Source organism: Roseovarius sp. MMSF_3298, assembly GCF_030733705.1.
GTDB lineage: Bacteria > Pseudomonadota > Alphaproteobacteria > Rhodobacterales > Rhodobacteraceae > Roseovarius > Roseovarius confluentis.
Genome location: NZ_JASHIN010000001.1, coordinates 1 through 113,198, shown reverse-complemented (window position 1 = coordinate 113,198; position 113,198 = coordinate 1). Strand labels below are relative to the sequence as shown.

The following is a 113,198-nucleotide window of genomic DNA, read 5'->3' as shown; positions in this document are numbered from 1 at the left end:
TCGCAATCTTTCGCGGCGTCCATCGCTTCGGTGAAGGTATCCCACCGGCCGTAGCTGCGCGCGATCAGGTTGCTGGCCTGCTCGCCCACGTGACGGATGCCAAGCGCGAACAGGACCCGGCCAAAGGGGATTGCCCGCGTGTCCTCGATGGCCTGAAACAGGTTCTCGGCGCTTTTCTCGCCCCAACCCTCGCGGTTCTTCAGCTGCTTCACGCCGCTGCCGTAGCGGTCCTTCAACGTGAAGATATCGGCAGGCTCCCTGATCCAGCCGTCGCGATAGAACTGCTCGACCTGTTTCGCGCCCAGACCTTCGATGTCAAAGGCCGCCCGCGAGACGAAATGCTTCAATTTCTCGACGGCCTGCGCCGGGCAGATCAGCCCGCCGGTGCAGCGGCGGACGGCGTCGCCCTCTTCGCGGATCGCCTCGGAGCCGCATTCAGGGCACTCGGTCGGAAACACGTAAGGTTCCGCGCCTTCAGGCCGCTTCGACAGGTCCACATCGGCCACTTTCGGGATCACGTCCCCGGCACGGTAGACCTGTACCCAGTCACCGATCCGGATGTCCTTGCCGCCGCGGATCTCCTGCCCCTTGCTGTCGCGCCCGGCGATGTAATCCTCGTTGTGCAGGGTTGCATTGCTGACCACCACGCCGCCCACGGTCACGGGGGTCAGCCGGGCCACGGGGGACAGCGCACCGGTGCGGCCCACCTGGATCTCGATGTTTTCCAAAGTGGTCCAGGCCAGCTCGGCGGGAAATTTATGCGCCGTGGCCCAGCGTGGCGTCGTGCTGCGAAAGCCCAGTCGGCGCTGCAGGTCGAGGTCGTTGACCTTGTAGACCACGCCGTCAATGTCATAGCCCAAGCTGGCGCGCTGTTGCTCGATCTGGTCGTAATGCGCCTGCATCTCTGCCGGGCCGTCGCACAGCGCGGTCAGCGGGTTGGTCGAAAACCCCAACTCGGCCAGCCGGTCTATCGCGGCCATTTGCGTGCCTGCCAGCGCTTCGCTGACCTCGCCCCAGGCATAGGCAAAGAAACGCAACGGGCGGGACTTGGTGATGCTGCTGTCGAGTTGGCGCAGCGATCCCGCCGCGGCGTTGCGCGGGTTGGCGAAGGTCTTGGTCCCCGCCTCGGACTGCCGCGTGTTCAGCGCCTCGAAATCGGCGTGGCTCATATAGACCTCGCCGCGCACCTCCAGCACGTCGGGCGCGTCTTTCAGCGTCACCGGAATATCGTCAATGGTGCGGGCATTGGCGGTGACGTTCTCGCCCACCGCACCGTCGCCGCGCGTGGCGGCCTGGACCAGTTTGCCCCCCTCGTAGCGCAGGCTCAGGCTCAGCCCATCGATCTTGGGTTCGGCGGTGTACTTGAGCGGTGCATCGGCAGCGAGGCCGAGATAGCGGCGGATGCGGTCGTCGAATTCCACGACCTCGGCGTCGTCAAAGACGTTTGACAGGCTGAGCATCCGCACCGCATGCGTGACCTTGGAAAAGCCGTCGGCCGGGGCCGCCCCGACCTGGTCGCTGGGGCTGTCGTCACGTTTCAGGCCGGGGAATCGCGCCTCGATGGCGGCGTTGCGGGCCTTGAGCGCGTCGTATTCCGCGTCGCTGATCTGCGGCGCGTCGTCCCGATGATAGGCATCATTGGCCTTCGCCAGCACGTCGGCCAGGCGGGCCAGCTCTTCGCGGGCCTGCGTTTCGGTCAGGGAGTCTACGGGTGTTTCGGCGGTCATGCCCTGTTCTCTGTCTTGCTGCCGGTCGGCTTCTTTCCCGAAGTGTTAATGCCTTTCTTGCCAAAGCTGAATTGCAGATTTTCATTCAAGGCCCCGACCGCGCCCGTCAGAAGCGGAAAACGCATCTTGCCGCGCGTACCCGACAGGCCCGTCCTGATGGTCTGCCGGTCGCCACACGCGAAACCGGGCCCGGCATGTATGCCGGACCCGGTCAGCTGGAGGGCCGTGTCGTAACTGCATTCCGCGTCAGGCCGGACACAGTATCGCCACCGCGTAAGGGCGCGATCCTGCAGGATCGGGATTGCCTGACAGGTCTGCCGCCTCGGGCCTCAGGCGCCCACGGCGAGCCGTGGTCCGTCACCTTTTCCCTCTGTCGGCTCCGGGTCGCGCAGGACATAGCCGCGGCCCCAGACCGTTTCGATATAATTGTCGCCGCCCGTCGCCTCGGCCAGCTTCTTGCGCAGCTTGCAGATGAAAACGTCGATGATCTTGAGTTCCGGCTCATCCATGCCGCCGTAAAGATGGTTCAGGAACATCTCTTTCGTCAGGGTCGTGCCCTTGCGCAGGCTGAGAAGTTCCAGCATCTGGTATTCCTTGCCCGTCAGGTGCACCGTCTTGCCGGCCACATCGACCGTCTTGGCGTCGAGGTTCACGTTGACCTTGCCGGTGCGGATCATCGACTGCGAATGTCCCTTGGAGCGGCGTATGATCGCATGGATCCGCGCCACCAGTTCCTCGCGGTGGAAAGGTTTGGTCAGGTAGTCGTCGGCGCCGAATCCGAAGCCCTTGATCTTGTTCTCGGTATCGTCCGCGCCGGACAGGATAAGGATCGGCGTTTCGATCCGTGCAAGCCTGAGTTGCCGCAGCACCTCGTGTCCGTTCATGTCGGGCAGGCCCAGATCGAGCAGGATCAGATCGTAATCGTAAAGCTTGGCAAGATCGATCCCCTCCTCGCCGAGGTCCGTGGTGTACACGTTCAGGTTGGCATGGGTCAGCATCAATTCGATGCTCTTCGAAGTATTGGGGTCATCTTCGATCAAAAGAACGCGCATTCGTTAATCTCCGCTTATATCCTTGTCCGTCCTGATATTCCGGGAAATTGGTTAACCGGTGGTTACTCTAGAAGAACAATTAGCGCGCACTACTTTAGGTTGTCGACTCATTTTGCGACAGTGACCTTCAATCCGTGTTCCCCGTGCCGGGAAACGGCGTCCAGCCACTCGTTGAATTCCTCGGGGCTGATCTGGTACATGTCCTGCGCCTCGGCCTGTGTGATCAGGCTGTGGGCCACGGCCCTGACAACCTGAAGTTTACGCGACGCCACCCATCGCTGCGTGTCCGGTGGCGGAAGGTCCGCGCGCGTCATGACCGTGCCATCGGGCAGCGTCACGGCGCGGGGGCCTTCGACTTTCTTGAGATACATCCTGGTTCACCCCTTACGACATCACCGGGCCAACATTCCGGAATTGTCCTTAACGCCGGGTGAAACGGCGCGGGCCGAATGCATCGGATTTTTCTAAAAGCGCGTCCTGCAAGGGCCCTCAGAGCGCGGGCGGGTTGACACTTGCGTCGCGACAGGCCACACCGCGCCCTCTTCACACGCGCCAGATCGCCCCTATATTCGGCGAAACCGGAGCCCTGCCATGCCGCTCGATCCTGAACTGAACTCGCTTGGATTTCCCAAGGCCCCCGCCGACACGCGGGTCGTCGTTGCCATGTCCGGCGGCGTCGACAGTTCCGTCGTGGCGGCGCAGCTGGCCGAGGAAGGCTATGACGTGGTGGGTGTGACTCTGCAGCTTTACGACCATGGCGCGGCACTGGCCAAGAAGGGCGCCTGCTGTGCCGGGGTCGACATCCACGATGCCCGCCGCGTGTCCGAGGAAATGGGCTTCCCTCATTACGTGCTGGATTACGAGAACATCTTCAAGGACGCGGTGATCGACGAGTTCGCCGACAGCTATCTTGCGGGTGCGACGCCCGTGCCCTGCATCCGCTGCAACGAGCGGGTGAAGTTCAAGGACCTGCTGGAGACGGCGAAGGATCTCGATGCCGATTGCATGGCGACGGGGCATTATATCCAGCGCAAGCTGGGCGACCGTGGGCCGGAGCTGCATTGCGCGGCGGACGCCAATCGCGATCAGAGCTATTTCCTGTTCTCGACCACGCCGGAACAGTTGGACTTCCTGCGCTTTCCGCTGGGGCACCTGCCGTCCAAGGACGCGACACGGCAACTGGCGGCGCGCTATGGACTGCCCGTGGCGGACAAGCCCGACAGCCAGGACATCTGCTTCGTGCCAAACGGCAACTATGCGTCGGTGATCGAAAAGCTGCGTCCGGGTGCCGCCGAGCCGGGCGAGATCGTCCATGCCGACGGCCGCGTGCTGGGGCGGCATGACGGCGTGATCCACTACACGATCGGCCAGCGCCGGGGCCTTGGCATCGGCGGCCTGGAAGAGCCGCTTTACGTGGTGAAACTCGACGTCGATACGCAGCGCGTGATCGTCGGACCCAAAGATATGCTGGCGACCCGCACCGTGCCGGTGCGCGAGATCAACTGGCTGGGCGACGAGGATTTCCAGAGCCGTCCCGAGTGGCACGTGTCGGTCAAGGTCCGCTCCACCCGCCCCCCGCGCGAGGCGGTCATCCGCCCCACCGGGCCGGACACGGCGGAGGTCGAGCTGATGGTGGCCGAGGAAGGTGTTTCACCCGGGCAGGCCTGCGTGTTCTACGAAACCGAGGGCAGCCGCATTCTTGGCGGTGGCTGGATCTGGAAAGGCTGACCGCGCGGCTCAGGCCGAGGCGCGTATGGTCGCGAGCGGTTCAGTGTTCCGCGGATCGGTCCGGCTGTTGCGGTGATAGGACGAACAGGGCCAGTCATGCGGATCGCTGACAAACCCGTGGCGCACCGGATCGGTCCAGCAATGGCGTCGGAATGTTTCCATCTCGGCGCGGGTGCGGATCGGCTCGATCTTGTCATGCGGAGACCACAGATGCGCGCCGCCCGCCGCGATCTGGCTGGGGGTCATCGCCCTTTTCGAAACGCACGCCGCGAATCTTGCCTTGATCGTGGAAAGCCGGATGGAGAGATCGCCGTCTCGGAAAGGCAAAGTCAGGACTGCGTGCAAGTGGTCGGGCAGAACGACCCAGGCGTCGACTTCGAATGGCCAAAGGTCGCGGACAATCCGCACCGCGCCCTGCAAGTGCTCGATTTCATCGACCAGTGTCGTGGCATCGGGCTCGATCAGGGTCAGGGTCACGAAACTCGTTTCGCCCCGGCGGCGAAGAGGAAGAAGCTGTACCATGCCCCCGAACCTGCGCGATTCCCGTTAATGGACGATTGACGCGGGTGCGCGATCCGTTAGCCGGGCATCCGGTCCAGCACCGCGCGGGCGGCACGCAGGCCCGGATCCTCGCCGCCACGGCCCAGCCGTTCCATCGTCAGGCGCATCGCGTCGCGCTGCGGGCCCGGATTGTCGAGCATGTCCAGAACGCCGGGTGCGATGAGATCCGCGCGACACCGCTCGCCGTTGAACTCGGGGATGGCGCGGGTTTCCGACACCAGGTTGACCAGCGTGAGCGTGTCGATGATCAGCATCCGGCGGATGATCTCGCGAGTCAGCCACGCCGCGTCATAGGCGATGACCATCGGCGCGTCGGCGGCGGCCAGTTCCAACGACACGGTGCCCGACGCCGCCAGTGCACCTTGAGCACAGCCAAAGGCCGCGGCTTTGCGCCGCTTGTCGGCCAGAACTTGCCCTGTCGGCACGACCACAACCGGGGCGCCGGGCCAGTCGGCCACAAGCTCCGTGACCTGTTCGGTGCGCGCCGCCACGGTCGGGATCACCAGTCGCAACTCGGGTTTCGCCGCGCAAACCTGCCGGATCGCCTCTCCGAAAATCGGGCCGAGACGCGCCACTTCACTGCCGCGCGACCCGGGCAGCACCAGCAGCACCGGCGCGTCGCCCAGGCCGTGATCAGCGCGGAACCCCGCGATTTCCGCTTCGGACGCGGGTTCATCATTTACCACCGGATGCCCGACGAAATCGCAGTCCACGCCCGCGGCCTCCAGGTAGGGCGGCTCGAACGGCAGCAGCGCCAGGACCTGGTCGATGACCTTTGCCATCTTGTCGGCCCGCTTGGGCCGCCACGCCCAGACCGAGGGGGCGACGTAATGCACGGTGCGCAGGTCGCTGCGGTCCTTGATGATCTTCGCCACGCGCAGGCAGAAATCCGGGCTGTCGATGCTGATCACCACGTCGGGCGCATAGTCGATCGCGGCTTGGGCGGTTTCACGGATGCGGCGCTTGAGGTGGAAATACTTGGGCAGGATCTCGACCAGCCCCATGACGCTCAACTCTTCCATGGGAAAGAGCGACGTGAACCCCTCGGCCTGCATCTGGTCGCCGCCCACCCCTGCGAATTCCACGTGCCTCAGCGATTTCAGGCCCGCCATCAGCGCGGCCCCCAGCCGGTCGCCCGATGCCTCGCCGGCGATGACGAAGACCTTCATGCCCCGCCCCGTGGCCGCACCCACAGGAACATGCCTTGCGCGCGCAGCACTTCGGCCACGCCCTCGGGGTCGAGCAGCATCACGCCGCCTGCCTCGATCACGATGCCCGCCAGCCCGGCCTCGGCGGCACGCATCACGGTGCCAAGGCCGATCAGCGGCATGTCCACGCGCAATTCCTGCCCCGGCTTCGGCGCCTTGTAGAGGAGGCCGCCATCGCTGGTGTCCTCCGCCGCGCGCGCCTCGGCCACCGGGCCGCTCAGCCAGTCGGCAACGCTGTCGAGCATGTCGCCCATCATCTCGAACGGATCATGCGAGACGCCGTGGTCCGGGGTTTCGGGACAAAGATCGCTCAGCATGGCATCGGTTCCGCGGGCGTCCTCGCGGGCGATCACCTTGCCACCGCGCACCACCACGGCCTGCCCGGCATCGGCCGCGGCCAATTCGGCCAGCGCCGCCTCTGCCACGGCAATATCTTGCTCCACGCCGTCCGGCAACGTCCCGGTCAAACCCTCGGGCGGCAGCAGCGAGGGGTCGATATCGGCCGCACCGATAACCTCGATGCCGGCCTCTTCGAAAATCTCGGTGAAAATACGCAGCGTGCTGTCATCGCCGGAATTGCTCAGCGCCGCCTGCACCTTGGGCACCAGCGGCATTGTCGCGGCGTCGATCTGAGACGGGTCGATCGGCGGGCGGCGCATGGCCCCGGCCATGCAGATCCGGGTGACGCCAATCTCCTTGGCGGTGGCGATGAAGGTTCCCAGCGTTTCGAGCCGAAAGCCAAGCCGCGGCACCTCGCCTTTCACATCCGAGGGGAACTGCTCGATCTCGCAGACGACCGGCACCTCGCCACGGGCCAGCAGAACCCGCACCAGCTGCGGTGGCAGGCCACCCTGCCCGGCGATCAGCGCCAGCGTCATCGGCGCCTCAACCCGCGCCCGGGGTCAGGAAGGACCGGTCGCTTTCGGCCAGCACGAAATCCACGATCTGGCGAACATATGCGCTCTCGGTTTCCTCGCCCAGTCGGCGGGCGCGGTCCTGGAATGCGCCTTCGCCTTGCGCCAGCATCTGGAACGCGGCGCGCAGCGCGGTGATGTCCTTGCGGGCCACGCCGCGCCGCTTGAGCCCGACGAGGTTCAGACCGTCCAGATGTCCGCGCGGCGCCTGGACCAGGCCGTAGGGAATGACGTCGTTGGTCACCATGGTGACCGCGCCGATGATCGCGCCCTGCCCGATGCGCACCCATTGGTGCACGCCAGAGAGGCCGCCGATGATCACGTCATCCTCGACCACGCAATGCCCAGCAAGGGCGGCGTTGTTGACGATGATCACCCGGTTGCCCACCTGCACGTCATGGGCGACGTGACAGCCGGCCATGAAAAGCCCGTCATCGCCCACGCGGGTGATGCCGCCGCCGCCCTCGGTGCCGGAATTCATCGTGACATGCTCGCGGATGCGGTTGCGCTGCCCGATCACCAGCTTCGTCTTCTCGCCCGCGAATTTCAGGTCCTGCGGGATCTCTCCGATACAGGCGAAGGAAAAGATCACCGTCTCGTCCCCCACCTGCGTGTCGCCGGTGACAACCACGTGGGATTTCAGAACCACGCCATCGCTCAGGCGGACGTCGGGGCCGACATGGCAGAACGGGCCGATCTCGACCCCGGCGCCGATCTGGGCGCCCTCGTCAATGACCGCACTTGGATGAATGCGCGTCTCGGGCATGCGGCTTACTCCTTCGGCATGTCCATCATGGCGGTGAAATCCGCCTCGCAGGCCAGTTCGCCCGCGACCGTCGCCTCGCCGTGGAAACGCCAGACCTTACCGCCCGGCTTGCCGCGCGTGGTGTTCACCTTCAACTCCAGCACGTCTCCGGGGACCACCATGCGGCGGAACTTGCAGGCCTCGATCGCCATGAAATAGACCAGCAGCTCGCGGTCCTCCATTTCCAGCGCGGCGCCCACCATGACGGCGGCGGTCTGGGCCATCGCTTCGACGATCGTGACACCGGGCATGATCGGCTTGGCGGGAAAATGCCCTTGGAAATGCGGCTCGTTCATCGTGACGTTCTTGATGCCGCGGGCGGATTGATAGCCGTCCATGTCCACGACCTTGTCCACCAGCAGGAACGGATAGCGATGCGGGATCAGGCGTTGGATGCGTCCGATATCGGCGCTGTCGAGGGACGTGGTCATGAGGGGTCTCTTCCTTCTGCCTTTGGCCGTGAACAGAACCTGCCCGCGGTGTCCCCGCTTAGCAACTTGGAGTCAGCGGGGCAAGCGCGGCGGCGGTCCGGACGGCTATTCCGCGGGGGCGTTTTCAGGGTCGCTGTCGCGCTCACTGTCTGGGTCGGTGCCGGGCTCAGGTTCCCGGTCGCGAGTGGCATCCGGGGCGTCGGATGCGCCCTCGTCCGTGCCGGCGTCGCCCGCGTCCTGCGCGGCGGGGCCCAGCGTGGCGTCGATGCGCTGGACCGCGGCGCTGGTGATGTCGACCACGTCGGCCTGAAGCAGCACAGTGCGGCGATCCATCACCACCGCGGCCCCGGCCTCGCGCATCAGTTCGACCAGAACCGGCTCGACCCGGCGCATGAAATCAAGGGGCGCGCGTTCGCGGTTGCGCTCGTGCTCGCGCACACGGCGCTGGCTGTCGGCGCGAATCGTCTGGACCCGTTCGTCGAAGGCGTCGGCAAGGTCTCGGAATTCCTCGGGCGAGGAGGTGTCGCGCTGCTCGGTCAGGGCAAGCTCCTCGGCCTCGAGCTCGGCCTCCAGCTTGCGGTTGAGGGCGATCAGGTCTTCGCGCTCTTGCTGAAGCTGGGCGGTGATCGCCTGACCCAGGCGGGTTTCCTCGAACAGGCGTTCGGGGTCCACCACCAGGATATCGCTTTGCACCACGCCGACGCTTTGCGCCGCCGCGGGCACGGGGCCGCCGACGAGCCACCCCGGGGCCGCCAGCAGGGCCACCGACATCAGCAGGGCCCGTAGCGGTGTCATGTCAGAATTCCGTGCGGACCGTGATATCGAACTCGCGCTCGATGTCGCCCGGCTCTTTCTGAAGCGCCTTGGAGAAGTTCAGCCGCAGCGGTCCGAACGGCGATTCCCAGAACAGGGACAGGCCAACCACGTGGCGCGCATTGAACCCGGTGGATTGCGCCGCGCCGATCGTGTCGACATTCCAGATCGCGCCGACATCGTAGAACGCGCCGCCCGACAGGCCGAATTCCTCGGGCGTGCCCAGCGGAAACTCCACGTCGAACTTGGCCACGGCAAAAAGGTTGCCGCCCAGATGTTCGCCATTCTGGATCGGGCCCATGCCGTTGGAATCGAAGCCGCGCATGACCTGACCGGTATAACGGTCGATGGCGCGGGACCGATCACCGCCCATGAAATCCAGCGCACCCGCCTCGAGAGAGGCACGCAGCGTGATCTCTTCGTTAAAGGCAAGTCTTTGCCCGGCCACGCGCATGGAGTACTTCATGAACTCGAGGTCGCCACCAACCCCGTTATATTCTACGCCCGCATCGAGCAGAACGCCGGCATTGGGGTTCAGTCCCGTGCGCCGCGTGTCGAAGACGACGCGCGCGCCGACGCCGCTGGTGAAAAAATCACCTTGCGCGACTTCCGCGGCCAGCGTGGGTGAGACGCCGACATAGTCGTCCATCTCCTGGTAGCCGGCCTTGTAGTAGAGTGTCAGACGGCTGTTCTCGGCAACCGGGAAGGTCAGGCTGGGCTGAAGCACGCCCTGGACTGTGTCATACAGCGCGTTGTTGCCATCGGTTTCCAGCAGCGAGGTCTGGATCGCGAATTCGACGTCCCGGCCCAGGAAGGCCGGTTCAGCGAAGGCAAGGTTGTAGTTGGCAGTGTCGGCCGAGGCCGAGATCTGCGCCGTCACCCGCTGGCCGCGGCCCAGAAAGTTGCGCTCGGAAAAGCCCAGCGTCAGGCCGAAACCGCCGTCCGAACTATAGCTGCCACCGAAGGACAGCGTGCCGGTGGTGGTTTCCTCGACATCCACGTCGACCACGACCTGGCTGGGGTCCGACCCTTCGCGCGCGTTGACTTCCACGTCCTCGAAGTAGCGCAGCGCGCGGATGCGCTCGGCGGCTTCGCGGATCTGGCGGGGGTTGAAGGGGTCGCCCTCGACGGGTGTGAACTGGCGGCGGATCACCCGATCCAGCGTGGTCGTATTGCCCTCGATGTCGATCCGCTCGACGAAGACGCGTGGACCACGCACCAGCATGAACTCGATATCCAGCGTCAGGTCCCGTTCATTGCGGGTGATGACCGGCTCGACCCGCAGGAAATCGACGCCCCGGCGGATCGCCAGCCGTTCCATCCGCGCGATCGAGTTCTCGACCAGCGTCGGCGAATAGACCACGCCCGAGCGGATCCGCAGCACGTTCTGGTAATCGGCGGCATTGGCCTCGGGAATCTCGCTGGTCGTCGTGATCTGCCCAAAGCGGAATTGCTGCCCTTCCTGCACGTTGAAGGTCACGAAATAGCCGTCACGTTCCTGCGCAAGCTCGGCATTGGTGCCGGTGACACGGAAATCGACATAGCCACGGGACAGGTAGAAATCACGCAGCACCTGCTTGTCGAATTCCAGCCGCTCGGCATTGAACGTGTCGCGCGCGACGATGGCGCGCAGGATACCCGCTTGCTTGCTGTCCACGACGCGGCGCAGGCGGCGGTCGGAATAGGCGCGGTTGCCGACAAAGCTGACGCGGTTCACCTCGATCGCACCGCCTTCGAAGATCTCGAAGACAAGGTCGATACGGTTGTCGCTCCGCCGGATGACCTTGGATTGAATGCGGGCCGATACGCGCCCGTTCTCTTCGTAGGCTTCGGTCAGGATCGCGACGTCGCGCTCAACGCGGGTGGGGCTGAAAACCTGGCGCGGTTCGCTTTCGATAAAGCTTTGCAGGTCGGGGTCCTTGATGCGCCGGTTGCCCTCGAAGGCGATGCGGTTGATCGTCGGGTACTCGATAACCCGGATCACCAGCGTGTTGCCCTGCGGAATGACCAGCACGTCCTCGAAAAGACCGCTGGCGCGAATACGCTGCGCGGCATCGTTCAACTGACCGGCGCTGATCGTCTCGCCACGGGCGATGCCCGCCTGGCTGAGTATCGTACCGCCCTCGATCCTCTGGTTGCCCTCGATGGACACGTTGGTGAAGCGATAGCTTTGCGCCTGCGCCTCGGTGGCGACGGACAAGGCGGCGGCCAGCAGGCCGACCGCGAAAAGCAGCGAAAGAAAACGGTGTGTTGAAAAGAGCCCTGAAAAGCGCTTCGTCCCCAACCCGATCGACAGTTTCATAAGCGATCCCAATCAGCCATCCCAGTGGGCAAAAGCACTACCGTCTCCGTTGGGGGTTGTCAAAACGAGTATGGGAGATTTTTAGAGATTGCGTCCTCTTGGCCGCAGGCCGGGCGCCACGCCTCAGAGCGAACCGACGAAGGCGCCAGCCCAAAGGGCGACGGCGATGGTGGCAAGATAGAGAATCCGGTCCCAGTTGAGGTTCACCAACAGGGTCATCCCGCGATATCCGTTCAGAACATGTTGCATTTGATTCCGGGCTTTCGATTCGTATTCGGTCAGACGCTACCCGCAGTTTTCCGATTTCATTATGACGATAGTCGGGCAGGAATTGTGGTAATTCCATGGCGCCGCGCCCTGCCCCGCGAAGCGCCCCCCCAGGGCGGCGTCGCAAAACAATCCGGTCAGGGACAGAAAATGTCGTTGAACAAGGCGAACAGCATCACCCCCAGAACCAACGTCAGGCCCACCGTCATCATGAGCCGCAGCGCCCGGTCGCTCGGCGGGCGTCCCGCCACGGCCTCGTAGGCGTAGAACACCAGGTGCCCCCCATCCAGTACCGGGATGGGAAACAGGTTCAGCAGGCCAACGGCCGTCGACAGGACCGCGATGAACCAGATGAAGCTGTCCACGCCTTGGCTGGCCATGGCGCCCGACACTTCGGCGATGCCGATGGGGCCGGACATGTTGCAGCTGCTGATCGCGCCCGTGATCATGTGATACAGGCCCGAGATCGAGCCCGAGATGACCGCCCAGGTCTGAGCCAAGGCGCCCGACAGGGATTCGCCGAATCCGCGCGGCCCGGTCTGAAGCTCGTAGGGCAAGCCGCCGACGATACCGATCCGCCAGTTGGTCTCGAACCCGCCGTCTTCCTGCGGCTCGTCCACCCGGCGCGGCGTCAGGTCGAAATCCATCACCTCGCCGTCGCGCCACACGTCCAGAGCCAACGTCGCCCCGTCCGAGCCCTCGACCACGTCCTTGAGCTGATCGAAGGCATAGATATTCCCGCCGTCGAGGCCGACGATCACGTCTTCCTGCTTCAGCCCCGACTCGAAGGCCGCCGAGCGCGGCGACAGCTGTGTGACCAACGGCGGCTGCGGGTGCGGGCCCATCGCCTCGACGATCTCGCCATCGCGGCGCACCTCGTAGGTCAGCAAAGGTTCCTGCGGCAGAGCATCGATGAAGGCGCGGAAGGCGTCCTCGTCGGCTTGGTCCATGTTGATCATCGTGGGGATCTCGCGCCCCTCGATCGCCAGCAATTCGTCGCCCTGCTGAAGCGTGACACCATCGAACGGCAGCGGGCGCAAATCCGATATCACGTAAGGTTCGGTCACCTTGCCCTGGCTCATCATGATGGCGCCGAAGACAAGGATCGACAGGATGAAGTTGAAGACCGGCCCCGCCGCCACGGTCAGCGTCCGCGCCCAGAGCGGCGCGCCCAGCATGGTCTTGCGTTTCATCTCGGGCGGCATTTCGGCGACGCTGCCATCACTGGTGCCGCTGGCGGCATTCGCGTCGCCCATGAACTTGACGTAGCCGCCAAAGGGCAGCGCCGCCAGCTGCCAGCGTGTACCGTGCTTGTCCACCCGGCTGAACAGAACCGGGCCGAAACCCAACGAGAAGACATCCGCCTTGATCCCGCACCAGCGCCCGACGATGTAATGGCCGTATTCGTGGATCGCCACGATGACCGACAGGGCGGCGAAAAAGGCCAGAAGCGTCAGCGCAAGGCCGCCGAACTGCGGGAGAAAGTTTATTCCGTCCAAGGTTTTTTATCCGTCCTGCTCTTTCGCCACGCTGTCGACATACATCCTTGCCAGATGGTCCGCGCGCGCTGTTGTATCAAGGGTCATCGGCCTTTGGGCGATCTTGTCATGCTCGGCAAGCCGCGCCAACACCTCTTCGACGATCGTGTTCATCTGCATGAAGCCGATCTTTCCGGCGATGAAGTGATCCAGCGCCCGTTCCTTGGCACCGTTGAAGACCGCCCCCATAAGGCCACGCGCCTCCATCACCTCGCGCGCCAGGCGCAGCGCCGGAAACCGCTCGGTGTCCGGCGTCACGAAACTCAGCCTGCCGGTGGCGGCAAGGTCCAGCGCGGCGACAGGCAGGTCGAGCCGCTGGGGCCAGTTCAGCGCGTAGCCTATGGCGTGGCGCATGTCGTGCGGACCCATATGGGCCATCACCCCTCCGTCCACGTAATGCACCATCGCGTGCACCAGGGATTCGGGATGGATCAGCACCTCGATCTGGTCAGGCCGCACGCCGAAGAACTCGCGCGTTTCGATCATCTCCATCGCCTTGTTGAACATCGACGCGCTATCGATGGTGATCCGCTGGCCCATGTCCCAGTTGGGATGGGTCGCAGCCTCGGCGGGGGTGGCGTGGATCAGCTGCTCCAGCGGCCAGTCGCGAAACGCGCCGCCGCTGGCGGTGATGATGATGCGCTGCACGGCGGCGGCGTCCTCGCCCACCAGCGCCTGGAAAATGCCGGAATGCTCGCTGTCCACGGGCAGGATGCGACCGCCCGCCCGCCGCGCAGTACCCATCAGAAGCTGACCGGCGGCGACCAGCGATTCCTTGTTGGCCAGCGCCAGTGTTGTGCCTTCCTTCAACGCCGCCAGCCCCGGTGCCAGCCCGGCAAAGCCGACGATGGCCGACATCACCCAATCGGCGGGCCGCGCACCTGCTTCCGTCAGCGCGGTCGCGCCTGCGGCGGCCTCGATATCCGTGCCGCGCAACGCGGCGCGCAGATCCTCCAGCAGGCTGTCATGGGCAGTGACGGCAATCTCGGCATCGCAGGCGATGGCGTCCTGGGCCAGCTGCGCGATATTGCGCCCCCCGGTCAGGGCCACGACGCGAAACTGGTCGCGCTTGCCCTGCACCAGGCTCAGCGTGTTCTGCCCGACCGAGCCGGTCGCGCCCAGAATGCTGATCCGCTTCATCCGCCCGCCCCCGGCATCAGGCCCACGGCCCAGAACAGCAGCGCGGCGGCGCTGCCGCCCAGCATGGCGTCGAACCGGTCAAAGACACCGCCATGCCCGGGAATGAGGCTGGAGCTGTCCTTGATCCCCTTGCGGCGCTTCACGGCGCTTTCGGCGATGTCGCCCATCTGCCCGGCAAAGCCCGCCAGCATCGACATCGGGATCAGTTCCAGCCCCATGCCCAGAGGCCGCAGGAAGAACAGCCCCACGATCCCGGCCAGAAGCCAGCCCGCGATGGTCCCCGACCAGGTTTTTTTGGGGCTGAAGCGCGGCCAGAACTTCGGCCCGCCCAGCATCCGCCCGGCAAAGTACCCCGCCACGTCCGATGCGATCACCACGAGGATCAGCCAGAGAATCCAAAGCGTTTCATGCCCTGCCCGCACCCAGAGCAGCGCGAAACAGGCCAGCAGCACCCAGGCGATCACGACAAATGCCAGCGGCCCGTCCTCGGCGGTCTGGCTGGCCGCCACCAGCGCCAGCCCCAGCATCAGCGGCAGCGCGAAGGTTCCGGGCAGGAAATTCAGCGCCAGCATCACCACCCCCGCGGCGATGCCAAGACCCACGGCCTGCCGGGTGGCGAACATGCGTGCGGTTTCCCACACCATGGCGCCGCAGATGGCACAGACCATCACCACGAAAAACAGCCCGCCCTGGTAGACGCCGAACGCCCCCAGCACCAGCATCAGCACGCCCGACAGCGCCCGGCGGCGCAGGTCGGACCACTTCGCGCCGCCTGCGCTCATGCGGTCACGGCCCCGAAACGCCGGTCACGCCCGCCATAGCCGCGCAGCAGTTCGCCGAAGATGTCGGGCGTGAAATCCGGCCAGAGCGTGTCGATGAACTCGTATTCCGCATAGGCCGACTGCCACAGCAGAAAGTTCGAGATCCGCGCCTCGCCCGAGGTGCGGATCACCAGGTCGGGATCCGGCAGCACACAGGTATCGAGATACTTGGGCAGGGTTTCCTCGTTGACGTCCTCGGGGCTCAAGCGCCCTTCGGCCACGTCGCGGGCCAGGCGTTGGGTGGCACGGCTCACCTCGTCGCGCCCGCCATAGTTCAGCGCGATCGTCAGGTTCGTGCCGGTGCAGGCCTGGGTCATCGCCTCGGCATCGTCCATCAGCTGGCGAAGCTTCGCGTCCAGCCGCGGCCGGTCGCCGATGAAGCGCACGCGCACATTCTCGCGCACGAACTCCTGCATTTCCTTCATTATATAGCGGCGAAACAGGCTCATCAGCCCCGCCACCTCGGTCTGCGTGCGTTTCCAGTTCTCGGTCGAAAAGGCGAAGATCGTGACGTACTCCACCCCGAAGTCGGGACAGGCGGTCACGATCTCCTTCACCCGGCGCGCCCCGGCATGGTGCCCGAACAGGCGCGGCCGCCCGCGCTTTTGCGCCCAGCGGCCATTGCCGTCCATGATGATCGCCACATGGCGCGGACCCCGGCCGGCGGATTTCTCCTGCATGTCGCGCGCCTCAGCCATTTTCAGACCTGCATGATTTCGGCCTGCTTGGCCTCCAGCGCCTCGTCCACGGCCTTGATGTGCTGGTTGGTCAACTCCTGGACTTCCTCTTCCCAGAATTTCTGGTCATCCTCGGACATGCCGTCGGCCTTGGCCTTCTTGATCTGGTCCATCCCGTCGCGGCGCACGTTGCGAATGGCCACGCGCGCGTTCTCGGAGTATTGCGCGGCGACCTTGGTAAGCTCCTTGCGGCGCTCCTCGTTCAGTTCGGGGATGGGCAGCATGATGATGGTGCCGTTCATCTGCGGGTTGATGCCCAGCCCGCTTTCGCGGATGGCCTTTTCCACCTTGTTCACAAGGCCCTTGTCCCAGACATTGACCGTCACCATGCGCGGCTCGGGCACATTGACCGTACCCACCTGGTTGATCGGCGTCATCGCGCCATAGGCGTCCACCATCACCGGCTCCAGCATAGAGGCCGAGGCCCGGCCCGTCCTGAGCGAGGCGAATTCCGTGCGCAGGCTGCTCATCGCGCCCTCCATCCGGCGCTCCAGGTCTTTGGTGTCCAGTTCGAAGTCGTCGCTCATCTTAAATCCCTTGGTTCTGCCGAACGATGGTCTCGCCTCTATACCGGCAAGTCGCGTCGATTGTATAGGCCTCAGTCCCGTATGAAAGCCCCAGGTTTCGTGTGGATTTCGCGCAGAATGTCCTAGCCGCCCACCTTGGTATACGTGCCTGTCCCGTCAAGGATCGACCGGAAGCCGCCGGGCTCATCGAGCGAAAAGACGATGATCGGCAGGCTGTTGTCCCGCGCAAGCGCGATGGCGCTGGCGTCCATCACGCCGAGGTGCTTGGCCAGCACCTCGTCATAGCTGACCTCGTCGAACCGCGTGGCGTCGTCGTGTTTCATCGGGTCCTTGTCATAGACCCCGTCCACCTTCGTGCCCTTGAAAATCGCCTCGCAGGCCATCTCGTTGGCGCGCAGCGTGGCCGCGGTGTCGGTCGTGAAATAGGGGTTGCCAGTTCCGGCGGCGAAAATGCAGACCCGCTTTTTCTCAAGGTGGCGCACGGCGCGGCGGCGGATATAGGGCTCGGCCACCTCGTCCATGCGAATGGCCGTGATCACCCGGCAGAAGACGCCCAGCTTTTCCAGCGCGCTCTGCATCGCCAGCGCGTTCATCACCGTGGCGAGCATTCCCATGTAGTCGGCGGTCGTCCGCTCCATCCCCTGTGCGCTGCCTTGCAACCCACGAAAGATGTTGCCGCCGCCGATCACCATGCAGATCTCGACCCCCATGTCGTGGACCGATTTCACCTCGCGTGCGATCCGCTCCACCGTCGGCGGATTCAGCCCATAAGTCGCATCGCCCATCAGCGCCTCGCCGGAGATTTTCAGCAGGACCCGCTTGAACGTGGTCTCGGGGGTGTCGGCGTCTGGCATGGGGCGGCTCCTTTGGCGTGGTCTTGGAACGGTCCCGGCGCGGGTCCTTTCTTGGCGCGCAAAATGGGCGAAAACGCCCCCGGGTTCAATCGCCAAACCGGCCCGCGCCGGACCCGGAGCGCGAATTTCGGCGCAAGACGCTTAAATCTGGCACGGAAACGTCCTAAACCGGGGCCATGACCGCCCTGCCCGACATTCCCCCCGGCATTCCCCCAGATCGGCCCGTGCTCATCGCCGGACCCACCGCGTCGGGCAAGTCCGCCCTGGCGCTGGCGCTGGCGGAACGCGATGGCGGGCGCATCATCAATGCCGACGCGCTGCAGGTCTTCGCCAACTGGCGCATCCTGACCGCCCGGCCCGCGCCGGACGAGGAAGCCCGCGCGCCCCACGCGCTCTACGGTCATGTGCCGGGCGATGCCGCCTATTCCGTGGGCCATTGGCTGCGGGATTTACAACCCTTGCTGAACGATGGCCCCCGCCCGATCATCATCGGCGGCACCGGGCTCTACTTTTCGGCCCTGACCGAAGGGCTGGCCGAGATTCCCGCCACCCCACCCGGGATCCGGGCCGAGGCCGACGCGCTGCTTGCCGCCAAAGGCCTGACAAGCCTGCTGGACGATCTCGATCCCAAGACCCGGGCGCGCATCGACACCGCCAACCCGATGCGCGTGCAACGCGCGTGGGAGGTGCAGCGCGCCACCGGCAAACCGCTGGCCCAGTGGCAGGACGCCACGCCGCCCCCGCTCCTGCCGCCCGACAGCGCCACCTGCCTGCTGATCGACGCACCCAAGGACTGGCTCACCCCGCGAATCGAACACCGCTTCGATCTGATGCTCGAGGCGGGCGCACTGGACGAGGCGCGCGACAACCTCGCCACATGGTCCGCGTTGCATCAATCGTCCAAGGCCATCGGCGCCCCCGAACTCATCGCCCATCTCAACGGTGAGATGGCGCTCGACGCGGCCCGCAAGGCCGCCATCATCGCCACAAGGCAATATGCCAAGCGCCAACGCAGCTGGTTCCGCGCCCGCATGAAAAACTGGCAAACCCTCGCCGCCGCCACGCTCTGACCGGGATTTGACCTTGTCAGCCCTGTACAGAATCGGACATTCCTGACCTCAATTCGATGCAAACCCTGCGCGATCCGTGCAGAATCACGACAATCGAGGCCCCGGACAGTGACATCCCATCCGCAACTCCAGACGCTCGCGCAGTGGATCGGCCCGGGCGCATGGCGCGCCAGCCTGCCGCACAGCGACCCGCATCACGTGTTCCTGTGGATCACCCGCGGACAAGGGCGCTGCCTGATCGGCGGCCGGCGGCGCGGGCTGGCGGTACATACCGCGCTCGTTCTGCCCGCCGGCGCGCTTTTCGCCCTCGATCCCGGCTCGCAAAGCTTCGGTCTCGCCTGCCGCATCCCGCCCCGGACCGGCATCCTCATGCCGGACGAGCCGGTGCTGCTGCGCGTCCGCGACCCGCGGGCGCAGGCCGACCTGACCACCCTGCTGGAAACCATGCAGCGCGAACAGAACGAGGCCCGCGACTTCATGGACGAGGCGATGACCGCCCATGCCCAGCTTCTGACAGTCTGGCTGCGTCGCGCCATGATGGCCAAGTCCGAGGAAATCGCCGACCCGACCGCGGCGGATCGGCTAGTCGAGGCGTATGCCGCGCTGATCGAGCGCGACTACACCACCGGCACCTCGATGCAGGACCTGGCCCGACACCTTGGCGTGACACCCACGCATCTCAGCCGGGTGTGCAAGTCGACGGCGGGCCTGACGGCCTCGGCCATGCTGACGGGCCGCGTCCTGCATGCCGCCCGCGACATGCTGGAAACCACCGACCGCCCCGCCAACCAGGTCGCGGCCGAGCTGGGCTTCAGCAGCGCCGCCTATTTCTCGCGCTTCATCCATCGCCATACAGGCAAGTCGCCCTCGGACCTGCGCCGCGCCGCGCCGCGCAAAGCGGCCTGATATCGCACTGGTCACAGGTATTTCAGCGCCACCCGGTTGATTTCCGCGCGGCCGGGATGGAAACTGAGACCTGACGCCTCATTTCTATTCACAAAGCTTGTTTCAAGGCCCGCGCCCATGTCCTCTCGCTCCGACGTCCCGCCGCATCCCGCCCTGCCCGCTCTGAACCGCGCGTTGAGGCGTGGCACGATGAACCGGCGCGAGTTTCTGACCCGCGCCTGCGGTCTGGGCCTCTCGGCCCCGCTGGCCCTGTCGATGGCCGGCCTGCCGGCCCCGACACGCGCCCAGGACCCGGCCCAAATCGTTCCCGGCGGCACGCTGCGCATCCAGCAGAACGTGAAGGCGCTCCGCGACCCCCGCACCTATGACTGGAGCGAGATGGCCAACCAGACCCGCGGTTTCCTGGAATACCTCGTGGAATACGGCCGCGACGGCACCGTGCGCGGGATGCTTCTGGAAAACTGGGACGTGAATTCCGACGCGACCGAGTATCGCCTGAACGTGCGCGGCGGCGTGACGTGGAACAACGGCGATCCCTTCACCGCCCGCGACGTGGCCCGCAACCTCGAACGCTGGTGCGACGCCTCGGTCAAGGGCAACTCCATGGCCTCAAGGCTCAAGAGCCTCTGCGATCCCGCCTCGGGCCAGATTCGCGAGGATGCGGTGCGCGTCATTGATGACACCGCCCTTGTCCTCACGCTCGCCACCCCGGACATCGCGCTGATGGCCAACCTGTCCGACTATCCGGCGGCGGTGATGCATGCCAGCTACGACGGCGGCGATCCGTTCGAGCATGGCATCGGCACCGGCCCCTTCCGGCCCGTCGAATTGTCCGTCGGCCGGCGCTGCGTTTTGGAGCGCGACACCGATCACGACTGGTGGGGCACCGACGTTCTGGGCGGGCCTTACCTGGACCGTGTGGAATTCATCGATCTCGGCACCAACCCGTCCGACTGGATCGACGCGGTCGAGGCCGACGAGATCGACCTGCTCTACGAATCCGTCGGCGATTTCATCGAGGTGCTGGACGCCAGCGGCTGGACCCGGACCGAGACCGAAAGCACCGCCACCATCGTCATCCGCGGCAATGCCAAGGCAGAGCTCGACGGCGATTACCCCTATGCCGACGCCACCCTGCGCCGGGCGCTGGCGCTGGCCGTGCGCAACGAGACCTGTCTCGAACTGGGCTATTCCGGGTATGGCACGGTCGCGGCCAACGACCATGTCAGCCCGATCCACCCCGCCCATGCCGATCTTGGCCCGGCGCCTTTCGACGCCGCGCAGGCCCGCGCCGACCTCGAGGAAATCGGCATGTTGGGCTTTGAGCACGAGTTGATCACCGTCGACGACGAATGGCAGCGCAACACCGCCGACGCGGTCACGGCTCAGCTGCGCGACGCCGGTCTGACCGTGCGCCGGACGGTCCAGCCCGGCGCCTCCTTCTGGCAGAACTGGCGCGATTATCCGTTCTCTCTCACCCAGTGGAATCACCGCCCCTTGGGCGTACAAGTGCTCGACCTCGCCTACCGCTCGAATGCCGTGTGGAACGAGACCGGCTTTGCCAACGAAGAATTCGACCGCCTCCTGGACCGGGCCTTGTCGATCACCGACACCGACACGCGGCGACAGACGATGGAAAGGCTGCAATCCATCCTGCGCGAGGAAGGCGTGATCATCCAGCCCTACTGGCGCACGCTCTACAACCACCACAACGGACGGGTCGTGGGGGCGGAAAAGCACCCCTCGAACGAGATCCATCTGCACAAGATCGGCTTTACCGGCTGAATGCGGCGCGGACTGACAGCCGTGACATACCGAAAGGCCACAGCATGAAAATCACCCGCCCCGGCACCAATCCATCATCTCCCGGCCCCGCCGGGTATTTCACCGGCACCGTGCGGCTCGACCCGCTTTTCACAGCCGAGGCCCCGGGCCGCGCCGTTGGCCTTCATGTCACCTTCGAGCCGGGCGCGCGCACCGCGTGGCATACCCATCCCGCCGGCCAGACATTGATCGTCACCTTCGGAAAGGGCCGCGTTCGGCGCGAGGGCGGCCCGGTCGAGGAGATCCGGCAAGGCGACGTGGTGTGGTTTCCGGCGGACGAAAAGCACTGGCACGGCGCATCGCCGGACACGGCCATGAGCCATATCGCCATTCAGGAAAGCATCGACGGAAGCGCCGTCCGCTGGATGGAAAAGGTCTCGGACGAAGATTACGACGGCTGAGACGCGCGCCGCGGCCTACTGCCCGTAAATGATCTTCACGTAGTTGCGGGTTTCCTTGTAAGGCGGAATGCCATTGTATTTCTGCACCGCCTTCGGCCCCGCATTGTACGCCGCCAGCGCCAGCCGCCAGGATTTGAAAGTGCGGTACTGTTCCGCCAGGTACCGCGCCCCGCCGTCCAGGTTCTGGCGCGGGTCGTTGGGATCGACCCCCAGATAGTTCGCCGTGCCAGGCATCAGCTGCGCCAGCCCGATCGCGCCCTTGTGCGAAACGGCCCGCGGGTTCCAGCCCGATTCCTGCTGCACCAGTCGCAGGAACAGGTTTTCCGGAATGCCATGCCGCCGCGCCGAATCCTTGGCGACATTCAGGTATTGGCCCTTGTACTTGCCATTGTACCCAAGCGCCGGCGCGGCCTCGTCCCATTTGCTGGGCGTGTGCACCTTCTGAGGCTGCAGTTTTACGGAGGCGTTGTATTGCTGCTTGGCGCGGGTATCGAGCACCCGCGTCTGCGAACTGAAGATCCGTTTCTTGCCCTTGGTCGAGAGAATATCCGCCGTGGCCGCCATCGGCCAGGCCAGTGACACGCAGGTCACCGCGATTGCCAGCTTACGCATACTGAACACCGTCCCCTTACTGTCCCTTGCCGGTCTGGTCCGTGTCCCGCGTCCCCGGGCAATGGCCTGACCGTCTCGTGCCACACTATACCGAACTCAACTCAAATTGCCATAGTTGGAGGCTACATTCAGCCATGCCGCGCCGTGCTGCGAATTTTCCCGGATTTTAGCCTTTTCTTCATCCCCCCGGGGTGATGTAAGGTGAACGTTAACCAAGAGACAGCAGCAGGAGGGCGCCATGGCCGGTTCCGTCAACAAAGTCATTCTCATCGGCAACCTGGGACGCGACCCCGAGGTGCGCACGTTCCAGAACGGCGGCAAGGTGTGCAACCTGCGCATCGCCACCTCCGAGAACTGGAAGGACCGCAACACCGGCGAACGCCGCGAAAAGACCGAGTGGCACTCCGTCGCGATCTTTCAGGAAGGTCTGGTGCGCATTGCCGAGCAATACCTGCGCAAGGGCTCCAAGGTCTATATCGAGGGCCAATTGCAAACCCGCAAATGGCAGGACCAGTCCGGCCAGGACCGCTATTCGACCGAAGTGGTGCTGCAAGGGTTCAACGGCACGCTTACCATGCTTGACGGCCGCGACGGCGGCGGCGGTGGCGGCGGCGGCTATGGCGGCGGCAGCGGCGGTGGCTATGATCAGGACTACGTCGGCGGATCATCAGGCCCGTCCGACCAGGGCCGCTCGCAACCCTCGCCTTCGCGCGATTACGACGACGAGATCCCGTTCTGATCAGGGCCTGATCGGTGCTGTCTTCCCTGTCACCCGAGGGACAGGCTTTGGTCACCGTCGTCACCTGCCTGGCGGTGGCCTATTTCATGCTCTACCCGGCCCTGCGTCCGCGCCACGTGTCGCGCATGGGTCTGTATGATCTTGGCGTCACCGGCGTGATGTTCTTGGTCAACGGTTGGCTCTTCTGGGGCAGCGGAACCCGCTTTTCGCTCTGGTTGTTCGAGACCAACTGGGCGGTCTTCACCATCGTCATCGCGCTGCTGATCGAAACGCCGCTGTCGCTTTGGTACATGCGCCGCAACAACGTGCGCTGGGATTGACGCGCTACCAGATCAAGTCGATCACGCTCAGCACCACGAAGACCGGCACCGACAGGGCCACCGCCACCAGCCACGCGGCATAGAATGTGGGGCGCACGCTGGGCGCGGTGACACCGCGGACGGGTTTCCTTGCCTTCGCCATAGGCGCCATTAACCATGATTTAGGTTATCATCGCCTTAATGGGGCCATGTCCCATGTCTGGAGTCCTTGCGACACCGCCCCCGATCCGCCTGCTCCCTGTGCGCTACACCAGCACCCGCGCTACGGCGCCGCGATGCAAGCCATCGGGGCCGAGGTCGGGTGGTTGGCTCTGAAAGACGGCGCTGACACGCCGGGCACCGCGCAACTGCTGCGCCGCCGCCTTGGCCCCTTGCGCGTGACATGGCTGCCGCGCGGCCCGGTGCTTGCGCCCCGCACCGATCCGGGGAGCGCCCTGATGCCCCTGCCCGGCCCTTCGATCGTTCAGCCGGACACGCCCGCCATGGACTGCCTCTTTCGGTCCAACGGCTACCGCGCCCTGCTCACGCCGGCCAACGTGGCCGAACTGGACCTCACGCCCGGCCCGAAAGCTCTTTTCGCAGGCCTGCACGGCAAATGGCGCAACCGCCTGCGCGCGGCAAAGGCCGGACAACTGCGCACGCATCACCGCCCGTTCGATCCAGACCGCGACGCCGACCTGCTGATCCTCGACCAGCGCCAGCAACGCGCCCGCGGCTACCGCGCCTTGCCTCCGGGCTTCACCTGCGCTTATGCCGGCACCCATCGCCAAGCCACGCGGCTTTTCACCGCCCATGACCGCGCCGGGATGCTGGCCTACCTGCTGTTCCTTCTGCACGGCGCCACCGCCACCTATCACATCGGCTGGGCCGCTCCCGCCGCCCGCCGAACCCACGCCCATACCCTGCTGATGTGGCAGGCCATCACCGACCTGCACCAGCGTGGCATCACCCGGCTCGACCTCGGTACTGTCGATACCGAGGCCGCCCCCGGCCTCGCCCGCTTCAAGCTGGGCACGGGGGCCACCGCCCGCCCCCTCGGCGCGACACTACTGCAGCTTTTGCCGCATCGCGGCGCGGGCATCGCCGCGTAACACCTTTTTCCCTCTGGCAATCGGCGCGCAAAGCCCTTAGGGCCTGCCTCAAATCACCAAGGATACCCCAATGGACCTGCGTAACATCGCCATCATCGCCCACGTCGACCACGGCAAGACCACCCTCGTGGACGAGCTTCTGAAGCAGTCGGGCGCCTTCCGCGAGAACCAGGCCGTGGCCGAACGCGCGATGGACAGCAACGACCTGGAGCGCGAGCGCGGCATCACCATCCTGGCCAAGGCCACCAGCGTGGAGTGGAAGCAGACCCGCATCAACATCGTCGACACTCCCGGCCACGCCGATTTCGGCGGCGAGGTCGAGCGCATCCTCAGCATGGTCGACGGCGTGGTCCTGCTGGTCGACGCCGCCGAAGGCCCGATGCCGCAAACCAAGTTCGTCACGTCCAAGGCGCTTGCCCTTGGCCTGCGCCCCATCGTGGTGCTCAACAAGGTCGACAAGCCCGATGCCGAGCCCGATCGCGCACTGGACGAATGCTTCGACCTCTTCGCGGCGCTGGATGCAGACGAGGATCAACTGGATTTCCCGCACATGTACGCCTCCGGCCGCTCCGGCTGGGCGGATCACGAGCTGGACGGCCCGCGCAAGGACCTGACCGCGCTATTCGACCTGATCGTCAATCACGTGCCGGCGCCCAAGCAGGTCAAGCGCGCCGATGATGATTTCCGCATGCTGGCCGTCACCCTGGGCGCCGATCCCTTCCTGGGCCGCCTGCTGACGGGGCGCGTCGAATCGGGGCGTCTCAAGGTCGGCGCGACCGTTCAGGCGCTCAGCCGCGTGGGCCAGAAGATCGAACAGTTCCGCGTCGCCAAGATCCAGGCCTTCCGCGGCCTGACACTTCAGGACATCGACGAGGCGACGGCGGGCGATATCGTCAGCCTTGCGGGCATGTCCAAGGCCACCGTGGCCGACACGATCTGCGCGCTGGCGGTGGACGAGCCGCTGTCGGCACAACCCATCGATCCGCCCACAATCTCTGTCACCTTCGGCATCAACGACAGCCCGCTGGCGGGCCGCGACGGCAAGAAGGTGCAATCCCGCGTCATCCGCGAACGCCTGATGAAAGAGGCCGAAACCAACGTCGCCATCAAGGTTACCGACACGCCGGGCGGCGAGGCGTTCGACGTCGCGGGCCGGGGCGAATTGCAGATGGGCGTCCTGATCGAGAACATGCGCCGCGAAGGCTTCGAGCTCAGCATTTCCCGCCCCCGCGTCCTGATGCGCGAAGGCGAGAACGGCGAACAGCTGGAACCGATCGAGGAAGTCACCATCGACGTCGACGACGACCATTCCGGTGCCGTGATCGAGAAACTGACCGGCCCCCGCAAGGGCGAGATGACCGAGATGAAACCCGCCGGCGCCGGCAAGACCCGCATCATCGCGCTGGTCCCGTCGCGCGGCCTCATCGGCTATCACGGCGAGTTCCTGACCGACACGCGCGGCACCGGCGTGCTGAACCGCGTCTTCCACGGCTGGGCGCCGCACAAGGGCCCGATCCCGGGCCGTCGCGCCGGTGTACTCATTTCGATGGAATCGGGCGAGGCCGTGGCCTATGCGCTGTGGAATCTCGAAGAGCGCGGCCGCATGTTCATCGGTCCGCAGGAAAAGATCTACCAGGGCATGATCATCGGCGAGCACAGCCGCGAAAACGACCTGGAAGTGAACCCGCTCAAGGGCAAGAAACTGACCAACGTCCGCGCGTCAGGCACCGACGAGGCCGTGCGCCTGACGCCGCATGTCCAGATGTCGCTGGAAGAGGCCATCGCCTATATCGACGACGACGAACTGGTCGAGGTCACGCCCAACGCCCTGCGCCTGCGCAAGCGCCACCTTGACCCGCACGAGCGCAAGCGCGCCGCCAAAACCGCGTAACGTATGGCCGATACCCCTCGCAAACTGACCCGCGCCGACTGGGCCAAGAGCCCCGATGCTTGGGCGGGTCATTTCGAGGGCAAGAGCCTCGGTACGGACGTCACAGTGCTCTTTGTCGAGATCGAGGAAGCCGGCAAAGGCGCCCGCCTGCATACGCACCCGTATGACGAAGTCTTTATCGTCCGCGAAGGCCGCGCCCGCTATACCATCGGCGATCAAAAGATCGAGGCCGAGGCGGGCGATGTCCTTCTGGCCCCGGCAGAGGTGCCGCACAAATTCGTCAATCTCGGCCCCGGGCGGCTGGTGTCGACGGACATTCATCTCAGCCCCGAATGGATCCAGACCGACCTCGAATAGCGCCGCGCGCGCCGCGGCCCGCGGTCCCTGATCTGCATCAAGACCAGTCGGGCCGTTTGTGCTAAGCTCCCTACATGGTACTGTCGAACCCGAGATCCGCCCTGCTATCTGCGCTGATCTTTCTCACCGGCGCACCGGGCAGTCTTGCCGACAGCTTCGACTGCCCCGGCACCCCCGTGACCGTCGAGGCGGAGTCGTCTGAGGACGCGACCCCAATATGCACCGCCATCACCGATGCCCTGCAGACATTGCGCACCTGCAACGTGCCGCTCACCCATGGCGTCACGGTCATCCAGCGCGACGCGCTGCAACCCGGCTGCATGGGCGTTTATCATTGCGGTGAAGAGGAAATCGAGTTGCTGACCCATGCCGCGATGGAAACCGCCCGCGACCCCGACAACAGCCTCGCCTTCGTCGATACGCAGGCGTATTTCAACAGCATTCTGGCTCACGAGCTTGCTCATGCTGCCTTCGACACGGTGCCCTGCCCCTTCGACAGCTGCCTTGCGACCCATGAATACGTGGCGCACGTGATGCAGGTCCGCTCCCTGCCCGCGGCCGATATCGCCCGGTTCGAGGCCGCGATCGACATGGACACGCCGCTGGGCCGCGACACGATCAACCCGTTCATCTACCTCATGGCGCCGGACGCCTTCCTGGGCCGCGCCTGGGCGCATTTTCGACAGCGCCCCGATCCCTGCGGCTATATCGGCGAGATCATGTCAGGCCGGGTCGTGCTGGACCGCGAACGCTTCGAGTGACACCGGCGCCCAAAACGCATGGAACATCGTCCTTGGGCGTCGTGTTTTTCCTCTAAGGATCAACGCGAACCCCGAAAGGAGGCCCGATGCTCCGCCGTTCCCTGACCCTCACCAGTGCCGCCGCGACCGCCGGTCTCGCCCTGACCGCAAGCGCCGACGCCCAAAGCCGTTGCGGCGATGCCTACCGCCTGCAACCCGGTGACACGCTCTACCGTGTCTCGCAAAGCTGCCGTGTGCCGTTGAGCCTGATCATGGATATTAACCCCGGCCTCGATCCGCGCGACCTGCCGGTGGGCGAATCAATCACGCTTGCCGCGTCAGATACGAATACCGGCGGAAGCAACATGCCCGCGCCCGCCCGGGAGACTTACGAGATACGCGAAGGCGACACCGCCTTCTCCATTGCGCAGACTTTGGGTATTTCCGTCGTGGAATTGCTGAACGAGAACCCCGACCTCGACCCGCTGACCATGGCGGTGGGGGACGCGCTCGACCTTCCCGACGCGTCCGAGCCTTCGGCCTCGGTGCGTGTGCAGCCCTTGGCCGGCCCGCCCGGAAGTGATGTCCGCGTGACCGCAAGCAACCTGCGTCCCGCGGATTACGTGACCATCGGCGTCGGTCGCATGGCCTCGGAATGGCGCGCCGTGGACCAGGCCCAGGTCGCCGCGGACGGCGAGGTTTCCGCGTCTGTCGAACTTCCCGACTGGGCCTCGCCCGGCGACAACCTGATCTTCGTCGTGGATACCGACCGCGGCGTGACGCTCAAATCCCGCGCCTTCGACGTGGTGTCTAAAGACACCAGCGACGGCGGTGGCGACCAGGTCTCGCTCGAAGGCCGCGTCCGGCAGGGCGTCGAATGCGCCACGCTGACCACGCCCGACGGCGACGTATGGTCCCTGACCGGCGAAATGGAATTCACCCCCGGTGAATATGCCGAGGTCCGTGGCACCCGCGCCGAGATGTCGTTCTGCCAACAGGGCGTCGGCACCGTCGCGGTCGAAAGCTACGAAGAGGTCCGCGCGCCGGGCATCCTGCCCGATGATACCGCCAATCTGGACGCCGAGGGCGTGCAGGGCCCGTGGGTGCGCATGGCCGGCAATTGCGCCCGGCCCGACTTTGACATCACCGGCCAGCAGGGCCGTCTGACCATCGAAACCAGCCTCGACGGCGCGCCGCGTACCGGGCGCGTAAAGCTCAATGACAACGGGGCGGCGGCGGTGTTCGACCAGCCCTATCGAGCCTTTCCGATGGAAAACCGGGGCGAAGGCAGGTTGGCCATCATCTCGGGCGACCGGGATGTAACCTTGGGCGGAGTCGACATTTCCGGCGACGACGGCGCGGTGTTCCTGCGCTGCGGCGTGTAAGACATCCCTCAGGGTGCGACCGCGATCCGCCCGACAACCTCAAGCCCGGCGCCGGTACGCCTCGCGACGACGATCTCGCCCGAGGTCGTGCCGGTGCCGGTCAGTTCCGACACGTTCACCTGGTGCGTCACCAGGAGCAGCCGCGCCTCGGCGGGCATGTCCGCGATCCGTGTCATCACCTCTGCCGCCTGACCGTCCGGGTCGCCCTGCCCCGCGAAATGCGAGTTGAGCGCGGGGAACTCCTCGGGCGTTCCCATGTCGAGAAGTTCCGCCGTCGCGGTGCAGCGGCACCACTGGCTGGTCCATACGGCATCGAACCGAACGCCGGCGTCACGCATCGCCGCGCCGATCTGCCGGGCCTGCGCCCGGCCCCGGTCGTCCAGGGTGCGCTGCGTGCTGCAATCCTCCAGATCGAAATTTGCCGGATCGCCCACGCCGGGCGCCAGCGCATGGCGCATCAACGCCACCGTCCCCGGCTCTTTCAGCAGGCTCCAGTCCTGCGCCGCCGCGGCTCCGGGCAGGATCAGCATCAGGATCAGGAAAATCAGTCGCATCGGCACCTCCGCTTGGAACGAAGGAAAGCCTAGGTCGGCCCGTCCCGGGGTCCAGCCCGTGCGACGCTATCGCCCACGCCAATCCGTCCCGGTTCCAACACCCGCGCGCACCAGCCGCCATGCCCACGCATGGCGTTGTAGCCGCCAGCGCCAAGAGCGGCCTCCATCCGGGAGCACGGCGCGCAAGGCGCGGTGATCTCGATCAGGGCCTGACCGATCCGAACCGGATGGTTGCGCAGCGCCGTCAGGTTGATGCCACTCACCACGACGTTGCGCCGCAGAACCTCAGGCGTCACCTCCCCGATCCCGGCCAGCACCGCGATCACGGGCAGATGCTCGGCCTGGATCAGCGTCAGCGCCCGCTTGCCTTTGCGCGCATGATCGCCTTCCAGCCCGGCCTCGCCCAGTTCCGCCGCCTCGACCGCAACCAAGTCGGCCAGCCTTTCCGGGCGCAGCCCGATCCACGCCACGCGGCCCGCCCCCGCGTGCCGCGCCATGATCTCGGCCAGTTGGCCCTGCACTATTCCGAGGTTTCCACGATCACCAGATCACGTTCGGACGCGTTCCGCGCATGGTCCAGCGCCTCTTGGTAGGCGTCCGAGCAATAGCACTCCTCCGCCGCCTCCAGCGTCGGGAATTTCGCCACCACGTTGCGCGCCCGGTCATTGCCCTCAAGCTGCACGTACCGCGCGCCACGGGCGATGAAATGCCCGCCATGCGCCTCGATCGCCGGACCGGCCAGCTTGGCATAGCGGCCATAGGCCTCCTCGTCGGTCACGGTCACATGGGCAATCCACAATGCGGGCATGTCTTGTCTCCTCAAACTCCGTCCACGATGACGATGTCGCGCTCGCTCGACGAGGTCGCGATCGGCAGGATGCGCTGATACGCATCCGAATTGTACCAGTCCAGCGCCGCCTGGTGGTCCGGGAACTCGATGATCACATGCCGGTCCGGGCCGATCCCCTCGACCTGCGTCTGCGTGCCGCCCTTCGCCAGGAACCGCCCACCGAATTCCTCGGCCAGCGCCACGGTCTGGCTGGCATAGGCCTTGTAATCCTCGGGATCGGTCACGTTGATCCGCGCAATCAGGTAGGCCGCCATGTCGTTCCCCCTCTCAAGCGGGCGTCAGCCCTGCAACACCTGTTCCGCCGCCGCGATTGCGGCCTCGGCATTGTCGGTGCTCGCCGCGCCACCCTGCGCCATGTCGGGACGGCCCCCGCCGCCCTTGCCGCCCAGCTCCGCCACGGCGGCCCGGACAAGATCGACCGCCGACAGCGTGTCGGTCAAGTCCTTCGTCACGCCTGCGGCCACGGCGGCCTTGCCATCGGCATCGGCGATCAGCAGCACCGCGCCCGATCCGATCCGTGTCTTCATCTCGTCCATCAGCGGCGGCAGGTCGCGCCCCGACACGCCCGACAGCACTTGGGCAAGGAACTTCACACCGTTCACGTCCTTGGCCTCCGGCCCGGCAGCACCACCGCCACCCATTGCCAGTTCCCGTTTCAGCTGTGTCACCTCGTTGGCCAGCGCCTTGCGCTCGTCCATCAACGCACGCACGCGGTCCAGCACGTCGCCCGGCTGCGCCTTCAGTTCCGAGGCCAGCGCCGCCATGCGGTGATCCTGTTCACTCAGGTACTTGAACGCCTCCGGCCCGGTCAGCGCCTCGATCCGGCGCACGCCGGAACTCGACGCCCCCTCACCCACCATCACGAAAAGGCCGATATCGCCGGTCTGGCGCACATGGGTGCCGCCGCACAGCTCGATCGAATAGGTCTGGCCATCCAGCCCCTTGCCCGAGCCATCCTCGGACCCCATCGAGACCACGCGCACCTCGTCGCCGTATTTTTCGCCGAAAAGCGCCTGCGCCCCGATGGCGCGCGCATCGTCCGGCGTCATGATCCGCGTCTCGACCTTGCCGTTCTGGCGGATATAGGCGTTGACCTCTTCCTCCACCTGCTTGATCTCCTCCAGCGTCATGCCCTTGGCATGGCTGAAGTCAAAGCGCAGCCGATCGGGCGCGTTCAGGCTCCCGCGCTGCGCCACGTGATCGCCAAGCGCCTTGCGCAGCGCCTCGTGCAGCAGGTGCGTGGCCGAGTGGTTGGACCGGATCGCCGTGCGGCGCCCATGATCCACCTCAAGCTTCACCGGGTCGCCCACTTCCAGTTTGCCGGAATCAACCGTTAAGTAGTGTGCGGAAAGTCCGCCGGCGCGCTTCTGCACATCGCTTACGTGCCCAGAAAAACGTGCCTCGCCTTCTTCGCGCCCGCCTTCAAGGCTGCGAACGTAACCGTGGTCGGCGACTTGTCCGCCCGCTTCTGCATAGAACGGCGTTTGGTTGAAGACCACCCACGCCGCACCGCCTTCAGTGTGGAGCGACTGAATCTCCTTGCCTTCCGATACGATCGCCTGCACCACGCCCTCGGTGGTCTCCGTGTCATACCCGAGGAAATCCGTGGCGCTGTGCTTTTCCGCCAGGTCAAACCATACGGTGGCGTCCGCCGCCTCGCCGCTGCCCGACCATGCCGCGCGCGCCTTGGCCTTTTGCTCCTCCATCGCGGAATCGAACCCCGCGACGTCGACCTCACGGCCCTTCTCGCGCAACGCGTCCTGCGTCAGGTCCAGCGGGAAACCGTAGGTGTCATAGAGCTTGAACGCCGCCTCGCCCGGCAGCGCCGCGCCGTCTCCCAGCTTGCCCAACTCGTCGTCCAGCAGGCGCAGACCCCGGTCCAGCGTCTGCTTGAACCGCTTTTCCTCCAGTTCCAGCGTTTCCTCGATCAGCGACTGCGCCCGGCCCAGCTCGGGGAAGGCCTGCCCCATCAGCCCCACGAGGTTCGGCACCAGCCGGTACATCACCGGGTCCTGCGCACCCAGCAGGTGCGCATGCCGCATCGCCCGCCGCATGATCCGGCGCAGCACATAGCCGCGCCCTTCGTTCGACGGCATCACCCCGTCGGCAATCAGGAAGGAGGTCGAGCGCAAATGGTCCGCGATCACCCGGTGATGCACGTTGCCCGGCCCGTCCGGCGCACCATCCGTCACATGCGCGCTCGCCTCGATCAGGCTGCGCATCAGGTCGGTGTCGTAATTGTCGTGCTTGCCCTGCAACAGCGCGCCGATCCGTTCCAGCCCCATGCCGGTGTCGATCGACTGCATGTCCAGATCCACCTGGCTGCCATCCTCGAACCGCTCGTTCTGCATGAAAACGAGGTTCCAGATCTCGATGAACCGGTCGCCATCCTCCTCCGGGCTACCCGGAGGGCCACCCCAGATCTCGGGGCCGTGGTCATAGAAGATCTCGGTGCACGGCCCGCAAGGACCCGTCGCGCCCATCGACCAGAAATTGTCATCCGTCGCGATGCGGATGATCCGGTCATCGCTCAGGCCGGCATGTTTCTTCCAGATCTCCGCCGCCTCGTCATCGGTATGATAGACCGTGACCAGGAGCTTGGACTTGTCGATCCCGAAATCCTTGGTCAGCAGGTCCCAGGCATAAGGGATCGCCTCGCGCTTGAAGTAATCGCCGAAACTGAAATTCCCCAGCATCTCGAAAAACGTATGGTGCCGGGCGGTGTAACCGACATTGTCGAGGTCATTGTGCTTGCCCCCCGCCCGCACGCATTTCTGGCTGGTGGTGGCGCGGGAATAATCGCGTTTCTCGACCCCGGTGAAAAGGTTTTTGAACTGCACCATGCCCGAATTGGTGAACATCAATGTCGGGTCGTTGCGCGGCACAAGCGGGCTGCTCGGCACCACCTCGTGGCCGTTGCGTTCAAAGAAACTGAGGAAGGTCGAGCGGATCTCGTTAAGCGTGGGCATAGGCGTCTGGTCCGAAGGCAAAAGTTGCGTCGAACCCGTGTAACGCCAAGCCATTTGACTGTCCACAGAAGCCGGGCGTTTCCATCGGCGCGCATGGGTCCCCGAAAGAGCAAAGGCCACCCCGTCGGATGGCCTTTGCCCGGATATTCTCCGCCACCCGTCGGTGGCGCAGGCCCTTTCCGGAGTGGGCCATCTCCGTTCCGTCAGTCGTCCAGAACGTCCTCGGCGGCCTCGTCGGCACCACCGGGCATGTCGAAGTCCAGACCGTGCGCGCCGCGGATCTTGTCCTCGATCTCGTAGGCGATCTTCTTGTTTTCCTTCAGGAAGTTCTTGGCATTCTCGCGCCCCTGGCCGATCCGCTCGTCGCCATAGCTGAACCAGCTGCCCGATTTCTCGACCACGCCGGCCGCGACACCCAGGTCCAGCAACTCGCCGCGTTTCGAGATACCCTCGCCATACATGATGTCGAACTCGACCTGCTTGAAGGGCGGCGCGACCTTGTTCTTGACCACCTTCACGCGGGTCTGGTTGCCCACCACCTCGTCGCGGTCCTTGATCGAGCCGATCCGGCGAATGTCCAGCCGCACCGAGCTGTAGAACTTGAGCGCGTTGCCGCCCGTCGTCGTCTCGGGGCTACCGAACATGACCCCGATCTTCATGCGAATCTGGTTGATGAAGATCACCGTGCACTTGCTGCGGCTGATCGAGCCCGTCAGCTTGCGCATGGCCTGGCTCATCAGGCGGGCATGGACGCCCACGCTGCTGTCGCCCATGTCGCCTTCCAGCTCCGATTTCGGCGTCAGCGCCGCGACCGAGTCGACCACAACCATGCTCACGGCACCCGAGCGCACCAGCGTGTCCACGATCTCCAGGCTTTGCTCGCCCGTGTCGGGCTGCGAAATCAACAACTCGTCCAGGTCCACGCCCAGTTTCTTGGCATAGACCGGGTCCAGCGCGTGCTCGGCGTCGACAAAGGCGCAAACGCCGCCCTTTTTCTGTTCCTCGGCGACGCAATGCAGCGTCAGCGTGGTCTTGCCCGAGCTTTCCGGCCCGTAGATTTCCACGATCCGGCCCTTGGGCAGGCCGCCGATGCCAAGCGCGATGTCGAGACCCAGCGAGCCGGTCGAGGTCGATTCGATGTCCTGCGCCGGGTTGTCGGCGCCCAGCTTCATGATCGAGCCCTTGCCGAACTGCCGTTCGATCTGCGCCAGCGCGCTGTCCAGCGCCTTCTGGCGGTCTGCGTTTTTCTTGCTGTCCATGTTCAAAAGATCTGCCGTTGCCATACCTGTCATTTCCCTTATTTCACACGCCAGACGGGGCGTCTATCGCTGTCTGGCGGCTGCTTTCGTTCACCCCTTGTTCCGCCCGTTATGAAGACAAAAGGAGAACATTTCAATCGAAATTGTTCCTTTCCGATGTTCGCAGCGATGGGTTAAAGAGGAGTTACCGAATTCAGGCAAACGGGCAAAATCTTCTATGCTGGTGTTTTCAAACGAAAAGCTCGTTTTCCTGTCGGTACCCAAGACCGGCACCACCGCCTACGAGGCCGCCCTTGCGCCCCGGGCCGCCATCGTCGTGCGCCATCCGCCCGAACTGAAACACGCGCCGGTCTTTCGCTACAATCGGTTCTTCCGCCCCGCTATCGAGAAGTTCATGGGCGAGGGATTCGACGTGCTGGCCGTGATGCGTGAGCCGCTCGACTGGCTGGGGTCGTGGTATCGCTACCGTCAGCGGCCGGGACAGGAACAGGCCTGCAATTCGACCCACGGGATCAGCTTCGACACGTTCGTGACCGAGTACATGAAGGGCAAGCGTGCCACTTACGCGCAAGTCGGCTCGCAGACCAAGTTCCTGGAGCCGCAGAAAAACGGCACCGCGGTCACGCATCTTTTTCGCTACGAAGATCAGGACGGGTTGCGACGGTTCCTGTCAGATCGGCTGCAGGTCGAGATCGATACGCAGCGCATGAACAGTTCGCCGACCATGGCATTGACCCTCGATCCGGAAATCGAGCAGCGCTATCGCCGGAAGTTCGCCGTGGAGTACCAGCTTTATGACGGGATCGCGGAGAACGGTGCCTTCGCGCCCCTCGCCAATGGCGTCCTGCCGCCGCATCACTGAGGTCCCGCGCTGAAATGGGGCGCATTTCCTGAGCCGGAATGGCTTTGAGACTGCGCATTTTCGACAACGGACACAGGTGCGTTTCCCGCCCGCCGAAGCCGGGCAGGCGCAGTGTCATCCCTGCGAAAGCTGGTGTTGCACCGTCTCGGTCAGCTCCGTCAGCGAGAACGGCTTGGGCAGGAACGTCGAGTTGGGAATGCGCGACTGTATCTCGCCAAAGGTCTCCTCTGCATAGCCCGACATGAAGACCACCTGCGTCTCAGGGCGCCGTTCCAGCGCCTGCAAGACCCAGGCAGGCCCGTCGATGCCCGGCATCACAACGTCTGAAACGAAGACATCCACCTCCAGCGTGCTGTCTTCCAGCAACTCCAGCGCGGCCTCGGCCGAGTCGGCCTCCAGCACGGTCATGCCGCGCAGTTGCAGGGCGCGGCTGGCAAAGGCCCGGACCGGCGCCTCGTCCTCGACCAAAAGGACGACGCCCTCGGTCTTGGAGGCAAGCCGCGCCGGGGCATGTGGTTCGGTCTCGGCCGTGTCTTCGCGCAGGTGAGCGGGCAGCAGAACCTGGAACGTCGTGCCCTCGCCAGGCTGGCTGTCGGCGAAAATGAAGCCGCCGGTCTGCTTGACGATGCCATAAGCCGTCGACAATCCAAGCCCCGTGCCCTCGCCGGTGCGCTTGGTCGTGAAGAACGGCTCGAACACCTTCTGGATCTTGTCCTGCGAAATACCCGCCCCCTCGTCGGTGACGGTAACCCGCACGTAGCGGCCCGGCGCCACCACCGCCCGGTCGCGGCGCAGGGGCTCGTCGAACGTGACGTTTTCGGTTGCGATGCGGATGTCGCCCCCCTCGGGCATGGCGTCGCGCGCGTTGACCACCAGGTTCATCAGCACCTGTTCCAACTGCCGCTTGTCGGCCCGGATCGACCACAGCGTGGGATCGTGGCTGAGCGACAGCATCACCCGCTCGCCGACCAGGCGGTTCAGCAGGTGCGTCAGGTCCGACAGCATGTCGCGCAGGTCCATCACCTCGGGGCGCAGGGTCTGCTTGCGCGAATAGGCCAGAAGCTGGCTGACCAGCGCCGCCGCGCGATTGGCGTTCTGGTTGATCTGGATAAGATCGCCATAATCCGGATCGCCCTGATCGTGCCGCAACAGCAGCAGATCGCAATGCCCGGCAATGGCCGTCAGCAGGTTGTTGAAGTCATGCGCCACACCACCGGCAAGCTGTCCGATTGCCTGCATTTTCTGGCTTTGCACGAACTGCCCTTCCAGCGTCTTCAGTTTGGTCGCGTCGTTCAGAACGGCGATCAGCACGGTTTCGCCCGCCTCGGACGCGCGGTTCAGCGTGACCTGAACGAATGTCTCACGGTCGTCGCGCCTCACGCGCAGAAACTCCGACTGCACCCCGCCGCGCCCCTTGGCCGCATCCTCCAGCCAGTCCGGGATCGACCGGCCCAGCCCCTCCATCAGCTCCGAGAGCGTCTTGCCGCAGCACCCATCCACGCCCAGCAGGTCGCGCGCAGGCCGGTTCGAGATCTGCACTTCGCCGGTACGCGCGAGTTTCAGCAAAGGCACGGGCAATTCGTCGAAAAACGCCCAGCCATCCGGCTGACGTTCGGTAGGCGCGACACCGGGCAACAGGAAGATCTCGCGCCGGCCTGCCACGCCCTCAAGCTCCACCACGAGGCAGGCGCTCAGGCCGTCGACTGTGGTGATGTCGTTGATCTGTCCCGAGCGCAGGGGCATCTTGGGGAAAATGCGGTCGAGCGAGCGCGCGCGCGCGCCCACCAATTGCCGCGCGGCGGAGTTCATGAACAAGACGGCCCCGCCCCGCCCCACGGTCAGCATCGGCAGCGGAACGGGATCCACCTCGCGCGAGGGGCGGTCAGCGGATTTTTCGATCCGCCAGATATACCGGTCGGCCGCCGCACGGTGTACGCCGATGCGCAGGTGCCCGGCCCGCGTGACCACGTCCTCATGCGCGGATCCGCGCAACTGCGCACGGCTTTCAAGTCGATAGAGAATTGGCCCGGGATTGGCGACCGCGTGTTTCAGCGCCCCGGCCAGCGTCGTCGCCTCGTCGGCGGCAAAGGCGGTCATCGCGGCGCGGTTGGCATAGCGGATGTCACCCTCGCGCCCTGTCAGGATCGCGGGGGTCGCATCCTCGCCCAGGAACTCCTCTGCCGCGTCGACCAGCGCCTTGCGAAACCGCGTCTCCGCCGCGTTCACAATGCCGATCCACAGCGCCGACATCAGCAGAATCGCCGAGGTAAAGACCGCCGCCATCCGCAACGTCGCGTCGGGCACGACCACCGCCACTGCGCCGAACAGGACGGCGGCGATCAGCACCGCCCTGGCGCGCGGCCTGATTCGGGCTGCGGCATCGCGCAACGGCAATACTGTTCCGGTAGTGGATGCCAACCGGCACCTCCCCAATCACAAGCTCCTGCCCGACGTCATAGGCGGCGGGGCTTAAAGTTAGATTAACGCTGAAAGAGAGAACACGTCTAGGTTGCTTCTGCCTGAGCGGTCACAGCTATTCCGGTTTGCGCAACAGCGCCAGAAAGAACCCGTCGCCAATCTCCGAGATGGGCCATCGGCGCGTGTCCTGCCGGGCCCAGTCCGGATGCGCCGTCTCGAACCGTGACACCTGGCGCTCGTTCTCCTCGGTCAGCACCGAACATGTCGTGTAGGCCAGGTATCCGCCGGGACGCACAAGCGCCTGCGCCTGCACGAGAATTTCCCACTGGAGCGCGCCAAGTTGATCCAGGCGTCCGGGCGTCAGCGCCCATTTCGCCTCGGGCGTGCGCCGCCACGTGCCGCTGCCCGAACAGGGCACGTCGCAAAGCACGATATCGAACGGTGCGGCCTGCGCCACGTCCCCCGGTTCAAGCCGCGAAACACGTACCTTTGCCCGGTCGGCCCGTGCGGGAAGGTCGCGCATCCGTTCGGGCGCGGCGTCATGCGCGAACCAGGCGCCCTCGTGCCACCCGGCCAGCGCCAGGACCTTGCCGCCGCCACCGGCGCAATAGTCCAGCACGCGCCCGCCCGCGGGGTCTGGCAAGACCGCCATCGCGGCCTGGCTGCTGGCGTCCTGAAGCTCGACATGACCGTCCCGGAAGGCGGCCGATTGCGCGACGCGCCGCGCGCCCTCGGTCACAAGAAAGGCGCCGCTGACAGTCGAAACGGGACGGGCGACAATTCCATCTTGTTCCAGAACATCAATGACTTCAGCGGCACTTTTCATGCGAGGGTTGTGCCGCAGGCAGACCGGCGCCCGATGGCGCAGCGCCTCCGCGGCGGCGGCGGCGTCCTCCTCCCCCAGGCTGTCCTTGAATCGCGCCCAAAGCCAGTCCGGCAAATCGCGGCTCTCTGCCTCTTCGGGCGTTGCGCCGGCGTCGCGCTCTTGCGCCGTCAAGGTCACGGGCGCGTGGCCCTCCCCGGTAAAGATCGTCTCTGGGTCGGTCTTCTCCGCACGCACATGCCCCAACATCAGGGCGCGGCCATTCTCTCCACCCCCGAGGGCGGCACAGGACCGCTTGCGGCGCAATACCGAGAAGACGTGGTCGCGCACCGCCGCGCGATCCTTCGACCCGGCATAGCGCGCTCCCCGCGCCCAGCGGGTCAGCGCCTGTTCCGCGGCCAGCCCGCCGGCCATGGCGTCGAGCACCTCGATCGCGGCCTGAACGCGCGCTGAAGGGGTCACGAGATTACCTCAGGATCGCCGCACAAGTCCTTGCGATACCGCACTTTACCCAATGCGGTAGTTCGGGCTTTCGCGCGTGATCTGAACGTCGTGCACGTGGCTTTCCTTCAGGCCCGCGCCGGTGATTTTCACGAATTCGCATCCCTTGCGCATCTCGTCCACAGTGGCGCATCCGGTATAGCCCATGGCCGCCCGCAAGCCGCCCACCAGCTGGTGCAGTACGGTCCCGGCGCTGCCCTTGTAAGGCACCTGCCCTTCGACCCCTTCGGGCACCAGCTTGTCGCTGGCGGCATCCTTCTGGAAATACCGGTCGGCCGAGCCCTGCGCCATCGCCGCCAGGCTGCCCATCCCGCGATACGCCTTGAAGCTGCGCCCCTGGTACAGGATCACCTCGCCGGGGCTTTCATCGGTGCCGGCCAGCATGCTGCCCACCATGGCGCAGGACGCGCCGGCCGCGATCGCCTTGGCGAAATCGCCCGAGAACTTGATGCCGCCATCGGCGATGACCGGCGTGTCGCCCGCCGCCGCGGCACAGTCCATCACCGCCGTCAGCTGCGGCATGCCCACACCGGCGACCATCCGCGTGGTGCAGATACTGCCCGGCCCGATGCCGACCTTCACCGCATCCGCGCCCGCGCCGATCAGCGTCCGGGTCGCCTCCGCCGTGGCCACGTTCCCGGCCACGATCTGAACCTCGTTCGACAGTTTTTTGGCCCGCTCCACGGCCTGTGCCACGCCTTCGGAATGGCCATGCGCGGTGTCGATCACGATCATGTCGACGCCCGCATCCACCAGCGCCTCGGACCGCTCGAAGCCCGCGTCGCCCACGGTCGAGGCCGCCGCCACGCGCAGACGTCCCAGCCTGTCCTTGCAGGCCGACGGGTTCAGCACCGCCTGCTCGGTATCGCGCAACGTCAGCAAGCCGGTCAGCTTGCCCTGCCCGTTGGTCACCAGCAGCTTCTCGATCCGCCGCGCCTTCATCAGGCTCTTGGCCTCCTCGCGATCCGCAGGCTCGGTCAGGATCGCCAGGTTGTCGCTGGTCATCATCACGTGAACCGGCGTGTCGTCATCGGTGGCAAAGCGCATGTCGCGGTTGGTCACGATGCCCATCACGTGGCCCTTTTCATCCACCACGGGAAAGCCGGTAAAGTTGTAGCGTTCGATCAGCGCCTTGGCATCGGCCAGCGTCTGGTCGGGCCGCAGGGTCACGGGGTTGTAGACGATCCCGCTCTCGAAGCGTTTCACCCGGCGCACTTCCTTGGCCTGCTGTTCCACCGTCAGGTTGCGATGGATCACGCCCATGCCGCCCGACTGCGCCATGCAGATCGCCATGCGCCCCTCGGTCACCGTGTCCATGGCGGAACTCAGAAGCGGTATGTTGAGGTCGATCGACCGGGTCACGCGTGTGCGCGTGTCCGCCGTGGTGGGCAGAACGCTGGACTTCGCGGGAACCAGCAGAACATCGTCAAAAGTGAGGGCCTCACGAATCTCCATGGCGCATCTCCTTGGGGTGTCTCGTTTGGCGGTTCCCTATTACACGGGTTGGCAGGAATGGAAAGGGGCGAATGGGCCCCTGCGCGCAGATGACATGGCCGCACCGCATGCCGCAGCTTGCCGCGTCGTAGGGTGGGTGAAAACCCACGCACACCCCCTTGCCTTGCGCGCCCGCCGCACGCTAGCGTCCCTGCAACCAGAGGACACGGCCCATGACAACCCACGGATACGAGAGCGGCCGGCTCGACCTGCCTTTCGTCGGCATCGCCACTTTCGGCAAGCGCCCCTATGTGGCCGACTGGAGCCGCATCGACGCCGACGTCGCCATCCTCGGCGCCCCTTTCGACGCCGGCACCCAATGGCGCTCGGGCGCCCGCTTCGGCCCCCGCGGCGTGCGCGAGGCGTCCACGCTCTTCAGCTTCGGCCATGCCGGCGCTTATGATCACGAGGACGACGCCACCTACCTGCCCGGCTCTGTCAGCATCGTCGATATCGGCGACGCCGACATCGTCCACACCGACACGATGACATCCCACGCCAATATCGAGGCTGGCGTCCGCGCCATCCTCGCCGCCGGCGCCCTGCCCGTCACCATCGGCGGCGATCATTCCATCAACATTCCCTGCATCAACGCCTATGACGATCAGGGCGACATCCATGTATTGCAGATCGACGCCCACCTCGATTTCGTCGACGAGCGTCACGGCGTCCGCTTTGGCCACGGCAACCCCATGCGCCGCGCCGCCGAGAAACCTTTCGTCACCGGCCTCACCCAGCTGGGCATCCGCAATGTCAGCTCGACCGCCAAGGAAGGCTATGACGACGCCCGCGCGCGCGGCTCGGATATCCTGTCTGTCCGGCAGGTGCGCAAGCTGGGGCCCGAGGCCACCGCCGCCCGCATCCCCGAAGGTGCGCGGGTCTACATCACCATCGACATCGACGCCTTCTGCCCCTCCATCGCGCCGGGCACGGGCACGCCCAGCCATGGCGGGTTCCTCTATTACGACGTGCTCGAGATCCTGCAACAGGTCGCACAAAGCCACGAGATCGTCGGCATCGACCTGGTCGAGGTCGCCCCGGATTACGACCCCACCGGCTCCACCTCGATCCTCGCCGCGCAGGTGCTTCTGAACCTTCTGGGCTTCGTCTTCCACGCCCGCGGCTGATACTTCATTTTTGGTTCACATTTGGGCCTCTCCCAGAGGTGAGATCAGCGCAGACTTGCGCCGGATTTTCACTTTTAGCTATTTTTACCTTCACAGACGCAGTTTTTTGCGCAACATTTAATCAAAACAAAAAACATAACAGGACGCCGGCCATTTTTCGGTACAGTTTTGGTTCGCCATTGCGCGCCAGCACTACCAGGCCCGGACGGACACGGAAAACCAACAGTGGAGGACACACCCAAAATGGATCTCGCAGCCATTCAGGCCGACCAGGTCACACTCAATTCCCTGGTCCAGAACCTCGTCTATCTTTCCGGCACGGTCGGCGCGATCACCGTCGTCGTCGGCCTTCTGATGATCGACGCCGGCACGACACGGCGCAAAAGCCTGTTCAACTCGACCATCGAAAAGGTCATGGGCTTCTTTCTCGGTTTCACCACCTACTTTGCCATCGGCTTCGGCTTCTGGGCGGCGCAGTATTACATCATGGAAGGCGCCACGATGGGCGACAGCTTGCGCGACTGGTGGCTCTTCGGCGGGATGCTGAACGCCAACGCCTCGACCACCGATCCGGCCACGTTCCCGGGGCTGAACACCTTCCAGATCTTCGTGTTCTTCCTCGCGGTCTTTGCCGGGATCGTGAACATCCTCTTCCACTTCGCCGTGTCCGAACGGATCAAGGCCTCGGCCTATTACGTGCTCTGCGTCGTGGCCGCCGTGGCCTCGTCCATCCTCAGCTTCTACACCTGGGGCTCGGTCGGCCCGCTGACCAATGCAGGCTTCCACGACTTCTTCGGCGTGGGCTTCGTCTATCTCTTCCCCACCGGCATGGCGCTGGCGCTGGTGCCCATGCTGGGCCAGCGCCCCGGCATGTTCAATCCGCACCCCATGGTCTCGGGCTACCACGCGCCCAGCATCGGGCTGGCGGCCGTGGGCCTGCTGACCATCTTCGCGGGCCTGCCCATGGTCATCGTCTCCTGCCTCTTCTTCTTCGACCCCGAGGCGCTGGCGGTCAGCGTCACCATGGCCGACACCAGCGTCGGCCTTGCCGTGAACAACTACGCCATGGCCTGGGCCGGCGGCGCGGTGACAGGCGGCATCATCGCCTATGCCACGCGCAAATACGCCTACCTGCTGCTGGGGCCGCTGGCGGGCTACGTGGCCGGTGCCTGCGGCTTCGACGTCTACCAGCCGGGGCAGATGTTCCTGGTGGCCCTCGGCGCGCCGGTCATCGCCTACATCGTCTATGAATTCACGCTGAAGCGCGAGTTCGACGAGCACAAGCTGCTGCCTCTCTTCCTCGGCGCGGGCAGCTACGGCCTGATCATGGTCGGCATCCTCGAGGCCGGCACCCCGCGCGGCGGCTACTTCGGGTTCGAGGAAGGCGAGTATGCCTTCCAGCATGGCCAGATCGGCCTGACCATGCAGCTCATCGGCATCGTGGTCTGCCTCGGCGCGGGCCTTGTGACCGGCCTCGTGACGGCGCTGATCCTCAAGGTCACGATCGGCCTGCGCAACACCGACGACGAAATGGCCGCCGGTCTCGACGGCCTGCGCTGGGGGCTGGAGCCCGACGTGCCCACGCGCGAGGACACGCCCATCGCCAAGGGCTGACGTCTGGTATCACTCACGGGGTCGCGGCGGCGGGGTCCCTCCCATCGCCGCGATGCGTTTCCGTCTCCCGTCCCGGGACCTCGCAGGGTGGGTGAAAACCCACCTGCGCACCGGTTAACAATCCGTCACAACCGGCCACCGCGTTAAACCGTCAATTCGCGTAAATCCGCACCGTCGCGATACCACCCGGATACCGACGCAATACCGACGTGCCGTTTCGGGCCGAATCGCACTGGTTAACGCGCCCGGATCTGCGCCCTGCGCTTCAACGCCCGCTTAATCTTTCAGCCGGGCAAGCACGTCCTCATAGCCCTCAAGCCCATGCGCTGCACCCATCGTTTCGCGCCACTTCCGGGCGTAAGCCTCGCGCATCGCATCGCTGATCTGCGCGCGGCCCGCCCCGGCCTGCCCGCCGGCCACCTTGCTGGCCTCACCGCCCGGAGGCAAGCCACAGGCCGCGTCGCGCGCCTGCCGCACAAGGTGATCGTCGAACTGCCGTCCATGCGCCTTCATGAAATCCAGCGTCGCCTGTGCCTGCGCGACGGCGCGTGTCCACTCATCGGAAACCTCCATGAAATCCGCGACTTGCGCGACACTCTTCGCCAAGTCCCGCTTCATGTGTTCATACGCTATCAGCAGCACATCATCCCGCCCGCGCACAGCCCACCAGGAGGATGCGTGGCTCCAGTAATCCTCTCGGCCCATCCGATCCAGGTAATACTCCGCGAAATCCTCCAGCGAAATCGCCCCGCGCTCGAACATCCAGCCGTCGAAAAAACGGTAAAGCGACACCATCGCATCCACCGGGTCACGCAGCACCACGATGTACCGCCCGCCTTCGGGAATCACCCCCCATGCTAGGTGGCTCTTGAAGAGCTTCGGACGGTAGGGTTGCGGGTCGTTAACGTTCCGCCCCATATCGTGGGCCAGTTCCAGCCACGGCACGACGTCGGTAATTTCGTCAAACGCCATGTCCCCGCCCGACCGCAGCCCATGCGCGATCTGGCTGACCCATGTGGTGCCGCACTTGCTGTAGGGCGAAATGAAGATGTCGGTGGGATCGGGGCGATAGGCCAGCCCCGTCTCGACGCCATGCTCCGTGGCGAACCGCGCCAGCGCCGCGTTCATCTGCGCCAGGGTCTCAGGACGCTTCATCGCGCGCGCCCTCACCGCCCGGCACCGGGTCATACCCACAGCCGCCCCAGGGGTTGCACCGTGCGATCCGACGCGCGGCCAGCCACCCGCCCTTGAGGCCCCCGTGGGTGCGCAAAGCGTCCAAGGCGTACTGGCTGCATGTCGGCTGATACCGGCAATTGAACCCCACCCAGGGGCTGAAGATCAGCCGGTACGCCTTGACCGGCAGGGCCAGCATGTGGGCCAGCGGGCTCACCTGTGCACCGCGGCCAGCGCCTTGCGCAGATCCTCGCACAGCCCGTGGAAATCGCGCTCCACCGTGCCCCCGGCGCGCCCGATCAGCACATAGTCATGTCCGGGTTTTCCTTGGCTTGTCAAAACCTTGCGGGCCACTTCGCGCAACCGCCGCTTGGCCCGGTTCCGGGTGACGGCATTGCCCACCTTCTTGGAACAGGTGTAGCCCACCCGGATCGCCATGCTGTCATCGCGCCGGTCCCGGGCCTGCAACACAAGGCCGCGCGCCGCCTGCCTGCGGCCCTTTGCGGCAGCCAGGAAATCGGGGCGTTTCTTGAGAACCTCCAGACGAACGGAAACCGCCGGGGGCGTTTTCCCCGTGTCATTCACGAGGGCCTCCGGCGGTGTCATGTCCGTACAGTTCCTGGCTGGCGCTTACGCGCTCAGCGACTTGCGGCCACGCGCACGACGCGCGTTCAGGATCTTGCGGCCGGCCTTGGTGGCCATGCGCGCGCGGAAACCGTGGCGCCGCTTGCGGACCAGGTTCGAAGGTTGATACGTGCGTTTCATCGCTCGGCTCTCCGGTGTTCTTGGCCTCGCTCAGGAATCGCGAAAGCCGGAATTCGTATTGAAGCCCGGTCTATAGGGGCGCCCGAGCCCCAAGTCAAACATCCGATTGGCTTTTGCAACAAAAACCCTGCCCGGACGGTTGGCTTTGTTACAAACCGGGCCCGAACCCGACATAATGGCCCCAAAACCTTCACCCCGCTTCACCCCCGCGTGAAGCGTCTGGTGCGGGGCCTGACGATGGCGCATCTAGGAAGGACACGCAATCACACCGGACCCGGATCGCCACATGGACACTGCCGACGACACCAAGCGCCCCGCCTATATCCGCCACGCGCCCCTCGCCGTGATCCTGATCGCCGCCATCGTGGGATACTTTACGTTGGGCGACTACCTGACCTTCGACACTCTGGCCAACAATCGCGAGGCTTTGCTGGCGTTCCGGGACGAAAACTACATCCTCCTGGCAGGCATCTTCGTGGCAGTCTACGTGGCCATTGTCGCCTTCTCGCTGCCGGGGGCGGCCGTGGCCTCGGTCACCGGTGGCTTTCTATTCGGCCTCTTTCTGGGCACCACGTTCAACGTCACGGCGGCCGTCATCGGGGCCTCGGCCATCTTCCTCGCCGCGCGCTGGGGCCTTGGGCGAACGCTCGCCGCCAAGATGGACGCCTCCGAGGGGACGCTCAAGAAGTTCAAGACCGGCCTGCATGAGCATGAAATCAATGTTCTTTTGCTGATGCGCCTCGTGCCCGTGGTGCCGTTTTTCGTGGCCAACCTGCTGCCCGCACTGGTCGGCGTGCGCTTCTTCAATTTCCTCTGGACCACCGCGATCGGTATCATCCCCGGTGCCATCGTGTTCACCTGGATCGGCGTCGGCCTGGGCGAGGTCTTTGATCGTGGCGAACGCCCGGACCTGTCCCTGCTGTGGGAGCCGCAGGTGATCGGCCCCATCCTCGGGCTTTGCGTGCTGGCCGCGCTACCTATCCTCATCAAGACCGTGCGCGGCAAGAAGGACATCTGAGCCATGGCCGATATCAAGACTGACATCCTCGTCATAGGGGCAGGTTCCGGCGGTCTCTCCGTGGCGTCCGGCGCCGTGCAGATGGGCGCTGACGTGGTCCTTCTCGAAGGGCACGAAATGGGCGGTGACTGCCTCAACTTCGGCTGCGTGCCCTCCAAGGCGCTCATTGCCTCGGCCAAGACCGCCTACGGCCCGGCACACGCCGCCCCTTATGGCGTGGAGAATACCGCACCCATTGTGGACTACGCCGCCGCCAAGGACCACGTGCAGGACGTGATCGCAACCATCGCCCCGCATGACAGCCAGGACCGGTTCGAGGGCCTTGGCGTCAAGGTCATCAGGGAATACGGCCAATTCATCTCGCCCACCGAGGTCAAGGCCGGGGAGACGGTCATCCGCGCCCGCCGCATCGTCATCGCCACCGGTTCCTCGCCTTTCGTGCCGCCTATTCCAGGGCTGGACGGTGTCCCATACGAGACCAACGAGACGCTCTTTGACCTGCGCGAAAAGCCCGAGCACCTGCTGGTCATCGGCGGCGGCCCCATCGGCATGGAAATGGCGCAGGCGCATCTTCGGCTGGGCTGCAAGGTCACGGTGATCGAAGGCGACAAGGTGCTTGGCAAGGACGATCCCGAAGCCGCCGCCGTTGTGTTGGACCACCTGCGCGCGGAGGGACTGGAGATAATCGAGGCCGCCACTGCGGCGCAAGTGCGCGGGACCCAAGGGGCGATCGAGCTCGAAACCAAGGACGGGCAAGTTTTCAAGGGCTCGCATTTGCTGATGGCCGTGGGCCGCAAGCCGAGTATCGACAGCCTGAACCTCGACGCGGCGGGCATCGAGACCACGAAGGCGGGCATCAAGGTCGATGCGAAGCTGAAGACCACCAATTCAAAGGTTTATGCCATCGGCGACGTCGCCGGCGGCCTGCAATTCACCCATGTCGCGGGATATCACGCGGGTATCGTCATCCGCTCTGCCGTGCTGGGCCTGCCTGCCAAGGCAAGTACCGCGCATCTGCCCTGGACCACCTATACCGACCCGGAACTGGCGCAGGTCGGCCTGACCGAGGCGCAGGCGCGCAAGGAACATGGCTCGAAGTTGGAGGTCGTCCGGGCGGAGTATGACGGCAACGACCGGGCCATCGCCACACGTAAAACCACGGGCTTCGTCAAGGTCATGGTCGTGGGCGGCCGCCCCGTCGGCGCGACCATCGTCGGTGCGCAAGCGGGCGAGTTGATCCATACATGGGCTTTGGCCCTCGCCAACAACTTGAAAATGAAGCATATCAGCGCCATGGTTGCGCCTTATCCCACGTTGGGAGAAATCAACAAGCGTGCGGCGGGGGCCTATTTCACGCCGCGACTGTTCGAAAGCGATGGCGTCAAGCGGGTCGTGCGGCTGGTCCAGCGCTGGCTGCCCTAGGAAACAAGACGACGGAACGGGTAGATGGGGTTTCTGAAATCACTCTCGGGACGGTTCCTGATCCTGACCGTCCTCTTCGTGATGCTGGCCGAGGTTCTGATTTTCGTGCCCTCCATCGCCCGCTACCGCGAGGATTTCCTGATGGACCGGCTGGAGCGGGCGCAGATTGCCTCGCTCGCGCTCTTGGCCAACGATGAAATCTCGAACGAGTTGCAGGAAGAGCTGTTGCAGAACGCGGGGGTCTTCAACGTGGTTCTGCGCCGCGACGAGGCGCGCCAGCTGATGCTGTCGGCGCCCATGCCCTCACCCATTGTCGATACGTTCGATCTGCGTGACGCGCCGCCGTTGGAACTGATCGGGGACGCGATGACACGCCTTGTGCGGACCGAGCCCGAGATGATCCGCGTCATCGGCGACCCGTCACAGATGGGCGGACTGCTGATCGAGGTCACGCTGCTGACAGACGACCTGCGCGCCGCGATGGTCGACTACGGCCTGCGTATCCTGCTGCTGTCGGCGATGATCTCGGTTGTGACCGCCGCCCTGCTTTATTTTGCCGTGCGTGGCTTTCTCGTGCGGCCCATTGCCAGCGTGGCGCGCAACATGACCCGCTATGCCGAGGCCCCCGAGGATGCCAACCGCGTGATCACCCCCCGATCCACCACCACCGAGATCCGGCAGGCCGAGGAGGCGTTGCTGTCGTTGCAGACGCAGCTCACCTCGTCCCTGCGGCAGCGCGAGCGGCTGGCCCAGCTGGGCGGCGCGGTGGCCAAGGTCAGCCATGACCTGCGCAATATTCTGACCTCGGCGCAGCTGTTCACCGACCGGATCGAGATGAGCGAGGACCCGGCGGTCAAGCGCATGGCACCCAAGCTGGTCAATTCCATCGCCCGCGCGGTGCACCTGTGCGAATCGACCCTGGCCTATGGCAAGGCCGAGGAGCAACCGCCGACCCTGGGCCGGTTCGCACTGATCGACGTCGTCTCTGACGTGATCGAAAGCGAGCGCCTTGCCGTGGGTGACGCCGATGTCAGCTTTGCCGAAGACGTGCCCACGGGGCTTGTCCTGCGCGCCGATCACGAACAGCTTTACCGCGTGATCGCCAACCTCGTGCGCAATGCCCGTCAGGCCATCGTCAATAGCGGCAAGCCCGGAGAGATCGCTATTTCCGGGCAGGAAACCAGTGAGGCGTGGCTCATTCGTGTCTCCGACACCGGGCCGGGCCTTCCACCCAAGGCGCGCGACCACCTTTTCCAGCCATTTCACGGCGGTGCAACGAAGGGCGGCACCGGCCTTGGCCTCTCGATTGCAGCAGAGCTGATCCGTGGCCATGGCGGCACGCTCGAACTTGAAAGCACGGATGAGACCGGCACGGTGTTCTGCGTCAGCCTGCCCCGTGGCGGGTTGAACGTGGACTGAGGGAAATTCCTCGGAAAATCCCGTACCACCCCCTTGCAATGGCCGGCGCATGGGTCTAGATGCTCGACCTCAACGGACCGATAGCTCAGCTGGATAGAGTACCTGACTACGAATCAGGGGGTCGGGGGTTCGAATCCTCCTCGGTCCGCCACTTCCCCGAATTTCCGGAATTGCAGACACCGCTTGGATGGTGGCCTTTGACACGCGCGGCTCACGTGGCGTTCTTCTCGACAATTGAACCGCGCGGCTTATCGTTGCGATAAACGCAGAACGCGGCGGGAGGCACCATGCAATTGACGATCGACGGTACGGACCACGAGATCGAGGTCGAGGACGCGATGCCCCTTCTGTGGGTGCTGCGCGACGTGCTGGGCAAAACCGGCGTGAAGTACGGCTGCGGGATCGCGCAATGCGGGGCCTGCACGGTGCATATCGATGGCGAGGCGGTCCGATCCTGCCAGGTTGCCGCGGGCGACGTGTGGGGCCCGGTCACCACCATTCACGGGCTGGGCCGCCCCGAGACACGCCATGCCGTGCAGCAGGCGTGGATCGAAACGCAGGTGGCCCAATGCGGTTATTGCCAGTCGGGGCAGATCATGCAGGCTGCGGCGCTGCTCTCGGAAACGCCCGATCCTTCGGACGAGGATATCGACGACGCCATGTCGGGCAACCTGTGCCGCTGCGGAACCTATCCGCGCATCCGTGCGGCCGTAAAGGTCGCGGCCGCCAAGCTGAAGGAGGCGTAAAGTGAGCCGGGTCGGTAAGATCGCGCGCCGAAGTTTCCTGGTAGGTGCCGTCGCCGCGGCGGGCGGCGTTGCCTTTGGGGTCTGGCGTTACAAGACACCATACCGCAATCCGCTGCTGAGCGGGCTGAACGACGGCGAGGCGGCGCTGACCCCTTATGTGCTGATCCGCCCCGATGGCATCACCCTGATCACACCCCGCGCCGACAAGGGCCAGGGCGCCTACCAGGTGCAGGCGATGCTGCTGGCCGAGGAACTGGACGTGACGCTCGACCAGATCGCGGTTGATCCCGGCCCGCCGGACGTCGCCTATTGGAACCGGGCGCTGGCCGACGAGGCCGCGGCCTTCCTCGCTCCCGGTGGTGGCTTTGGGGAGCAGGTCGCGGGCTCGGTCGTGTCTGCGGGGGCGAAGTTCCTGGGCTTGCAGATCACCGGCGGCTCGACCACCACGCCCGACGGGTTCGATAAGCTGCGCGCGGCGGGCGCATCGGCCCGCGAGACACTGAAAGCTGCCGCCGCAGCACAGGCGGGGGTCGCGGCAAGCGAACTGACGACACGGGACGGAGCGGTGATCCTGCCGGACGGCACCACCCTGCCCTACACCGAGCTAGCCGCTGTGGCCGCTGATTTGGATCCGGTGACGAACGTCGCCCTGCGACCCGCTTCGGAATGGCGGCTGATTGGCAAACCAACGCCGCGCCTGGATATGGTCGCAAAGTCCACTGGCACGCAAGACTACGGGATCGACGTGAACCTGCCCGGGATGGTCCACGCGACCGTACTTCTGAACCCCGCGATTGGCGGCGCGCTTGGCAGCTATGACACTGCCGAGACGTTCAAGATTCGCGGCGTGCAATCCGTGGTCGAGATTTCCGGCGGCCTGGGTATCGTAGCCGATAACACCTGGCGCGCGATGGAAGGGGCCAAGGCCATCGTGGCAAGCTGGCCCGACGGGCCATTGCCGCGATCGATGGAGGCGCATTGGCAGGCGCTTTCCGACAGTTTTACCGAAGACACGCAGGACAGCCGCAAGCGCGACGACGGCGACATGGACGCGGCGCTTGGCGCGGGTGATGTCATCGAGGCGGAGTATCGCGCGCCCTACTTGGCCCATGCCCCGCTGGAACCGGTCAACGCCACCGTGCGCGTCGATGATGATGCCATCGAGATCTGGACCGGCACGCAGATCCCGCGCAATGTGCTGACCAATGTGTCGGGCATCACCGGCGTATCGGAGGACGACATCACCCTGCATGTGCAGATGATCGGCGGCAGTTTTGGGCACCGGCTGGAAGACATGGTGGTGCGTCATGCCACCGAGATCGCCATGCAGATGAAAGGCACGCCGGTCAAGCTGACCTATTCCCGCGAAGAGGACATGACCCACGAGTTCCCGCGCCAGATCGCCATGGCGCGGATGCGCGGTGCCGTGCGCGAGGGGCGGGTCGAGGCCTTTGACCTCGGTATCGCAATGCCATCTGTCATAGTCTCGCAAATGGGGCGGCAGGGGCTGAGCGTGCCCGGCCCCGACAGCCAGATCGTGGCCGGCGCTTTCGAGCAGCCTTTTTCCGTGCCGCATCACCGCGTAACAGGTTACCGGGCGCCACCACTGGCGCCAATCTCGTCATGGCGTTCGGTCGGCGCGTCGACGAACGGGTTTTTCTACAATACCGGACTGGACGAGTTGATCCACGCCGCCGGGGTCGACCCGATGGAAGAGCGCCTGCGGCTTTGCGATGACGCGCTGGCCCGGGCCGTGCTGGAGGCCGTGGCCGAGATGAGCGACTGGTCCGGACCGAACCCGGCCGACGGCGTGGGGCGCGGGGTGGCCTTTACCAAGTCCTTTGGCGTGCCCTGCGCCGAGGTCATCGAGGTCGAGACCACCGAGGCCGGACTGAAGCTGACGCGCGCCTGGGTCGCGGCAGAGGTCGGCATGGTGGTCGATCCGCTGAACTTCGAGAACCAGGTGGCGGGCGGTGTCATTTTTGGACTGGGTCATGCGATGAACTGCGAGCTGACTTATGCCGACGGTCGCGCCGAGCAGACCAATTTCGACACGTTCCAGGGGCTGCGCCTTTACCAGGCCCCGGCGATCGAAGTGCGCGGACTTGAGAATGGCGACAAGGTGCTGGGCGTGGGTGAGCCCCCCGTGCCGCCTGCCGCCCCTGCCCTTGCGGCGGCTATTTTCGCGGCCACGGGGACGCGGCTGCGCGAAATGCCGTTCTCGAAATTCGTGGAGTTCGCGTAAGTTAAGGCGCATCCAACGCGGCGCCGCCTTGCCGTTCCCCGCGCGGGGTGGTTGAAGGGGCGCATGGGATCCATCCTGACCACACTTGCGCTGCTCGCCCTGGCTTGCGCCGCGGCCTTCGGCGCGCAAGCGGCCTCCATACCGCTTCCGTTCCTGATCGGGCCTCTGGTCGCGTCCGGTATCGTGGCGACAACCGTATCGGCTCGTTTACCGGATGGATACCATTTCCCCCCCATGCTGCGCCTGGTCTTCATTTCGGTCATCGGCCTGATGATCGGCGCGCAGGTCACGCCCGAACTTTTCGGACAGGCCTCGCGCCTGGCGGTCAGTTTCACGGCCCTGATGCTGTTCGTCGTCGTCGCCCATGGCTACGGCTACACCGTCTTGCGGTTCATAGGTGGGTATGACCGACCGACGGCTTTCTATGGCGCGGCGCCTGGCGGCTTGTTCGAGTCGATTGCACTGGGCGAGGAGGCCGGTGCCGATCCGGCCCGTTTGACACTGCAGCAGTTCCTGCGAATCATCGCGGTGGTCACGCTCTTGCCCATCGGCCTTTCGCTCTGGGTCGGTCATCCGGTCGGCAGTTCCGCAGGCGTCACGCTGGGCCGCGATGAAGTGCCCTGGTCTGCCTTTCCACTGATAGCCTGCGCCGGCGCGGCGGGGATTGGCCTTGGGCATTTGCTGCGCCTGCCGGCCAAACAACTGACCGGGCCTTTGTCCGTGGCCGCGATCCTGTCGCTGACCGGGCTTTACCACGTCGATGTGCCGCAATGGCTGATCAACGCGGCTCAGATCGTCGTCGGCACGGCGCTTGGCATGCGGTTCAGGGGACTGTCCGGCGGGTTGGTACTCCGGGGCGTCTGGCTGACCGTCCTTTGCGTTGGAGGCATGCTGGGACTGGCCATCATCTTTGCGCTGGCGCTGATGCAGGTACTGGAGCAACCTTTCGACGTACTGCTGATCAGCTTCGCGCCCGGCGGTGTGACCGAGATGTCGCTGGTGGCCCTCAGCCTTTCGGCCAACCCGGCCTTCGTGACGCTGCATCACATCTTTCGGATTCTGATCACCGTGGTCGGCCTTGGCCTCAGCTCCAAACTGGTTCGGCGACGGCTTTGACAGGGCACGGCTTCTGGAATACCTGAACACTTGTTCATTTCAAACCGCCGGAGGCTCTATGCAAATCTCAGACACCGCCGCAATCATCACCGGGGGCGCTTCCGGCCTGGGCGAAGCGACGGCACGGCACTTTCGCGCGCATGGGGCCAAAGTCACCCTGCTGGACCGCGATGCCGAGCGCGGCGCCGCCGTGGCCGCCGAGATCGGGGCCGGTTTTGCCGAAACGGACGTTACCGACGAGGACTCGGTCCGCGCTGCCATAGCTGCGGCCAAGGACGCCATGGGCAAGATCACCGCTGCCGTGAATTGCGCAGGCATCGCGACCGGAGAGAAGACGCTGGGGCGCGACGGGCCGCACAGCCTTGACGGGTTTCGCCGTACCATCGACATCAACCTCGTCGGCACGTTCAACGTGGCTCGTCTTGCCGCCGAGGAAATCGCGCAGAATGTCGCCGCGCCCGACGGCACGCGTGGGGTCATCATCAACACGGCGTCCATTGCCGCCTTCGAAGGGCAAAAGGGCCAGACCGCCTACGCCGCCTCCAAGGGCGGTATCGTTGGCCTTTCGGTGCCCATGGCGCGGGACCTGAGCCGCGATGGTATCCGGGTGATGGCCATTGCTCCTGGGATTTTCGCCACGCCCATGTTGAAAGGCTTGCCGCAGGAGGTGCAAGACGGGTTGGCGCAGGACGTGACCTTTCCCAAGCGGCTGGGTGACCCGGACGAGTACGCATCGCTGGCACGGTTCATCGTCGAATGCGATTACCTGAACGGCGAGGTCATCCGTCTTGATGGCGCGTTGCGGATGCAGTGATGAGTCAACCGTCGCTGAGCGCGCCGAACTTGGTTTCCAGGTAGGACATCAGCGGTGTCGCACTAGGCGCGCTGCCGCATGCGAGCGTGATGACGTCCTTGGGTTCATGACGTCCACCGTGGCACTGAACCCGCTCGCGCAGCCAGTCCGTGGCGGCGGAGAGGTCGCCTTTCGCCAGTTGGTCATCCAGTTCGGGCAGATCCTTGCGCAGGGCCTCATGCAGGCAGCCGGCATAGACATTGCCAAGGCTGTAGGTCGGGAAATACCCGAAGAGCCCCACGGACCAGTGCACATCCTGAAGCACGCCGTTCGCGGGGCGGTTGACGTCATACCCGAAATCCGCCCGGAACCGATCGTTCCAGGCCGCTTCGAGATCATTGACCTGAAGATCATTGGCGAACAGCGCCCGCTCCAGATCGAACCGCAGCATGATGTGCAGGTTGTACTGCACCTCGTCGGCCTCGGTACGGATATAGCCCCGGTGTACGCGGTTCACGAGCGCATAGAAGGCGTCTTCGTCCGGCACGCCGAAGTCGCCGAACAGGTCTCGCATCCGGCCATAAAGATAGCCACAGAAGGCGCGGCTGCGGCCAAGCTGGTTCTCGTAGATCCGGCTTTGGCTTTCATGTACGCCCATCGACACCCCTTGCCCAGCCGGGGTCAGAAGGAATTTCGGGTCGATACCCTGTTCATAGCATGCGTGGCCGACCTCGTGGATCGTCGAGTAAAGGCAGTTGAACGGATCATCCTCGGCGGTGCGGGTGGTAATGCGCACGTCTTCGCCGGAGCCGCTGGAAAACGGGTGGACCGCCCGGTCGATGCGACCCCGGGTCAGGTCATAACCGAAGGTTTCTGCCAGTTCCCGGCCAAGCGCCATCTGTGTGTCGGCGTCGAACGTAGCTGAAAGCGCCGTCACCTGGGGTGCGTTCAGGGCGTGTTCGCGCAAGCTTACCAGACCCGGGCGCATCTCGTCGAACATCGCGGCGAATTCGGTCGCTTTGCCGTTCGGCTCGAAATCGTCGACCAGCGCATCGTAGAGGTCGCCCTCGCCCGCCAGCGCCGCGGCCTCTTCCCGCTTGAGCTTGACCACCTCGGCCAGCGTGGGAAGGAAGGCGGCGACATCGTCATCGGCACGCGCGGCGGCCCATATGCCTTGCGACCTGCTTGTCAGCCGGGCCAGCGCGGCGGCCAGATCGGCCGGCACCTTGACCGACCGCTCATAGCTGCGGCGGATCAGGCGCAGTTGCGCAGCGCCGTCCGCGTCGGGCGGGTCGGCCTGCTCCAGCCACTCCCCGATTTGCGGGTTGGTGCGCCTTGCATGCAGCACGCTTTCCATCGCACCGCGTTCCTCGGCCCGCTGCCCGGCCGAGCCGCGGGGCATCACAGTTTCCTGATCCCAGCTCAGCCGCCCGGAGATGCGGGCCAGGGCTTGGGTTTCCCGCTCATAGGCCATGAGCGCGTCGAATGCATTGGGCAGGCTCATCCGCGCACCGACCGCACAATGGGATACTGGCTGAGGAACCGTGCCCTGAGGATCAGGACCCAGAGGATCACCGCCAGCAACTGGTGTGCGATGGCGAGTTGCCAGGGCGCGATATACAGCACTGTCATGATCCCGAGCACGACCTGCAGGCAAAGTGCGAGGAAGGCGAAATTGAACGCGCCGCGGGTCAGAGCATGGGCCGACCGGCGCCCCTTCAGCCAGACGACGATGCCGAAAATCAGCAGAAGATAACCGGTCATGCGGTGGATGAACTGAACCATGCCCGGGTTTTCAAAGAAGTTTCTGGCACCCAGCTCCGGCATCCAGAAATCCACGGGCAGGAACCCTCCAGCCATGAGCGGCCAGTCGGTAAAGGTGCGTCCGGCGTCGATGCCCGCAACAAGCGCGCCGATCAGGATCTGCAGGAAGGCGAAATGCAGCCAGCCAGTGGACAGGCCGAAAAGCTTGCCCTCGCGGCTGCGCCGAGCCTGCATCAGTTCGCGCTCTTCTCGTCCGAGGCACATCACGTACCACGCGATGAAGCCCAATATCACGAAGGCGAGGCCAAGATGCACGGCCAGCCTGTAGCTCGCCACGTCCAGCATCTGCCCGGAAAGGCCAGAACTGACCATCCACCAGCCGATGGCGCCCTGAGCGCCGCCCAATCCTCCCAATAGCAACAAGCGACCTGTCCAGCCTGGGGGGATCTTGCGCAGCAGCAAGAAGCCCAGAAAGCCCAAGACCCAAACAAGGCCGATCACGCGGCCAAGCTGGCGATGGCCCCATTCCCACCAGTAGATCACCTTGAACTCGGCAAGGCTCATGCCCTTGTTCTGCAACTGGTACTCGGGAATTGCGCGGTATTTCTCGAACTCGGATTCCCATGTAGCGGCGTCCATCGGAGGCAGCGCGCCGGTCACCGGCTTCCACTCGGTGATCGACAGGCCGCTGTCGGTCAGGCGCGTGAGGCCGCCCACGGCGATCATCACGACCACCAGCGCGAAAAGAAGCATCAGCCACACCCGAACGGCACCGCGCGCGCCACGGCGGCCTGCGTCGATCATCCCGCCTTGCGGTGTCTGCCGCGGGGTGTCCGCATCTGACACTTCCTGGAAAATGCTGCGTTTTTCGCTCATGTTCCGCCCTCTGACTTTGGCGTGACGTTAATCCGCGTCGCACGGCGCTTCAACCGCGCTCCTTCCAGCGCACCATTTGCCGCAGTACGCCATGCAGTGTCTGCACGTCGGCTCGCGTCAGGGGCATCCGGCTCCACATGTTGCGCAGGTTGATCTTCATGCCGGGGGCCTTGGCCTCCGGAAAGAAAAAACCGGCGTCTTCGAGGCGTTCCTCGTAATGTGCCGACAGCGCCTCGATCTCTTTCTGGTTGGCCCATTCGGTGCCGGCCATATCGACGCGGGCGGCCTCGACCGTCTGCGACGCGCGGCGCCACTCGTAGCCGCACAAGAGCACGCATTGGGCAAGGTTCAGGCTTGGGAATTCAGGGTTCACCGGCACGCTGATGATGGCGTTGGCGCGCGCGACATCCTCGTTCTCCAGCCCGGCCCGTTCCGGCCCGAACAGCACCGAGACACGTTCGCCTCGCGACAGGCGCGTCGCGGCCTCCACCATGGCCTCTTCGGGGCTGAATACGGGCTTAGTCAGGCCGCGCACCCGGGCGGTTGTGGCCATCACGAAACTTTCGCCCTCGACAGCCGCCGGCAGGTCGGGGACAAGGCGCGCGTCGTCCAGCAGCCGACCCGCGCCGCTGGCCATGGCCACCGCCTTGGGATTGGGCCAACCATCACGCGGGGCCACGACGACCATGCGGTCGAGACCGAAGTTCCACATCGCGCGCGCGGCGGCGCCGATATTCTCGCCCATCTGCGGACGTACGAGCACAAAGCGCGGCTGTGTGTTTTCGCTTGGCATCCTGTTCCTCCAACGTGCCCGCCATAATCCAGCCTGGCCGTGCGGGAAAGCGCAAAAGACCGCGTTCGCGTCCCGTAGACGCGTTCGCAAATCCCGGTTATAGGGGCAAAAACAGGACGACAAGACCATGGCAGACCCCGAGCAGCCGCAAATCTATCTGATCACCCCGCCCGAGATTGAGCTGGCGCGTTTCCCCGCCATTCTCGACCGGGTCCTGCGCGACCACGAGATCGCCTGCGTGCGGCTGGCGCTGTCGACCCATGACGAGACCGCATTGTGCCGCGCCGCCGATACGTGCCGCGAGGTTACGCATGGGCAGGACGTGGCCATCGTGATCGACACGCATTTTGTGTTGGCCGAACGGCTGGGGCTGGACGGCGTGCACCTGACGGACGGGTCACGCACCGTGCGCAAGGCGCGCAAGGAACTGGGACCGGATGCCATCGTCGGCGCTTTCTGCGGCACCTCGCGCCATGACGGGATGAGCGCGGGCGAGGCCGGCGCCGATTACGTCAGCTTCGGCCCCGCCGGCGTCTCCGCCCTTGGCGACGGGTCGCAGGCCGAGACGGACCTTTTCGAGTGGTGGTCTCAGGTGATCGAAGTGCCGGTGGTGGCAGAGGGAGCGCTAGAAGCTGCCACGGTATCACAGCTGTCCTCCATGACTGATTTTTTCGGGATCGGCGACGAAATCTGGCGCGAGGACGACCCGAGCGCCGCCTTGGGCGAACTGGTCGCGGCAATGCGCTGAGGCGGGATTGCGCGGCAGTCTCAGCCCGGCAAAGCGACTTCGGGTGGCATCGCGCTACGCACTTTAGCCTCGAGCGTTCGGGCTAACGCCTTACGATCGGTATAGTCGCTGACACTGAGCGGCTCGTGATAGATCACGCGCACGCCACCCTGAGGAAACCGCGACAGAACCTGCAGCATGTGTGGCCCGAGATCCATGTCGCCCCACCAGCCGTAAAAGCGCGGCTCTTCCAGCCCGTCTGGCGCGATGTAGACAACCGTGACCGGCTGAATCAGCATCCCCGCTTCGAGATCCGAAAACGCGGCAAAGAGGCTCGACTTGAACGGCAGCACGCGCATTCCGTCGGTCGACGTGCCCTCGGGGAAGAACAAGAGCTTTCGACCGGCATCAAGCTCGGCTTTCAGCTGGTTGCGTTGTGCGTCGGCCTGCCGGGGATTGCGGCTGATAAATACGGTGCCGACGATCCGCGCAAGAAAACCGATGCCGGGCCAACCGGCCACCTCGGCCTTGGACACGAACGTGATCGCCTGCCCTGCCCCGAGAGCGAAGATATCCAACCACGAAGCGTGATTGGCCACCACGGCGCCATGGCTTTGCATGGGCTGGCCTTCGCGGCGATAGCGCAATCCGATCACGCGCAGTCCGGCCCAGATGGCCCAGCGTTGCAAGCGCGCGGTCAAAGGGCGGCTGCGGTCGAAAAAAAATGGCTCGGCAAGGCGCAGAACCAGCACCGCAAAGACACCCGGCAAGATGATCGCCAAAAGCACCACAAGGCGCAGCGCCAGTATCAGCCAGCCTGTCCCCGTGACACGGACCACGCGCGCGGGACGCTGGGACTCCCAGGTGTTGCTCACAGGCCGGCACCCTTGGAATAGATCGCCTTTTGCCGGGCGTTCAGTTGCGCGGTGTCCATAACGAGGCAGACATCGGTTGTGTTGAATGTGTGGTCGATGAACGCACCGTCACCGACAAAGCCGCCAAGCCGCAGATAGGCCTTGATCAACGCAGGCACCTGCAACATGGCCGCCCGCCGGTCGATCTGATCTTCCAGCACCAGGTTAAGCGGCTGGTAATGGGCGGGCACGGTACGAACCCGCAATGCCTCGGGCGCCAGGTGGCGGTGGTGGAGCAATGAAAGGGGCTGCGCCAGGGCGCTGGTATCGGTGCCATGAAAGCTGGCGACGCCGAACAGGATCTCGATGCCGTGATCGGCGACATAGTGCGCAAGGCCGTTCCACAGGTGGTACATGGCCGCGCCACCGCGATAGCCCTCGGCAAGGCAGGACCGGCCCAGCTCCATGATGCGCCGGCCCGAGGATTTGAGGACCGAAATGTCGTATTCATCTTCGGAGTAGAACTGACCCGCCTCGGCGGCCTGATCGTCGCGCAAGACACGGTAGACGCCGACGATTTCACCGCCGCGGGACTCGTCAGCCAGAAGCAGATGATCAAAATAGGCATCGAACCGGTCACGCTCCAACTTCGCGTCGTGGTCGACGAGCGGGCCGTCGCCGCCCAGTTCCGCGACGAACACGTCGTAGCGGAGGCGTTGCGCCGCGTGCAGGTCTTGCTCGGAGCGGGCGAGTCTTACAGTGAACTGCACGTCGCGCGAATACATCAATGGGTCCGTTCAGATTGGCTGCGCGGGTTTTAATGCCTTTCAGTCCCGCGCTGCAACCACTTGAAGTCCCGCGGCGTATCTTTGCCCGCAGCAAGAAGGAGGCTTGCGAGCGCGCCTTTGCGTGTTAACGTTTTGGCAACGTTGCTTATGGTTCAGTCACCGGCATCAACTCAACGCGGGAGCCGTCTATCACCACTTTACCGACATCCTGAAAATTCACCGTGATCTTTCCACCGATGTTGGACTGGACCTGCCCGGTGCCCCAATCAGGCTGATCGGGGTGGACCACGAGCATGCCGGGCTCGAGAATGCTGTTCATGTCGGACATCGGCGGGCTCCGCGGGAAAGGAAACGATTTGGCAAACGATACCAACGCTATCGCAGCTTTGATAGGCTCTCGTATCTGTCATGACCTGATCAGCCCTATCGGCGCAGTCAGCAACGGGCTCGAATTGCTGGAATTGTCGGACGCCGCCGGTTCGCCCGAACTGTCGCTTGTCGCGGACAGCGTGGCCCATGCCAATGCCCGCATCCGTTTTTTTCGCTTGGCCTTCGGGATGGCCTGCAAGGAACAGGAAACAGGCGCGGAAGAGGTCAACTCGATCCTCAGAGACCTTCATGCAGACGACCGAACCGAGATTGCCCCCTTTCCCTCAGGCCACTACCCGCGGGCCGAGGTGCGCGCGGTGCTGCTGGCGCTGCTCTGCGCCGAACAGGCGGTGCCCTATGGGGGCCGCATTGTCATGACACGATCCGAGGACGGCTGGGTCATCCGGGCCACGGCTGAACGGATGAACGTGGACGCCACCTTGTGGGACATGCTGAACGGCACACAAGGTACGTCGCTTCCGGCGCCGGCGCATGTGCAATTCTTGATCCTGCCCGCTGCGGCATGGGACGCGCGGCTGGATTGTTCAGCGGTCCTGTCGGACGAAGCGGCGGAAGTGCGGCTCAGGCGCGGATAGCGCCGTCGCCGTCCACGAGATACTTGAAACTGGTCAATTGCCGGGCGCCCACGGGGCCGCGGGCGTGCATCTTGCCGGTCGCAATGCCGATTTCCGCGCCCATGCCGAACTCTCCACCATCCGCGAACTGGGTCGAGGCGTTGCGCATCAGGATCGCGCTGTCGAGTTCGGCAAAGAAGCGCTCTGCAGTCGCGTCGTCCTCGGTGATAATGCAGTCCGTGTGCTGCGACCCATATTTCCGAATATGATCAATAGCGTCTGAGACGTCGCCCACCTTTTTCGCGGCCATGACCATCGACAGAAACTCGAACCCCCAGTCGCCATCGCCGGCCGGAACCGTGCCCGGCACCGATTGCAGGGCCGTATCGGCACGGACCTCGACCCCCTTTTCGACCAAGGCCCGTATGACGCCCTGCCCGATCGTATCGACAGCGTCCTCGTGCACCAGCAGACATTCGGCGGCGCCGCAGATCCCGGTGCGGCGGGTCTTGGCATTCATTACGACGCGCAGCGCCTTTTCCGGGTCCGCATGCTTGTCGATGTAGATATGCACGATGCCTTCGAGATGCGCGAAGACAGGCACCCGTGCCTCGCGCTGAACGAGGCCGACAAGCCCCTTGCCGCCGCGCGGTACGATCACGTCGATCGTCCCGGTCATCGTCAGCATAGCCTGCACCGCCGCGCGGTCGCGGGTCGGGACGAGCTGGATCGCGTCCTCCGGCAGACCGGCCTCGGTCAGGCCGGCGCATAGGCAGCGATGGATGGCACCGGAGGAATGAAAGCTTTCCGAGCCGCCGCGCAGGATCACCGCGTTACCGGATTTCAGACAGAGCGCGCCCGCATCCGCCGTGACATTGGGACGGCTCTCATAGATCACCCCGATCACGCCGAGCGGAGTGCGCACGCGCCGGATATGCAGGCCGTTCGGGCGGTCCCATTCGTCGATCACCTCGCCCACCGGATCGTCCTGAGCGGCGACGGCGCGCAGCCCGTCGCAAATGCCACGGATCCGGTCGTCGTCCAGCATCAGGCGATCCATCATAGCATCCGACAGGCCCTTATCGCGACCGAACTCGAGGTCTTTGGCGTTGGCCTCGAGGATGTCGGCGCGGCTGTCCCACACCGCATCCGCCGCGGTCGTCAGCGCACGGGTCTTGGCCTCTGCCGTGGCGGTGGCAAGCACCGCGGCGGCGGTCTTGGCCCGCTGACCTATCTCAGCCATAAGTGCTGGAATATTTTCGAGATCTTTCATCAAGGCACCTGTTCGTTCAGCCGAATCTAGCAGTCGTTCGGTCATATGGCCATATCGTCGCGATGGATCAACGGACCGCGGGCGGGATAGCCCAGCACGTTCTCGATCTGGTCCGAGCGCAGTCGCTTGATGCGTTCGGCGTCCAGTGCGTCGTAGCGCGTCAGCCCCTGACCCAGAATACCGCCCGTCTCGTCGGCGACCTCGACCGCGTCACCGCGTTCGAACCGGCCCGAAACCTGCGCCACGCCGGCGACCAGCAGGCTGGAGCCTGCCCGAAGCGCCTTGACCGCCCCGGCATCGACGACGATCCGGCCCTTGGGCTTCATCGAGGCAATCCATTGCTTGCGTTTCTGCTGCGGGTCGCCCTGGGCGGTGAACCACGTAACGGGGGCGCCATTTTCCAATGCCCTGACCGGGTGCAGCACCGACCCTTCGGTGATCGCCATGTCGCATCCGGCGGCGGTGGCCGTCCGCGCCGCCAGCAGCTTGGTCTTCATGCCGCCTTTCGACAGGCCGGAGCCTGCGGCACCGGCCATGGCCTCGATCTCGGGTGTGATTTCCGAGATAACGTCGAAGCGTTTAGCGGCCGGGTCGGTCTGCGGATTGGCGGAATAAAAGCCGTCCACGTCGCTGAGCAGGATCAGTTGATCGGCCCCGGCGGTCACGGCGATCTGCGCGGCCAGCCGGTCGTTGTCGCCATAGCGGATCTCGTCCGTGGCGACCGTGTCGTTTTCGTTCACTATGGGGATCGCGCCCAGTGACAACAGCTGTTCCATCGTCGCGCGGGAATTGAGGTAGCGGCGGCGATCGGCGCTGTCTTCCAATGTGACCAGCACTTGTGCCGCGATGATATCATGGGCCGCCAGCGCCTCGGTATATGCGGTGGCGAGCTGGATCTGGCCCACGGCGGCAGCGGCTTGCGACTGTTCCAGTGACAAGTCGGCGGAGGGAAGTTTCAGGACACCTCGCCCCAGTGCGATGGAGCCGGAAGACACAAGGATAACGTCCGTGCCCCGCGCCCGCAGGCGGGCCACGTCCTCGGACAGCGCCACCAGCCAGTCACGGCGCAATTGGCCCGTTTTCCGGTCGACCAGAAGGGCCGAGCCAATCTTGATCACGAGACGCTTGGCGTCGGCTACGGCTGCCACGGTGCGTCCTCGTCATCGTCCGGCCGTTGCCGCAGCCGGCCCTCGTCGATATGGGCCCGCAAGGCACGCAGCACCTCGGTGACACCCTCGCGCGACACTCCCGACATCAGCAGGACTGGCGAGCCCGCCACAGCCTCGAGTTCTTCACGCAGGAACGTGCGCTCTTCCTCGTCCAGCGTGTCGATCTTGTTCAGCACCGTCACGCGAGGTTTGTCCGACAGTCCCACGCCGTAGGCTTCCAGTTCTCGGATGATCGTCTGGTAGTCTTCGATCAAGGTTCCGGATGAGCCATCCACGAGGTGCAAAAGCACCGCACACCGCTCGACATGGCCCAGAAACAGGTCTCCGAGGCCCCGCCCCTCGGACGCGCCGTCGATCAGGCCGGGAATGTCGGCCACAACGAACTCGGTGTTGTCAACGCCGACGACGCCGAGGTTGGGATGCAAAGTCGTGAACGGATAGTCGGCGACCTTGGGCCGCGCGTTCGACGTCGCGGCCAGAAAGGTCGACTTGCCCGCGTTGGGCAGCCCGACCAGACCCACATCGGCAATCAGCTTGAGCCGCAGCCAGATCGTACGTTCGACGCCCTCCTGTCCCGGGTTGGACCGACGCGGCGCCTGGTTGGTCGAGGTCTTGAATCGCAAATTGCCCCAGCCGCCGTTACCCCCCTTGGCCAGGCACACGCGCTCGCCCACTTCGGTCAGGTCGGCGATCACCGTCTCCTGGTCCTCGTCCAGGATCTCGGTGCCCACGGGCACGCGCAGCACGATGTCGTCGCCGTCGGCGCCGGTGCGTTGCTTGCCCATGCCGGGCGTGCCGTTGTCGGCGAAGAAATGCTGCTGGTAGCGAAAGTCGATCAGCGTGTTCAGCCCGTCGACCGCCTCGGCCCAGACCGAACCGCCGCCGCCGCCATCCCCGCCGTCGGGGCCGCCGTATTCGATATACTTCTCGCGCCGAAAGCTGATGCATCCGTTGCCGCCGCTGCCCGAGCGGATGTAAACCTTGGCGAGATCCAGAAACTTCATGTCATTGCCTCAGATGGCGTCAGAAACCGTCCGTAGAACCAAATGCGGTCCGGCTCAAGCCCGGGGGCGCCGGAAGGTGCGAATTGGGTGAACCCCGCCACGTGCGCGGCAGGGCCCTTGGCAGGCTTTGCCCTCCTGGAAACCCAGTTTTTCCAGAACCCGGCCCGAAGCGGGGTTGTCAGCAAAGACGCAAGCCTCGAGGCTTTCCCAGCCAAATTTGTCGAATGCGTATGCGACCGCGGCGACTCCGATTTCGGTGGCCAAACCCCGGCCCCAATGGGATTTTCCGAACATATAGCCAATCTTGCCTTCGGGGCTGAGACCGAGATAGCCGACGACCTCGTCGCCTTGGCAGACCACACCTGATGCGGCCTGATCCGACGCGGTGACGACACAGCGCGAGCGCGTGCAGGACAGGTTCGCAGGCCAGGGCCAGGTCTCGGTCTGGCGAACCACGTCGAAACCGCTGACGATCGCGTGAAGCGCCTGTAAATCATTCGGCGTGCCTGCGCGCCAGACAAGGCGTGGCGTGCGAGCAAAGACCGTTTCATCCATTGTCCATCGCCCGGCTGTATGTCCAGGTCGGGACATTTGCCTTCCGCGCGACCGAAAAGCTTTCGGCGTCGCCGAGATAGCGAAAACCGCAGTTCGTCAGCACCCGGGCCGAGGCAGCGTTGTCTTGGAACACGCTCGCAAAGACAGTTTGCGCGTTCCGGGGATTGGCCGACAGGATCGCCTCGACCGCCGCCGAGGCGATGCCGCTGTTCCAATAGGCCGGTGCGACCCAGTACCCGATCTCGGACTGGTCGCGGTCCATCCGCTCCAGGCCGATCAGGCCCATGACCTCGCCACCCCCGATGCGCGTGCCGTCCATGACCCAGACATCCTCGGGGTGGTCGGGATCCATCACGCGGGCGATGAAGGCTTCGGCCGTGCCCGGCGGAAGCGGATGCGGAATGGACGTGGTGAACCGGGCCACGCGCTCGTCGCCGGCATAGAGCGAGATAAGGCCCGCATCGGATTCACGGACGGGCCGCAGGTCGAACCGTTCGGTTTCGAGAAGGGTATCGGTTGCGATGGTTTCAAGCTTCATGTGCTGTCTCCTCCGAAAAGCACGAACAGGACGGATGCGACGGTCAGCGCGGCCAGGGCACGCATGAGGTGCGGCTCGGCCGGGGTTCCCGCCACGGTGCGCGCGATCCGGTCTCCTCCAAGTGTCCAGATCGGGTGCAGTAGCAATTGCAGGCTCAGAAGGCAGATGGATATGGTCAGCGTGGCCTGCAAGGCGGGCGTGCCCGCAGCGACAAAATTGGTGAAGCCGGCGACGATCATTGCCCAGGCCTTGGGGTTGAGCGGATGCACGATCAGCCCTGCCAGAAAGCCGGGCGCGGCGACCTGCGCGTCGGCCGGACCGAGGCGCAGGTGCGCGACCTTCCATGCGAGCCAGCAGATGTACGCCGCCGACACCCACTTCAGAATGTCGAACACGTAAGGCGCGCGGTCGGCCAGCTCCATCAGGCCGAAGCCTACGGGCCAGATCACGAACTGCTTGCCGATGACCACCCCCGCAACAAAGGGCAACGCCGCGCGAAACCCGAACCGCGCGCCCGTCGCCAGAAGCGCCATGTTGGCCGGTCCCGGCGTGCCGACTTGCGACGCGCCAAAGACCAGAAAGGATGTAACGGCTACGCTCATGACGTGCCTCCGAAAAACAGAAAAGGGGACCGGCGATGTGCCGATCCCCCTGAATTTCACACCTTGAAGGTTCGGCTTACTCGGCGGCCTCCGCCACCGGGAGAACCGAAATAAAAGTACGGCCCTTGAGGCCCTTGCGGAAATGCACCGAGCCCTCGACGGTCGCAAAGAGGGTGTGATCCTTGCCCTGCCCCACGCCGTCGCCCGGCCAGAACTTGTTGCCGCGCTGACGCACCAGGATGTTGCCCGGAATCACGGCCTCGCCGCCGTATTTCTTGACGCCCAGACGACGACCGGCCGAGTCGCGACCGTTTCTGGATGAACCGCCTGCTTTCTTGTGTGCCATATCGTCTCTCCTTAGCCTTTGACCAGTTCTTTGGCCTGCGCGACCCAGCCTTCACGCTCGATGCGGCCTTTGAAGGACAGTTTCTCGTCCATCTCGGCGATGTCATCGGCGGTCCATGCCGCGATCTGGGCAAACGTGGTCACGCCTGCCTCTTGCAGTTTCTTTTCGAGCGCCGGGCCCACGCCGGACAGCTCTTTCAGGTCGTCGCCACCTTCGGCCTTCGCGGCTTTCTTGGGAGCAGCCTTCTTTTCCTCGACCTTCTTCTCGGCTTTGGGTTCGGCTTTCTTGGCGACGCTCTTTTCCTCGGCCTCGTTGTTCTTCACGCGCTTGGCCATCTCGGCCTGCTCGGCCTTGTTGTCGGCGTAACGGGTCTTGCCCATGCCGGCGGCCAGTGCGCTTGCGCCTACAGCGGCCTTCACGCCCGATTTGTCGGCGCCCTTCTCAAGGATCTCGGTCACGCGCAGCAGGGTCAGTTGCTGACGGTGGCCACGGGTCCGTTGCGAGCCGTGCTTCCGGCGGCGCTTGACGAAGTTGATGACCTTGTCGCCCTTTATCTGGTCCACGACCTCAGCCTGCACGGCCGCGCCGTCGACAAGCGGAGCACCGATGACCGGCGCGTCGCCACCCAGCATCAGGATCTCGTTGAACTGAACTTTCTCACCAGCGTCTGCAGCAAGCTTTTCCACCCGGAGCATATCGCCCGACTGAACCTTGTACTGCTTGCCACCGGTCTTCAGAACCGCAAACATATCTCTTTCCTTTTTTCATCCGCGTTCTGTGGCCCCGGGATCAACCGGCGTTTGGTGCCTCGAACGGCGCGCCCTTCGGGCGTCAAAAAAACAAATCCCGCACGAGTCGCCCCGCCGGGATGGCCGCTTATCCTAGGGGCGCCCCTCAAAGTCAAGCCTTGCACCCTGCAAAAGCCCGGTTTTTTAGGCCGACCGGCGCAGTTCGGCTCCGGCCGGGTTCGGTCACAGTTCTTGGCTGCGCATGTGCTCGGCGACTGCCTGCCCCAGAAGGTAGGAGATTTCGTCGTACATGCGGTCATAGGCGTTGAAAACCGCGGTATTCAGAATGCGCCCCTCGGGTGTGCGGTATAGTGCGGCGTAAGCTTCGAGTTCCTCCGCCTCCAACGGACGGTAGGCCATCATCAGAAAGGACCCAAGCCAAGCCTCGGACTCCGCGCGGATGTCCGATTCTTGCGCCCAGACATCGGCCAGCATGTCCGATTCCCCAAGATCGATGGCGCCGCCATCGGCCAGGCCACGATAGAACATGAGGTTGGCGTTCATCGCGCCCATGACGTTGTATTCCACAAGGTCGCTGTCGGCGATGATCGTCTCGATTTGCTGGTAAAGCTCTGTTTCGTCACCGCGGGCCACCTCAAAGGCGTCCATCGCCGCAATCTCGGTTTCCTCGTCGAGAAAAGCCTCACGAGCCGAGATTTCGAGCCCAATGATCTCTTCCCCGAGACCACTATCGAAGAATTCGACCAAGGAGCCCAGTTCCTCCCCTTCGAGTGAAGTTTGGAACCCTTGGGTGATCACCGCCTCCATCTTCTCGGCATCATAGATGCGCGATACTGTGCGTTCCCAGTCGTCCTTTGGAATATCGGGCAGCATCTCCGCGCCGATCTCGGCGCCGTAGCGCAGACCTTCCTTGCGCATCACCACTACAGTGTCGTCAATCCGCATCAACTCGATCAAGCGCTGGCGATCGTCGTCCTGCGCGGTGGCGGCATCCGAGGCCAGAAGCACCGCCGAAAGTGCGCCTAGGGTGGCCAGGGTTCTTGCTATATGCATATCAGTTCAAAGCTCCTGCCCGGGGTGCATTTCAGCCATTCGCGAAGCGAGCACCTCAAAGCGATTGGCCATGATCTCGTACTGGACCGCGTTCATCAGTTGATACACAGTCTGCATGTCGGGATGTTCGAGCGCGGCCAGATATTCCTTTAGCTCCCCGTTCGAGAAATCCTGGTAGGTGTATGCGGCATTGGCCAGCGCGCCAGCCTTCATGGTCATCCGCATCTCTTCCTCACCGGCCTTCATGGCCGCGCGCAACGCGTCTTCGTCAACCTCTTGGTTCAGAATGCCGGCATTCGATGCGGCCATCAGAAAGCGAACCTGAATTTCCTGTACAGCGCGAACCGAATTTCCGTCGGAATCCACCGCTTGGTTGAGGTTCTGAAGGGTTTCGATGCGTTCGTCGCCCTGCTCCACACCTTCGGCCACCAGGGCGCGGCCCTGCTGCTGCTTTGCCTCGTCATCCTCGACCATGTGCGAGGCGTTCTCGGCCTCCACCAGACGCTGACCCAGCGGCGAAGCGTAGAATTCCGCGGCGTGGGTCAGATGCTCGTCGCTCAGAGTTTCGGACAAGATGTCGAGCGCCATTGTCTGCATCTTTTCTGTATCGAACACGTCTTTTGAAACGCGCGACCAATCTGAGCCGAAATCGCTGGCCTGCATTCCCAGCATTGCGGGCGCATCCCCGGCGGCAAGCGCGATAGAGTCGAGCGCGACACCAAAGCCGGTCACTTCGAGAAACGCGTCGAGCCGATCGCGATCCGCGGCTCGGGTCTGAAGCGCGGCCATCAGCGCGATTGCGAGGAAAGCTATGAAAACAAGGGGTCGGATTGAGCGCGTCCGGGTCACGATACCTCCTGACGTGGCGTTGTTTACCCCAACGTAGGCAAAATCCGTGGCGAAACAAGGCAAACCCCTTGTCACCCCGTTCAAAGGCGATTAAACGCACCCTCCAGACCCCCGCGGAGAGGTGCCGGAGTGGTCGAACGGGGCGGTCTCGAAAACCGTTGACCCTTCACGGGGTCCCAGGGTTCGAATCCCTGTCTCTCCGCCAGTTTCCCTTTGAAAACCGTATCAAAACGTCGTTCTGCGCATCCGGCCGGTCGCGGTGCTTCTCACCCTGTTTCAGATGTGGCACGGTCCAGTTCCCTGACGCCCGCGGACAGAGTGTCCGTGTCAAAGACATTTGCGGCAGAGACCAGAGCAAGGATTGGGTAAGCAACGGGTTGATCCGGAAATGCGCGCCAGACTCCCAGAACAGCTTGGCGCCGCGAACAATAGCTGTAATTGGGGTTGCCCGGACGGTTGAGCGTTACAGCAGTCCCAGATCCCGGGCCATCATCGCGGCATGGGTCCGGTTACGCGCGCCAAGTTTGCGCGAAAGAGTCTTCACATGCAACTTGACGGTCACTTCCTGAATGTCCAGCTCGCGGGCGATTTCCTTATTTAGCTTGCCTTCCGCGACACAATGCAACACTTCCAGTTCGCGCGGTGTAAGATGCGTGGCGCGGGTTCCTGCCAAGGATTCACTCAGGAAATCCTGCGGAAGGTAGACATCGCCGCCCAGGATCTGCTGAATGGCCGCCACAAACTGCTGCGCAGCAAGTGTCTTGGGCAGAAAGCCTGCCGCGCCCGCCCGCAAAGCCCGCCGCGCGATATCTGGTGGAGCCGTGCCCGACAGGATCGCCACCGGACATCCCGACTCCGCGCGCATTCGGGTCAACCCTGCAAGCGCCTCCATTCCAGGCATGGTGTAGTCCAGCATGATCAGGTTGAACGGACCTTGCTCGGCATTGACCTTCAACGCTTCGTCCAGAGACGCGGCCTGCGCCACCTCAAATGCGGCCTGGCGCTTGATGAAATCCGCGATCGTCTCTCGGACCAGGGTATGGTCGTCGGCCAGCAAAATCCTTTTCATACGCCGCGATAGGTCCGTCGATTGACGTTGCGTTGGCGCCACCGACCCGGACAGGGCTGGGGCACATCTCAAGCTAAGTATAACACCGGATCCGATCGGCACCATCAACTAACATCTGTGGGCACGTCTTGTGCACCAAACCCGATTATGTTTGCGTTCACGCATATTTGAAGACAGGCCGGCCAAGAATACACTGCCCGTTCAAGATGCAACACTTGGCCAAGCTTGCTATTCAGCGCGGTTAATCTAACCTGCACGGACCTGTCTATTGCGGCGCCGTGCCCGCAGCGCGGGATCGTGGAGCGACCGAATGTCCGTATTCAAACAGCTATTGCTGATTTGCCTCCTGGGGGCGATCGGCTACGCCGCCTACTGGGGGTACGCGACCTACCTCGCGCCTCCGGCTGAAGCGGCAGAGGCTCGTGGCTCGGGCCCGGTCACGGTCGAAACGGCGCGGGCCGAAACCGAGCGCATCTATCAGAAGGTTGAGGCGGTCGGCACGACGCGCGCCGCCAACTCGGTTCAGATTGTCCCGGAAGCGGATGGCCGCATCGTGGAGCTGGCGATCACGCCGGGGGGGCGGGTGGAGGAAGGCGCGGTTTTGGTCCGGCTGGACGACGCGATAGAGCGGGCCGATCTTGCCGAAGCCGAGGCACGGCTGATCGAGCGCCGGCAGGTTCTTGAGCGGGTCGAGCAATTGCGCAGCACAAACGCGGTCAGTCAGGCTTCGCAGGAGGAAGCTGTAGCGCGGCTGGCGGAGGCCGAGGCACAGTTGGAACGGGCCCAACAACGGCTGGACCGGCGGACAATAATTGCCCCGTTCGGCGGCGTTCTGGGTCTGGCCGAAGTGGATCGCGGCGCACGTGTGACCAGCGACGACATGATCACGCGCCTCGACGACCTGAGCCAGGTAGAACTTGAATTCTCGCTTCCGGAAACCCTGTTCGCGAAAGTCCAGCGTGGTATGCCGGTTGAAGCGCAAAGCGTGGCCTTCGACGATCGCGTGTTCACGGGTCAGATAGACGCGGTGGACAGCCGGATCGATCCAGTGTCGCGGGCCTTTCGGGCGCGCGCCGTTATACCCAATCCTGATGGTCTTTTGCCTGCGGGCATGTTCATGTCACTGACCCTCACCCTTTCTGAAGCGGACGCGCTGGTGGTGCCGGAAGAAGCCATCATTTTTCAGGCCGCCGATACTTATGTCTTCACGATCAACGAAGGGGTGGCCACGCGCACGCCTGTTCGAACCGGGGCGCGGCAGGACGGCAAGGTGGCCGTACTGGCCGGGCTCGACGAAGGCCAGGAGGTGGCGATACGCGGGCTCGGCCGGCTGCGCGACGGCGCCGTGGTCACAGTCAAATCTACAGAACCAGTATTGGACGGGTCGGAGGGTGACACGTGACGCTGTCGGACATCGCGGTACGCCGGCCGGTGCTGGCGGCGGTGGCCAGCCTACTGATCTTGGTCTTCGGCCTTGCGGCAGTGCAGAACATCCCCGTGCGCGAATTGCCCGATGTCGACAACGCCGTGGTTACGATCACGACTGAGTATCGTGGCGCGGCACCCGAGGTGATCGACACCGATATCACCGAAACGCTGGAAGGCGCGGTTGCCGCAATCACCGGCCTGCGCTCGATTAGTTCGGAATCGCGCCAGGGCCGCAGTCGCATCACTCTGGAATTCGAAACCTCGCGCGATCTGGACAACGCGGCCAACGACGTGCGCAATGCGATCGGACGGGTCACCGGACAACTGCCCGAAGAGGCCGACGAGCCTCGGGTGGTCAAGTCCGACGCCGACGCGGATCCGGTAATGCGGCTGGCCGTGACGTCGGACCGGATGACGACCGCCGAAATCACCGATTACATCGACCGCTTCATAGCCGACCGCATCGCCACGGTTGATGGGGTGGCGGATCTGAACATTTATGGCGAGCGTCCCTTCGCAGTGCGCATCTGGCTTGACCGGCGCTCGCTGGCGGCGCGCAAGCTGACGGTGGCCGATGTCGAAGCCGCTTTGCGACGCAACAACCTGGAGCTGCCGGCTGGCGAGGTCAAATCGCAGGACCGGCAGTTGACCGTCCGGTTGAACTCCCGCCTCAGTAATATCGAGGATTTCCGCGACGTGGTGCTGGATCGCGTGGCGGGCTTTCCCGTGCGCCTGGGCGATGTGGCGCGGGTCGAGCCGGGCGTGGCCGATGACAGCACCATCGTACGCACTGATGGAACTGACGCGGTGGGCATCGCCGTCCTGCGCCAAAGCAAGTCGAACACCCTGGCAATTTCCCAGGCCGTGCGCGCCGAGATAGAGGCGATCACGCCGACCCTGCCCCAGGGCATGACACTGATCGTCGGATCGGATGACGCGCTGTTCGTCGGAGCCTCGATCCGCGAGGTGATTATCGCGCTCAGCATCTCGCTGGCGCTGGTAGTTCTTGTGATTCTCGTATTCCTGCGCAGCCCTCGGGCCACACTGATCCCTTTCGTCGCGATCCCCGTGTCACTGATTGGTTGCTTCATCCTGATTTCGGCCTGGGGGTTCTCGCTTAACACGCTGACGCTACTGGCGCTGCTTCTTGCAATTGGCCTCGTGGTCGACGACGCCATCGTGGTGCTGGAAAACATCCAGCGCCGGATCGAGATGGGGGAAAGTCCGCTTGCCGCCAGCTATCGCGGAGCGCGTCAGGTGACGTTTGCAGTCATCGCCACATCGCTGACATTGATGGCCGTCTTCGTGCCGCTGTCTTTCATGCCCGGACAGGTCGGGCGCCTTTTCGTCGAATTCGGGTGGGTCATGGCGGGGACAGTGGCGATATCGACCTTCGTGGCCCTGACCGCCTGCCCGGCGCTGGCCTCGAAGGTGCTGCGTCAGCGCGACGGGGTGTCCGCAGACGACGCCGAGAGCCTGGGTTGGGCGCAACGCAAGTACGAAGCGCTGCTGAAACGCGCAGTGCAGGCACCACTGGTGGTGCTTGCCGTGGCGCTCACCGTGACCGGGGGTGCTGCGCTGTTCTACGAGGGCCTCCCTCGCGAGTTGGCCCCGCGCGAGGATCGCGGGGTGGGTTTCGTGCCGCTGACCGCGCCCCAAGGCAGCACGGTGGAGCATTCCGATATCGCCGCGCGGCAGGTCGAGGGGATTCTTGAACCGCTGCGCCAGTCCGGCGTGATCGAGACGGTTTTCACCTTTACCGGCTGGGGCAACCGGGCCTGGCGGTCTTTCGTGGTGTTTCGCCTTGCCCCCTGGGATGAACGTGACATGTCCGTTTCAGAGGTGGTCGGACAGATCGCACCCCAAATGGGAGACGTGACAATCGCCCGTGGCTTTCCGGTAACCCCGGCCGGCCTTGGCCTGCGCGGCAACTCCACCCCGGTGCGTGTGGTCGTGGGCGGTCCAGATTTCGAGAGCGTCAAGGAATGGGCCGAACGCCTGCAAGCGGAGGCCGAGACCATTCCGGGGCTGGTCAATCCCGAGATCGACTTCGACCAGAATTTGCCGCAACTCGATGTCACGATCGATCGCGCGCGTGCGGACGACCTCGGCATATCGGTGGAAACGATCGCAGGTACCTTGCAAACGCTACTGGCCTCGCGCGAGGTCACAGGCTTTGTCAGCCGGGGCCGAGAGTACCCGGTGATCCTTCAGGCACAGGATGACGACCGCAATACGCCGTCGGATATCGACAATATCTTCGTGCGGGCGGGCGACGGCGAAACACTCGTGCCGCTTGGGGCCCTGGTCGATCTGCGAGAGAATGCCGCCGCCCCCAGCCTGCGCCGCTTCGACCGCCTCCCGTCCGTTCAGCTTTCCGGAGCTCTGGAGCCCGGCGCACAGCTTGGCACCGTGCTTGACACGATCGAGACCGCCGCGCGGGATATCCTGCCGGTCGAGGCCAAGTTGGGGTACGAAGGTCAGTCACGTACCTTTAAGGACACGTCAGCGGGCGTCGGCTTCGTGCTTGCCCTGTCGCTGCTGATCGTCTTCCTGGTACTTGCCGCCCAGTTCGAAAGCTTTGTGCACCCGGTCACGATCATGCTGACCGTTCCGGCGGGACTGGCCGGGGCGATCTATGCGATGGCGCTTGGGGGACTCACACTCAATGTCTATAGCCAGATCGGGATCATCCTGTTGGTCGGACTGGTCGCCAAGAACGGCATCCTGATCGTGGAGTTCGCCAATCAACTGCGCAGCGACGGCCTTGAAACCCGCGAGGCTGTGATCCGCGCGGCCACACTGCGTCTGCGTCCGATCGTGATGACGGTGATATCGACCATTCTAGGCGCCCTGCCCCTTGTCATGGCCACGGGCGCCGGCGCTGAAAGCCGTCAGGCCATAGGCACCGTGATCGTGGCGGGCTTGTCTCTGTCGGCGGTGCTCATGCTGGTCGTCACGCCTGTCCTTTACGATCTGCTGGCGCGGTTCACACGACCGCAGGGTACGCTGGAGAGACGGCTCGACCGCGAACTTTCCGAAACCCGCGCCGCAATGTAGGCGGGCGTCGCTCACCTTACCCCACCAGCGGGGTTTCCTCGCCCTCCGAGAAAACGGCGATCAGGCATCCCGTCTCGGTATGTGAAACATGGTCGGTTCCCGGTGCCAGCCAGACGACATCGCCTTGCCGATAGACCGTGCCGTCATTGTCGATCAATTCACCCTCGAGCATCACGAATTCCTCGGCCCCGCCATGACGGTGCGGGGTCGACCTTGCCCCCGGCTCCATCCTGTAGATGTAGAAACCCACGTCGCGCGGCATCGCGGTGTTCAGCTTTAGGATCGAGGTTCCCGGCTCCGTGACGGGGTCATAGGGTTCGAAAGCAGTTGCGTCCCGTATATTTGCTACACGCCGGTCAATTGAACGAATTGGTTTCATGCGCTCCCCTCAATGTTGTGTTGAGAGAAACGTATAGGATTGCTGGGCGACCGGCAAAACGCATCCTCAACTGGCCTGTTTCGAGACCCGCGCGGCCAACGTCTTGACCAGTACGTATAGCAGCGGCACGAACAGTGTTGCCACGAAGGTCGAAGCTGCCATGCCACCCAGCACCGCAATACCGATCGCGTTTTGAGCCTGTGCGCCGGGGCCACTGGCGGTCGCAAGGGGCATGACGCCGAGCATGAAGGTCAGGGCGGTCATAAGGATCGGCCTCAGCCGCTGGCGTGCCGCGGTGACGGCGGCCTGCACGATATCGCCCGTCTCGCGCAGCACTTCTTCCGCGAACTCGACAACGAGGATGGCGTTCCGTGATGCCAGACCGATTGTCGTCAGAAGCCCTACGGTGAAGTAGACATCGTTCGATTGCCCGGTCAACCAAGAGGCTGTCAGCGCACCGGTCAGGCTGATCGGTACGGCCAGCATTACCGACAGGGGCACCATCCAGCTTTCGTAAAGCGCAGCCAGGGCAAGAAAGACGATCAATGCGGAAATGGCATAAAGCATCGCCACGTTGCTGCCAGCGGCGCGCTCCTGAAAGCTTATACCGGCCCAGCCGACGCCATATTCCGGTGTCTCAGAGGCTACGACTTCCTCCATCGCCGCCATCGCGTCGCCCGAACTGCCTCCTTGCGAGGGATTGCCGGAGATCGCGATTGCGCCAAGCCCGTCATATCGGGTCAGCACCGGCGCGATCTGCTCCCACCGGCTTTGGATGAAGGCGGAGAAGGGCACCATCTCCTGATCGCTGTTTCGCGCGTACCAGGACGCGACATCCTCGGGCTGCATCCTGTGAGGCGCATCGGCCTGAACGATCACTGGCCGCAGATCGTTGCCCAGAAGAAAGTCATTCACGTCACGTCCGGCGAAGATGATCGACAGCATCGCGTTCACGGAGTCGACCGAGAGGCCGAAGCTCTCGGCCTTGGGCCGGTCGATATCCAGTGACAGCGAGGCTTCGGTGTCGATCCCGTCGGCCCGAACCGCCGTCAGGCGCGGGTCCTGCGCGGCGGCCCCCGTCAGGCGCTGCGCGGCCTCGATCAGTTCATCCGCCCCCTGCCCGCCCTGATCGAGCAGATACATGCTAAATCCGCCCGACGTGCCCAGGCCGGGAATCGCGGGGGGCTGTATGGTGAAGATCTGCGCACTGCGATGACCGAAAAGCGCCTGGTTTGCGCGGGCTGCAACCGCCTCTGCCGAAAGACTTGGATCCTCGCGTAGGTCGAAATCCTTTAGCCGGGCAAACAGCATCGCCTGATGCTGACCGCTGCCGGCAAAGCTGAAACCGCGAACGCCGAAGACCGCCTCGACCGCGTCGGGTTCGTTTTCCAGGAAATGCGTCTCGACCTCGTTCAGCACCGCCTCGGTGACCGGCGCCGTGGTTCCCGCAGGCAGAGAGATAAGACTCAGAACGACGCCCTGGTCCTCGGTCGGAATGAACGAACCTGGCATGCGCTCGTAAACAAGATAGCCACCGTAGCCTATGGCGCCGACGACCAGTAGCATCACAAAGCGCAGAGGCACCAGCCGCTTGACCAAGCCGGTGAACCCTGCGACCAGGCCGGACAGGCCGCTGTTGAACCACCGCGCGGCGAAGAACCGCGCGTCGCCGCGTTTGCGCAAGAGCTGCGCGCACATCGCCGGTGTCAGGCTGAGCGCGATCAGGAGCGACAGGACCATTGCGGTGATTATCGTGATCGAGAATTGCCGATATATCACCCCGACCGAACCCGCGGAAAACGCCATCGGCACGAACACAGCGACAAGTACCACCAGGATCCCGATAAGCGCGCCAGTGATTTGCTTCATGCTGCGCACAGTCGCGGTAACCGGGTCCAGATCCTCTTCCGCAATCAGCCGTTCCACGTTTTCCACCACCACGATGGCGTCGTCCACCAGTAGGCCGATCGCCAGCACCAGCGCAAACATGGTCAAAGTGTTGACGGTGTATCCCAGCACCGACAGCGCCGCGAACGTACCCAGAAGGACGATGGGCACCGTGATGATCGGAATGATCGTCGCACGCCAGGTTTGCAGAAAAATCAGCAGCACGATCAGGACCAGCACCACCGCTTCGACCAGGGTCATGTAAACTTGGTTGATCGACCGCTCCACGAAAGGCGAGGTGTCATAGGGGATCTCGACCGCGACCCCCTCGGGCAGACTGGGCTCGATCGAGCGAAGGAGTTCGCGCACCCCCTCGGCCGTGTCGAGCGCGTTGGCGCCGGTGCGCAGATTGACGCCGAATCCTACCGCGGATTGCCTGTCGAGCCACGCCTCGGTGGCATAGCTTTCGTTGCCGATCTCGATGCGGGCAACATCGCTGAGATAGACCGCGTCCCCGCCCAGCCCGGAGCGAAGCAGGATCCGGCCGAACTCGTCCTCCGTGCGAAGCTGGCTTTGCGCGGTGATCGTCGCTGTGACCTGCTGGCCGTCCGCCAGCGGCAGGTCGCCCAAAGCGCCGACCGCGACGGCAGTGTTCTGCGCCTCGACCGCCGATACAACGTCCGACGCAGTCAGCCGGTAACGCGCGAGCGACAACGGGTCGAGCCAGATGCGCATTGCGTAGCCCGAGCCGAAAAGGTTCACACCACCGACGCCATCCTGTCGCAAAAGCGTGCTTTCGATTTGGCCGGTGAAGATATTGCCAAGGTCGGTCGAGGTTTGCGCCCCGTTTTCGGATACCAAGGCACCTACCAGAAGCAGCGACGAGCTGGACCGGGTTACGTTCACACCCTGGTCCCGCACCGTCTGAGGCAGTTGGGACTCGATCTGGGTGACGCGAACCTGCACATCATTCTGTGCAGTCACGGGTTCGATGGAGCCGTCGAAAACCATAGTGACCGACGAACTGCCAGCGGTAGATGTCGACGTCGTGTAAAGCAAACCGTCCAGGCCGGTCAGTCGGTCCTCGATCACCCGTGTTACCGTGCTTTCAAGCGTGCTTGCGGTACCGCCAGGATAGGTCGCCTCCACGCGCACGGTCGTCGGGGCGATCTCGGGATATTGCGATACCGGCAGACTGATCATGGCGAAGGTGCCCACGATCGACGTGACGATGGCAATTACCCATGCAAAGACGGGGCGGTGGACAAAGAAGGCTCCCACGTTCAGCCCTCTTCTTCAACGACGCGTCCGGCGTCATCCAGTCTGACCTGCTTGGGGGCCACTGGCGCGCCACTGCGCAACCGTGTCAGCCCGTCCACAATCAACTGATCGCCCTCCTGCAGCCCTTCGGCCACGACCCAGGCATTCTCAAAGCTTCCCAGATCGCGAGTTTCGACCAGCACGGCTTTGCCTTCGCGGGCCACGTAGAATGTCAGCAGTCCTTCGGCTGTGCGACGTGCGGCGCGTTGCGGCACAAGAAAGGCCTCGCGCATTCCCAGCGTAACGTCAGCGCGCAGGAACTGTCCCGGAAGGATAACCCGATCAGGGTTGGGAAACTCGACGCGGTAGGCGAGCGTGCCGGTGGTCTCGGACACCCGGGCGCTGTCGGACACCAGGCGCCCAGGCTCCGGGTAGGTCTCGCCTGTCTCAAGCGTCAATGAAAAGCCGATGTCGCCGTTGACGCGCAGCGCGCCGGACCGGATCATCTCTTCGATTCGAAGCACGCGGGCGCTCGATTCAATGAGGTCAACGTAAATCGGGTCCAGTTGCGTGACTGTCGCCAACGCCTCGGCCTGGTTCGCGGTGACCACCGCTCCAATCGAAATCGCGGCCACGCTGGGCTCGCCGGCGAAGGGGCTGCGGATTTCGGTCCGATTGAGCTCAAGTTGAGCGATTTCAAGGTTGGCGCGGGCCTGTTCAAGGTCGGCTTCCGCGGAAAGCACGGCCACTTCCGCATCGTCGACCTGGGTCTGGCTGACCGACCGGCCGCTCAGTGTCTGATAGCGCTCCAGTGTGTTTCTGGCGGTGACCAGCGCCGCCTCCGCCCGCGTAACCGAGGCTTCGGCGGCGCGTTTGTCGGCGGCAAATGTGTCGCTCTCGATCCGGAACATCGGATCACCCGCCGCAACCTCAGTGCCGGGCGTGTAGGTGATCTCGTCGATCACACCAGTCACCTGTGGGCGAATATCGCTTTCGCGGAAAGCCACGGCACGGCCGGGCACGGTCAGCACGAAGGGCACGTCCTGCGCATTGAGGACAATCACGCCGACCGGCTTGGATTGCGACGCCGCCGCTCCGGCATCGTCCGACTGGGCCGCAGCGTCGTGCGACAAAACGGACAGACATGCAATAAGTGCAAGTGCGCGCAGGCCGGACCCGGCAAATGGGAATTTTTCGTTCTTCGGCGCCGGCATCGTCGCACTCTCCCAAAGCTTGGCGGAATCTGAAACAGTCCCGCGTACTATTCTTCCTTAACCGAACTAACGCGCGCGGCAGTCGCTTTCGGCTCGGCTTCGCAATTTGCACAGCTGACTCGCATTCTCCGATCACGCGTTCCAGCACTCCGTCGCGCCGTGCCATGCGACAACATCGGATCCGAGCTTTCGCTGCCGCTGAAACGAACCGCGCCAAGAACAGTGAGCCATGCCCATGTCGAACTTCTTGTTAATCGACGCAATCAGCGAACCTGTCCTTAATGGCAAGGTGCATCGCCGCACATGCAGTGTGCAATTTGCTCTGTACGCTTAATGTCCTGAGAGCTGCCTTTTCTTTCAGCGTTCAGTACTTTGCCCCGCCGGACGCGCACCAAGGCGCGCGTGGAACCTGGCGAGTTCGTTCGGCGCAGGCTCGATGCCACAAAACGTCATGACATAGCCGGGCACCCGCGCCATACGGAGCTCGGGGGGTTCTTGAACCTGCATCGAGATATACCCGATCTGCGTCAGATAGACGGTCCTTGCGCGCACGTCGGCATCACTTCTGTCATACCCGAACCGTTCGAACATGCGCCTGATCGCGTCAAGCCGGATTTTGTCCGATGCATTCACCCTGGTCATCACCTCTGTCGATTGGTGTGCCCAGCCGCGGATCGCAAAATCAAGCTGGGGCTCGAACAAAGCCTCGTCATGAAAGACCGCAATCAGGTTCAGAATGGCCTCGGTGATCGTCTCGGCATAGGCGTCGGAGGCATCGGCGAAGGCTCCTGTATTCTTGGCATCCCATTCTTCCAGCAGCGCGTCCAGAAGTGCGCCGCGATCTTTGAAAAACCAATAAAAACTGGTGCGGGAAATGTTCAGGCGGCTGGCGAGCGGCTGGATCTTGACCGCATCGAGACCTGTTTCCAACAAGGCCTGCTTGGCCGCCGTGAGCCAAAGCTCGCGCGAGCCGCGCCACCCCGACGTCTTTTCAGGTTCATCTACCGAGATGTCATCCATACGCATGTTCATAGATAAAGGGCAAGTTGCCGATCCTCAAATGAAAATATACAACAGTGAACTCGATATTGACACAAATGCACATTTTTTCGAGTGTCCCAGTGTCAGCACAGGAGCCAGCCCGTGACCAGCGACCCCCTACTTCAACCGTTCCAGCTCAAACATTTGACACTGAAAAACCGGCTGATGATCACCAGTCACGAGCCCGCCTACCCAGAGAATGGCCTCCCGACCGATCGCTACCGGGCCTACCACGCCGAACGGGCCCGCGGCGGCGTTGCGCTTACCATGACCGCCGGCTCGGCGGTGGTGTCACGCGACAGTCCGCCAGCCTTCAACAATATCCTCGCCTACCGCGACGAGGTCGTGCCGCACATGAAGGCGCTGACCGACGCGTGTCACGAGCATGGTTGCGCGGTGATGATCCAACTGACCCATCTGGGCTGGCGTACCCGCTGGGACCGCGGTGACTGGTTGCCCAGCCTTGCGCCTGGCCATGCGCGCGAGCCGGCACACCGCGCCTATCCCAAGAAGATGGAGGACTGGGATATCGCGCGCATCATCGAGGATTACGCCGACGCCGCCGAACGGATGCAGGCCGCCGGTCTCGACGGGATCGAGCTCGAGGCCTATGGCCACCTGATGGATGCGTTCTGGTCGCCGAAGCTCAACCAACTTGACGGCCCTTTCGGTGCGAGTGACCACGACAGCCGCTTGCGCTTCACGATGGAGGTGCTGACGGCGATCCGCGCCCGCGTGGGCGAGCGCTTCATCGTGGGCATCCGATATGTCGCGGACGAAGACAAGCCGGGCGGGATCACCCGGGAAGACGGAATCGAGATCACCAGGCGCCTGAAATCCTGCGGGATGGTCGATTTCCTGAATATTATCCGGGGTTACGTGGCAACGGATGCCGCTTTGACGGACGTGATTCCTGTGCAGGGCATGCGATCAAGCCCACATCTGGATTTCGCCGGCGAGATCCGGGCCGAGGCGCAGATTCCCACGTTCCATGCCGCCAAGATCCAGGACGTGGCGACCGCCCGCCATGCCATCGCCTCGGGCAAGTTGGACATGGTCGGCATGACCCGCGCCCATATCGCGGAGCCGCATATCGTGGCCAAGATCATGCGGGGCGAGGAAGATCGCATCCGCCCCTGCGTCGGGGCCAACTACTGTCTGGACCGTATCTACCAAGGGGGTATGGCGCTTTGCCTGCACAATCCGGCCACCGGGCGCGAGACCGAGCAGCCGCACGAGATAGAAAAGGTCGACACCCACCGCCGTGTGGTCATCATCGGCGCCGGGCCTGCAGGGCTGGAGGCCGCCCGGGTTTCGGCGGAACGCGGTCACGAGGTGATCGTATACGAGGCGGCGAACGACCCCGGTGGTCAGGTGCGCCTCACCGCGCAGACGGACCGCCGCAAGGAGATGCTCCAGCTGATACAGTGGCGTTTCGAGGAATGTACGCGCATGGGAGTGGCCTTCCACTTCAACGCCTTCGCCGATGACCGGACCGTTTTGGCAGAAGACCCGGACGTGGTTATCGTCGCCACCGGCGGCCTGCCGCAGGTCGAGGTTCCGGGCGGGGGCGAGGAGCTTGTCGTTTCCAGCTGGGATATCCTCTCGGGAGACACCCAGCCGGGTGCAGATGTGCTTATCTATGACGAGGCCGGTGACTTTGCCGCGCTTCAGGCTGCCGAAAAGATCGCCGCCACCGGCGCAAAGGTCGAGATCATGACCCGCGATCGCAGTTTTGCGCCCGAGGTCATGGGCATGCCCCTGACCCCTGCGATGCGAGAACTGCAAAAGTGCGACGTCAGGTTCACGGTAACCTGGAAGCTGGCCGCGGTCGAGCGCGAAGGCAACGCTCTTCTGGCCACCATCGACAGCGATTACGGCGGCGTGACACGGCATCGACATGTCGATCAGGTGGTCGTGAACCACGGCACCCTGCCGCTCGACGATCTGTATTTTGACCTCCGTCCGGGATCCTCCAACCTGGGAGAGGTCGACTATGATGCGCTGATCGAGGGGCGCACGCAGGAATTGCGGCGCAACGATGGCGGCACTTATCAACTCTATCGGATTGGTGACGCGGTGGCGTCGCGCAACACCCACGCCGCGATTTACGACGCTTTGCGCCTGTGCAAAGCACTCTGACATGCGCTCGTCCCGGACGATCCACTTGGTCTCAGCCGATGCCCGGGGCGAAGTCGGCGATGTCACCGACGGTGACGTTCTGCCCCAGCCCGGCTTTACGCTCTGGCGGCAAAGCCTATAGATCAACCGTGACCGCAGCTTGCGCGACTTCGTTCTGAACGTCCGCGCGGCGGCGTCTTTCGCCAAATGAACCGGCTGGTGCCGCCGAAACACCCCAAGGCCGATGCGCGCTTCATCAAAAGAGAGCCGGCGGACACTGGCGTCGACGTGCAAAGCTATTCCCAGCGAAAAAAGAGCAAACTTTCACAGCTTTGGAAAACTTCGCCAGTTTGGAACAGTCATGAGGTTTAAAGAATAGCGACCCCCGGAATAAGATTTCGCCAAGCTTGCCAGCGGCGCAGCGTTCAGCCCCTCCCGCAGAACCCTCGCAAACAAAGGAAAAGTCCGACCGAACCCGGACCTAGAAAACAATTTCTAAAGGGCAAGTGGCGGAGCGAACGGGACCAAAGTCCAACGTTCTCCTGTTAGGAAACTACTTTGCTTTTTGTTGGCGCAAAGTGTCACTTGCCGTGGCTCTGGGCGATCATCTCGTTAAGATTGAAGCGCAATGACTTGAGCGCAGGCAGGCATGTCACCGAACTTAAAAGGACTCTAAACCTTTACACCTCGAAGTTTGACTAGCTAAGCTCAGAAACTTTCGTTTGGTCGGTGTCCAAGTCCTCCATGTCTTGATAGCGATCGCCAATTCGAGCATGAGGGCGTCCTCCAGTCGCACCGCCGATCGCAATCAAGATTTCATCCGGCCCCGGAGCGTCGGCGACGCAAAACTCAGCAGACAGGAAATGCGATCGAGCCCCGCCCTCCGATATGCTTTTCAGCGGAAACGTCACCAATTGTCCTGGCCCGCCGCGTGTATTGATGAACGGAATGAATTCAGCGCTCTTCACCGCTTCTCGCAAGTAATTGCCGAACCTCAGAGTGTGGATGAAAGCCGAACCATGCTCGATCTCGCCGTTCACGCCGACAATCGCAGCCTTGCCAAAAGCCTCCACCTTCTCGGCGCCGCCCAAAAGTTCCATGAGCTGCGGCACCATCTCCTGCCCGAGGACCGGTGCCATCGCGTGTATTTCCGGCCGGAGATCCTGAACAAAGCCGCGTCCGGCCCAAGGATTCTCAAAAACGGCGGCAACTGCCGCGATACGAAGCGGCCGCTCTGCTGATTTTCCGCCTTCCACCAGGATAGTTTCCATGTGGGAGACGTATTTTCTGACTCTAGGTTGCATTGAGAAGTTCTCCCTTAGGAATGGTCAGGCAGATGGGGTGCCAGAAATTTGTTGAGATGGTTGGCGACGGTTTGGGGGGCTTCTAGCAGGATCGAGTGCTTCAACTTGTCGAGGACAACTAGTTCGGAGCCGCGGATTCGATCATGCATCAGTCGAGCCATCCGGGTGTTCGATCCGATGTCATTCTCTCCGGTCATCACCAGCGTCGGTGTTTTGATCTGGTCCAGTTGATCTCCCAGGTCGCTTTCAGCCAGGACATTGTAAGCGGCCATGTAGCACTCGGGGTCATTCGCCCGAGCTTGTTCTCGGCGTCGCGCGATGATTTCCGGGTTCTTGGCAATGAACTCTTCCGTGAACCAGCGTTCGACTGCGTTGGCGAGGTGGGTCAAGGGGCCTTCGCGCTGCAAAATATCGCGACGCTGAAGAACGCGCTCGCGCTCGTCCGCGCTACGCCCCGCAACTGTCGATAAAAGGCAAAGAGCATTCAGCCGGTCAGGGTGATCCAAGGCGATGCGCTGCGCGATCAGCCCGCCCAATGAAAAGCCGACGATCGCGAAGCGCTCAAGGTCACAGTGATCTGCCAGCGCGATGACGTCAGCGGCCATACCACGGAGCGTATAGGGACCAGTCAATCGTGCGCTCTCCCCGTGACCGCGCAAATCAGGCCGCAGATAGGTTCGTCTCTTATCCAGATGAGGAAAAACTGGATCCCAGGCGGCGCGATTGGACCCCACGCCGTGCACCAGCATAACGGCAGGTCCTTCACCCTTGCGATCGTAGGCAAAAGCGGCTCCTTCAGGCGTGTGATAGATTTCCATGTGACCCTATCCGCCCTGAGCCACCATTGCCGGCTTGCCAGCCGCGTTCCCTGTGTTCTGGAAATACGGGATCACATGTTCGCAGAACAGTTCCAGCGATCGCCGTGCTCTCTTGTGCGGCAGGAAGAAGGACGTGCCCAGGATCACGTGATCGACACCAACCTCCTGATATTTCTTGATCTTGGCGATAATCTCTTCCGGTGTGCCCAAAAGCATATTCTCGGTTAGGGCGTCGGGCTGATATTCACCGCGGTTGGCTACAATGTCGAAATCCACAGCCTCCGGGTATCCATGCCGAACCTCCCCGATGTTCTTGAACAGGTTTTCGAAACTGCGACCGAAATCGATCATCGCGCGGATCGCGTCATCACGTCCGGCGTCATCTTCATATACGCACCCTGTGCGCAGCGTGGCATGTTCGATCGGGCCCTTGCTGTGGCTGGCGGCCTGGACGAACTTGGACTGCAGGTCGCGCACTTCATCGAAGGGCTTGCGCAACGCGGTCGACATGATGTTGCATCCGTTTTGCGCAGCAAATTCGAATGTGTTGGGGTCGCGCGCGGCAACCCACATCGGCGGGCGTTTCTGAATGGGTCGCGGCACACAAGCAGTTTCGGGGAAATTCCAGAGTTCACCGTCATGAGCGTAGTCGCGCTCCCACAGAGCCTGGACAGCAGGAATGATCTCGCGCAGATAGCGGCCGCCTTCCCCTTGTTCCATGCCACCTGCCATTCGGTCGAACTCGTATTGGTAGGCGCCTCGGCCCAAACCCAATTCCAGTCGCCCACCTGTCAGCACATCACAAAGGGCAGCCTCTCCGGCAAGTCTGACCGGGTTCCAATACGGTGCGGCGACGACCGCAGTTCCCAAGCGAATCTTCTTAGTGTGGGCACCCCAGTGCGACAGCAACTGGAACGGGTTGGGAGAAATTGTCAGCTCGATTGTGTGGTGTTCGGCTGTCCAGACGACGTCAAAACCTCCCTCGTCGGCAATCTGCACGAGTTCCAACGCTTCCGATGCGACTTCCTCCATCGGCTTCGAGGCATCCATGCGCCCCAAGTTGATGGCAACTGAGAATTTCATGATATTGCTCCGTTCTTGCTGAATTACTTCTGGACGCGCATGACGAAGCTGTCCTGCGTCTGGCCCGAGTAGTCGATCACCACGGTTTTGATGCGGCTGAATTCTTCGATCGCGGCAAAGCCATTGTGCTTTCCGTATCCGCTTTCCTTGAATCCGCCTGAGGGGGACATCATCGAAGGGCTGCGGTAGGTATTGATCCAGACCATGCCAGCCTCGATCCGCCGCATGAAGCGCATCGCGCGGTTCATGTCGTCGGTCCATATGCCTGCCGCGAGGCCAAAGCGGGTGTCATTGGCCTTGTCAATCATGTCATCTTCGTCGGAAAAGGGCATGACGCCCAAAACCGGCCCGAAAACCTCATCGCGGCCCAGCGTCATTTCGTTTGTGACATCGGCAAAGATCGTGGGTTCGACATACCAGCCGTCACCCATTCCTTCTGGACGGCCACCGCCACTTATCAGCCGCGCGCCTTCCGCCTTGGCCGTTTCCACGAACTGTCCGACTTTCTCGACCTGCGCCCAGAGGGCAAGAGGGCCCAGCTGCGTGGTATCGTCGTCTGGGGAGCCGATCCTGATCGCATTGGCGCGCTCGGACAAACGGTGAAGAACTTCATCATAGATACTTTCGTGCACAAGGCAGCGAGACCCCGCGACGCAAGTTTGCCCTCCCGCCGCAAAAATGCCCGACACCACGCCGTTTACCGCGCGGTCCAGATCGGCATCTTCGCAGACGATGTGGGGCGATTTGCCTCCCAGCTCCAATGCCGTCTGCGTCAGGTTCTCGGCAGCTGATTTCGCGATAATCCGGCCGGTAGCCGGTCCGCCGGTGAAATCGACTTTGTCCACCTCGGGATGACGCACCAAAGTGTCACCAACAGTGCTGCCGTAACCGGTCACCACGTTGAACACGCCTTCGGGAAATCCTGCCTCTTTCACCAGTTCCGCGATTGCCATCACCGCAGCAGAGGCATGTTCCGAAGGCTTCACAACCATCGTGTTTCCCAGCGCCAGACAAGGGGCCATGGCGCGGTTCAACAGCAGAAGGGGCGAATTCCATGGCACGATGGTCGCGATAACGCCGATGGGCTCCCGGATCGTGAAGTTCAACATGTCCGGCTTGTTTACCGGAATCGTGGTGCCCTCCACCTTGTCGGCCATGCCGGCGAAGTATCGTAGCCCCAGAGCCACCGCATTCGCCAGCGCTTGCATCTCGCGAAACAGCTTGCCATTGTCGCGTGTTTCGAGGCGCGCAAGGCGATCCGCGTTCTCGCTGACGAGCTCTGACAACCGGCCCAGAAGCGCCCCGCGTTCCGATTGGGAGATGTCGCGCCAGGACGGTTTCTTTAAAGCAGCGCGTGCAGCCATGACCGCTGCATCCACTTCCTCCGTGGTAGCGTCTGCAATACGGGACCATTCCTTCCCGGTTGCGGGGTCGAAGCTCGCGAATGTTTCACCTTTTGACGTGATGAAGTCATTGTTGACGAATATCGGCAGACAGTTTCCCGCGATCTTATCGGTCGTAAATTGTGTCATGTTCGCTTCTCTTCCAAATTGAATACATCACTCCACGGGGTTGCCTGACCCGCAAATCGCGCGATATGTCCGCTGCGGCGCGGCGCATCGGCATATAGACTGAAGGCACCGTCGCGATTCTCGCTCAGATACCGGCGCACCATCGATCGCATGCCACGAACCGGCATCTCATCAACCGGAAGCTCGTCGAGCGCAAAGATGCGATAGCCGTCTTTCAAGTCCGGCGTCCCGTCTAATGATCCGTGAAAGAACATCCAGGTGCCGTCGCCCTTGGGCTCATCGAAAACCGAATAGAGCACGTTCCAGTTCACATCGACGCCCGCCTCACTCAAACAATTGTCAAGGCTGGTGCGCGCGGCTCTAAAGCCCGGTTGCGGCCGCCCCATGGGAACCGTCCAGGCACCGTTCACCTTTTGCAGCAAAACACCCTCTGAACCGGCCAGAAGTCCGCCCACCTGAACGCCGCCATTTGCAGTTTCCATCAGGGCCTCGACCGGCTTTGGCGCCTCGAGATATTGGCCCTTCAGATAGATTAGTGGGGCCAGATCAGACTGGTCGAAATCCCTCACCCGTCCGATCAGGACGATATGGTCACCCGCGTCCACAAATTGGTGAACCAAGCAGTCGAACCATGCCGCGCTTTTGTCGATGAGAGGCGCACCGTTTTCTCCTGACTTCCACATGACATCAGCGAAGCGATCAGGCTGCCGTGAAGCAAATTTGTTTGACAGGTCGACTTGGCTAGCAGAGAGAATATTCACCGCAAAACTTTTGCAGCGGCGAAAGTGCTCGAGACTTGTCGAGGTCTTCGCGATGCATATCAGTAGGAGCGCAGGCTCGAGCGAGACCGATGTAAAGGAATTGGCGGTGAACCCGAGCGGCTTGCCTTCGGTATCCTGGCAGGTGACGATTGTTACGCCTGTGGCAAAGGCACCAAAGGCGCGCCTGAGTGCGTCACAGTCCTCATTGCTGAGTCTTTGGCTAGCCATTACTACTCACTTCCCTTGGTCAATGATCTTGAACACAGTCTAGGGAAGGTGCCGGCTCTCAATCCTCAATCGAATACGAGGAGCAAACGAAGAATTTTTTCTACGTTCTGTAGGACTTTCTCAGCTTGTATAGGCGCAGGGCCAGTTCGAGTTCAAAGCATTGCCCTGAATCTGAAAGGTCAATGTTGTGCTTTTCGGCTAGGCGCTCCAAGCGATAACGCATGGTCGAGACGTGAATTTTCAGCTCATCGGCAGATTCCTGCAGCCGCCGTCCGCTATTAAGAAAGACATCAAGTGTATTCAGTGCGGTCTGGCCCTTGCTTGACCCATTTTCTGCGATTGGCTCAATTGTCTTTGCAAGAAAATTCTCAGCCGTGGCTTCGCTGAGCGATGTCATCAACGTGTTGAGCGCTCCAATATTCTGGGCCGTTATCCAGCCGCGAGCCTTCATGCGCTCAGCCAAAGTCAGGTTCCGATGGCATACTTCCTGGGCATGAGGTATCTGGATCAGTTCCGGTATAGGGTCGGACAGTGTGATCGCTGCGTCTGGAGGAAGCGCCGGACGAACCTGCGCCATAAACCCGTCACGGAACTTCTTCTCCTCTACATCCGGAAGATCATGCAAAAGAAAATAAATCGCGCCGTCGAATCCACAGGATACGGACTGGCCAAAGGTTTCCTGAACCTTGCGTATGACAAAACTGTAAGCGCCGTCCTCAAGCGGATCACGTCCTGGGCAGCGAATTGCCAATAACCTCATCGTGCCATCGAGACTAAAATCAAGCATTGCCGCTTCTTCCAGAAGTTCCTCCTGATTTGTAAGTTCACCAGAGAAAAGCCGCTTGAGCAGACGTTGCGCTGCATGACCTCGAATTCGAAAAGCGACGTAATTGCGCAACATCATTGTCGACAAAGCAAACTGCCCGGCCTGAACGACAATCTCCTGTTGCGGGGTTAGTTCACCAGAATCAATGAGGAACAAGGCACCGACGCGGCTACCGTCTATGTCCAGCCCGCGCACACGCACATCCCGTGGTGGTCCGTTCCCCAATCGCAAGGGAACAGTTTCGCCGCCATTCGAGGACTCTGCCCGTAGCGTCTGTCGCACGATCTCGCCCAGCAGGTTGCGTTGGTTCATGTCTAGCGGCGGCCAGTCGAGATCTTTATCCATGATGGGGCGACCTGAGGTGAGATCCACAGCGAACCACATTCCTGGAAAAAGGCGTGAAAGAACTCTTACAAAATCTTCGGATTTCTCGAGGTTGAGAGTGCTGGCCAAGGCGTCCGTGAGATTGCCCAGAACTTCGCGCAGTGAATGCGCCTCTGCGGTCTCCTTTTCCAGGGCCTGCATCCTGCGCACGGCAAGATCCGCAAGATCCGCAAGACATTGCAGAAAGCCCATTTCGGTCTGATCGACTTCGACGACCTCATAAGCGTAGACGGAAAAGACGATCGCGCGGCCTTCTGAGTCGGGAAATTTCAATGGAATGAGAACCACTGTGCGATAGCCGCGGTGCCGTGCGTCATCGCGAAAGTTGGGATAACCATCCTGCTCGGACGCATCCGGCATGACCAGGGGTTTGCCCGTTTCCACGATCCTAACCAACGGGCTGCCGCCTGCTTCCCATTCCCGCATTGTCGCGACCGCCTGCGGGCGGAAAGGATCGTATCGCACGATGGGCATCGTCATTTCACGCTTCAGGTCCAGCGCCTGGATTGTGCTGGTTGACCAGTTGGAATGCATGCACACGCCTTCCGTCAGACGTCGAAGCACGTCGTGCAGATCGTGGCTTTCGTGGATTAATCGCGCAATTTCCGAAACCTTGCGAAACTTCTGTGCCCCTGGCGTGGTGTTTTCGCCTGAAGCACTCAAGTGAGGGCTGTCAGGCACGTTGGACTACTCCGGCAGGGCTCGAAAGCTTCTTTTCAATTTCAGCACAACTTACGACGTGGCCGTAATTGCCTGAGAATGCCTCGAGTGTTGCCCGTTGACGTGTCGGATTGTTCGATGCAACGGCATCACCAATCAGTGCGGTGTGATAGCCATAGTGCACTGCATGACGCGCCGTGTCCTCGACACACATCTCGGTAACCGTTCCCGCGAAGAGTAAACCATCGACACCCGCCGCTTCGAGCTGCGTTTGCAAATCCGTTTGAAAAAAAGCGCTGTAATACGGTTTGTCGATCACTATTTCATTATCCAACGGTGCCAGCTCATCGACAATAGCAACTGCTTCGCGGGCCTCTCCGATATCGGTGTAGTATCGCCTGAATTCCGGCCTGCAAGCATTGATGGGTGGTTCAAGCAATCTCAACCATTGCAGGCGATCTTGTAGATGCGCGTAGTTTGGTGACCCAATGTATCGCGTATGCACGACCGGTAAAGGTGCTTTGCGGAAAAGAGTGAGTATGCCTGTCAGTCTCGGCAGAACTTCACGTGCATCCGGCACCTCTAGTGGAGCGCCCTGACGGACAAAATCGTTCTGCATATCGACGATGACGAGCGCGGGTCGTTCAGTTTTTTCAAGCATCGGGCATACCTTGCAAAAGTTTTGGCAGGGTAACACTATCGCTACCCTAGCAAATGCCGCAATTCCACGGAGAATATGACGTCTTTTTCCTATTCCAGATAGGAAGACGGAGCCAATTGCCTGCTGTTCAATCGTGATTCAGTATTCTCGCGACTGGATCGCCCCATCGCATGAGAAAAAGAGGACATATAACCGTGAGCAACCGCATAGAGGTTCGAAACCTTTACAAGATATTCGGGAATGATCCCGCTCAAGCCCTACGCATGCTCGAGGCGGGCAGCAGCAAAGACAAACTTCTGGCCGAAACCGGCAGTGTGTTGGGAGTGGACAATGTGTCCCTGAAAGTTCCTGCCGGCGCGATCTCGGTCATCATGGGCTTGTCCGGCTCAGGAAAGTCGACGCTTGCTCGCTGCGTCAATCGAATCCTTGAACCAACCGCAGGCCAGGTGCTGCTGGATGGTGACGACATCACCCATGTTGGCCTAGACAAACTACGCGAGATCCGACGCCATCGTATGTCGATGGTTTTCCAGAACTTCGGCTTGTTCCCGCGAAAATCAGTGATTGAAAACGTGGCTTTTGGCCTGAAAATGCAAGGTATCGGCCAACGAGAACGCTATGCGAAGGCCGGCGAGGTTCTGGAAACCGTCGGTCTATCGGCTTGGGCGTCCCATCTGCCAGCGGCTCTGAGTGGTGGTATGCGTCAGCGGGTGGGTCTTGCTCGAGCTCTTGCCACCGATGCGGACATACTTATCATGGATGAAGCTTTCAGTGCGCTCGACCCCCTGATCCGGGGCGAGATGCAGGGCGAATTGCTGCGTCTGCAGAATGCACTCCACAAGACGGTGCTCTTCATTACCCACGACTTTCAGGAAGCGCTCAGGCTCGGGACACGTATCGCGATCATGTCGGACGGTGCCCTGATCAGGGAAGGTGCGCCCCAAGAAGTCGTGACCGAACCTGGCCACGACTACGTGGCGGCTTTCACCCGTAACGTGGACCGCAGCCGTCTTTTCGATGCGCTGTCCGTAATGAGTACCGAAAAAAACGAGTTTTTCGAGTTGGATTCCGAGGGGCGTCTGATCGGGTATCGCGATACTGCTACGGGCAAATTGTCCCAGAATTTTACAGCAGTTCGACCGGAAACCAAGCTTATTGCCATAGCTGGCGCTGCTCAAGGCGGTCGGCCAGTAGCCGTGACAGACGAAGAGGGGCGCTATCAAGGTTATGTTCCCACACAGGCTTTGTTGGCGGGAATTTCCGGGCCGAAGGTCCCTGACCAAGAGGACACCGTATATGTTTGAAATGGAAAACTATTACATCCCGCTCGATGACTGGATTCAGACCGGGATCGAATGGCTCGCTTTCAATTTTCGTCCCTTCTTCTTGCTTATCCGCTGGCCGGTGGAGGCGCTTCTGAAAACGATTGAAAGCGGTCTTCTGGCAGTCCCTGCGCTGATTCTCGTAGTGACCTTTGCCTTGCTTGCATTGTGGATCAGTGGCCGCGGCCTTGCACTTTTTACTGCGTTCGCCCTGATCTTCATTAACCTCATAGACCTCTGGGCCGAAGCGATGACCACCCTGTCGCTTATCGCGACGGCCATCGTCGCCTGCGTCCTGATCGGGATCCCGACTGGAATTTTGTGCGCACGAAGTGAATTGGCATGGCGGATCGTGCGGCCGGTTCTGGACATCATGCAGACCACACCGTCTTTCGTTTATCTCATCCCGGTCGTGATGCTCTTTGGCGTGGGAACAGTGCCAGGCGCTGTAGCGGTCATCATCGTCGCAGCGCCGCCCCTGATAAGGTTTACCAACCTAGGCATTCGAATGGTTGACAAGGAGCTCGTTGAGGCTGGCATTGCCTACGGTGCGACAAGCCGACAACTTCTCTGGGAAGTGCAACTGCCCCAAGCTCTGCCCACAATCCTGGGGGGCCTGAACCAGACCGTTCTTATGGCCATGGTAATGGCCGTCATTGTAGCGATGATCGGTGCAGAGGGCCTTGGTCTGGTGGTGCTTCAGGGTCTTGGAAGACTCGATGTGGGTCGCGCAGCGATTGGGGGGATCGGGATCGTCCTTCTCGCCATAATTCTCGATCGTCTGACTCAAGCTCTTGCCCACCGCCAAAAGCCAGATTCACCTAAGCCATCGCAACAGGGTGTCCGCTTCTCGATCAAAAGGGCCTTAGCGGGCAGCAGGAAAGAACATTTGGCAAATTCGGACGAGCCTATTCGGGCCGATCAATGAACAGAATTCTACTGGCCACAATTGCACCTGCAAAGTTGAACCAGAAAAGCGCAGGTGCGCTCAACTCAACCAACAGGAGACTATACATGAATTTCGTGACCAACAGATGTCTTGTCAGCGCAGCTCTGATCGCATTCGCCGGCCCGGTCTTGGCAGAGGAACTGCCGGGAGAGGGCAAGTCTGTGCGCTTTGCACGTAACGATAGCCTTGGCGCCCAATACGTCCAAGACGAAATATTGGTGACCCTGATGAAAGAGCTGGGCTACGAGGTGGATCTTCGCACGATTGGTGTGGCGGCCTTTCTGCAAGCCGCCGCACAGGGCGACATGGACATCACAGGCGACATGAACATGCCTCAGCGCGCCCTTCAGTTCGAGAAAGTCGAAGACGAACTGTCATTACTTGGTGACGGGACCATCGGCGGCGGTGGCGGTATCAATGGCTACGTCATCGATAAGAGGACAGCGGAGGAATATGGGATCACCGAGGTCTCGCAGCTCAAGGACCCAGAGCTTGCGAAGCTGTTCGACTCCGATGGGGACGGCAAAGCCAATCTTGCGAACTGCAACCCAGGCTGGAGCTGTGGGGACGTGGTGGATTATCAGCTCGAGGAATACGGGCTGCTCGATACAGTGGAATCCATTCGGGCAACGTATGAGCCTCTATTGGCAGAGGTCTTCGCCCGCTACCGGCAAGAACAGCCTATCCTGTATTATACTTGGAGCCCCTCCTTCGTGACGGAAGAGCTGAAACCAGGGGAAGACGTGGTCTGGCTGCCCATCCCCTACGGTGCCCTACCGGAAGGCGTTACATCCAGCGGTGGCCATGAAGTTTCCGGCGTGGTGGGTTGCGCCGGGGACCAGGATCCCTGTCGGATGGCCACCGGATCCTGGAACTGGAAGCTTGCCGCCAACAAGGAGTTCCTTGAAGAGAACCCTGCGATCGAAAGCCTGGCCGAGACGGTGCAATGGCCCCTTGCGACCTGGTCAAGCTGGGAGGGGCAAATGATGGAAGATAACTCCGACAAAGCTATCGAGGAAATTGCCCAGAAATGGATCTCCGAAAATCGCGACGTAGTCGATGAATGGCTGGCTCAGGCGAAAACTGCGGCAAAGAGTTAACGAAACATCACGCTCACCTGCGCCGACTTTCTTGGTTCAGGTGAGCGAACTAGTCGCCATTGTTTGGACAGTTTCAGACGTAGTTGGCCCTACTATCTGCTTCCACTTATCGGTTTCGAACTAAGCCACGGCCGTCAGGTGTTCACATAGCTATACTCCGATACAGAGACCGCGGCGTCAGAATGGCGCTTGGGCAGCCGGTGCAATTCATTGAAGTCTGTTGCCTCGTTCATGATCCCAAGCCGCACCTGGATCGGGTCCGGGGTTAGCCGCAGCGCCGGTATCTGGCGCCGGTCCATCGATCGGATTATTCGCTTCGTTGCACGTAGCTCTGCATTCTCCGCATAATTGTCGGATGCGTGCCGCCCGGCGTGTTCGATAAATGTCTCCGCCAATGCACCGCCTTCAACGCTCCTCCGTTCCAGCTTGTCCGATACCGTGGCCCCGGTCAGATTGCCCAACCTGACGCTACGGGCCTTCGCTGCAGCCATCGCTTCCTAGGTGCGCCGTGAGATCGTCTCTCACCCTTGCCGTGCCACGAGAGCCATGATGCCCTTACCGGGGCAAGTCATAGTAATGGAACGGACTTTTCACAAAGGAGCCCGAATGACCGCTGAGCAGGACAAAGCGGGTATTCGCTGCGCGAGCTTGAAACGGCCGCTATCGCTGACAGGATTCCCGTCTAATAGCGGGCAAGGAAATATGGCTCTCCTTCACCCGCCTTCACACACGGTTAAGCCGTAAGAGCATGGTTCCCAAAATAGAGGAACTCGCGATCCATACCGGCGACATCCCCGGCTTCGAGCGACAGGCTCGCGCTATCGAGCATCTTGAAGCTTTGTTGTGCTTTGACCCATTCATCCGCGCTTTGAAGCGTGGTCAGAGTAAAGCTTGTCGTTTCACTCAGGTAATGAGTTGGGATGATAATCTTCGGCTTAAGCTTCTCGACAATGTCGTTGCCTTGCTGGTAATCCAGAATGTGCTGTGACCCATCGACGGGTAGTGTCAGCACATCGACCTGTCCGATCGCATCCCAAAATTCCTGCGGTGGATTGTGCCGATTGTCGCCCCAAATCAGGGTTCGGACGCCGCCTGTTTCAACGAGATACACCACCATATCCATGTGGCTGACATTGTCCGGCGGGCAAGCATTGACGCCGAATTCGCCCAGTGCGTTTGTCCAATTATACCAGCCAGGTGCGCGACAGACATGTTTATCGGCAAACCCAGTGATTTTAACATCAGCAAATTCAAAGTTCCCTACCATGCGGTCCAGCACCATGGTTGAAACCGGGCGGTGAATGGCATCGTGGTCAAAATGGGTGTGTGTAGACAGGCAAATATCCACCGGTATCTCGGGGAACTCGTTTTTGAACCAAAGGCCCCATGCACCCGATGGATCGTCGCGCCAGGGGTCGAACATGAGTGTCGCGCCACCCGGCGATGTGATTTTGATCGCGCAATGGCCGTAGAAATCGACACCCACAGCACCCGAAACGTCTGTTCCGGTGGTTTTTTGCAGCTCAATCACACCGTTATTGTTGCCGGGCTGTGTCCAGTCGGTTGATTGGGCTTGCACCGAAGTACCAGTTAGCAGGCTCGTGGCCCCGCCAACACCCGCAGCTCCCGCGGCCATAAAGAAGGAGCGGCGTGAAATGCCACTGGCCACCTCATCCGCTTCGCCATTGATAACCATCGGTTCTAAATTGAGAGAATCTCTGTCCATGATTAGCATCCCTGTTGTTGTTCAAAGATCTGGATCTTGGTTCCAGATGACAGGATGGTATCAATGAAGGTTTATCAGTGACGTATTAGAATAATGGTAGCATAATATGGGGGCATTCCCCATGTTTTTCCGCTCGTCAAATATTACTCGGAGTGAAAAGACTATCGGTTCAGTGCAGGGAAAGCAGCAAGCTTCGCAGGTTTTTCCCGCTATGTCTGAGACCCAGCTTGGAGCGAATGTTGTTGCGATGAAATTCAACGGTGCTACGCCCGCGCGACAATGTGCGCGCGATTTCCTTTGTGGACTGCCCCCGCATAATCATTTGAGCAACCTCCCGCTCGACCGGTGTCAGTTTTTCCATGATTGTCATCAGCTTGCTGTTTACGCTTGCGGTGATCGAGTTCAGCTGATCTTCGACCGTATCAAGATAGTTGGACCCGATCGGGTCACTTTCCAGCCGGATACGCAGCTTTGACAGGTGCGGCATCACCAGACCCTTGATCTGACGCAGCAACTTTAGGTCATATTCCTCGCGTGCCTTTTCGACGCTTCCCAACAGCACCCGAAGAGCGGTATTTGCTTCTTCCAGATCCGCCGTGCGATCCATGACCCTTAGCTCAAGCTCGTCCAGTGTTGTCTGCAATTCAGCCTCCAGCTCGATCCGCCGGTTCATCTCGGTGAACAGTTCAAGATCGGCCTCGATCACTCTGGCAAATTCCTGCAGCCCTTCCCGAAACAAAATCGCACGTCGGTTGCGCCTTGAGTCCAGCACGCAGATTGTTCCGAATATCTCACCATTCGGCCATTTCAGAGGATAGCCGATATAGAAAGACATACCGTGCTCCATATCGTCATTGTCTGACCATACCGGATCACTGCTCGCGTCTTCGACAAACAACTCGCCATCCTTTTGAAGAACGCCGTGACAGTATAGTTTTTCGTTTAAAGTGAACTGGCAGCCAACCTGATAAGGGTTTTTGTCGCTTTCGCTAGTGACAAAAACCGAATGGTATGGTGCGCTGGTGCGCATCACCAAGCTTGCAGGTACCTCGGCAACCCGCGCAATCAGGTCAACAATACGTTGCCATTTCTCCACGGTCTTTTGAGGAATCTGCGGTTCCAATGACGCCCTTCTTGATCGGTAAACCTGAACTACAGCAACAATAAGGTCGAAACGCATCGGTCGGCAAGCTCGGCTCAAATTGAAGAAGCACAATGCATCTCGACGCCAGGTGAGAAGATTCCGCCTTAGCTTGCCTCAAATAGGTTTAGGTTTGGCCGGCCTTGCGCTGGTGCTCGCGATCTTGCTTAAATTGGAGCAAGCAGGGCTCATTGACTGGTTCGACGAAAATGCTTGGTTTTCAGAAGAACAACTTCCGGCGCGCATTCAAGACGGAAATGCTTGGAACCGAGATGGCTTAAAGGCTTCGAAGACCATCAATGGTAATTTAGCCGGAAAGGTCACACACGTTCGCGATGGAGACACCATCGAAATATCTGGTCGCCCGATCAAATTCTCCGATCTGGATTGCGCGGTTGATACTGAGATATCTCGTTTGGATAGGCGGCATTTCCAAATAGGAGAGAAGGAGCATTATGATTTCAGAGCGGCCGCTCGCTGTGACCGGCATGAATTTTCTTTCCGTAGCCTTAACCACCTCAACGTGACAGTCGCACCAACAGCCCGCGCACGTTCGAGACATGCCATCGGCCTCTTCGTCGGGTCATTATCCCGCGGTCATTCAACGCCTCTGCGATGTCTCGGAGTGTCGTCACGCCGTTCTCCTGGAGTCCCTGGATAATCGGCGCCAGACCCTCGGCGAACGCATCCGCATTGGCGGCTACGGCCGCCCGCAAGGCTTCTCCGCCCTTGCCCGCCCGCCTTAGCGCCTCAGCCCCGTTCGGATTGCCTAATCTCACTCCACGCGCCTTTGCCGCCGCCAGCGCCTCCTTCGTGCGTCGAGAGACCGCCTCCCTTTCCTGCTGGGCGACAAGTGCCATTATGCCCACGGTCAGGTCATTGGCCTCGGGCATGTCGCAGGCCACGAAGCGGACGCCCGCATCGCGTAGGGTGAGCAGGAAAGCGGCGTTGCGCGAAAGACGATCTAGCTTGGCTATAATGAGCGTCGCACCAGTCAGCCTCGCAAGCTCCAAAGATCTTTGCAGTTCTGGCCGATTATTCCTGCGACCCGACTCCACCTCAGTGAAGCGAGCCAGGACCTGCGCGTTCTTCGCCGCCGCAAAATCGTCGATGGCCTTGCGTTGGGCGTCGAGCCCGAGCCCGGATCTCCCCTGCCGCGCCGTCGAGACCCGCACGTAGGCGACGAGCTTCAAAGGTGGGACAGTGTTGCTGATCATGTACAAACCTGCCTAACGTTGGTTTGGCAGTTCTGTACGATGGAATCCTTAATTAGTGTAGGCGCATCAGTGCCTTAATCGCGCCGACCGGGCTTGCAGGTGACCCTCACGGGGTCGCGTGGAGCATTTGGCTCTAATTCATCGTCCCGGGCGCCTTCTTCGACGCTGTTGCTATCCTTGTCGGTGTAGACCGTCACGAACTTGATCGTTGTGACCGGATCTTTCATTGCAGCAGTCTCGGCCATGTCCACGCGCGTGCGCGCCACCGGTGTCAGGCCCAGTTCGGACATGTAGCGGCCCATCAGCTCCATCTGTTTGTTCGCGACCGTCAGCCAGGGCGACTGCTGAACGTATCCGCTGGGCGTCTTGAGCAACGCGGGCCCCTCTCCCAGCTTTTCTTCCGCCTGGACCCAGCGGGCGTAGGCCTGGCAATAGGCCGCGAGGGCCGCACGGTCCGCCAGCGTCAGGATGCCGGCCTCGTGGAGCGGTGTCGCCAGCCTTCGCCATTCCTTGCGGGCTACGTCTTTCAGATGCGACGGGCATCGCGGCAAGGCGTTCAGGGGCGAGTGTGCTAGCGTGCCGGCTTTGGGCACTGGCTTACGGCCGCGCATTGACCCCACCCGAGCGGGCCTTGATGGCTCTCATTGAAGCCATCAAGCCGCCTCCTCCTGCCGTATCGACGCGATCTCGTCGAAGCTGCGGCCGTCCTCCTCCAGCGTCGCTGTCTCCCCGGTAAAGCTTTCCCAGCGTCGGACGGCCACATCCACGTAGGCCGGATCCAGTTCCATGGCGTGGCAGACGCGCCCGCAGGTCTCGGCCGCGATGAGACTCGTGCCCGATCCGGAAAAGGGTTCATAGACGGCCTGTCCGGGACTGGAGTTGTTCAGCATGGGCCGTCTCATGCATTCCACGGGTTTCTGGGTGCCGTGGATCGTCTGCGCGTCCTGGTCCCTGTTCGGGATCTCCCAGAGCGTCGATTGCTTTCGGTCGCCCGACCAGTGCCCCTTGCCCCTCACGCAGTACCACGCCGGCTCGTGCTGCCAGTGATAATGCCCCCGTGACAGGACCAGCCGCTCCTTGGCCCAGATGATCTGGCTGCGGATCTCGAACCCGCTGGCGACCAAGCTCTCCGCAACCGTGCCCGCGTGCAGAGCGCCATGCCAGACATAGGCCACGTCCCCGGGAAAGAGCGCCGAAGCCTCCCGCCAGTCAGCACGGTCGTCATTGGCCACCCTACCCGTCCGCTTGGTCCTGGTCGCGCCGGTCTCGTTGCGCCAGGCTGGATCGTACGCGACGCCATAGGGCGGATCTGTCACCATCAGGTGTGGCACCACGCCCTCGAGCAGGCGGGCGACGTCGGACTTGCTGGTCGCATCCCCACAGAGCAGGCGGTGGTTTCCGAGACGCCACAGGTCGCCCGAACGAGATACCGGAGTGACCGGTGGCTCCGGCGTTTCCTCTTCGCGCGGGTCCGCCGCGCCGCGGTCCAGCAAGGCATCGAGTTCAGCGCCCTCGAAGCCCAGGTCGGACAGATCGACGCCAAGCTCGGAGAGGTCGCCCAGTTCCAGCGCCAGCAGTTCCCTGTCCCACCCTGCCCGCTCGGCCAGCCGGTTGTCCGCCAGGATGTAGGCCCGCTTCTGCGCGTCCGAGAGATGCCCGAGCTCGATGACCGGCACTTCTTTCAGTCCAAGCCGGTGCGCGGCTTCCAGGCGCCCGTGCCCCACGATAATGCCGTTCGCGCCATCGACCAGCACTGGGTTGTTGAACCCGAACTCCCGGATCGACCCTGCGATCAGCGCAATCTGCGCGTCGGAATGCGTCCGCGCGTTGTTGGCGTAGGGCACCAGATCCTCTACCGGACATTGCCGGATCGCTGTTGCGCGCCTGTCTGTTCTCTTTGCCACTCTACCCCCCCCGCTCTATTTCAACGCGTCCGTGTGCCCGCATCTCGGGGAGTATAGCAAACCCAATAAATCGATGTAATCACGACAATTTCTGACAATCACCGCCAGTGAGCGACGAACCTGTGAGTCGTGTGAAGCTGAAGCAAGCGCAAATAAACCAGTGATTGGCGCAATGGCGGTTAACTTTAGGCACCGGAATGAGCAAATGTGTCTATCGCTACACGGCGACAAACCGAGATGCCTTGCCTCATATTTCCGTTTACCATTTCGCAGGGTTAGGCCGACATCTCCAGTTCCGACAATTTTCTGTGTCGCTGCAGTTTATGCGGGTACTGTTGGCGAGTAGAAATTTTCGGAGGTCATGGTGGATCTGGAAGTTTATTCGAAGCTGACTTGGGCCAAAGGTGAGCTGCAAGTGCGCGAAATAATCGAAGGTCGTGACGAGGTTCTGAAGAAGTTTTCTCCCTCCTTCAAACCGTCCGCGGTGGCTGATCTCGACGAGAGCAATTTCAGAAAATTCCTTAGTATTAAGCACAACAAGCACTGGACAGGCCTCGGGCGTCAACCGCAGCTATATGCGGACATGAAAAGATTGCGGCAGGTGCTCAGCGTTCTAGTGGACGAGTCACTTCCCATCAGTGGGCGGGTTGATAGCGCAATCAAGGCTCCTGGCATGGGGATGGCGAAACTCTCCGCCATTCTGTTAGTGACTTACCCAGAAAAGTACGGGGTTTGGAACGGGACTTCGGAGAAGGCCCTCCGCTTTCTTGGGCTCTGGCCTGCCTTCAAGCGCGGAACAACAACAGGAGAACGATATGTCGCTGTAAATGAGGTGCTGCATGATCTGGCCCGGAAGCTTGATATCGATTTGTGGACACTGGATGCGCTCTGGTGGGGTGTCAAAGATGAGGGAACTGCCTCGAAAACCTCGGTCGAAAAAGACGGCGTGAATGACGGCGAATCAAAGGCGAAGGCCCTCGCGAACATGAAAAATTCGATTCTTGTCACGACCCGGTTTGCCAACGGGCAATTGGAGAATGTGACAATTAAGAGAAAAGACCTGAAGATGTCTGACAGCGAGCTTGATGCACTTTTGGCTCGTCTCTTGAAAAAGCAGGAAGAGCGGTGTGCGATCACCGGGCTGCCTTTTAAGTACAGAGGTGACAAGAACATGCTACCGTCAGCAGACCGGATAGACAGCAATGGGCACTATGAAGCGGCAAACCTTCAGCTGGTCTGCCGCTTTGTCAATTTCTGGAAGCAAGCGACTCCGGACCACGTATTCCGTCGCCTGATTGCAGTTGTGCGCGAAAGCAGTGTGTCTTGAGGCTCTCTCTGCTGATGCGTTGACACGCCTGCCGGGAACACCTTTTGCAGAAGGTCGGTCCTTTCGGCGCCTAAATCCTCAAGCACTCAAGGTCGATCGACCACATACAAAAACCGAACATTAGCTATAAGATTCATTAAAGTCAGCTATGCGGACGAAGCGGCCGTCCGCCTTGTCCGAGCGAACGGCAGCTCGTTCCGTGTAACACCGCGAACAGTGGTCAGCCTTTGGCTACTGCAAGGTTGGACTTGCCGGCAACGTGATCCGCGAGTTTGCCCAGCGTTTGCATGCCGAATTCAACTGCGCCAAATCCAATGACAATGGCGCGACGTTCCGGCGTCGGGTGCATCTGGCGCAGCGTGACAACGGTTTTTCCGTTATCCTGCTCATCGAACGTCACCAGAAGTCGAAAACGGTTAGGATCATCTTCAATGTCCTGTCCATGATCGAGCTCGATAAGGCCGGGTGTCTCGACACGCAGGAAGTCCATGCGGTTGGAGAACCGCGTGCCGTCCGGGGCCACCATGTCGAACCGCCACACGCCACCCTCGCGAATGTCAGCCTCGTGAGACTCGATACGGAACCCGTCGGGTCCAAACCATTGCACAATTTGCGCCGGATCGGTCCATGCCTGGAAGGCGGTTTCGCGGTCAGCGTCAACGACACGAGCAAGAACCAATTCCCGGTCCAAAGGCCAGGACGCCCATTCGGAAACAGCGCTTGTGTTTTGATCAGTCATTCGATTTCCCTTTCTCTACATTTTTAAGGTGAGCCTCAAAGCGATCCAAGCGGCTCTCCCATTGCTTCCGGTAAGAGGCCATCCAGTCTTCCGCATCCTTCAAAGCTGCCGGATTCAGCGAACAGACGCGGCTCCGCCCCTCCCGTCGCGACACGATAAGGCCCGCGCTTTCCAGAACGCCGAGATGCTGTGTGAAGGATGGTAGCGCCATATCGAAAGGGTCGGCGAGTTGGGAAACAGTTGCAGCCCCTTCACTAAGCGCCTGAACCACCGCCCGGCGCGTTGGATCGGAAAGCGCGATGAAGGTTTGTTCTATGGGGGCTTTTCGGTTAGGCATGGGCCTAAGTGTAGGGCTGCCTTAAAGTTAGGTCAAGACCTAAGCATAAGAAGTCCGCCACGCCATAGCCGACGTTCATATTATGCGCAGCTTTCGCCGCTTTGGGCTCAAAGCTGAAGTTCGCCGCATGTTTCACCAACGACCGCTGGCAGCATCACTTTGACGCGCGCGCATCTAAATTCGCCAGCCAGACAGTTTTCCAAGAGCAGTTTCGAGGAGACATCGCATCTGTGCTTCGTCACCACTCACCCACCAGACCCGCTGCCAGCACCGGCCCCGGCCGTCACGTCGGTAGGCAGCCGATTTAAGGGTCATTTCCCTATAAGGACTATACATAGGGTTTTGACCCTTAAATGCTGACCTTTTAATCGCCAGCTTCGCCTCATTGGAGTTGCCGAATAGCTCTGGATGCAAAGCGGCGGCATCCGCCGGACTGTTCACAGCCACGCTCGCCAAGAGCATCTGCTGGAAAGGGTCTGGCTTTTCAGCGTCCCACGACGTCAAGCGGTCATAAACAAGCGGTAACGCCACGTCTGCCAGAATATGCACTTCCAGCGAATTGGCGGCAGTCCTGTTCACCCCACGCCCCCGGCCGATTGCCTGCACTAGTTCATCGTCGCAGATCGCGGCGCGCAGGGTCTCTGCAGTTTCATCTTTATGCCGCACCGCGACTAGCCCGCACGTCCGACCTGTGCGCATGTACAGTCCGACACGATCCGAAACATAGCCGGACGCTTCAACACCGCCGAACAGCGCTCTCGCTAACTCTTCGGCCTCCTGGCTCGGAGGAAGTGGCCGGCCAATGCCGATGAGCATCGCGACATCCTTGTAGATGTCGAGCCCGGCGACGGCGTTGAAATGCGCCGTCACGACGTTCGGAATATCAATGAAGGCAGGTTCTATGGCTTGGTAGGTCACCACCAGCACATCGCGCGGGAAAACCCGGAGCGCGTGCCAGCGCACGTAATCCACGCATTCCCGCAGCCTGTTTTCCCGGCGCCGGAATTCTTCTGGCGGCAGGCCCGGCAACGGGCAGATCATCGACTTCCCGAAGCTCCCCGTGACTAGGCGTACATGCATGTGCGGCGCCGCGACGTTGATACACTCGATCTCCATCGGCGGCAGGATCGCTTCTGCGAGGCTCTGTCGAAGCGTCGCATCGAGGTGAAGGACAGGTTTCCCTCGCAGACTGTCATGCAGGCGCTTGACCCGCCGCATCTCGATCGCCTGCCGGCCATCTGACCCGGCCGGGCGCACCTGCAGGGACTGCCCCGGTTGCTCGCCATAGCGCAGCAAATCGGCCAGGGCGCGCCAGAAGCGGCTTAACAGGTCGATCCTCTGGTTTGCCTTGGCCGTGCGCAGAGCTTCCGCACGACGGGCTCTGTCGAGACCGGGCACGAAGGCCACAGCCGGCCTACGCCACTCTTCCAGTTTCGCAGCGTGCTGGCAGTCCTTATGCGTCAGACCCTCGGCGCGCAGACTGCGGATCAAGGACATGTCTTTTTGCCCTTGGCGCAAGGCTCGAGCGGCAGCCTGCCGGAAAGCCGAAAGATCAGCCATCGCGGCGACCGGCGATCCGCCCACCCTGTTCTCGCCCATCCCATGCAAGGGCTCGTCGAGCAGATCCTCGACGAACAGATCTGAGCAAGTCTCGACAGCCCGCTGCCAGCATCCTTCGTCGACCAGGATGAGCGCCACATTGTCTTCCGAGAAAGCAAGGCCGGAAAACAGCGCATCATAGGGCGCCACGACAACGTCGGCCACGGCGGCGTCCTTGCGGTTCTGCTGCTTGAGGCAGCTCTCGAAGAATCTACATTGGTTGCCTTCACGCGACCGACAGGCGTGGTCCTGCACGGAAAGCCCGCTCGCGAGAACGGCCCGGACCATCTCGATGTCACGACACATCGGATCGCCCGTTGTCGGGTCCTTGCGCTCGTAGCCTCGGAGCACCGTCGCGTCGATGCCGAGATCGCGCCACGCGCAAGCGGTTTCCTCGGCCAAAGCGTGGGAGGGCGTAAAGACGAGAACGCGATGCGGCAAGCCCTGGCCGCGGAGCGCCGGCATCATGTCACTGATCGCTGCGCGCGCGGCGCGGGACTTGCCAAGACCTACCGTGGCCCGCACGCCGAGCGAAGGTGGATCTTTCTCCTGGCTCCGGTGCCATGCCAGCACCTTCTCGCAGTGGCCTGACAGCACCTCCTGCAAACGCGTGCGGCCTTTTTCCACAGACAGCGCGGCTGGCGTGTAGTCCAGCGTGGGCGTGGAGACCTCCCTGCCGGGCAGCCGCCCCTCATCCAGCAGGTCCAGCTTGTCGGTGACCTTGCGTGTGGCGTCAGCGACATCAAACGCACGGCCGGTCGACGAACGCGGGCGATCAAGATCGGTGGTGTTGGCAAACCGCTCCCAGACGAGGGAGGCAAGGGCGACTGGGACCGGCGTTTCGCCCCGATCGATCAGATCATGCACACTGTGGAACGCGATCTGGCTAAGCCAGGCATCGCGCCCGTCGACGACCCACCCGTTGCGGCGAACGACCTCGACCGGGCCTGTAGCCGCGCGTGGGGCAGTCTTACCTGCTCGCCTCGCGGCCCGTTGGGGTCCAGGGTGAACTTCGGCCAGAAAGGAACGTGCATCGTCTTCCGTGATGAGGGGCAAGTCGTCGATCTCATAATCGAGGACTGTCTCGCCCGTTGGCCAGTAATAGGGTTTTCCTGTCCCGGAATGACTCCCGAAGGCCACGAACTGTTGGCCGGCCCCAAGGATCTCCACGGATCCAGACTTGAGCTTCGGGAACGCCTGATCCGCCCGGTAGAGCAGCAGTCGTTTTGGCCACTGACCGACCCGGACGAGTGTCGCACCGAACCGCGCCTCCGCCAGCGACTGGACACGGTGGGCGGCATGTGCGTCCAGACAATCGATATCGAGCCCGATGAGCCGTCCTGTGCGAAGGCCCACGCCGCAATTAGCGTGCGTACGGCACCATTGCGCCACCTTCGCGTCGTCGATCTCCACACTGGACCAGCGTGTGACTGCGGGCGCTTTCCCTCCCATCCGGATAGGCAGTGACTCGAAGCCCTGCGACAGCAATTGCTCGGCGGCCTGCCCGAATGTGATGTGACCAGCACCAACGGGGCCGCCATTGGCAGCCCGGTTGCTGTTTTCGTCTGACTGTGGAGTCGGAAGGTTCCGCTCCACGCGCATGGCCTATTGAGGATCCCTCTGCCGCCGCCCGGCTTCCTCGAATGCCTCGACGTCCGACCGGCGATAGAGCACCCGGCCGCAGATTTTGAGCCAGTCAGGCCCCCTGCCCTGCGCACGCCAGCGTTCCAGCGTGCGGCGGCTGACGCGCCACCGAAACGCGAGATCGTGTTGCGTGAGGTGCGATGGTATTTGTCCGGTCATTACCCCACTCCTTCTTCGTCCAGGCGTGCCCGGTAGATCGCAAAGAGCGGTGTGCCCTCCTCAGTCGGTTCGACGTAGTGCACCTGGTAGTCGTCACGGCGGTCAATGACGAAGGGCAGATCCCAGAGCCGGTATAGCCCCGGGATCCGCTGATACGCCTGATTCTCTGTTTCCATGTGAAGTGTCCTTGCTTGAGTCTTTGAGGTGAAAAGCCACTCCGGAGGCCCGAATGGGACAGTCATCAGGAAAGTTTTCCGTCGAGGGCGTGCAACTTCGCCAAGGCGCGCTGGTACCGCTTGCGGGCCGCGTCGTGACTCATCCCCAGGGCCTGCGCCGCTTCCTTCTGGGTAAACCCCATCAGCACCACGGCCACGACGAGGCCGGCATCCTCGCCGATCAGCGGCTTCAATCGTTGCAGGGCGCGATCCGGAGAAGTACTCGCCGGCGCCTCCGCCGCGGTGATACTCTCGTCGAGGGATGCTTCCTGCCGTGCCCAGTCCCGTTTGAGGGCCCGGAGAATGTCGCGGCGCACGTTCATCAGCAATGTTGCGGCCAGGCGATCCACGCGCGCGAGATCGACGCGGGCAATTGCCGCCGCCATGCGCGCCGAAAGCTCCGCGCAGAGGATGTCGGGATGCTGTCTGTAGTACCGAGACAAACGCCCGTGCAGGGCATCGAGCCCGGGCCAAAGCGCCAGCAGCACAAGGACTTGCGCCGTGTCTGCGAAAGCCGCCTGTGATTGCGCCGCCGTCACCAGCGCCCGCAATGTCTTGTTCTTCGCGTTCGGATCGTTATCCCGTGCATGTTGATGATCCAGCAACGCCGGCACGTCCGGAAAACCTTCCAGATCGGGATGGTTGGTCTGCATGTCGCGGAAGTGTTTTGTGGTCGCCAGCCGCTCCGCACGGCGGAGAAGCTGCGCGTGAAGCGCGTGCCAAGAGGCTCGCATGAGACGCCTGCCTTTCGGCCGGGCGTCGGGCGCCTCATCGTGGCCAGGTCAGGGCGTCGCGCGCCTCTCGAGTTGGAAAAAGAAATGCGGGCGACCGTCAGGCCGCCCGTTTAGAGATCAGGTTTCGTTCAGGGTGCCGCAGCTCCGGCAGACCGCCGATGCCGGACGCGAGATGCGGTAGCGATGTCCGCGTGCGAACTGCACCAGGATCGCCGCCCCGTGCCGGCGGCCGAGCAGCTTGCCGCAGCAGGTGCAGCGCCAATCACTGGCGTGGTTTATTGCGCCGGACCGAGAATTCTTTTGGTCATGGAAGGTCGTGAATGTCGGCATTTGCCTGCACCTTTCAGAAGTTGACGGTGCCTGGCAAAAAACTCGACATTCTTCGAAGAAAATAGCCCAAGCTATCGCAAGGGATGGTTTGGGCTATTTCTTTATCTAACGCCCTTCATGGTGCTGCGGCCTATACGCGCAAAAGTTTCGCCATGCTCATGGATCAAGCTGTTGAGCATCTGAGGGGTGCTTTGACCCTTCGAGATGCCAGTGACAAATTCGCTGCGACGCTGGATCCAATTCCGTACGGTTTGTCCGGACACGTCATATAACTTGGCAACACTAGATTTGGGTCTGCCGTCTTCGATCTCACCGCGCGCAGCGGCTTCGATGTATAGAAGCGCATAGCCTATGGCCCGTCTTTCCATCCGCCAATACGGTCTGCCTTTTCCGGCAACTGCAACATCTTTGATGAAGTCAGGAATGTTTCCATGTCTCAAATCGTCGGCCATTTTGGCAAGCCTGCTTAGAACAACCATCGGCATTGGATCGAGACGGTCGCCTTCATGTGCATTGTCACGCTGGTACGTCCAGAGGATCGCATTAGCGATGCACCACCACTCGCGAACGGCTTGAGATTTGACGGAGGTTTTCTCCGCATTCGATCGATCAAGCTCACGGCAAAACTTGAACTGTTGCTTCTCCAGGTCCAGCAGCAGCGCATAATCGTCTTTGGAAATCTTACTGTCGGGATCGGGAGGCTCGAAACCTTCAAAATCCTGGAATGGAGTGTTCGCGCTTGCCGACTTGTTCACGATTTCCTCCCGTACATCACTCAGATCTTCGGCACATTGATTGACCGCGATGAAAAATGCAAAATCCGGCCTCCCTCAAAGGCAATGTCCCATTTTCGTCTCTGGTTTGGCTTTTGGAGGACATGAAACAGAAGAAACTCCGGCCCACCCGAACGCCCAACCCGCTTAATCCATCGCACATGACGCCCCTCGAACGTCGCGCGGCGCTCTGCAAGATCCTGGCGCTCGGCCTGGTCCGCCTGCATCAGCGCCAGTCAAGCGAAGTATCTGCACGGGCGGGAGAAAGTTCGCTTCACTCTCCGCCCGACCGGAGCGGTCATGCAACCACCGAAACCGGAGGACATGCATGACAAAGCAAGACCCGATTCCCGCGCGCCTGGCTGCGCTGAAGACCGCCACGACGCCGGAGCTGAAGGCGCACTGGCGCGACCTTTTCGACAGCGAGCCTCCACCCTTCAATCGCCGCCACCTCGAAAGCAGGCTGGCCTATCGCATCCAGGAACTGACCTACGGCGGGCTGAAGCCGGAGACCATCCGCCGACTGGAACGGCTGGGCGAAGAGCTCGATGGTGGCGATCGCAAGAAGAGCCGACGCCGTGCCGATCACGGCATGCCCATCGCCGGCACGCGCCTCATCCGGGAATGGCAGGGCGTCGAACATGTGGTGACTGTCACCAGCGACGGCTTCGAGTGGCAAGGCCGACCCTACAAATCGTTGTCTGCCATAGCTCGGGCCATCACCGGCACGCGCTGGAACGGCTGGGTGTTTTTCGGTCTCAAGAGCCGGAGAAAATCGTGAGAAACGTCAGACTACCTTGGGTTAACCAAACCTCCCTGCTTTGCAGGACCTTTAAGCCAATTCTTGAAGCCACCGAGAGCATCTCCCTTTCTACTCTTTCGTGGAAATCTCCGGGCAATTTCATCGTGATCAGAAATTCGCTGGGCCTTGGTTCTCTTGCGGCGTTTCAATTTCATCACGGAGCACCTTTCCTATGAATATGAGTAAACATGGTGATGAAGCTATCTTTCGCAAGCTGCGTTGCGCGATCTACACCCGCAAGTCCTCCGAGGAAGGGCTCGAGCAGGAGTTCAATTCGCTCCACGCTCAGCGGGAGGCCTGCGAGGCCTATATCGCCAGCCAGAGGTCGGAGGGCTGGGTTCTTGTTCGCGATCAGTATGATGATGGCGGCATATCCGGCGGCACGCTCGACCGCCCTGCCCTTCAGCGTCTCACGGAAGACATCGAAGACGGGCTGGTCGACGTGGTCGTTGTCTACAAGATCGACCGTCTCAGCCGGTCACTCGCCGACTTCGCAAAGCTGGTCGAGGTGTTCGACCGGAACGGCGTGACCTTCGTGTCGGTAACGCAGTCGTTCAACACGACCACGTCCATGGGCCGGCTGACGCTGAACATCCTGCTATCCTTCGCCCAGTTCGAACGCGAGGTCACTGCCGAGCGCATTCGCGACAAGATCGCGGCATCTCGGCGCAAGGGCATGTGGATGGGCGGCGTGCCGCCTTTAGGATACCGGGTCGAGAACCGGAAGTTGCTGATCGATGAAGCGAAGGCCGAACACGTCCGTTGGATCTTCGCTCGTTTTCTTGAAATCGGCTCGGGAACAGAACTGGCGCGCGAAGTCGATCAACGCGGCATCCGTACTCCGCGCGGCAACCGGATCGACAAGAAGTACCTGTACCGGATGCTGAACAACCGCGCCTATATCGGCGAAGCGGTCCACAAGGGCGAGAGCTACCCCGGCGAGCACGACGCCATCATCGCCCGCGAGACATGGGACCGCGTTCACGCCATCCTGCAGGAAAGCCCGCGCAAGCGAGCCGCCCGCACCCGCGCCGAGACGCCCGCACTGCTGAAGGCGCTTCTGTTCGGCCCCGACGGCGCGGCCTTCTCGCCGACGCACACCCGCAAGGGCGACAAGCTCTACCGCTACTATGTCAGCCAGACGGTGCTGAAGCATGGCGCAGGGTCGTGCCCGGTGGGACGTGTCTCCGCCGCCGAGATCGAGGCCGCAGTCGTCGATCAGTTGCGCACCGTTTTCCGCCAGCCTGAGGTCGTGGCGGGAACGTGGAAGGCGGCACGCGGCCACGCTGACGACATCACCGAGGCCAACGCCCGCGCAGCACTCCAGCAGCTCGATCCGCTCTGGGAGGAGCTCTTCCCCGCAGAGCAGGCGCGCATTGTGGCGCTGCTGGTCGAGCGAGTTGACATCGGCACGGACGGGCTCAAAGTCCGCCTGCGCATCGACGGCCTCAGCGGCCTAGCGCGCGAGATGCAGGCCGGTGGCATGGAGGCGGCAGCATGACCCGCGGGGCTCCGATCCCCGAGACGGTGACGCTCCACGTGCCGTTCCGCGTTGTGAAGCGCGGGGGGCGAAAGGAGATGCAGATGCCGGATGGTGCCATGCAACCGCGCCGGACAGACAGCACACTCTTAAAGGCGCTAGCGCGCGCATTCCGGTGGAAGCGGATGCTGGAGTCGGGAGAGTACGCAACCATCGGCGATTTGGCCCAGAGCGAAGGGATCGCACACTCCTACATGACCCGCGTGCTGCGGCTCACATTGCTTGCGCCCGACATCCTCGAGACGATCCTGGAAGGGAAGCAGGGTCCGAAGGTAACTCTAGCACGGGTGTTGGAGCAGTTTCCATCGGAGTGGAGTGCACAGGAGAGTCAGTTCTGCTGACAACACTCTTACGGACATTAAAACTCAGTGCAGCGAATGACCGCTCCGAGCCCAAAATGACAAATACTGCGGGTCACCCGAAGGGCGGCGAAGCGCATGAAGCGGACTTTGCAAAGTCTCACTATCTGCCCTTTCTTGCCATTGAACTGGCCAGCAAGATTCGGCGCTGCGGCTCGGGCAACGATGCTTCAGTTTGATCCATTGTCTTCGGCTGGGTTGATTATCTCTCGGAACAGATTTTGCCACTCCCCATCCTCCTTTTTATCTATTGCTTGATCGATGGTGGTTTTGTCGGTTGAGAGCACTTGAACAAGTATGTGTCCTTCGTGTTCCTGGGCATGGCTTCGCAGCCGTTCCAGCATCTCCCTTTGCTCGCTTTTTCCATACGATAGCTTACAAAGTGTTCCGTATTGTTCTTTCGTCATTCGTACGACAGACGGCAATGCGCTTTGAGGGGGGCCGGAAGGCTTCATCTCCACTGTAATGGAATTTGAATCGAGATCGTAGTAGCCGTCTTGGTCGGCCGGGAACACTGTTTGAACTTTTGCCACCATGTTCATTTTGTAATGCACGTATGTTTCTGGTGTTCCCATGACGACTTGTTCTTTGAAGAGCTCTTTTGGGAACTGCATGATCAGTGCCTTCCACAAGATGCGCCCCAAGACATCGACCACATGGTCCTCTGAATCGGGCAAGGCGTCTTCGATTTCTTCGAGCGTTGAACCGTGCATCAAGCTATTTCGCGTCTTGTCGAGGAGCTCGAAAGTTCCAGCATCGCTGTCGGGCGCAGCTTCCTGAACCAACGCTCTGATTGCCTGTTTTGCATATGGCCGATGCATCGGATGCTTTTCACACTTCTCGCAATACAGCGGTTCCCGACAGTGCGGGCATTGGTCGTGCACTTTCTCTGTCGGCTTGTTGAACTCTGCCACGATCTCAAGCGCGAACCAGAAGTAGGTGAATTGGTCGTCAGGCGAAGCTGCGTCAACGCCGATCCTGTACCAGCGAAGTGCCCGCTTAACTGCGGGCGATACATCGTGCTTCAGCAAGCGCTCTATGGAAGCCGCATTTTCATCTCTGAGAAATGGTTGTGGATCATCATATTCAACTTTCTCACTCCACATCAGAGCGTCCCTCATCCTCATTTCTGAGGGATTGCTTCCGTCAATGATCTTTCGAATCCGATGCTTTCGAAATCCAGCACCTGTCGTGAACGCAAGCATGTTCAGGCAATGTGCCATAACTTCATCGACGCTCTCTTTTGCAGCCTCTAAGTCTGGCGCTTCAAAGTAGATTTGTAACGATAGCAGAAATGGAGTGGTGAACTCTGTCCGTGGGATGTTTTTTACCCTGGCTTTGAAAGCTCCTGCTGGATCGGTGATCGTCAGTACGTGATCATCGGAGATGATAGAAACGTCCGACATGATTTCATAGTGAGCAACACATTCCATAAGCAAGCCCAATTGCATTAAGTTCTTTTGCTCAGTGAGCAATTCAAGGCATTGATACTAGCCTCGCACCTCAAACCCAACCTTGGTCCAATCAAGAAGGCTAGGAATGCTGCATATGGTGCTTTCATTGAACCCGGTCTGCTTTGAAATCTCGATTAGCCACTTTCGCCTTGACTTGTCGGCTTTTTGCGCAAGCGGCGAATGGCCAAATTCCGCCCGACCCATAGAGTTCCGGTGTCCCCTTTGGTCGCTTGCACCATTTTGAATAAATTGAACGTTCGACCGCTTCGTCCCGCATTCGCGACCTTGATGCACTTTGCGGAGAAGGTCTAGTTTGAGCCCTTCTCAGACCTTGGCGTCAGGCGCAGCATTCGTCGCGATGGGTGAGAAGCGGAAGTTTGTTGCAGGTGCGAGAAATTCTTTGCGTGACGAGCAAGTGGTCATTCCATCGAAACCACAGCACGCCATTGTATTGCCTTTACCGGCTTGAACGTGACTTGGCCAATGTGCAAGCTCATCTGACAGCACCAACGGGAAAACCGTAATGAGACTGAGCAGAATGACTTTCAGCGGCTACCGTCGTTTTCTTCACAAGAACACCCTCAAAACCGGCAGCAAATTGACCGTGCTGGTAGGCCCAAATGAAGCAGGCAAGAGTTCAATTTTGGCGCTCCTGTCAAAGATGAAGGAAGGCGAAGACTGGGCAATTCATGATCGACACAAGTACCCAGAAGACGCCAAAATATCAGCCGAGTTAGTTTACGACCTTTCTAGCGAAGATCATGAGGAAATTGGGAGCGATACTCCAAAACAATATGTTGTGCGCAAGAATGACGAAGGAGAACTTAGTCACGAACTAATACCAAAGGTTGCAAGGAGTAAGTCTCATCGCGCTGGCTTCATGACTAAACTGAGTAGAGCTGCCAAGAACTCTTTTCTGGTGAAGGTGATGGACGATGAGGAGTTGGATCACAATGCGTTAGTTCGCCTTAGTATGAAATTGGATGTAGATCAGGAAACTATCTCACAGAACGATCTCGCGCTATTAGAAGAAGTTTCGTCCGCCCTAAGTAATAATAACACAGATAGCGCGCCTAAATACGTTCGCGACTTTGCCGCTGAAATCCAAAGATTCCTACTTGTGGAGCGTGCTCCTCACCCAAACGACACAGCACTAAAAATTGCTGACAGCAAAGAGCCTGCGTTCGTCGAGTTTTCACAAGACGATCGTGAAATTCAGCCTGAAGTGGTCCTATCATTTCGGACAGGTTTGCAGCGTTTCTAAGGTGTATCGGGTTTAGGTTTCATGCTGCTTTTAG

Annotated in this window: 110 protein-coding genes and 2 tRNA genes (1 of these 112 running past the window's edge); 38 read left to right on the top strand and 74 right to left on the bottom strand. The window is 62.3% G+C overall.

The window, feature by feature from the left end; genetic code table 11:
* From ligA to RBB18_RS00555, 3 genes are all read right to left on the bottom strand, one after another.
* On the bottom strand, window positions 1-1,727 hold the 5' portion of the coding sequence (ligA, locus tag RBB18_RS00565; RefSeq protein WP_306110462.1) for an NAD-dependent DNA ligase LigA. 394 nt of this gene lie to the left of the window's left edge; only the first 1,727 of its 2,121 coding nucleotides appear in the window; its start codon is at window positions 1,725-1,727; its stop codon lies beyond the left edge, outside the window.
* A 329-nt stretch (window positions 1,728-2,056) separates the two neighbouring features.
* Window positions 2,057-2,779, bottom strand: a complete 723-nt coding sequence (gene ctrA, locus RBB18_RS00560; protein ID WP_103761276.1) for a response regulator transcription factor CtrA — start codon at window positions 2,777-2,779, stop codon at window positions 2,057-2,059.
* A 107-nt stretch (window positions 2,780-2,886) separates the two neighbouring features.
* Window positions 2,887-3,150 (bottom strand): DUF1153 domain-containing protein, encoded by a 264-nt coding sequence (locus RBB18_RS00555; RefSeq protein ID WP_103761277.1) that lies wholly within the window; start codon window positions 3,148-3,150, stop codon window positions 2,887-2,889.
* 220 nt (window positions 3,151-3,370) lie between these two features.
* On the opposite strand from RBB18_RS00555, the gene mnmA reads away from it, so the two are divergent.
* Entirely contained in the window at window positions 3,371-4,507 is a 1,137-nt protein-coding gene (gene mnmA, locus RBB18_RS00550; protein WP_274591887.1) for a tRNA 2-thiouridine(34) synthase MnmA, read from the top strand.
* 9 nt (window positions 4,508-4,516) lie between these two features.
* Here mnmA and RBB18_RS00545 read toward each other — a convergent pair whose 3' ends face one another.
* The 13 genes from RBB18_RS00545 to pyrH form a co-directional block, all read right to left on the bottom strand.
* Window positions 4,517-5,029: a transposase gene (locus RBB18_RS00545; protein ID WP_103761279.1), complete on the bottom strand. Its 513-nt coding sequence runs from the start codon at window positions 5,027-5,029 to the stop codon at window positions 4,517-4,519.
* A gap of 56 nt (window positions 5,030-5,085) precedes the next feature.
* Window positions 5,086-6,237, bottom strand: coding sequence for a lipid-A-disaccharide synthase (gene lpxB, locus RBB18_RS00540; RefSeq protein WP_103761851.1), 1,152 nt, complete (start codon window positions 6,235-6,237; stop codon window positions 5,086-5,088).
* The gene (locus tag RBB18_RS00535; RefSeq protein ID WP_103761280.1) at window positions 6,234-7,154 is read right to left on the bottom strand and encodes an LpxI family protein; all 921 of its coding nucleotides are present in this window, start codon (window positions 7,152-7,154) and stop codon (window positions 6,234-6,236) included. The genes lpxB and RBB18_RS00535 overlap by 4 nt, the downstream gene beginning before the upstream one ends.
* 7 nt (window positions 7,155-7,161) lie before the next feature.
* Entirely contained in the window at window positions 7,162-7,956 is a 795-nt protein-coding gene (lpxA, locus tag RBB18_RS00530) for an acyl-ACP--UDP-N-acetylglucosamine O-acyltransferase (RefSeq protein WP_103761281.1), read from the bottom strand.
* A gap of 5 nt (window positions 7,957-7,961) precedes the next feature.
* Window positions 7,962-8,426, bottom strand: a complete 465-nt coding sequence (gene fabZ / locus RBB18_RS00525; RefSeq protein ID WP_103761282.1) for a 3-hydroxyacyl-ACP dehydratase FabZ — start codon at window positions 8,424-8,426, stop codon at window positions 7,962-7,964.
* 105 nt (window positions 8,427-8,531) lie between these two features.
* Entirely contained in the window at window positions 8,532-9,221 is a 690-nt protein-coding gene (locus RBB18_RS00520) for an OmpH family outer membrane protein (RefSeq protein ID WP_306110461.1), read from the bottom strand.
* Between the two features lies 1 nt (window position 9,222).
* Entirely contained in the window at window positions 9,223-11,541 is a 2,319-nt protein-coding gene (gene bamA, locus RBB18_RS00515; protein WP_306110460.1) for an outer membrane protein assembly factor BamA, read from the bottom strand.
* Between the two features lie 404 nt (window positions 11,542-11,945).
* On the bottom strand, window positions 11,946-13,307 hold the full coding sequence (gene rseP, locus RBB18_RS00510) for an RIP metalloprotease RseP (RefSeq protein ID WP_103761284.1): 1,362 nt from the start codon (window positions 13,305-13,307) through the stop codon (window positions 11,946-11,948).
* 6 nt (window positions 13,308-13,313) lie between these two features.
* Window positions 13,314-14,486, bottom strand: coding sequence for a 1-deoxy-D-xylulose-5-phosphate reductoisomerase (dxr, locus tag RBB18_RS00505; protein WP_306110459.1), 1,173 nt, complete (start codon window positions 14,484-14,486; stop codon window positions 13,314-13,316).
* Window positions 14,483-15,268 (bottom strand): phosphatidate cytidylyltransferase, encoded by a 786-nt coding sequence (locus RBB18_RS00500; protein WP_274591894.1) that lies wholly within the window; start codon window positions 15,266-15,268, stop codon window positions 14,483-14,485. The genes dxr and RBB18_RS00500 overlap by 4 nt, the downstream gene beginning before the upstream one ends.
* A complete protein-coding gene (locus tag RBB18_RS00495) occupies window positions 15,265-16,005 on the bottom strand; it encodes an isoprenyl transferase (protein WP_211286093.1) in 741 nt (246 codons plus the stop codon). Before RBB18_RS00495 ends, RBB18_RS00500 begins: the two co-directional genes overlap by 4 nt.
* Before the next feature lie 2 nt (window positions 16,006-16,007).
* A complete protein-coding gene (frr, locus tag RBB18_RS00490) occupies window positions 16,008-16,571 on the bottom strand; it encodes a ribosome recycling factor (RefSeq protein WP_103761287.1) in 564 nt (187 codons plus the stop codon).
* Window positions 16,572-16,693: 122 nt separating this feature from the next.
* Entirely contained in the window at window positions 16,694-17,425 is a 732-nt protein-coding gene (gene pyrH, locus RBB18_RS00485) for a UMP kinase (RefSeq protein ID WP_103761288.1), read from the bottom strand.
* Window positions 17,426-17,601: 176 nt separating this feature from the next.
* Here pyrH and miaA point away from each other — a divergent pair, with 176 nt between their 5' ends.
* From miaA to RBB18_RS00465, 4 genes are all read left to right on the top strand, one after another.
* Complete coding sequence (miaA, locus tag RBB18_RS00480) at window positions 17,602-18,495, top strand: tRNA (adenosine(37)-N6)-dimethylallyltransferase MiaA (protein WP_103761289.1); 894 nt, start codon at window positions 17,602-17,604, stop codon at window positions 18,493-18,495.
* Between the two features lie 108 nt (window positions 18,496-18,603).
* A complete protein-coding gene (locus RBB18_RS00475; RefSeq protein ID WP_306110458.1) occupies window positions 18,604-19,401 on the top strand; it encodes an AraC family transcriptional regulator in 798 nt (265 codons plus the stop codon).
* A 117-nt stretch (window positions 19,402-19,518) separates the two neighbouring features.
* Complete coding sequence (locus tag RBB18_RS00470; RefSeq protein WP_306110457.1) at window positions 19,519-21,186, top strand: ABC transporter substrate-binding protein; 1,668 nt, start codon at window positions 19,519-19,521, stop codon at window positions 21,184-21,186.
* Between the two features lie 44 nt (window positions 21,187-21,230).
* Complete coding sequence (locus RBB18_RS00465) at window positions 21,231-21,626, top strand: cupin domain-containing protein (RefSeq protein ID WP_103761291.1); 396 nt, start codon at window positions 21,231-21,233, stop codon at window positions 21,624-21,626.
* 15 nt (window positions 21,627-21,641) lie between these two features.
* On the opposite strand, the gene RBB18_RS00460 is transcribed toward RBB18_RS00465, so the two are convergent.
* On the bottom strand, window positions 21,642-22,238 hold the full coding sequence (locus RBB18_RS00460; RefSeq protein WP_103761292.1) for a lytic transglycosylase domain-containing protein: 597 nt from the start codon (window positions 22,236-22,238) through the stop codon (window positions 21,642-21,644).
* Window positions 22,239-22,476: 238 nt separating this feature from the next.
* Here RBB18_RS00460 and RBB18_RS00455 point away from each other — a divergent pair, with 238 nt between their 5' ends.
* Both RBB18_RS00455 and RBB18_RS00450 read left to right on the top strand, forming a co-directional pair.
* Window positions 22,477-22,977: a single-stranded DNA-binding protein gene (locus tag RBB18_RS00455; RefSeq protein ID WP_306110456.1), complete on the top strand. Its 501-nt coding sequence runs from the start codon at window positions 22,477-22,479 to the stop codon at window positions 22,975-22,977.
* 14 nt (window positions 22,978-22,991) lie between these two features.
* Window positions 22,992-23,297, top strand: a complete 306-nt coding sequence (locus RBB18_RS00450; RefSeq protein WP_306110455.1) for a hypothetical protein — start codon at window positions 22,992-22,994, stop codon at window positions 23,295-23,297.
* 4 nt (window positions 23,298-23,301) lie between these two features.
* Here RBB18_RS00450 and RBB18_RS00445 read toward each other — a convergent pair whose 3' ends face one another.
* A complete protein-coding gene (locus RBB18_RS00445) occupies window positions 23,302-23,439 on the bottom strand; it encodes a hypothetical protein (protein ID WP_170067091.1) in 138 nt (45 codons plus the stop codon).
* Window positions 23,440-23,485: 46 nt separating this feature from the next.
* Between RBB18_RS00445 and RBB18_RS00440 the strand changes: the two genes are divergently transcribed.
* The 5 genes from RBB18_RS00440 to RBB18_RS00420 all read left to right on the top strand — a co-directional run bounded on the left by RBB18_RS00440 (window position 23,486) and on the right by RBB18_RS00420 (window position 28,761).
* The gene (locus RBB18_RS00440) at window positions 23,486-24,388 is read left to right on the top strand and encodes a GNAT family N-acetyltransferase (protein ID WP_306110454.1); all 903 of its coding nucleotides are present in this window, start codon (window positions 23,486-23,488) and stop codon (window positions 24,386-24,388) included.
* Window positions 24,389-24,458: 70 nt separating this feature from the next.
* A complete protein-coding gene (typA, locus tag RBB18_RS00435) occupies window positions 24,459-26,279 on the top strand; it encodes a translational GTPase TypA (RefSeq protein WP_103761296.1) in 1,821 nt (606 codons plus the stop codon).
* Between the two features lie 3 nt (window positions 26,280-26,282).
* Window positions 26,283-26,636 (top strand): cupin domain-containing protein, encoded by a 354-nt coding sequence (locus RBB18_RS00430; RefSeq protein ID WP_306110453.1) that lies wholly within the window; start codon window positions 26,283-26,285, stop codon window positions 26,634-26,636.
* 74 nt (window positions 26,637-26,710) lie between these two features.
* Window positions 26,711-27,397 carry a DUF6639 family protein gene (locus tag RBB18_RS00425; RefSeq protein WP_306110452.1) on the top strand — a complete coding sequence of 229 codons (687 nt, stop codon included), beginning with the start codon at window positions 26,711-26,713 and terminating at the stop codon, window positions 27,395-27,397.
* A gap of 86 nt (window positions 27,398-27,483) precedes the next feature.
* Complete coding sequence (locus tag RBB18_RS00420) at window positions 27,484-28,761, top strand: LysM peptidoglycan-binding domain-containing protein (RefSeq protein ID WP_306110451.1); 1,278 nt, start codon at window positions 27,484-27,486, stop codon at window positions 28,759-28,761.
* A gap of 8 nt (window positions 28,762-28,769) precedes the next feature.
* On the opposite strand, the gene RBB18_RS00415 is transcribed toward RBB18_RS00420, so the two are convergent.
* The 6 genes from RBB18_RS00415 to recA form a co-directional block, all read right to left on the bottom strand.
* Window positions 28,770-29,315: a histidine phosphatase family protein gene (locus RBB18_RS00415; protein ID WP_306110450.1), complete on the bottom strand. Its 546-nt coding sequence runs from the start codon at window positions 29,313-29,315 to the stop codon at window positions 28,770-28,772.
* A gap of 29 nt (window positions 29,316-29,344) precedes the next feature.
* On the bottom strand, window positions 29,345-29,812 hold the full coding sequence (locus RBB18_RS00410) for an MOSC domain-containing protein (protein ID WP_103761855.1): 468 nt from the start codon (window positions 29,810-29,812) through the stop codon (window positions 29,345-29,347).
* 23 nt (window positions 29,813-29,835) lie between these two features.
* A complete protein-coding gene (locus tag RBB18_RS00405) occupies window positions 29,836-30,123 on the bottom strand; it encodes a DUF1330 domain-containing protein (protein ID WP_103761301.1) in 288 nt (95 codons plus the stop codon).
* 11 nt (window positions 30,124-30,134) lie between these two features.
* Window positions 30,135-30,419, bottom strand: coding sequence for a DUF1330 domain-containing protein (locus tag RBB18_RS00400; RefSeq protein WP_103761302.1), 285 nt, complete (start codon window positions 30,417-30,419; stop codon window positions 30,135-30,137).
* A gap of 24 nt (window positions 30,420-30,443) precedes the next feature.
* A complete protein-coding gene (gene alaS, locus RBB18_RS00395; protein WP_306110449.1) occupies window positions 30,444-33,134 on the bottom strand; it encodes an alanine--tRNA ligase in 2,691 nt (896 codons plus the stop codon).
* A gap of 203 nt (window positions 33,135-33,337) precedes the next feature.
* On the bottom strand, window positions 33,338-34,417 hold the full coding sequence (gene recA, locus RBB18_RS00390) for a recombinase RecA (protein ID WP_274591908.1): 1,080 nt from the start codon (window positions 34,415-34,417) through the stop codon (window positions 33,338-33,340).
* 193 nt (window positions 34,418-34,610) lie between these two features.
* Here recA and RBB18_RS00385 point away from each other — a divergent pair, with 193 nt between their 5' ends.
* Window positions 34,611-35,255, top strand: coding sequence for a gamma-glutamyl kinase (locus RBB18_RS00385; protein WP_103761305.1), 645 nt, complete (start codon window positions 34,611-34,613; stop codon window positions 35,253-35,255).
* Window positions 35,256-35,369: 114 nt separating this feature from the next.
* Here the strand turns inward: RBB18_RS00385 and RBB18_RS00380 are convergent, their stop codons facing one another.
* The 3 genes from RBB18_RS00380 to guaB form a co-directional block, all read right to left on the bottom strand.
* On the bottom strand, window positions 35,370-37,673 hold the full coding sequence (locus tag RBB18_RS00380; RefSeq protein WP_306110448.1) for an ATP-binding protein: 2,304 nt from the start codon (window positions 37,671-37,673) through the stop codon (window positions 35,370-35,372).
* Window positions 37,674-37,788: 115 nt separating this feature from the next.
* A complete protein-coding gene (locus RBB18_RS00375; RefSeq protein ID WP_306110447.1) occupies window positions 37,789-38,958 on the bottom strand; it encodes an RsmB/NOP family class I SAM-dependent RNA methyltransferase in 1,170 nt (389 codons plus the stop codon).
* 45 nt (window positions 38,959-39,003) lie between these two features.
* Complete coding sequence (gene guaB / locus RBB18_RS00370; RefSeq protein ID WP_306110446.1) at window positions 39,004-40,452, bottom strand: IMP dehydrogenase; 1,449 nt, start codon at window positions 40,450-40,452, stop codon at window positions 39,004-39,006.
* 212 nt (window positions 40,453-40,664) lie between these two features.
* On the opposite strand from guaB, the gene speB reads away from it, so the two are divergent.
* Both speB and RBB18_RS00360 read left to right on the top strand, forming a co-directional pair.
* Window positions 40,665-41,618 (top strand): agmatinase, encoded by a 954-nt coding sequence (speB, locus tag RBB18_RS00365; protein WP_274591911.1) that lies wholly within the window; start codon window positions 40,665-40,667, stop codon window positions 41,616-41,618.
* 243 nt (window positions 41,619-41,861) lie between these two features.
* The gene (locus tag RBB18_RS00360; RefSeq protein ID WP_306110445.1) at window positions 41,862-43,232 is read left to right on the top strand and encodes an ammonium transporter; all 1,371 of its coding nucleotides are present in this window, start codon (window positions 41,862-41,864) and stop codon (window positions 43,230-43,232) included.
* 276 nt (window positions 43,233-43,508) lie between these two features.
* Here RBB18_RS00360 and RBB18_RS00355 read toward each other — a convergent pair whose 3' ends face one another.
* Genes RBB18_RS00355 through rpmH form a run of 4 tightly spaced genes read right to left on the bottom strand, consistent with a single transcriptional unit; the run spans window position 43,509 to window position 45,170 of the window.
* Window positions 43,509-44,387 (bottom strand): sulfotransferase domain-containing protein, encoded by an 879-nt coding sequence (locus tag RBB18_RS00355; protein WP_274591913.1) that lies wholly within the window; start codon window positions 44,385-44,387, stop codon window positions 43,509-43,511.
* Window positions 44,374-44,622, bottom strand: a complete 249-nt coding sequence (gene yidD / locus RBB18_RS00350; protein WP_103761312.1) for a membrane protein insertion efficiency factor YidD — start codon at window positions 44,620-44,622, stop codon at window positions 44,374-44,376. Before yidD ends, RBB18_RS00355 begins: the two co-directional genes overlap by 14 nt.
* Complete coding sequence (gene rnpA / locus RBB18_RS00345; RefSeq protein ID WP_103761313.1) at window positions 44,619-45,011, bottom strand: ribonuclease P protein component; 393 nt, start codon at window positions 45,009-45,011, stop codon at window positions 44,619-44,621. Before rnpA ends, yidD begins: the two co-directional genes overlap by 4 nt.
* 24 nt (window positions 45,012-45,035) lie before the next feature.
* The gene (rpmH, locus tag RBB18_RS00340) at window positions 45,036-45,170 is read right to left on the bottom strand and encodes a 50S ribosomal protein L34 (RefSeq protein ID WP_005980833.1); all 135 of its coding nucleotides are present in this window, start codon (window positions 45,168-45,170) and stop codon (window positions 45,036-45,038) included.
* Window positions 45,171-45,456: 286 nt separating this feature from the next.
* Between rpmH and RBB18_RS00335 the strand changes: the two genes are divergently transcribed.
* The 8 genes from RBB18_RS00335 (at window position 45,457) to RBB18_RS00300 (ending at window position 53,950) form a co-directional block, all read left to right on the top strand.
* On the top strand, window positions 45,457-46,188 hold the full coding sequence (locus RBB18_RS00335; RefSeq protein ID WP_103761314.1) for a TVP38/TMEM64 family protein: 732 nt from the start codon (window positions 45,457-45,459) through the stop codon (window positions 46,186-46,188).
* Window positions 46,189-46,191: 3 nt separating this feature from the next.
* Entirely contained in the window at window positions 46,192-47,610 is a 1,419-nt protein-coding gene (locus tag RBB18_RS00330) for an NAD(P)/FAD-dependent oxidoreductase (protein WP_306110444.1), read from the top strand.
* Window positions 47,611-47,634: 24 nt separating this feature from the next.
* Entirely contained in the window at window positions 47,635-49,029 is a 1,395-nt protein-coding gene (locus RBB18_RS00325) for a HAMP domain-containing sensor histidine kinase (RefSeq protein ID WP_103761316.1), read from the top strand.
* 74 nt (window positions 49,030-49,103) lie between these two features.
* Window positions 49,104-49,180: transfer RNA gene (locus tag RBB18_RS00320), tRNA-Arg, on the top strand.
* A gap of 136 nt (window positions 49,181-49,316) precedes the next feature.
* Window positions 49,317-49,775, top strand: coding sequence for a (2Fe-2S)-binding protein (locus RBB18_RS00315; protein ID WP_274591916.1), 459 nt, complete (start codon window positions 49,317-49,319; stop codon window positions 49,773-49,775).
* A 1-nt stretch (window position 49,776) separates the two neighbouring features.
* Window positions 49,777-52,020, top strand: a complete 2,244-nt coding sequence (locus tag RBB18_RS00310; protein WP_306110443.1) for a xanthine dehydrogenase family protein molybdopterin-binding subunit — start codon at window positions 49,777-49,779, stop codon at window positions 52,018-52,020.
* A gap of 63 nt (window positions 52,021-52,083) precedes the next feature.
* Window positions 52,084-53,136 (top strand): AbrB family transcriptional regulator, encoded by a 1,053-nt coding sequence (locus RBB18_RS00305; RefSeq protein ID WP_103761319.1) that lies wholly within the window; start codon window positions 52,084-52,086, stop codon window positions 53,134-53,136.
* A gap of 58 nt (window positions 53,137-53,194) precedes the next feature.
* Window positions 53,195-53,950, top strand: a complete 756-nt coding sequence (locus RBB18_RS00300; RefSeq protein ID WP_306110442.1) for an SDR family NAD(P)-dependent oxidoreductase — start codon at window positions 53,195-53,197, stop codon at window positions 53,948-53,950.
* A 4-nt stretch (window positions 53,951-53,954) separates the two neighbouring features.
* Here RBB18_RS00300 and RBB18_RS00295 read toward each other — a convergent pair whose 3' ends face one another.
* The 3 genes from RBB18_RS00295 to RBB18_RS00285 are packed head-to-tail and all read right to left on the bottom strand — an operon-like array spanning window position 53,955 to window position 57,362.
* Complete coding sequence (locus RBB18_RS00295; protein ID WP_306110441.1) at window positions 53,955-55,433, bottom strand: carboxypeptidase M32; 1,479 nt, start codon at window positions 55,431-55,433, stop codon at window positions 53,955-53,957.
* Entirely contained in the window at window positions 55,430-56,569 is a 1,140-nt protein-coding gene (gene ctaA / locus RBB18_RS00290; protein WP_274591921.1) for a heme A synthase, read from the bottom strand. Before ctaA ends, RBB18_RS00295 begins: the two co-directional genes overlap by 4 nt.
* Before the next feature lie 49 nt (window positions 56,570-56,618).
* Window positions 56,619-57,362 carry an RNA methyltransferase gene (locus tag RBB18_RS00285; protein WP_306110440.1) on the bottom strand — a complete coding sequence of 248 codons (744 nt, stop codon included), beginning with the start codon at window positions 57,360-57,362 and terminating at the stop codon, window positions 56,619-56,621.
* Between the two features lie 127 nt (window positions 57,363-57,489).
* Here RBB18_RS00285 and RBB18_RS00280 point away from each other — a divergent pair, with 127 nt between their 5' ends.
* Window positions 57,490-58,110 (top strand): thiamine phosphate synthase, encoded by a 621-nt coding sequence (locus RBB18_RS00280; protein ID WP_306110439.1) that lies wholly within the window; start codon window positions 57,490-57,492, stop codon window positions 58,108-58,110.
* A gap of 20 nt (window positions 58,111-58,130) precedes the next feature.
* Here the strand turns inward: RBB18_RS00280 and RBB18_RS00275 are convergent, their stop codons facing one another.
* From RBB18_RS00275 to RBB18_RS00265, 3 genes are all read right to left on the bottom strand, one after another.
* Entirely contained in the window at window positions 58,131-58,964 is an 834-nt protein-coding gene (locus RBB18_RS00275) for a 1-acyl-sn-glycerol-3-phosphate acyltransferase (protein ID WP_306110438.1), read from the bottom strand.
* Window positions 58,961-59,728, bottom strand: a complete 768-nt coding sequence (locus RBB18_RS00270) for a GNAT family N-acetyltransferase (RefSeq protein ID WP_306110437.1) — start codon at window positions 59,726-59,728, stop codon at window positions 58,961-58,963. The genes RBB18_RS00275 and RBB18_RS00270 overlap by 4 nt, the downstream gene beginning before the upstream one ends.
* Before the next feature lie 148 nt (window positions 59,729-59,876).
* Complete coding sequence (locus tag RBB18_RS00265; protein ID WP_103761327.1) at window positions 59,877-60,059, bottom strand: DUF3553 domain-containing protein; 183 nt, start codon at window positions 60,057-60,059, stop codon at window positions 59,877-59,879.
* Between the two features lie 28 nt (window positions 60,060-60,087).
* On the opposite strand from RBB18_RS00265, the gene RBB18_RS00260 reads away from it, so the two are divergent.
* Window positions 60,088-60,696, top strand: coding sequence for a histidine phosphotransferase family protein (locus RBB18_RS00260; protein WP_245890365.1), 609 nt, complete (start codon window positions 60,088-60,090; stop codon window positions 60,694-60,696).
* Here the strand turns inward: RBB18_RS00260 and RBB18_RS00255 are convergent.
* From RBB18_RS00255 to RBB18_RS00210, 10 genes are all read right to left on the bottom strand, one after another.
* The gene (locus RBB18_RS00255) at window positions 60,683-61,948 is read right to left on the bottom strand and encodes a glutamate-5-semialdehyde dehydrogenase (RefSeq protein ID WP_306110436.1); all 1,266 of its coding nucleotides are present in this window, start codon (window positions 61,946-61,948) and stop codon (window positions 60,683-60,685) included. The two genes, RBB18_RS00260 and RBB18_RS00255, sit on opposite strands and share 14 nt — an antisense overlap.
* A 41-nt stretch (window positions 61,949-61,989) precedes the next feature.
* Complete coding sequence (gene proB / locus RBB18_RS00250) at window positions 61,990-63,096, bottom strand: glutamate 5-kinase (RefSeq protein ID WP_103761330.1); 1,107 nt, start codon at window positions 63,094-63,096, stop codon at window positions 61,990-61,992.
* Window positions 63,084-64,121 (bottom strand): GTPase ObgE, encoded by a 1,038-nt coding sequence (gene obgE, locus RBB18_RS00245; protein ID WP_306110435.1) that lies wholly within the window; start codon window positions 64,119-64,121, stop codon window positions 63,084-63,086. Before obgE ends, proB begins: the two co-directional genes overlap by 13 nt.
* Window positions 64,122-64,175: 54 nt before the next feature.
* Window positions 64,176-64,676 (bottom strand): GNAT family N-acetyltransferase, encoded by a 501-nt coding sequence (locus RBB18_RS00240; RefSeq protein ID WP_306110434.1) that lies wholly within the window; start codon window positions 64,674-64,676, stop codon window positions 64,176-64,178.
* On the bottom strand, window positions 64,669-65,214 hold the full coding sequence (locus RBB18_RS00235; RefSeq protein ID WP_306110433.1) for a GNAT family N-acetyltransferase: 546 nt from the start codon (window positions 65,212-65,214) through the stop codon (window positions 64,669-64,671). Before RBB18_RS00235 ends, RBB18_RS00240 begins: the two co-directional genes overlap by 8 nt.
* Window positions 65,211-65,816: a LysE family translocator gene (locus tag RBB18_RS00230; protein WP_103761334.1), complete on the bottom strand. Its 606-nt coding sequence runs from the start codon at window positions 65,814-65,816 to the stop codon at window positions 65,211-65,213. Before RBB18_RS00230 ends, RBB18_RS00235 begins: the two co-directional genes overlap by 4 nt.
* 76 nt (window positions 65,817-65,892) lie before the next feature.
* Window positions 65,893-66,162: a 50S ribosomal protein L27 gene (gene rpmA, locus RBB18_RS00225; protein ID WP_103761335.1), complete on the bottom strand. Its 270-nt coding sequence runs from the start codon at window positions 66,160-66,162 to the stop codon at window positions 65,893-65,895.
* 11 nt (window positions 66,163-66,173) lie between these two features.
* Window positions 66,174-66,911 (bottom strand): 50S ribosomal protein L21, encoded by a 738-nt coding sequence (locus tag RBB18_RS00220; RefSeq protein ID WP_306110432.1) that lies wholly within the window; start codon window positions 66,909-66,911, stop codon window positions 66,174-66,176.
* 222 nt (window positions 66,912-67,133) lie between these two features.
* Entirely contained in the window at window positions 67,134-67,964 is an 831-nt protein-coding gene (locus RBB18_RS00215) for a DUF2059 domain-containing protein (protein WP_146049947.1), read from the bottom strand.
* A 6-nt stretch (window positions 67,965-67,970) separates the two neighbouring features.
* On the bottom strand, window positions 67,971-68,753 hold the full coding sequence (locus RBB18_RS00210) for a DUF2059 domain-containing protein (protein ID WP_274592348.1): 783 nt from the start codon (window positions 68,751-68,753) through the stop codon (window positions 67,971-67,973).
* Between the two features lie 175 nt (window positions 68,754-68,928).
* Here RBB18_RS00210 and RBB18_RS00205 point away from each other — a divergent pair.
* Window positions 68,929-69,018, top strand: a tRNA-Ser gene (locus RBB18_RS00205).
* A 258-nt stretch (window positions 69,019-69,276) separates the two neighbouring features.
* Here RBB18_RS00205 and RBB18_RS00200 read toward each other — a convergent pair.
* Complete coding sequence (locus RBB18_RS00200; RefSeq protein WP_342749712.1) at window positions 69,277-69,870, bottom strand: response regulator transcription factor; 594 nt, start codon at window positions 69,868-69,870, stop codon at window positions 69,277-69,279.
* 322 nt (window positions 69,871-70,192) lie between these two features.
* Here RBB18_RS00200 and RBB18_RS00195 point away from each other — a divergent pair, with 322 nt between their 5' ends.
* Both RBB18_RS00195 and RBB18_RS00190 read left to right on the top strand, forming a co-directional pair.
* On the top strand, window positions 70,193-71,284 hold the full coding sequence (locus tag RBB18_RS00195) for an efflux RND transporter periplasmic adaptor subunit (protein WP_306110431.1): 1,092 nt from the start codon (window positions 70,193-70,195) through the stop codon (window positions 71,282-71,284).
* Entirely contained in the window at window positions 71,281-74,370 is a 3,090-nt protein-coding gene (locus RBB18_RS00190; protein ID WP_306110430.1) for an efflux RND transporter permease subunit, read from the top strand. Before RBB18_RS00195 ends, RBB18_RS00190 begins: the two co-directional genes overlap by 4 nt.
* A 16-nt stretch (window positions 74,371-74,386) precedes the next feature.
* On the opposite strand, the gene RBB18_RS00185 is transcribed toward RBB18_RS00190, so the two are convergent.
* The 4 genes from RBB18_RS00185 to RBB18_RS00170 all read right to left on the bottom strand — a co-directional run bounded on the left by RBB18_RS00185 (window position 74,387) and on the right by RBB18_RS00170 (window position 80,130).
* Window positions 74,387-74,749: a cupin domain-containing protein gene (locus RBB18_RS00185; protein WP_211286094.1), complete on the bottom strand. Its 363-nt coding sequence runs from the start codon at window positions 74,747-74,749 to the stop codon at window positions 74,387-74,389.
* A 66-nt stretch (window positions 74,750-74,815) separates the two neighbouring features.
* On the bottom strand, window positions 74,816-77,917 hold the full coding sequence (locus tag RBB18_RS00180) for a multidrug efflux RND transporter permease subunit (protein WP_306110429.1): 3,102 nt from the start codon (window positions 77,915-77,917) through the stop codon (window positions 74,816-74,818).
* A 2-nt stretch (window positions 77,918-77,919) separates the two neighbouring features.
* Entirely contained in the window at window positions 77,920-79,110 is a 1,191-nt protein-coding gene (locus RBB18_RS00175) for an efflux RND transporter periplasmic adaptor subunit (protein ID WP_274591939.1), read from the bottom strand.
* Between the two features lie 357 nt (window positions 79,111-79,467).
* Entirely contained in the window at window positions 79,468-80,130 is a 663-nt protein-coding gene (locus RBB18_RS00170; protein ID WP_103761856.1) for a TetR/AcrR family transcriptional regulator, read from the bottom strand.
* A 123-nt stretch (window positions 80,131-80,253) separates the two neighbouring features.
* On the opposite strand from RBB18_RS00170, the gene RBB18_RS00165 reads away from it, so the two are divergent.
* On the top strand, window positions 80,254-82,293 hold the full coding sequence (locus RBB18_RS00165; RefSeq protein WP_306110428.1) for an NADH:flavin oxidoreductase: 2,040 nt from the start codon (window positions 80,254-80,256) through the stop codon (window positions 82,291-82,293).
* Between the two features lie 677 nt (window positions 82,294-82,970).
* Here the strand turns inward: RBB18_RS00165 and RBB18_RS00155 are convergent.
* The 7 genes from RBB18_RS00155 to RBB18_RS00125 form a co-directional block, all read right to left on the bottom strand.
* On the bottom strand, window positions 82,971-83,576 hold the full coding sequence (locus RBB18_RS00155; protein WP_103761346.1) for an amino acid synthesis family protein: 606 nt from the start codon (window positions 83,574-83,576) through the stop codon (window positions 82,971-82,973).
* Between the two features lie 14 nt (window positions 83,577-83,590).
* Window positions 83,591-84,394, bottom strand: coding sequence for an alpha/beta fold hydrolase (locus RBB18_RS00150; protein WP_103761347.1), 804 nt, complete (start codon window positions 84,392-84,394; stop codon window positions 83,591-83,593).
* Between the two features lie 6 nt (window positions 84,395-84,400).
* Window positions 84,401-85,477 (bottom strand): LLM class flavin-dependent oxidoreductase, encoded by a 1,077-nt coding sequence (locus RBB18_RS00145; protein WP_103761348.1) that lies wholly within the window; start codon window positions 85,475-85,477, stop codon window positions 84,401-84,403.
* Window positions 85,478-85,500: 23 nt separating this feature from the next.
* Entirely contained in the window at window positions 85,501-87,009 is a 1,509-nt protein-coding gene (locus RBB18_RS00140; RefSeq protein ID WP_306110427.1) for an aldehyde dehydrogenase, read from the bottom strand.
* On the bottom strand, window positions 87,006-87,998 hold the full coding sequence (locus tag RBB18_RS00135) for a flavin reductase (RefSeq protein WP_306110426.1): 993 nt from the start codon (window positions 87,996-87,998) through the stop codon (window positions 87,006-87,008). Before RBB18_RS00135 ends, RBB18_RS00140 begins: the two co-directional genes overlap by 4 nt.
* Before the next feature lie 100 nt (window positions 87,999-88,098).
* A complete protein-coding gene (locus RBB18_RS00130) occupies window positions 88,099-89,889 on the bottom strand; it encodes a helix-turn-helix domain-containing protein (RefSeq protein ID WP_306110425.1) in 1,791 nt (596 codons plus the stop codon).
* A complete protein-coding gene (locus RBB18_RS00125; protein ID WP_103761352.1) occupies window positions 89,882-90,529 on the bottom strand; it encodes a cysteine hydrolase family protein in 648 nt (215 codons plus the stop codon). The genes RBB18_RS00130 and RBB18_RS00125 overlap by 8 nt, the downstream gene beginning before the upstream one ends.
* A 194-nt stretch (window positions 90,530-90,723) precedes the next feature.
* Between RBB18_RS00125 and RBB18_RS00120 the strand changes: the two genes are divergently transcribed.
* The 3 genes from RBB18_RS00120 to proX all read left to right on the top strand — a co-directional run bounded on the left by RBB18_RS00120 (window position 90,724) and on the right by proX (window position 93,900).
* Window positions 90,724-91,833, top strand: coding sequence for a glycine betaine/L-proline ABC transporter ATP-binding protein (locus tag RBB18_RS00120; protein ID WP_306110424.1), 1,110 nt, complete (start codon window positions 90,724-90,726; stop codon window positions 91,831-91,833).
* Window positions 91,826-92,779: a proline/glycine betaine ABC transporter permease gene (locus RBB18_RS00115; RefSeq protein ID WP_306110423.1), complete on the top strand. Its 954-nt coding sequence runs from the start codon at window positions 91,826-91,828 to the stop codon at window positions 92,777-92,779. The genes RBB18_RS00120 and RBB18_RS00115 overlap by 8 nt, the downstream gene beginning before the upstream one ends.
* Window positions 92,780-92,865: 86 nt before the next feature.
* Window positions 92,866-93,900, top strand: a complete 1,035-nt coding sequence (gene proX, locus RBB18_RS00110; RefSeq protein ID WP_306110422.1) for a glycine betaine/L-proline ABC transporter substrate-binding protein ProX — start codon at window positions 92,866-92,868, stop codon at window positions 93,898-93,900.
* A 134-nt stretch (window positions 93,901-94,034) separates the two neighbouring features.
* Here proX and RBB18_RS00105 read toward each other — a convergent pair whose 3' ends face one another.
* The 6 genes from RBB18_RS00105 to RBB18_RS00080 all read right to left on the bottom strand — a co-directional run bounded on the left by RBB18_RS00105 (window position 94,035) and on the right by RBB18_RS00080 (window position 99,888).
* The gene (locus RBB18_RS00105; RefSeq protein ID WP_306110421.1) at window positions 94,035-94,391 is read right to left on the bottom strand and encodes a hypothetical protein; all 357 of its coding nucleotides are present in this window, start codon (window positions 94,389-94,391) and stop codon (window positions 94,035-94,037) included.
* A gap of 242 nt (window positions 94,392-94,633) precedes the next feature.
* Window positions 94,634-95,626: an MBL fold metallo-hydrolase gene (locus tag RBB18_RS00100; RefSeq protein WP_306110420.1), complete on the bottom strand. Its 993-nt coding sequence runs from the start codon at window positions 95,624-95,626 to the stop codon at window positions 94,634-94,636.
* Between the two features lie 169 nt (window positions 95,627-95,795).
* Window positions 95,796-96,749: a LuxR C-terminal-related transcriptional regulator gene (locus RBB18_RS00095; RefSeq protein WP_245890366.1), complete on the bottom strand. Its 954-nt coding sequence runs from the start codon at window positions 96,747-96,749 to the stop codon at window positions 95,796-95,798.
* Between the two features lie 536 nt (window positions 96,750-97,285).
* On the bottom strand, window positions 97,286-97,984 hold the full coding sequence (locus RBB18_RS00090) for a recombinase family protein (RefSeq protein WP_306110419.1): 699 nt from the start codon (window positions 97,982-97,984) through the stop codon (window positions 97,286-97,288).
* Between the two features lie 74 nt (window positions 97,985-98,058).
* Complete coding sequence (locus RBB18_RS00085) at window positions 98,059-98,595, bottom strand: phage terminase small subunit P27 family (protein ID WP_306110418.1); 537 nt, start codon at window positions 98,593-98,595, stop codon at window positions 98,059-98,061.
* Between the two features lie 42 nt (window positions 98,596-98,637).
* Window positions 98,638-99,888, bottom strand: a complete 1,251-nt coding sequence (locus RBB18_RS00080) for a site-specific DNA-methyltransferase (protein ID WP_306110417.1) — start codon at window positions 99,886-99,888, stop codon at window positions 98,638-98,640.
* A gap of 364 nt (window positions 99,889-100,252) precedes the next feature.
* Between RBB18_RS00080 and RBB18_RS00075 the strand changes: the two genes are divergently transcribed.
* On the top strand, window positions 100,253-101,215 hold the full coding sequence (locus tag RBB18_RS00075; RefSeq protein ID WP_306110416.1) for a hypothetical protein: 963 nt from the start codon (window positions 100,253-100,255) through the stop codon (window positions 101,213-101,215).
* A 220-nt stretch (window positions 101,216-101,435) separates the two neighbouring features.
* Here the strand turns inward: RBB18_RS00075 and RBB18_RS00070 are convergent, their stop codons facing one another.
* From RBB18_RS00070 to RBB18_RS00035, 8 genes are all read right to left on the bottom strand, one after another.
* Window positions 101,436-101,954, bottom strand: a complete 519-nt coding sequence (locus RBB18_RS00070) for an SRPBCC family protein (protein WP_306110415.1) — start codon at window positions 101,952-101,954, stop codon at window positions 101,436-101,438.
* Window positions 101,947-102,291: a helix-turn-helix transcriptional regulator gene (locus RBB18_RS00065; RefSeq protein WP_306110414.1), complete on the bottom strand. Its 345-nt coding sequence runs from the start codon at window positions 102,289-102,291 to the stop codon at window positions 101,947-101,949. The genes RBB18_RS00070 and RBB18_RS00065 overlap by 8 nt, the downstream gene beginning before the upstream one ends.
* Before the next feature lie 174 nt (window positions 102,292-102,465).
* Window positions 102,466-105,492, bottom strand: a complete 3,027-nt coding sequence (locus tag RBB18_RS00060) for a bifunctional DNA primase/polymerase (protein ID WP_306110413.1) — start codon at window positions 105,490-105,492, stop codon at window positions 102,466-102,468.
* 3 nt (window positions 105,493-105,495) lie between these two features.
* Window positions 105,496-105,693, bottom strand: a complete 198-nt coding sequence (locus RBB18_RS00055; RefSeq protein WP_103761360.1) for an AlpA family transcriptional regulator — start codon at window positions 105,691-105,693, stop codon at window positions 105,496-105,498.
* Window positions 105,693-105,869, bottom strand: a complete 177-nt coding sequence (locus RBB18_RS00050) for a hypothetical protein (protein WP_170067094.1) — start codon at window positions 105,867-105,869, stop codon at window positions 105,693-105,695. The genes RBB18_RS00055 and RBB18_RS00050 overlap by 1 nt, the downstream gene beginning before the upstream one ends.
* A 65-nt stretch (window positions 105,870-105,934) precedes the next feature.
* The gene (locus RBB18_RS00045; protein ID WP_306110412.1) at window positions 105,935-106,561 is read right to left on the bottom strand and encodes an ECF-type sigma factor; all 627 of its coding nucleotides are present in this window, start codon (window positions 106,559-106,561) and stop codon (window positions 105,935-105,937) included.
* A 198-nt stretch (window positions 106,562-106,759) separates the two neighbouring features.
* Window positions 106,760-106,972, bottom strand: a complete 213-nt coding sequence (locus tag RBB18_RS00040) for a hypothetical protein (RefSeq protein WP_103761363.1) — start codon at window positions 106,970-106,972, stop codon at window positions 106,760-106,762.
* Window positions 106,973-107,073: 101 nt separating this feature from the next.
* Entirely contained in the window at window positions 107,074-107,727 is a 654-nt protein-coding gene (locus RBB18_RS00035) for a hypothetical protein (RefSeq protein WP_306110411.1), read from the bottom strand.
* Window positions 107,728-108,073: 346 nt separating this feature from the next.
* Between RBB18_RS00035 and RBB18_RS00030 the strand changes: the two genes are divergently transcribed.
* The 4 genes from RBB18_RS00030 to RBB18_RS00015 all read left to right on the top strand — a co-directional run bounded on the left by RBB18_RS00030 (window position 108,074) and on the right by RBB18_RS00015 (window position 110,625).
* Window positions 108,074-108,526, top strand: a complete 453-nt coding sequence (locus tag RBB18_RS00030) for a DUF2924 domain-containing protein (RefSeq protein WP_103761365.1) — start codon at window positions 108,074-108,076, stop codon at window positions 108,524-108,526.
* 199 nt (window positions 108,527-108,725) lie between these two features.
* A complete protein-coding gene (locus tag RBB18_RS00025; RefSeq protein WP_306110515.1) occupies window positions 108,726-110,048 on the top strand; it encodes a recombinase family protein in 1,323 nt (440 codons plus the stop codon).
* Window positions 110,045-110,428, top strand: coding sequence for a hypothetical protein (locus RBB18_RS00020; protein ID WP_306110410.1), 384 nt, complete (start codon window positions 110,045-110,047; stop codon window positions 110,426-110,428). Before RBB18_RS00025 ends, RBB18_RS00020 begins: the two co-directional genes overlap by 4 nt.
* A gap of 56 nt (window positions 110,429-110,484) precedes the next feature.
* Window positions 110,485-110,625 (top strand): hypothetical protein, encoded by a 141-nt coding sequence (locus RBB18_RS00015; RefSeq protein WP_170067095.1) that lies wholly within the window; start codon window positions 110,485-110,487, stop codon window positions 110,623-110,625.
* On the opposite strand, the gene mauJ is transcribed toward RBB18_RS00015, so the two are convergent.
* Complete coding sequence (gene mauJ / locus RBB18_RS00010; RefSeq protein ID WP_306110409.1) at window positions 110,617-111,897, bottom strand: methylamine utilization protein MauJ; 1,281 nt, start codon at window positions 111,895-111,897, stop codon at window positions 110,617-110,619. The two genes, RBB18_RS00015 and mauJ, sit on opposite strands and share 9 nt — an antisense overlap.
* A gap of 526 nt (window positions 111,898-112,423) precedes the next feature.
* Between mauJ and RBB18_RS00005 the strand changes: the two genes are divergently transcribed.
* Entirely contained in the window at window positions 112,424-113,164 is a 741-nt protein-coding gene (locus RBB18_RS00005) for an AAA family ATPase (protein ID WP_306110408.1), read from the top strand.
* Window positions 113,165-113,198 lie beyond the last annotated feature (34 nt).

Coding starts and splice junctions, on each gene's coding strand:
- RBB18_RS00400 (WP_103761302.1), bottom strand. CDS start 30,419: ATGGCGGCCTACCTGATTGCGCGGATCAACGTGACCGATCCCGAGGAT.
- RBB18_RS00140 (WP_306110427.1), bottom strand. CDS start 87,009: ATGACACAATTTACGACCGATAAGATCGCGGGAAACTGTCTGCCGATA.
- RBB18_RS00135 (WP_306110426.1), bottom strand. CDS start 87,998: ATGGCTAGCCAAAGACTCAGCAATGAGGACTGTGACGCACTCAGGCGC.
- RBB18_RS00070 (WP_306110415.1), bottom strand. CDS start 101,954: ATGACTGATCAAAACACAAGCGCTGTTTCCGAATGGGCGTCCTGGCCT.
- RBB18_RS00460 (WP_103761292.1), bottom strand. CDS start 22,238: ATGCGTAAGCTGGCAATCGCGGTGACCTGCGTGTCACTGGCCTGGCCG.
- RBB18_RS00230 (WP_103761334.1), bottom strand. CDS start 65,816: ATGAGCGTAGCCGTTACATCCTTTCTGGTCTTTGGCGCGTCGCAAGTC.
- RBB18_RS00410 (WP_103761855.1), bottom strand. CDS start 29,812: ATGGCGCGGCACGCGGGGGCGGGCCGCGTGGCGTGGATCGGGCTGCGC.
- fabZ (WP_103761282.1), bottom strand. CDS start 8,426: ATGACCACGTCCCTCGACAGCGCCGATATCGGACGCATCCAACGCCTG.
- RBB18_RS00555 (WP_103761277.1), bottom strand. CDS start 3,150: ATGTATCTCAAGAAAGTCGAAGGCCCCCGCGCCGTGACGCTGCCCGAT.
- RBB18_RS00220 (WP_306110432.1), bottom strand. CDS start 66,911: ATGTTTGCGGTTCTGAAGACCGGTGGCAAGCAGTACAAGGTTCAGTCG.
- RBB18_RS00145 (WP_103761348.1), bottom strand. CDS start 85,477: ATGAAATTCTCAGTTGCCATCAACTTGGGGCGCATGGATGCCTCGAAG.
- RBB18_RS00385 (WP_103761305.1), top strand. CDS start 34,611: ATGCTGGTGTTTTCAAACGAAAAGCTCGTTTTCCTGTCGGTACCCAAG.
- RBB18_RS00265 (WP_103761327.1), bottom strand. CDS start 60,059: ATGTCCGACATGAACAGCATTCTCGAGCCCGGCATGCTCGTGGTCCAC.
- RBB18_RS00420 (WP_306110451.1), top strand. CDS start 27,484: ATGCTCCGCCGTTCCCTGACCCTCACCAGTGCCGCCGCGACCGCCGGT.
- RBB18_RS00240 (WP_306110434.1), bottom strand. CDS start 64,676: ATGGATGAAACGGTCTTTGCTCGCACGCCACGCCTTGTCTGGCGCGCA.
- mauJ (WP_306110409.1), bottom strand. CDS start 111,897: ATGCAATTGGGCTTGCTTATGGAATGTGTTGCTCACTATGAAATCATG.
- RBB18_RS00235 (WP_306110433.1), bottom strand. CDS start 65,214: ATGAAGCTTGAAACCATCGCAACCGATACCCTTCTCGAAACCGAACGG.
- RBB18_RS00445 (WP_170067091.1), bottom strand. CDS start 23,439: ATGGCGAAGGCAAGGAAACCCGTCCGCGGTGTCACCGCGCCCAGCGTG.
- pyrH (WP_103761288.1), bottom strand. CDS start 17,425: ATGCCAGACGCCGACACCCCCGAGACCACGTTCAAGCGGGTCCTGCTG.
- RBB18_RS00285 (WP_306110440.1), bottom strand. CDS start 57,362: ATGCCAAGCGAAAACACACAGCCGCGCTTTGTGCTCGTACGTCCGCAG.
- RBB18_RS00115 (WP_306110423.1), top strand. CDS start 91,826: ATGTTTGAAATGGAAAACTATTACATCCCGCTCGATGACTGGATTCAG.
- frr (WP_103761287.1), bottom strand. CDS start 16,571: ATGAGCGACGACTTCGAACTGGACACCAAAGACCTGGAGCGCCGGATG.
- RBB18_RS00050 (WP_170067094.1), bottom strand. CDS start 105,869: ATGGAAACAGAGAATCAGGCGTATCAGCGGATCCCGGGGCTATACCGG.
- RBB18_RS00025 (WP_306110515.1), top strand. CDS start 108,726: ATGAGTAAACATGGTGATGAAGCTATCTTTCGCAAGCTGCGTTGCGCG.
- alaS (WP_306110449.1), bottom strand. CDS start 33,134: ATGCCCACGCTTAACGAGATCCGCTCGACCTTCCTCAGTTTCTTTGAA.
- RBB18_RS00105 (WP_306110421.1), bottom strand. CDS start 94,391: ATGGCTGCAGCGAAGGCCCGTAGCGTCAGGTTGGGCAATCTGACCGGG.
- RBB18_RS00005 (WP_306110408.1), top strand. CDS start 112,424: ATGAGACTGAGCAGAATGACTTTCAGCGGCTACCGTCGTTTTCTTCAC.
- RBB18_RS00210 (WP_274592348.1), bottom strand. CDS start 68,753: ATGGCCGCGCTTCAGACCCGAGCCGCGGATCGCGATCGGCTCGACGCG.
- RBB18_RS00255 (WP_306110436.1), bottom strand. CDS start 61,948: ATGAAAGATCTCGAAAATATTCCAGCACTTATGGCTGAGATAGGTCAG.
- RBB18_RS00330 (WP_306110444.1), top strand. CDS start 46,192: ATGGCCGATATCAAGACTGACATCCTCGTCATAGGGGCAGGTTCCGGC.
- RBB18_RS00545 (WP_103761279.1), bottom strand. CDS start 5,029: ATGGTACAGCTTCTTCCTCTTCGCCGCCGGGGCGAAACGAGTTTCGTG.
- RBB18_RS00500 (WP_274591894.1), bottom strand. CDS start 15,268: ATGAGCGCAGGCGGCGCGAAGTGGTCCGACCTGCGCCGCCGGGCGCTG.
- recA (WP_274591908.1), bottom strand. CDS start 34,417: ATGGCAACGGCAGATCTTTTGAACATGGACAGCAAGAAAAACGCAGAC.
- RBB18_RS00015 (WP_170067095.1), top strand. CDS start 110,485: ATGACAAATACTGCGGGTCACCCGAAGGGCGGCGAAGCGCATGAAGCG.
- RBB18_RS00355 (WP_274591913.1), bottom strand. CDS start 44,387: ATGAAGCGTCCTGAGACCCTGGCGCAGATGAACGCGGCGCTGGCGCGG.
- RBB18_RS00520 (WP_306110461.1), bottom strand. CDS start 9,221: ATGACACCGCTACGGGCCCTGCTGATGTCGGTGGCCCTGCTGGCGGCC.
- RBB18_RS00195 (WP_306110431.1), top strand. CDS start 70,193: ATGTCCGTATTCAAACAGCTATTGCTGATTTGCCTCCTGGGGGCGATC.
- RBB18_RS00415 (WP_306110450.1), bottom strand. CDS start 29,315: ATGCGACTGATTTTCCTGATCCTGATGCTGATCCTGCCCGGAGCCGCG.
- speB (WP_274591911.1), top strand. CDS start 40,665: ATGACAACCCACGGATACGAGAGCGGCCGGCTCGACCTGCCTTTCGTC.
- RBB18_RS00175 (WP_274591939.1), bottom strand. CDS start 79,110: ATGCCGGCGCCGAAGAACGAAAAATTCCCATTTGCCGGGTCCGGCCTG.
- RBB18_RS00090 (WP_306110419.1), bottom strand. CDS start 97,984: ATGATCAGCAACACTGTCCCACCTTTGAAGCTCGTCGCCTACGTGCGG.
- dxr (WP_306110459.1), bottom strand. CDS start 14,486: ATGAAGCGGATCAGCATTCTGGGCGCGACCGGCTCGGTCGGGCAGAAC.
- RBB18_RS00465 (WP_103761291.1), top strand. CDS start 21,231: ATGAAAATCACCCGCCCCGGCACCAATCCATCATCTCCCGGCCCCGCC.
- RBB18_RS00185 (WP_211286094.1), bottom strand. CDS start 74,749: ATGAAACCAATTCGTTCAATTGACCGGCGTGTAGCAAATATACGGGAC.
- ctaA (WP_274591921.1), bottom strand. CDS start 56,569: ATGAGCGAAAAACGCAGCATTTTCCAGGAAGTGTCAGATGCGGACACC.
- RBB18_RS00315 (WP_274591916.1), top strand. CDS start 49,317: ATGCAATTGACGATCGACGGTACGGACCACGAGATCGAGGTCGAGGAC.
- mnmA (WP_274591887.1), top strand. CDS start 3,371: ATGCCGCTCGATCCTGAACTGAACTCGCTTGGATTTCCCAAGGCCCCC.
- RBB18_RS00020 (WP_306110410.1), top strand. CDS start 110,045: ATGACCCGCGGGGCTCCGATCCCCGAGACGGTGACGCTCCACGTGCCG.
- RBB18_RS00300 (WP_306110442.1), top strand. CDS start 53,195: ATGCAAATCTCAGACACCGCCGCAATCATCACCGGGGGCGCTTCCGGC.
- RBB18_RS00125 (WP_103761352.1), bottom strand. CDS start 90,529: ATGCTTGAAAAAACTGAACGACCCGCGCTCGTCATCGTCGATATGCAG.
- RBB18_RS00030 (WP_103761365.1), top strand. CDS start 108,074: ATGACAAAGCAAGACCCGATTCCCGCGCGCCTGGCTGCGCTGAAGACC.
- RBB18_RS00535 (WP_103761280.1), bottom strand. CDS start 7,154: ATGACGCTGGCGCTGATCGCCGGGCAGGGTGGCCTGCCACCGCAGCTG.
- guaB (WP_306110446.1), bottom strand. CDS start 40,452: ATGGAGATTCGTGAGGCCCTCACTTTTGACGATGTTCTGCTGGTTCCC.
- RBB18_RS00405 (WP_103761301.1), bottom strand. CDS start 30,123: ATGCCCGCATTGTGGATTGCCCATGTGACCGTGACCGACGAGGAGGCC.
- typA (WP_103761296.1), top strand. CDS start 24,459: ATGGACCTGCGTAACATCGCCATCATCGCCCACGTCGACCACGGCAAG.
- RBB18_RS00470 (WP_306110457.1), top strand. CDS start 19,519: ATGTCCTCTCGCTCCGACGTCCCGCCGCATCCCGCCCTGCCCGCTCTG.
- RBB18_RS00295 (WP_306110441.1), bottom strand. CDS start 55,433: ATGAGCCTGCCCAATGCATTCGACGCGCTCATGGCCTATGAGCGGGAA.
- rpmA (WP_103761335.1), bottom strand. CDS start 66,162: ATGGCACACAAGAAAGCAGGCGGTTCATCCAGAAACGGTCGCGACTCG.
- RBB18_RS00215 (WP_146049947.1), bottom strand. CDS start 67,964: ATGCATATAGCAAGAACCCTGGCCACCCTAGGCGCACTTTCGGCGGTG.
- RBB18_RS00430 (WP_306110453.1), top strand. CDS start 26,283: ATGGCCGATACCCCTCGCAAACTGACCCGCGCCGACTGGGCCAAGAGC.
- RBB18_RS00055 (WP_103761360.1), bottom strand. CDS start 105,693: ATGACCGGACAAATACCATCGCACCTCACGCAACACGATCTCGCGTTT.
- RBB18_RS00155 (WP_103761346.1), bottom strand. CDS start 83,576: ATGCAACCTAGAGTCAGAAAATACGTCTCCCACATGGAAACTATCCTG.
- ctrA (WP_103761276.1), bottom strand. CDS start 2,779: ATGCGCGTTCTTTTGATCGAAGATGACCCCAATACTTCGAAGAGCATC.
- RBB18_RS00455 (WP_306110456.1), top strand. CDS start 22,477: ATGGCCGGTTCCGTCAACAAAGTCATTCTCATCGGCAACCTGGGACGC.
- RBB18_RS00305 (WP_103761319.1), top strand. CDS start 52,084: ATGGGATCCATCCTGACCACACTTGCGCTGCTCGCCCTGGCTTGCGCC.
- RBB18_RS00270 (WP_306110437.1), bottom strand. CDS start 59,728: ATGTATTCGCGCGACGTGCAGTTCACTGTAAGACTCGCCCGCTCCGAG.
- bamA (WP_306110460.1), bottom strand. CDS start 11,541: ATGAAACTGTCGATCGGGTTGGGGACGAAGCGCTTTTCAGGGCTCTTT.
- RBB18_RS00100 (WP_306110420.1), bottom strand. CDS start 95,626: ATGGACAGAGATTCTCTCAATTTAGAACCGATGGTTATCAATGGCGAA.
- lpxB (WP_103761851.1), bottom strand. CDS start 6,237: ATGAAGGTCTTCGTCATCGCCGGCGAGGCATCGGGCGACCGGCTGGGG.
- miaA (WP_103761289.1), top strand. CDS start 17,602: ATGACCGCCCTGCCCGACATTCCCCCCGGCATTCCCCCAGATCGGCCC.
- RBB18_RS00495 (WP_211286093.1), bottom strand. CDS start 16,005: ATGGCTGAGGCGCGCGACATGCAGGAGAAATCCGCCGGCCGGGGTCCG.
- RBB18_RS00325 (WP_103761316.1), top strand. CDS start 47,635: ATGGGGTTTCTGAAATCACTCTCGGGACGGTTCCTGATCCTGACCGTC.
- RBB18_RS00065 (WP_306110414.1), bottom strand. CDS start 102,291: ATGCCTAACCGAAAAGCCCCCATAGAACAAACCTTCATCGCGCTTTCC.
- RBB18_RS00170 (WP_103761856.1), bottom strand. CDS start 80,130: ATGGATGACATCTCGGTAGATGAACCTGAAAAGACGTCGGGGTGGCGC.
- RBB18_RS00440 (WP_306110454.1), top strand. CDS start 23,486: ATGTCCCATGTCTGGAGTCCTTGCGACACCGCCCCCGATCCGCCTGCT.
- RBB18_RS00150 (WP_103761347.1), bottom strand. CDS start 84,394: ATGGAAATCTATCACACGCCTGAAGGAGCCGCTTTTGCCTACGATCGC.
- RBB18_RS00085 (WP_306110418.1), bottom strand. CDS start 98,595: ATGCGCGGCCGTAAGCCAGTGCCCAAAGCCGGCACGCTAGCACACTCG.
- RBB18_RS00335 (WP_103761314.1), top strand. CDS start 45,457: ATGGACACTGCCGACGACACCAAGCGCCCCGCCTATATCCGCCACGCG.
- RBB18_RS00425 (WP_306110452.1), top strand. CDS start 26,711: ATGGTACTGTCGAACCCGAGATCCGCCCTGCTATCTGCGCTGATCTTT.
- RBB18_RS00045 (WP_306110412.1), bottom strand. CDS start 106,561: ATGCAGACCAACCATCCCGATCTGGAAGGTTTTCCGGACGTGCCGGCG.
- RBB18_RS00280 (WP_306110439.1), top strand. CDS start 57,490: ATGGCAGACCCCGAGCAGCCGCAAATCTATCTGATCACCCCGCCCGAG.
- rnpA (WP_103761313.1), bottom strand. CDS start 45,011: ATGACACCGCCGGAGGCCCTCGTGAATGACACGGGGAAAACGCCCCCG.
- RBB18_RS00060 (WP_306110413.1), bottom strand. CDS start 105,492: ATGCGCGTGGAGCGGAACCTTCCGACTCCACAGTCAGACGAAAACAGC.
- proX (WP_306110422.1), top strand. CDS start 92,866: ATGAATTTCGTGACCAACAGATGTCTTGTCAGCGCAGCTCTGATCGCA.
- rpmH (WP_005980833.1), bottom strand. CDS start 45,170: ATGAAACGCACGTATCAACCTTCGAACCTGGTCCGCAAGCGGCGCCAC.
- obgE (WP_306110435.1), bottom strand. CDS start 64,121: ATGAAGTTTCTGGATCTCGCCAAGGTTTACATCCGCTCGGGCAGCGGC.
- lpxA (WP_103761281.1), bottom strand. CDS start 7,956: ATGCCCGAGACGCGCATTCATCCAAGTGCGGTCATTGACGAGGGCGCC.
- RBB18_RS00360 (WP_306110445.1), top strand. CDS start 41,862: ATGGATCTCGCAGCCATTCAGGCCGACCAGGTCACACTCAATTCCCTG.
- RBB18_RS00040 (WP_103761363.1), bottom strand. CDS start 106,972: ATGCCGACATTCACGACCTTCCATGACCAAAAGAATTCTCGGTCCGGC.